This window comes from Pseudoalteromonas ostreae (assembly GCF_018069805.1).
Classification (GTDB): Bacteria; Pseudomonadota; Gammaproteobacteria; order Enterobacterales; family Alteromonadaceae; genus Pseudoalteromonas; species Pseudoalteromonas ostreae.
Genome location: NZ_JAGPYN010000006.1, coordinates 115,344 through 216,735, shown reverse-complemented (window position 1 = coordinate 216,735; position 101,392 = coordinate 115,344). Strand labels below are relative to the sequence as shown.

General features: G+C 39.2%; 78 protein-coding genes, 1 other RNA gene and 1 pseudogene. 62 read left to right on the top strand and 18 right to left on the bottom strand.

Annotation, left to right across the window (positions count from 1 at the left end):
- Together J7338_RS07060 and J7338_RS07055 are read left to right on the top strand one after the other, a co-directional pair.
- Window positions 1–562, top strand: a 562-nt coding sequence (locus J7338_RS07060; protein ID WP_210796377.1) for a hypothetical protein, incomplete at its 5' end; no start/stop codon positions are given.
- Window positions 563–878: 316 nt separating this feature from the next.
- Complete coding sequence (locus J7338_RS07055; RefSeq protein WP_210796376.1) at window positions 879–1,046, top strand: hypothetical protein; 168 nt, start codon at window positions 879–881, stop codon at window positions 1,044–1,046.
- Here the strand turns inward: J7338_RS07055 and J7338_RS07050 are convergent.
- The 4 genes from J7338_RS07050 to ettA form a co-directional block, all read right to left on the bottom strand.
- Window positions 1,038–1,712, bottom strand: a complete 675-nt coding sequence (locus J7338_RS07050) for a hypothetical protein (RefSeq protein ID WP_210796390.1) — start codon at window positions 1,710–1,712, stop codon at window positions 1,038–1,040. The genes J7338_RS07055 and J7338_RS07050 overlap by 9 nt on opposite strands.
- A 71-nt stretch (window positions 1,713–1,783) precedes the next feature.
- Window positions 1,784–2,692, bottom strand: coding sequence for a histone deacetylase family protein (locus J7338_RS07045; protein WP_210796375.1), 909 nt, complete (start codon window positions 2,690–2,692; stop codon window positions 1,784–1,786).
- Between the two features lie 66 nt (window positions 2,693–2,758).
- Window positions 2,759–3,121, bottom strand: a complete 363-nt coding sequence (locus J7338_RS07040) for a PilZ domain-containing protein (protein WP_210796389.1) — start codon at window positions 3,119–3,121, stop codon at window positions 2,759–2,761.
- A 318-nt stretch (window positions 3,122–3,439) separates the two neighbouring features.
- Window positions 3,440–5,113: an energy-dependent translational throttle protein EttA gene (ettA, locus tag J7338_RS07035; protein ID WP_210796374.1), complete on the bottom strand. Its 1,674-nt coding sequence runs from the start codon at window positions 5,111–5,113 to the stop codon at window positions 3,440–3,442.
- A gap of 211 nt (window positions 5,114–5,324) precedes the next feature.
- On the opposite strand from ettA, the gene metA reads away from it, so the two are divergent.
- From metA to J7338_RS06970, 13 genes are all read left to right on the top strand, one after another.
- Window positions 5,325–6,272, top strand: coding sequence for a homoserine O-acetyltransferase MetA (metA, locus tag J7338_RS07030; RefSeq protein ID WP_210796373.1), 948 nt, complete (start codon window positions 5,325–5,327; stop codon window positions 6,270–6,272).
- The gene (locus tag J7338_RS07025; protein ID WP_210796372.1) at window positions 6,262–7,329 is read left to right on the top strand and encodes a homocysteine S-methyltransferase family protein; all 1,068 of its coding nucleotides are present in this window, start codon (window positions 6,262–6,264) and stop codon (window positions 7,327–7,329) included. Before metA ends, J7338_RS07025 begins: the two co-directional genes overlap by 11 nt.
- Before the next feature lie 10 nt (window positions 7,330–7,339).
- Window positions 7,340–9,970: a methionine synthase gene (metH, locus tag J7338_RS07020; protein ID WP_210796371.1), complete on the top strand. Its 2,631-nt coding sequence runs from the start codon at window positions 7,340–7,342 to the stop codon at window positions 9,968–9,970.
- 416 nt (window positions 9,971–10,386) lie between these two features.
- Window positions 10,387–10,752 carry a hypothetical protein gene (locus J7338_RS07015; protein ID WP_210796370.1) on the top strand — a complete coding sequence of 122 codons (366 nt, stop codon included), beginning with the start codon at window positions 10,387–10,389 and terminating at the stop codon, window positions 10,750–10,752.
- Between the two features lie 74 nt (window positions 10,753–10,826).
- Window positions 10,827–11,594, top strand: coding sequence for a hypothetical protein (locus tag J7338_RS07010; RefSeq protein WP_210796369.1), 768 nt, complete (start codon window positions 10,827–10,829; stop codon window positions 11,592–11,594).
- Between the two features lie 70 nt (window positions 11,595–11,664).
- Window positions 11,665–12,360 carry an aspartate/glutamate racemase family protein gene (locus J7338_RS07005; RefSeq protein ID WP_210796368.1) on the top strand — a complete coding sequence of 232 codons (696 nt, stop codon included), beginning with the start codon at window positions 11,665–11,667 and terminating at the stop codon, window positions 12,358–12,360.
- Between the two features lie 226 nt (window positions 12,361–12,586).
- Window positions 12,587–13,468 (top strand): hypothetical protein, encoded by an 882-nt coding sequence (locus J7338_RS07000; protein WP_210796367.1) that lies wholly within the window; start codon window positions 12,587–12,589, stop codon window positions 13,466–13,468.
- The gene (locus J7338_RS06995) at window positions 13,465–15,327 is read left to right on the top strand and encodes a GGDEF domain-containing protein (RefSeq protein WP_210796366.1); all 1,863 of its coding nucleotides are present in this window, start codon (window positions 13,465–13,467) and stop codon (window positions 15,325–15,327) included. The genes J7338_RS07000 and J7338_RS06995 overlap by 4 nt, the downstream gene beginning before the upstream one ends.
- Before the next feature lie 47 nt (window positions 15,328–15,374).
- On the top strand, window positions 15,375–17,762 hold the full coding sequence (hrpB, locus tag J7338_RS06990) for an ATP-dependent helicase HrpB (RefSeq protein ID WP_210796388.1): 2,388 nt from the start codon (window positions 15,375–15,377) through the stop codon (window positions 17,760–17,762).
- Between the two features lie 71 nt (window positions 17,763–17,833).
- Window positions 17,834–19,291 (top strand): site-specific integrase, encoded by a 1,458-nt coding sequence (locus J7338_RS06985; protein ID WP_210796365.1) that lies wholly within the window; start codon window positions 17,834–17,836, stop codon window positions 19,289–19,291.
- Window positions 19,281–21,236: a hypothetical protein gene (locus J7338_RS06980; protein WP_210796364.1), complete on the top strand. Its 1,956-nt coding sequence runs from the start codon at window positions 19,281–19,283 to the stop codon at window positions 21,234–21,236. The genes J7338_RS06985 and J7338_RS06980 overlap by 11 nt, the downstream gene beginning before the upstream one ends.
- A 2-nt stretch (window positions 21,237–21,238) precedes the next feature.
- Entirely contained in the window at window positions 21,239–23,257 is a 2,019-nt protein-coding gene (locus J7338_RS06975) for a hypothetical protein (RefSeq protein WP_210796363.1), read from the top strand.
- Window positions 23,254–23,658 (top strand): hypothetical protein, encoded by a 405-nt coding sequence (locus J7338_RS06970; protein WP_210796362.1) that lies wholly within the window; start codon window positions 23,254–23,256, stop codon window positions 23,656–23,658. The genes J7338_RS06975 and J7338_RS06970 overlap by 4 nt, the downstream gene beginning before the upstream one ends.
- A gap of 411 nt (window positions 23,659–24,069) precedes the next feature.
- On the opposite strand, the gene J7338_RS06965 is transcribed toward J7338_RS06970, so the two are convergent.
- Complete coding sequence (locus tag J7338_RS06965) at window positions 24,070–24,453, bottom strand: antitoxin Xre/MbcA/ParS toxin-binding domain-containing protein (protein ID WP_210796361.1); 384 nt, start codon at window positions 24,451–24,453, stop codon at window positions 24,070–24,072.
- Window positions 24,454–25,155: 702 nt separating this feature from the next.
- Here J7338_RS06965 and J7338_RS06960 point away from each other — a divergent pair.
- The 16 genes from J7338_RS06960 to J7338_RS06890 all read left to right on the top strand — a co-directional run bounded on the left by J7338_RS06960 (window position 25,156) and on the right by J7338_RS06890 (window position 41,889).
- Window positions 25,156–25,764, top strand: coding sequence for an AHH domain-containing protein (locus J7338_RS06960; protein ID WP_210796360.1), 609 nt, complete (start codon window positions 25,156–25,158; stop codon window positions 25,762–25,764).
- Entirely contained in the window at window positions 25,764–26,354 is a 591-nt protein-coding gene (locus tag J7338_RS06955; RefSeq protein ID WP_210796359.1) for a hypothetical protein, read from the top strand. The genes J7338_RS06960 and J7338_RS06955 overlap by 1 nt, the downstream gene beginning before the upstream one ends.
- Before the next feature lie 811 nt (window positions 26,355–27,165).
- Window positions 27,166–28,224, top strand: a complete 1,059-nt coding sequence (locus tag J7338_RS06950; RefSeq protein ID WP_210796358.1) for a ParA family protein — start codon at window positions 27,166–27,168, stop codon at window positions 28,222–28,224.
- A 120-nt stretch (window positions 28,225–28,344) separates the two neighbouring features.
- Window positions 28,345–28,980: a hypothetical protein gene (locus tag J7338_RS06945; protein WP_210796357.1), complete on the top strand. Its 636-nt coding sequence runs from the start codon at window positions 28,345–28,347 to the stop codon at window positions 28,978–28,980.
- Between the two features lie 85 nt (window positions 28,981–29,065).
- Window positions 29,066–29,941 carry a restriction endonuclease gene (locus J7338_RS06940; RefSeq protein ID WP_210796356.1) on the top strand — a complete coding sequence of 292 codons (876 nt, stop codon included), beginning with the start codon at window positions 29,066–29,068 and terminating at the stop codon, window positions 29,939–29,941.
- A gap of 46 nt (window positions 29,942–29,987) precedes the next feature.
- Window positions 29,988–30,197, top strand: coding sequence for a hypothetical protein (locus J7338_RS06935; protein WP_210796355.1), 210 nt, complete (start codon window positions 29,988–29,990; stop codon window positions 30,195–30,197).
- Window positions 30,198–31,201: 1,004 nt separating this feature from the next.
- Complete coding sequence (hrpB, locus tag J7338_RS06930) at window positions 31,202–33,706, top strand: ATP-dependent helicase HrpB (RefSeq protein WP_210796354.1); 2,505 nt, start codon at window positions 31,202–31,204, stop codon at window positions 33,704–33,706.
- A 162-nt stretch (window positions 33,707–33,868) separates the two neighbouring features.
- Window positions 33,869–34,990 (top strand): hypothetical protein, encoded by a 1,122-nt coding sequence (locus tag J7338_RS06925; RefSeq protein ID WP_210796353.1) that lies wholly within the window; start codon window positions 33,869–33,871, stop codon window positions 34,988–34,990.
- Window positions 34,991–35,227: 237 nt separating this feature from the next.
- Window positions 35,228–37,591, top strand: coding sequence for a DUF4238 domain-containing protein (locus J7338_RS06920; protein WP_210796352.1), 2,364 nt, complete (start codon window positions 35,228–35,230; stop codon window positions 37,589–37,591).
- A 190-nt stretch (window positions 37,592–37,781) separates the two neighbouring features.
- Complete coding sequence (locus J7338_RS06915) at window positions 37,782–38,633, top strand: HNH endonuclease (RefSeq protein WP_210796351.1); 852 nt, start codon at window positions 37,782–37,784, stop codon at window positions 38,631–38,633.
- 331 nt (window positions 38,634–38,964) lie between these two features.
- Window positions 38,965–39,363, top strand: a complete 399-nt coding sequence (locus J7338_RS06910; protein ID WP_210796350.1) for a DUF4019 domain-containing protein — start codon at window positions 38,965–38,967, stop codon at window positions 39,361–39,363.
- 33 nt (window positions 39,364–39,396) lie between these two features.
- Entirely contained in the window at window positions 39,397–39,528 is a 132-nt protein-coding gene (locus tag J7338_RS20780; protein WP_338052493.1) for a hypothetical protein, read from the top strand.
- 232 nt (window positions 39,529–39,760) lie between these two features.
- Window positions 39,761–40,192: a nuclear transport factor 2 family protein gene (locus J7338_RS06905; protein ID WP_415837821.1), complete on the top strand. Its 432-nt coding sequence runs from the start codon at window positions 39,761–39,763 to the stop codon at window positions 40,190–40,192.
- Between the two features lie 32 nt (window positions 40,193–40,224).
- Complete coding sequence (locus J7338_RS06900; RefSeq protein WP_210796348.1) at window positions 40,225–40,569, top strand: 5-carboxymethyl-2-hydroxymuconate Delta-isomerase; 345 nt, start codon at window positions 40,225–40,227, stop codon at window positions 40,567–40,569.
- Between the two features lie 25 nt (window positions 40,570–40,594).
- Window positions 40,595–41,086 carry a GNAT family N-acetyltransferase gene (locus tag J7338_RS06895; protein WP_210796347.1) on the top strand — a complete coding sequence of 164 codons (492 nt, stop codon included), beginning with the start codon at window positions 40,595–40,597 and terminating at the stop codon, window positions 41,084–41,086.
- A 122-nt stretch (window positions 41,087–41,208) separates the two neighbouring features.
- Entirely contained in the window at window positions 41,209–41,889 is a 681-nt protein-coding gene (locus J7338_RS06890; protein ID WP_210796346.1) for a LipL32 family surface lipoprotein, read from the top strand.
- A 518-nt stretch (window positions 41,890–42,407) separates the two neighbouring features.
- Here the strand turns inward: J7338_RS06890 and ssrS are convergent.
- Window positions 42,408–42,591, bottom strand: a non-coding RNA gene (ssrS, locus tag J7338_RS06885) — 6S RNA.
- A gap of 194 nt (window positions 42,592–42,785) precedes the next feature.
- Here ssrS and J7338_RS06880 point away from each other — a divergent pair.
- The 5 genes from J7338_RS06880 to J7338_RS06860 all read left to right on the top strand — a co-directional run bounded on the left by J7338_RS06880 (window position 42,786) and on the right by J7338_RS06860 (window position 48,302).
- Complete coding sequence (locus tag J7338_RS06880; RefSeq protein ID WP_210796345.1) at window positions 42,786–43,349, top strand: UPF0149 family protein; 564 nt, start codon at window positions 42,786–42,788, stop codon at window positions 43,347–43,349.
- 31 nt (window positions 43,350–43,380) lie between these two features.
- Window positions 43,381–44,712, top strand: coding sequence for a Xaa-Pro aminopeptidase (gene pepP / locus J7338_RS06875; RefSeq protein WP_210796344.1), 1,332 nt, complete (start codon window positions 43,381–43,383; stop codon window positions 44,710–44,712).
- Between the two features lie 9 nt (window positions 44,713–44,721).
- The gene (ubiH, locus tag J7338_RS06870; protein ID WP_210796343.1) at window positions 44,722–45,906 is read left to right on the top strand and encodes a 2-octaprenyl-6-methoxyphenyl hydroxylase; all 1,185 of its coding nucleotides are present in this window, start codon (window positions 44,722–44,724) and stop codon (window positions 45,904–45,906) included.
- Complete coding sequence (locus tag J7338_RS06865) at window positions 45,903–47,069, top strand: FAD-dependent monooxygenase (RefSeq protein WP_210796342.1); 1,167 nt, start codon at window positions 45,903–45,905, stop codon at window positions 47,067–47,069. Before ubiH ends, J7338_RS06865 begins: the two co-directional genes overlap by 4 nt.
- A 105-nt stretch (window positions 47,070–47,174) precedes the next feature.
- Window positions 47,175–48,302 (top strand): polysaccharide deacetylase family protein, encoded by a 1,128-nt coding sequence (locus J7338_RS06860; RefSeq protein WP_228732937.1) that lies wholly within the window; start codon window positions 47,175–47,177, stop codon window positions 48,300–48,302.
- 41 nt (window positions 48,303–48,343) lie between these two features.
- On the opposite strand, the gene J7338_RS06855 is transcribed toward J7338_RS06860, so the two are convergent.
- Window positions 48,344–49,213, bottom strand: a complete 870-nt coding sequence (locus J7338_RS06855) for an AraC family transcriptional regulator (protein WP_210796340.1) — start codon at window positions 49,211–49,213, stop codon at window positions 48,344–48,346.
- A gap of 253 nt (window positions 49,214–49,466) precedes the next feature.
- Here J7338_RS06855 and J7338_RS06850 point away from each other — a divergent pair, with 253 nt between their 5' ends.
- The 5 genes from J7338_RS06850 (at window position 49,467) to J7338_RS06830 (ending at window position 58,519) form a co-directional block, all read left to right on the top strand.
- Window positions 49,467–52,100 (top strand): TonB-dependent receptor, encoded by a 2,634-nt coding sequence (locus J7338_RS06850; protein ID WP_215909025.1) that lies wholly within the window; start codon window positions 49,467–49,469, stop codon window positions 52,098–52,100.
- 35 nt (window positions 52,101–52,135) lie between these two features.
- Window positions 52,136–53,656, top strand: coding sequence for a tryptophan halogenase family protein (locus tag J7338_RS06845; RefSeq protein WP_210796339.1), 1,521 nt, complete (start codon window positions 52,136–52,138; stop codon window positions 53,654–53,656).
- A gap of 174 nt (window positions 53,657–53,830) precedes the next feature.
- On the top strand, window positions 53,831–55,090 hold the full coding sequence (locus J7338_RS06840; RefSeq protein ID WP_210796386.1) for an MFS transporter: 1,260 nt from the start codon (window positions 53,831–53,833) through the stop codon (window positions 55,088–55,090).
- A gap of 17 nt (window positions 55,091–55,107) precedes the next feature.
- Entirely contained in the window at window positions 55,108–55,986 is an 879-nt protein-coding gene (locus tag J7338_RS06835; RefSeq protein WP_210796338.1) for an ROK family protein, read from the top strand.
- The gene (locus tag J7338_RS06830; RefSeq protein ID WP_210796337.1) at window positions 55,979–58,519 is read left to right on the top strand and encodes a family 20 glycosylhydrolase; all 2,541 of its coding nucleotides are present in this window, start codon (window positions 55,979–55,981) and stop codon (window positions 58,517–58,519) included. The genes J7338_RS06835 and J7338_RS06830 overlap by 8 nt, the downstream gene beginning before the upstream one ends.
- Before the next feature lie 67 nt (window positions 58,520–58,586).
- Here J7338_RS06830 and J7338_RS06825 read toward each other — a convergent pair whose 3' ends face one another.
- Together J7338_RS06825 and J7338_RS06820 are read right to left on the bottom strand one after the other, a co-directional pair.
- Window positions 58,587–60,743, bottom strand: coding sequence for a TonB-dependent receptor family protein (locus J7338_RS06825; protein ID WP_210796336.1), 2,157 nt, complete (start codon window positions 60,741–60,743; stop codon window positions 58,587–58,589).
- Between the two features lie 210 nt (window positions 60,744–60,953).
- A complete protein-coding gene (locus J7338_RS06820) occupies window positions 60,954–61,799 on the bottom strand; it encodes a LysR family transcriptional regulator (RefSeq protein WP_210796335.1) in 846 nt (281 codons plus the stop codon).
- Between the two features lie 126 nt (window positions 61,800–61,925).
- Between J7338_RS06820 and J7338_RS06815 the strand changes: the two genes are divergently transcribed.
- The 4 genes from J7338_RS06815 to gcvP all read left to right on the top strand — a co-directional run bounded on the left by J7338_RS06815 (window position 61,926) and on the right by gcvP (window position 67,470).
- Complete coding sequence (locus tag J7338_RS06815; RefSeq protein ID WP_210796334.1) at window positions 61,926–62,525, top strand: hypothetical protein; 600 nt, start codon at window positions 61,926–61,928, stop codon at window positions 62,523–62,525.
- A 188-nt stretch (window positions 62,526–62,713) separates the two neighbouring features.
- Complete coding sequence (gene gcvT, locus J7338_RS06810) at window positions 62,714–63,796, top strand: glycine cleavage system aminomethyltransferase GcvT (RefSeq protein WP_210796333.1); 1,083 nt, start codon at window positions 62,714–62,716, stop codon at window positions 63,794–63,796.
- Window positions 63,797–64,012: 216 nt separating this feature from the next.
- Entirely contained in the window at window positions 64,013–64,402 is a 390-nt protein-coding gene (gene gcvH / locus J7338_RS06805) for a glycine cleavage system protein GcvH (RefSeq protein ID WP_210796332.1), read from the top strand.
- Window positions 64,403–64,578: 176 nt separating this feature from the next.
- A complete protein-coding gene (gcvP, locus tag J7338_RS06800) occupies window positions 64,579–67,470 on the top strand; it encodes an aminomethyl-transferring glycine dehydrogenase (protein WP_210796331.1) in 2,892 nt (963 codons plus the stop codon).
- 138 nt (window positions 67,471–67,608) lie between these two features.
- Here the strand turns inward: gcvP and J7338_RS06795 are convergent, their stop codons facing one another.
- Both J7338_RS06795 and J7338_RS06790 read right to left on the bottom strand, forming a co-directional pair.
- The gene (locus tag J7338_RS06795; protein WP_210796330.1) at window positions 67,609–68,763 is read right to left on the bottom strand and encodes a KTSC domain-containing protein; all 1,155 of its coding nucleotides are present in this window, start codon (window positions 68,761–68,763) and stop codon (window positions 67,609–67,611) included.
- Window positions 68,760–69,617: a chitodextrinase gene (locus J7338_RS06790; protein ID WP_210796329.1), complete on the bottom strand. Its 858-nt coding sequence runs from the start codon at window positions 69,615–69,617 to the stop codon at window positions 68,760–68,762. Before J7338_RS06790 ends, J7338_RS06795 begins: the two co-directional genes overlap by 4 nt.
- A 161-nt stretch (window positions 69,618–69,778) precedes the next feature.
- Here J7338_RS06790 and J7338_RS21120 point away from each other — a divergent pair, with 161 nt between their 5' ends.
- From J7338_RS21120 to J7338_RS06770, 5 genes are all read left to right on the top strand, one after another.
- Complete coding sequence (locus tag J7338_RS21120; protein ID WP_338052505.1) at window positions 69,779–69,934, top strand: hypothetical protein; 156 nt, start codon at window positions 69,779–69,781, stop codon at window positions 69,932–69,934.
- 986 nt (window positions 69,935–70,920) lie between these two features.
- The gene (locus J7338_RS06785; RefSeq protein ID WP_210796328.1) at window positions 70,921–71,886 is read left to right on the top strand and encodes a hypothetical protein; all 966 of its coding nucleotides are present in this window, start codon (window positions 70,921–70,923) and stop codon (window positions 71,884–71,886) included.
- 506 nt (window positions 71,887–72,392) lie between these two features.
- Entirely contained in the window at window positions 72,393–73,367 is a 975-nt protein-coding gene (locus J7338_RS06780) for a transposase (protein WP_210796327.1), read from the top strand.
- A gap of 138 nt (window positions 73,368–73,505) precedes the next feature.
- Window positions 73,506–74,090, top strand: a complete 585-nt coding sequence (locus J7338_RS06775) for a hypothetical protein (RefSeq protein ID WP_228732936.1) — start codon at window positions 73,506–73,508, stop codon at window positions 74,088–74,090.
- 451 nt (window positions 74,091–74,541) lie between these two features.
- Window positions 74,542–75,030, top strand: coding sequence for a hypothetical protein (locus J7338_RS06770; protein WP_210796326.1), 489 nt, complete (start codon window positions 74,542–74,544; stop codon window positions 75,028–75,030).
- 274 nt (window positions 75,031–75,304) lie between these two features.
- On the opposite strand, the gene J7338_RS06765 is transcribed toward J7338_RS06770, so the two are convergent.
- Together J7338_RS06765 and prs are read right to left on the bottom strand one after the other, a co-directional pair.
- Window positions 75,305–76,900 carry a nicotinate phosphoribosyltransferase gene (locus tag J7338_RS06765; RefSeq protein WP_210796325.1) on the bottom strand — a complete coding sequence of 532 codons (1,596 nt, stop codon included), beginning with the start codon at window positions 76,898–76,900 and terminating at the stop codon, window positions 75,305–75,307.
- A 10-nt stretch (window positions 76,901–76,910) separates the two neighbouring features.
- Window positions 76,911–77,765, bottom strand: a complete 855-nt coding sequence (gene prs / locus J7338_RS06760; RefSeq protein ID WP_210796324.1) for a ribose-phosphate diphosphokinase — start codon at window positions 77,763–77,765, stop codon at window positions 76,911–76,913.
- Between the two features lie 186 nt (window positions 77,766–77,951).
- Here prs and J7338_RS06755 point away from each other — a divergent pair, with 186 nt between their 5' ends.
- Genes J7338_RS06755 through J7338_RS06750 form a run of 3 tightly spaced genes read left to right on the top strand, consistent with a single transcriptional unit; the run spans window position 77,952 to window position 81,353 of the window.
- Complete coding sequence (locus tag J7338_RS06755) at window positions 77,952–78,650, top strand: NUDIX hydrolase (RefSeq protein WP_210796323.1); 699 nt, start codon at window positions 77,952–77,954, stop codon at window positions 78,648–78,650.
- Between the two features lie 31 nt (window positions 78,651–78,681).
- Window positions 78,682–79,323 (top strand): hypothetical protein, encoded by a 642-nt coding sequence (locus J7338_RS20775; protein ID WP_228732935.1) that lies wholly within the window; start codon window positions 78,682–78,684, stop codon window positions 79,321–79,323.
- Between the two features lie 11 nt (window positions 79,324–79,334).
- A complete protein-coding gene (locus tag J7338_RS06750) occupies window positions 79,335–81,353 on the top strand; it encodes a DEAD/DEAH box helicase (protein WP_228732934.1) in 2,019 nt (672 codons plus the stop codon).
- Window positions 81,354–81,501: 148 nt separating this feature from the next.
- Here J7338_RS06750 and J7338_RS06745 read toward each other — a convergent pair whose 3' ends face one another.
- Both J7338_RS06745 and J7338_RS06740 read right to left on the bottom strand, forming a co-directional pair.
- Window positions 81,502–83,559, bottom strand: coding sequence for a prolyl oligopeptidase family serine peptidase (locus J7338_RS06745; RefSeq protein ID WP_275074560.1), 2,058 nt, complete (start codon window positions 83,557–83,559; stop codon window positions 81,502–81,504).
- Window positions 83,560–84,426: 867 nt separating this feature from the next.
- Window positions 84,427–85,284 carry a chitodextrinase gene (locus tag J7338_RS06740; RefSeq protein WP_210796321.1) on the bottom strand — a complete coding sequence of 286 codons (858 nt, stop codon included), beginning with the start codon at window positions 85,282–85,284 and terminating at the stop codon, window positions 84,427–84,429.
- 161 nt (window positions 85,285–85,445) lie between these two features.
- Here J7338_RS06740 and J7338_RS21040 point away from each other — a divergent pair, with 161 nt between their 5' ends.
- From J7338_RS21040 to J7338_RS06730, 3 genes are all read left to right on the top strand, one after another.
- Window positions 85,446–85,604 carry a helix-turn-helix domain-containing transcriptional regulator gene (locus tag J7338_RS21040; protein ID WP_338052506.1) on the top strand — a complete coding sequence of 53 codons (159 nt, stop codon included), beginning with the start codon at window positions 85,446–85,448 and terminating at the stop codon, window positions 85,602–85,604.
- Window positions 85,605–85,697: 93 nt separating this feature from the next.
- Window positions 85,698–85,868 (top strand): hypothetical protein, encoded by a 171-nt coding sequence (locus J7338_RS06735; RefSeq protein WP_210796320.1) that lies wholly within the window; start codon window positions 85,698–85,700, stop codon window positions 85,866–85,868.
- Between the two features lie 911 nt (window positions 85,869–86,779).
- Complete coding sequence (locus tag J7338_RS06730) at window positions 86,780–89,950, top strand: hypothetical protein (protein WP_210796319.1); 3,171 nt, start codon at window positions 86,780–86,782, stop codon at window positions 89,948–89,950.
- Between the two features lie 115 nt (window positions 89,951–90,065).
- Here J7338_RS06730 and J7338_RS06725 read toward each other — a convergent pair.
- Window positions 90,066–90,746 (bottom strand): annotated as a pseudogene (locus tag J7338_RS06725) (IS30 family transposase); the annotation flags it as partial.
- Window positions 90,747–90,906: 160 nt separating this feature from the next.
- Between J7338_RS06725 and J7338_RS06720 the strand changes: the two are divergent.
- From J7338_RS06720 to J7338_RS06700, 5 genes are all read left to right on the top strand, one after another.
- Window positions 90,907–91,746, top strand: a complete 840-nt coding sequence (locus tag J7338_RS06720) for a glycosyltransferase family protein (RefSeq protein ID WP_210796318.1) — start codon at window positions 90,907–90,909, stop codon at window positions 91,744–91,746.
- Between the two features lie 592 nt (window positions 91,747–92,338).
- Window positions 92,339–93,199 (top strand): lipase family protein, encoded by an 861-nt coding sequence (locus J7338_RS06715; RefSeq protein WP_415837809.1) that lies wholly within the window; start codon window positions 92,339–92,341, stop codon window positions 93,197–93,199.
- A 10-nt stretch (window positions 93,200–93,209) separates the two neighbouring features.
- A complete protein-coding gene (locus tag J7338_RS06710) occupies window positions 93,210–94,292 on the top strand; it encodes a DUF4785 domain-containing protein (RefSeq protein WP_210796317.1) in 1,083 nt (360 codons plus the stop codon).
- Between the two features lie 325 nt (window positions 94,293–94,617).
- Entirely contained in the window at window positions 94,618–95,934 is a 1,317-nt protein-coding gene (locus tag J7338_RS06705; RefSeq protein WP_210796316.1) for a hypothetical protein, read from the top strand.
- Between the two features lie 66 nt (window positions 95,935–96,000).
- The gene (locus J7338_RS06700; protein WP_210796315.1) at window positions 96,001–97,032 is read left to right on the top strand and encodes a metal-dependent hydrolase; all 1,032 of its coding nucleotides are present in this window, start codon (window positions 96,001–96,003) and stop codon (window positions 97,030–97,032) included.
- 50 nt (window positions 97,033–97,082) lie between these two features.
- Here J7338_RS06700 and J7338_RS06695 read toward each other — a convergent pair whose 3' ends face one another.
- Window positions 97,083–97,892, bottom strand: a complete 810-nt coding sequence (locus J7338_RS06695; RefSeq protein WP_210796314.1) for a DUF2306 domain-containing protein — start codon at window positions 97,890–97,892, stop codon at window positions 97,083–97,085.
- 223 nt (window positions 97,893–98,115) lie between these two features.
- Between J7338_RS06695 and J7338_RS06690 the strand changes: the two genes are divergently transcribed.
- The gene (locus tag J7338_RS06690; RefSeq protein WP_228732932.1) at window positions 98,116–99,261 is read left to right on the top strand and encodes a helix-turn-helix domain-containing protein; all 1,146 of its coding nucleotides are present in this window, start codon (window positions 98,116–98,118) and stop codon (window positions 99,259–99,261) included.
- Window positions 99,262–99,388: 127 nt separating this feature from the next.
- On the opposite strand, the gene J7338_RS06685 is transcribed toward J7338_RS06690, so the two are convergent.
- Entirely contained in the window at window positions 99,389–100,999 is a 1,611-nt protein-coding gene (locus tag J7338_RS06685; RefSeq protein ID WP_275074530.1) for a phosphoethanolamine transferase, read from the bottom strand.
- Window positions 101,000–101,392: the final 393 nt, after the last annotated feature.

Sequence of the window (101,392 nt, the reverse complement as noted above, 5' to 3'; positions counted from 1 at the left end):
CGCAGTAAGTATAGCAATAGGGATTTGGGCACCTTATGCATTACCTTTATATCAAGGCTTAAAAACCTATGCAGTCACAGGTAGTTTTGGTGCAGCTTTGAAAGCTTACGTTATTTCGTCGGCTACAATAGGTATTTCTCAATACATCGGTGCTGAATTAAATTTTGATCTTGGTGGGTGGACTGCCGTTCAAAATGTGGCATCCCATGCTATGGTAGGTGGCGTTTCTGCTGTTCTTCAAGGAGGAAAGTTTGGTCATGGCTTTGTCAGCTCCTTAGTCACCGCCAGTATGAAAGGGTTTATGAATCCAAAAACCGGCACTTATGCTGATGCAGTGAGAAGAACAGCAATTGCAGGGGTTATAGGTGGCACGGTGTCAAAACTGACGGGTGGCAAGTTTGCCAATGGTGCCGTCACCTCAGCAATGCAATGGTGGTATAATGCAGAAGGGAATCCAGGAAAGTCAGGTTCTTGGGCAAAGCCCAAAAGAATGGGGTTAGGTCTTTCTTCTTGCCTTTTGTTAGTTGCGGCTAATCTTAAGATATTAATTTATACAAATTGATAGATGAAAAGATGGCTAGGCCTCTCAGATTAGAGTTTGCGGGTGCGTTATATCACATAACTTCACGGGGTAATGAAAGAAAACCTATTTATTTAGATGAATCAGATTTTGAAGATTAGTGTGGTCAGGTCTTTCTTTTTGCCTTTTTATTTTCTTGCGATTAAAGCTTTATGTTAAAAATTTAAAATAACTTTGTTGAGAGTTTAATATGTTTAAAGTAAGTGTTTTCTTGTTATGTGTTTTTTCAGCACTGCTAGTTCAGCAGGGATGAAATGGACTGATGATTATTGGCGTGGTGAAGGTGTTGAAGTAGATAATGCAATACCTTCAATGGGATAACCATTGGATACAATTTCATGGCAGTGATGGACGCTCTTATGTTTACTACAGGGGAGAGCAAGTGATGCCTGATGAACAAGCAAACATGTTTTTCAATGTTATTAACAACATTTCACATACCTCGTTGAGTTTTCAGTCACTTTGACTGCAAATCTTCAGCATCAAAATAGAGCGGCTTTAAGGTGCCACAGTTGGCAAATTTATAGGTTAATTCGCTAGCATTTGGGACGCGTTTTGATGTGCGAAATTTTTGCAGACAGGCATTAGTTAAATCTGCAAAAATAAGGTGATTAAAACTCGGTGCTTGGGTTATTTTATGGATATAAATTCGCTCATTATTTTTGAGGGTGATCATGTCGTATTCTTGCCACTGCGATGATTCGTTCAAATCAGTTAATTCCCGCGCATAAAGTAATTTACTCATTACAATAGCTCTATGTTGATAAACCAAACTGCCATCGCGCTGGTAGTGTCCGGCATACACATCTGCCGTAATTGTTAGTTCTTCGCCACGCATTAGCCGTTGAATATTAAACGGTTGTGGTTTGATAGTAATAAGCTCTGCATCACGTACCAGGCTTAAAAAAGCGATATCTGGGTTTTCAATTTGATAAACAACTTGCACATCGTGAGGTAATTTATATGTCGGTAGGTTAACTGCAAAAATACGCGAGCCTTGATTAACGAGTACCATAGCATGCTCTGCATTATAAGCTGGGTTAATCGGCGGAAGCTCCTCTTTTACAGCTTCTTCTTCGGCGTTGACAATACTCGACATAAATGCAAGTAACATAATAAACAACAGTCGCATAATGATCTCAATAAAGGTATGAATTAAAAGTGTAGTCAAAAATACTGTTTTAGCAGTTTTATACTCTGCTTTTAAAACAGCGCAGCTTGCTCTATAACAATTGCGTGGCGTTTTGCAAGGCGCAAGTGATCTCTATCATAACCTCCGCCAATCACGCTTGCCACTGGCGTATTGTGCTCAATACAGCGCTTAAGCACTAAGTGATCTCGTTTTTCAATGCCTTGCCAGCTAATATCAAGTTTACCTAAACCATCTTGCTGCCAAATGTCGACACCTGCATCATAAAGCACTAAATCAGGGTTAAGTTCTTTGAGTAAAAAGCGCAAGGTATCATCAACAACCCCTAAATATTCATCATCTTGCATATTATTAGCTAAACCAATGTCGAGATCGCTGGTTGATTTGCGAAATGGAAAATTTTTTTCACAATGAATCGAGCAGGTATATGCATAAGGTTGGTGTTGTAACATGGCTGCGGTGCCATCACCTTGGTGTACATCTAAGTCAAAAATCAATACATTGGTCACTTCAGCTGATTGAATCAGCGTTTGTGCAGTAAAGGCTAAGTCGTTGACCATACAATAGCCAGAGCCAAAATCGCTGTGAGCGTGGTGTGTACCGCCGGCTAAATGGCATGCAATGCCGTGCTCAAGAGCTAAGCGCGCAGTTTGCAACGTGCCTTGAGGTGCGGTAAAAGTTCGTGCCATTAATTGTTCAGACCAAGGTAGCCCAATACCACGCATCGCTTTATCATCTAAGCGGTTATGCCATAAATCTTGAATGTAATTATCACAATGTACCAATTCAAGCGCCTCAGGGCTGCCAAGTTGAGGTGTTATTAGGTTGCTATTCGCCAAACCAAGTGCTTTTACTTGTTGGTATAAATGGGCAAATTTACTCATTACAAAACGATGGTTTGGATCAAAGTTAAACGAATAGTTAGGGTGATAAACCAGCGGTAAGTGTTGATTAAGAGCCATAGTCAGATTGCGTTGCGAGTTTTCTCTAGGGTAACCTACAGGGCAATTTCAATCCAGTTACTTGCTTTACGCACTATGGATCAAACTCTCAAGTTCACGGTGCAGTAGTGTATCGTCAGCGAGGTTTAACTCAATTAAACGCTTTAAATGGGTAATACTATCTATATCAATATGGGTACATTTTAAACCTATATGTTGCTGTTCAATATGGCAAATAGTAACAGTCATCGCGATGATTACTTCACTTTGCGGGAGTTTAAAGGCAAGAATCGCACTACTGTTTTTTGTAAAATTAAAGTCATTATTGCGACTAACCAGGGCGCCATTTAATGAGATATCGAGCAACTGGCACGGATAGCTATGGGAATTATTGGTTAAATGCGCGGGAGTTGAAAATAAAATGCGCGTGTAATGTCGGCGGTTTTCCATCATTATTCCTTTTAGGAGTATTAGGATTAAGTGTAGCCTATTTTTTAGTCAGTATGTGTAATTAATACCAATCCACTTAAATATTTAACCATTCTAGCGAGCTAAATAAAGCGCTAACTGCGTTATAAATTTTTCATGTAGAACAACTACATGTAAAAATTTATGCCTTGTTATCACTCCATTTATCTGTGGCTATAAATGGTCAGTAACTTAACACGATTGGTATAAGCTGAACTCTGGATCGTGAATCTCTGATCTATGTTCCAGGTTAATAAAAAAAGCCCCACATAAATGCAGGGCTTAAAATATGTTTAGAACCTAACCTATCTTTTTGTACTTAATACGCTTAGGTTGCGTAGCCGCAGAACCTAAGGTCTTTTTAAGCCACTCTTCATATTCAGTGTAGTTACCATCGAAGAAGTTAATTTGGCCTTCGTCACGGTAATCAAGAATATGTGTTGCAATACGGTCTAAGAACCAACGATCATGCGAGATACACATAACGCAGCCTGGGAATTCTAAAATCGCATTTTCAAGGGCACGTAATGTTTCAACGTCCAAGTCATTGGTCGGCTCATCCAGCAGGATAACGTTGCCACCGGCTTTTAATAACTTAGCTAAGTGTAAGCGGTTGCGTTCACCACCAGAGAGGTCTTTAACAAATTTTTGCTGATCGTTACCTTTGAAGTTAAAGCGACTCACATAGGCACGGCTTGGGAATTCAAAGTTACCAATTTTCAGTACGTCTTGTCCGTTTGAAATTTCTTGGAAAACAGTGTTGCTGTCATCCATATTGCCACGGAACTGATCAACGGTTGCCAGTTCAACCGTTTCACCTAGGTTAATTTCACCGCTGTCTTGTTTGTCTTCACCGCTGAGCATTTTAAACAGCGTTGATTTACCCGCACCATTGGCACCGATAATGCCAACAATTGCGCCTTTAGGCACAGTAAAGCTTAGATCATCAATTAACACGCGATCGCCAAAGCTCTTCTTCAAGTTTTTAACTTCAATCACTTGATCCCCTAAACGTGGACCAGGCGGAATAAATAGCTCGTTGGTTTCATTACGTTTTTGGTAATCAGACTGCTGCATTTCAGTAAATTGCGACATGCGCGCTTTTGACTTAGCTTGACGGCCTTTTTGGTTTGAACGTACCCACTCAAGTTCTTGGGCAATTGATTTTTGACGGGCTTTTTCAGATTTTTGCTCTTGTTGCAGACGCGCATCTTTTTGCTCAAGCCATGACGAGTAGTTGCCTTCCCACGGAATACCTTCACCACGGTCAAGCTCTAAGATCCAACCTGCAACATTATCAAGGAAGTAACGGTCATGGGTTACCGCCACAACAGTGCCTTCATAATCATGTAAGAAGCGCTCAAGCCATGCTACAGATTCTGCATCCAAGTGGTTAGTCGGTTCATCAAGAATAAGCATATCTGGTTTTTCAAGCAATAAACGACAGATAGCCACTCGGCGGCGCTCACCACCGGATAGGAATTCAATTTTAGCATCCCATTCAGGTAAACGTAGGGCATCTGCTGCGCGTTCTAATACGTTGTCGATATTATGACCGTCGTGGGCTTGAATAATTGCTTCAAGCTCGCCTTGCTCTTTGGCAAGTGCGTCAAAGTCAGCACCGTCCATCGCGTACTCGTTATATACTTCATCAAGACGGTTTAATGCATTTTTAACTTCGCTAACGGCTTCTTCCACTGTTTCACGAACTGTTTTACTTTCATCTAAGATCGGCTCTTGTGGTAAGTAACCAATTTTAGTGCCTGGTTGAGGGTATGCCTCACCTTCAAACTCTTGATCAAGGCCGGCCATAATACGTAGCAACGTTGATTTACCAGAACCGTTTAAACCAAGTACACCAATTTTTGCGCCCGGGAAAAAATGCAAAGAAATATCTTTTAAGATAGTGCGTTTAGGTGGCACAACCTTAGATACTCGACTCATCGAGAATATAAACTTATCAGGTAAAACCATGGAAGGAGCCTTCAAATAATAATAAAAATTTCAATGTTGTATTGTAGTGGCTCAAAGGTGAAACAGTCAACGAATCAGCAAAGTTGGCTAGGTGTTTTGAGCAAATAGGTTAGCGAATTAAAATCATATGGACATCTAAACATCTAGAGGTTGAAATTTCCAGCTATCCGTTCATAATTAGCCATTGGTTAATTATGCCTTGGAGATGAGTATGCCTATTACCGTTAAAGATGAATTGCCCGCCATTGCGAAGTTACGTCAAGAAAACGTATTCGTAATGCCAAAAAGCCGCGCTAAAAGCCAAGAGATCCGCCCGATGCGCTTGGCGATTTTAAACTTAATGCCTAATAAGGTAGAAACCGAGGTGCAATTTATTCGCTTGCTCGCTAATTCACCCTTGCAAGTGAATGTTGAGCTATTACGTTTAGACACTCATCGCAGCAGTAGCAACTCAGAGCAGCATTTAGACACCTTTTACCGTTATTTCTCTGAAGTGAAAGACAACAACTATGATGCATTACTTATTACCGGCGCACCATTAGCGCATTTAGAATATGACGATGTAGCCTACTGGGATGAACTAAAGGTAATTTTAGATTGGGCAGAGCAGCATGTAACCTCAACATTATTTTCGTGTTGGGCGGCCCACGCGGGTTTATTCCATCACCATAATTTAAAGCGTGAATTAAAAGAAAATAAACTCTGCGGCGTATTTACCCACAAATGCTATTTTAAACATGGCGCATTAACACGTGGTTTTGACGACACCTTTGTAGTACCGCACTCGCGTTATGGTCATATTGATATTGAAAAAATTAACGCCTGTGATGACCTAGTAGTACTGGCAGGCTCAGAGCAAGTAGGTGCTTACTTAATAAAAAATAAATCCGGCAGCCAAGTGTATATTACCGGTCACCCCGAGTATGATGCAGACACCTTAAAAGGCGAGTATCAGCGCGATTTAGAAAAAGGCCCTGATGCGCCATTGCCTGAAAACTACTTTCCAGATAATAACCCAGATAACGAACCGTCGAAAACTTGGCAAAGTCATGCCTTTTTGCTTTTTTCGAACTGGTTAAATTATTATGTGTATCAAACCACACCGTATGATATTAATTTAGTTAGCCAAGCCGTAAGGACTAACAACTATGCCGAATAATTTAGAAAACAAACGTGTTGAGATAATTGACGCACTCAAACAGCGTATTTTAATCTTGGATGGTGCCATGGGTACTATGATCCAAGCGCATAAGCTTGAAGAGCAAGACTACCGTGGTGAACGTTTTAAAGATTGGCATGTACTTATTAAAGGCAATAACGATTTACTGAGCCTTACACAGCCAAAAATTATTGCCGATATTCACCGTGGCTTTTTAAATGCCGGTGCCGATATTATCGAAACCAATACCTTTAACTCGACCACGATTTCCATGGAAGATTACGACATGGCCAGCATCAGCCGTGAAGTAAACTTAGAGTCTGCTAAATTAGCACGCAGTATTTGTGATGAATTTACCGCTAAAAATCCAGCTAAACCACGCTATGTTGCGGGTGTTTTAGGGCCAACCTCAAAAACCTGTTCAATCTCACCGGATGTGAACGACCCCGGTTATCGCAATGTCACCTTTGATAAGTTAGTCACCGCGTATGTTGAATCAACCCTTGCGTTAATGGAAGGTGGTGTTGATCTCATTTTAATAGAAACAATTTTTGATACGCTTAATGCAAAAGCGGCTTCATTCGCGGTTGAAGAAGCGTTTGAGCAAGCCGGTCGCAAGTTACCTGTGATGATTTCTGGCACCATAACCGATGCATCCGGGCGTACGCTGTCAGGGCAAACCACCGAAGCATTTTATAATTCGATTCGTCATATTAAGCCAATTTCAATTGGTCTCAATTGCGCGCTTGGTCCAGATCTACTGCGCCAATATGTAGAAGAGTTATCGCGGGTTTGCGAAACCTTTGTATCAGTTCATCCCAATGCCGGTTTACCTAACGAGTTTGGGGAATATGATTTAGAAGCACCTGAAATGGCACAAGAAATTATCGATTGGGGTAAGTCAGGTTTTATCAATATTGTTGGTGGTTGTTGTGGTACTACACCTGCACACATCAGGGCATTTGCGAAAGGGCTTGAAGGGGTTGAACCTCGACCATTGCCAGAGCTTGAAGTGCGTATGCGCTTATCAGGCCTTGAAGCGTGTAACTTAAATTAAGGTAGCCGAGATGACACAAAAAATAGCAGTATTTACCAACGTCGGCGAACGTACCAATGTTACCGGCTCAGCCATGTTCAAGCGTTTGATCATGGAAGAAGATTATGAGACCGCCCTTAACGTTGCTCGCGAACAAGTAGAAAACGGCGCGCAAGTAATTGATATCAATATGGATGAAGCCATGTTGGACTCAAAAGCGGCGATGGTTAAATTTTTAAATTTGATTGCTTCAGAACCTGATATTTCTAAAGTACCCATCATGGTCGACTCCTCAAAATGGGAAGTGATTGAAGCGGGCTTAAAGTGCATTCAAGGTAAGGCAATTGTAAATTCAATCTCGTTAAAAGAAGGCGAAGAGCCATTTATTCGCCAAGCTAAAATTATTAAACGCTTTGGCGCCGCTGCAGTGGTTATGGCATTTGATACCGACGGCCAAGCAGATACAGCCGATCGCAAGTTTGAAATTTGTCAGCGCAGTTACCGCATTTTGGTTGATGAAATAGGCTTTGCGCCAGAAGACATTATTTTTGATCCGAACATTTTCGCAGTTGCCACCGGTATTGAAGAGCACGATAACTACGCAGTTGAATTTATAGAAGGCACGCGCCGTATTAAGCAAAACTTGCCACACTGTAAAGTGTCGGGCGGGGTGTCGAATGTATCGTTCTCGTTCCGTGGTAATAACCCTGTGCGAGAGGCTATTCACTCAGTATTTTTATATCATGCCATTCAAGCGGGCATGGATATGGGTATTGTTAATGCTGGGCAACTCGCTGTGTATGACGATATACCAGCAGAGCTTAGAAAAGCGGTTGAAGACGTTATTTTAAATACCGACCCAGGTGCAGGCGAGCGCTTAGTTGAGTTGGCACCAAAATACTCTGGCATGGCACAAGCTGAGCGAGTTGAAGATTTAGAATGGCGTACTTGGCCAGTTGAAAAACGCTTAGAGCACGCATTGGTTAAAGGCATTACCACCTTTATCGATGAAGACACCGAAGAGTGCCGTGCTGCTGCCGATAAACCTATTCATGTGATTGAAGGGCCGTTAATGGACGGCATGAACGTGGTAGGGGATTTATTTGGCGCGGGTAAAATGTTTTTACCGCAAGTGGTTAAATCGGCGCGAGTGATGAAGCGCGCAGTGGCCTACCTAGACCCTTATATTGAAGCTGAAAAAGAAGAAGGGGCTACTAACGGTAAAATCGTGATGGCCACCGTTAAAGGTGACGTACATGATATTGGTAAAAACATTGTGGGCGTTGTACTGCAATGTAATAACTATGAAGTTATCGATTTAGGCGTAATGGTGCCTGCCGATAAAATATTGCAAACCGCCATTGATGAAAAAGCCGATATTATTGGTTTATCAGGGCTTATTACTCCTTCGCTTGATGAGATGGTGCATGTTGCCAAAGAAATGAAACGCCGTGGTTTTGAGTTGCCATTATTGATTGGTGGCGCGACTACCTCAAAAGCTCATACAGCCGTTAAAATTGAACCGCAATACGACAAAGGCGTGGTATATGTGAATAACGCCAGTCGCGCCGTAGGCGTGGTTTCTAATTTATTATCGAAAGAGCATAAAGCTGAATTTTTAGCAAAAACCAGCGCTGAATACGTAAAAGTACGCGAGCAGCAAGCACGCAAAAAGCCACGCTCAAAACCGGTGACTATTCAACGTGCCCGCGACAATGCTGCACAACTTGATTGGGATAATTACACCCCACCGGTGCCGAAAAAGCTGGGCGTGACAGAGTTTAAAAATGTCTCAATAGCAACGCTGCGTAAATACATAGACTGGACGCCATACTTTATGACCTGGTCAATCGCCGGTAAATACCCACGTATCATGACTGATGAAGTGGTTGGCGAGCAGGCACAAAGCTTATTTAAAGACGCTAACGACATGTTAGACGATCTTGAAAAGTCAGGCAGTTTGCAACCGCTTGGTGTAATTGGTTTATTCCCTGCTAACCGCGTGGGTGACGATATTGAAATATACACAGACGAAACTCGTGCTGAACTATTAACCACGTCGTGTCACTTACGTCAGCAAACAGAAAAAACCGACTTTGCTAACTACTGCTTAGCTGATTACATCGCCCCGAAAGGTACACCTGATTACTTTGGTGCATTTGCGGTAACTGGTGGTCTTGAGGAAGATGACCTAGCCGATGCGTTCGATGCACAGCAAGATGACTACAACAAAATAATGGTAAAAGCGGTGGCCGATAGACTCGCCGAAGCCTTTGCTGAGTACTTACACGAACAAGTACGTAAAGAATATTGGGGTTTTGCCCCAGACGAAAACCTCGCGAATGAAGATCTTATTCGTGAAAACTACCAAGGTATTCGCCCAGCGCCAGGTTACCCAGCGTGCCCAGAGCACACAGAGAAAAAGAAAATTTGGCAACTACTCGATACTGAAAAGCGTATTGGCATGCAGCTCACCAGCTCATACGCCATGTGGCCCGGCGCTGCGGTATCAGGCTGGTACTTCTCTCACCCACAAGCTAAATACTACGCCGTAGCGGCAGTGCAAAAGGATCAGGTTGAAGATTACGCTAAACGAACCAACATGACGCTGGAAGAGGCCGAAAGGTGGCTGTCGCCTAATTTGGGATATGAGCCGGAGTAGGGCAGCTGTAAGCGGTCAGTTTAATGGCATGACCCCCGATAAAGTGAAGTAGAGGGGTTAACTCTGCGTACCAAGGATACTTACTAAGTTTTAGTATTTTTTATTTATTAAAATCCAATCTTTATTGTACCTGTCATTGAAATATGTTGAGTGGCAGTATAATGTTTGTACTTTATATCTAGAATTAAGGAAAGTTAGTGTAAAATCTCATGGAAATTAGATTAAGTATTAGTAGTTTTGGTATTGGCTTAGGTAACACTGGGTTTGGTGTTAATGCTGTTTCTGGTTGTTACGCTGAAATTCGTGAAAAATAGAGATTAAGGCTTCTGGTTTTCAGATATCCTCGACTAAAATAAGAGGAAAGCTTAAATCGCTCATAACAAAGCAACAATTAGAAGCAGTCAAAGGGAAATAAAATGAACCCTTTACCTTCTATAAAAAATGAAAGGGTCAGCTTGTGGAAACGGGTTCTGAATTCTGGGCTGTTATTTTTCCTTATAGTTTTGTTATTAGGGGTTTCAGTTATAGCATTCGACCGCGAGAGGTTTAAAACTATTAGCGATGCAACATACGGTAATAGTGCTGTTTTAATGCAATCTAACTTAATAGATATATTCGTTTCCCCTTGGTTTGCGTATTTGTGCTTAGCTTTAATTCCAGTGGCTTTAATGAAAGAGCGATTATTGAAGAGTTATAACCCTAGGATTTACATAAATGCATTGGCTTCTCTTCTATTCGGAGCAATAACTTTTATATTTATTGTTAATCTTTATAGTTTTTAAAACGAACCAAAATTTACGAGCTGATAATATTATAAGCTATTAGTTAAAATTTAAAGATGATTAAAGGGCTACACATGAAGTTTATAAATTACGTTATCTTGAGCTTGGCTTTGTTATTAAGCGCGAATAGTTTTGCGCTTGAACAACAATATCAACAGCCTATTGTAGATCTTATAAAAGCATTTAAAAACCACGATAAAGCGGCTATTTCCTCACATATTAGTTATCCGCTTTCGCGCACATATCCAGTACCTGATATTAATAATGAAGCTGAGTTAGTTGAGCGTTTTGATGACGTGTTTGATGAGACGCTTATTAAACAGATTGTTGATTCAAATATCGATACTGACTGGGATAAAGTAGGTTGGCGGGGCATTATGCTTAATAGCGGTGTCGTTTGGGTTGATACCGACGGTAAAATTATCGGTATCAATTACCAAACGGCCAAAGAGCAGTTGCAGGCTAAAAATTTAATAGCAGCTGATAAGCAAGCGCTTCACCCAAGTATTAATACTTTTGTAGAGCCTATTTTAGATTGGCAAACGGCTAAATACCGTATTCGAGTTGATGATTTAGGTGATGGAAACTTCCGCTATGTATCGTGGAGTATTGATAAAAAGCCCAATGATAAACCCGATATTATCTTAGAACATGGTGATATAGAGTTTGAAGGCAGTGGCGGTAATCATAGTTACACATTTAAAAACGGCCGCTATAGCTACGTATTGCAAGTAACGGTAATTGGCAGTGATACCTCACCACCAGGTTGGCTTGAAGTATATAAAGACGATAAGCTGTTATTGTCTGATTCTGTGATCAGTACAGTTAATAAGGCTAACTAAATTCTAATGAAGAGCGGCTATTTTTAACTTGCTGCGAAACGCAAACTGCTATCGAAAGTGGGTACTAGCTATGAAAACAATCGGCATGCTCGGCGGCATGAGTTGGGAGTCGACAACCAGCTATTACAAAGCGTTAAACCAAGGTGTTAAAGATGCGTTGGGTGGGCTGCACAGTGCCAAAATTTGCATGGTAAGCGTCGACTTTGCTGAAATTGAAACGCTGCAGCACCAAGGTGATTGGCCAGAAACTGCGAATATACTTATTAAAGCTGCGATGGCAGTAGAAGCAGGTGGCGCAGATTTTTTACTTATTTGTACTAACACCATGCATAAAGTGGCGGATGATATTGAGAAAAATATCTCAATTCCTATCCTGCATATAGCAGATGCAACAGCTGAAAAACTCAAGCATGACAAAATTACTTGCGTGGGGTTATTAGGTACTAAATTTACAATGGAGCAAGATTTCTACAAAGGGCGCTTAGCCGATAAGCACAATATTGAAGTACTTATTCCAGAGCCTTCACAGCGGAAAGTTATTCATGATGTTATCTATTCAGAGCTTTGTTTAGGTAAGATAAACAAAGCATCGAGAACGCAATATCTACAAATTATACAGAGCCTTTTTGACCGAGGTGCGCAGGCTGTAATTTTAGGTTGTACAGAAATAGCATTGTTAGTGCTGCAGCAACACACCAATGTGCCCCTATACGATACGACTAAAATTCATGCTGAAACTGCGGTAAATTTCGCCTTATCTCAATAATCCAAGTTAAATAGCTAATCTTTAATTCTAAACGCCAGCATTTGTAGATATTAAGAGGAGTCGCTTTTCTTAATATCTAGGTTGCAAATTAATAAAAAGAAAACTGAAAAAAGTAGTGGTTTTTATTACATAAAACAACGTAAATTAACAATTAATTCATTGTTGCTGTATAATTAGCCACTATGGCCTTTTGTTGCTGTAATTTTTTATGATTAGGGCTTTGTTTATGAAGTGTTTTTTTTATTTATTAATGTTGTTTAGTTGTGGTTTAGTCGCAAAGCCAGTATTGATTATTGATATTCACACAGATGAAAATTTTAGTGAACGTTATAGTGCTTTTTTAAATGGTCGTGACGTGCTTCGTGTTAATGATTTTACTGCCAATACACATGGCTCCCATCTTGAAATCGTGGAAATGATCTTACTCCAGCAAGCCTTATACTTAGGTGGTGAAACTCGCCCTGTAGAGTTTCGCGCACAGTCATGGATCAGCAGTACTGAGTTTGATGCTTTAATTGATGGCTCTAGCCTAATGCTGGCACGCAGTATGTGGCATGAAGATATCTTAAATTATCGAGGCTCGCTTTATGTTAGCGAAGCTGTAATTAAATTTGGACAGTATGAAGCAGGCTTATATGTTGCTGCTGATAATCTACATGCGCAGCAATTACAAGCATCGCAACTTAATAAATTGACTGTGGTGGTTAATCCTCGTTGGCATGTTGATTGGCGGGCATTGGTTAACACTCCTATGAGTGTAATTAGCTATATTGGCCCGTGGGAGGATATGCTGGCAATGGTTAAAGCGCAAGTGGTTGATGCGATGATGATTAATTTTAGTGTGGGTGCTAATTTGGATTTAAATTATGACGGACAATTATTTACGCCAATAAACAACGTTAAGGTGGTGTTGCCTGATACACGCCATTTTGTTGTAAGTAAAAAACACCCGCAAGGTAAAGACGTTGCTCAAGCCCTTTCAGCAGGTTTAAAAATATTGCAACAACGCGGTATTATCGCCAAGGCTTTTAAGCAATCAGGATTTATCAATCAGTATGTTAAAGATTGGCAGATAATCAATCAGCAAATGATAGTACCCACCCAATGAAAAGTTCTTTTAACGTATTTTGTTTATTACTCTTAGTTTATGGTTGTGAGCTTTTTGCGAGTACTCCAGCGCAAGATAAGCAACAGTTAGAGCGCTATTACGATAAGTTTAAAGCAGATATTGATGCTGATAATATGCTCCATGCAATGAGTTATATCAATGAATTACGGCAATTAGCCGTATCTCAGCAGGCGTTGGAAATTGAAGTTGAAAGTTACTTATTTGAGGCTATGGTCAAGCGTCGTTATGGGGCATTTGAAGAAGGCGTAAAGCTTAATTATTATGCTTTGGAATTAGCGCAATCCGCAGGAAATAAAACGTACACTGCTTGGGCTTATTTACACTTGGCGCATTTAGAAATGGAGTTGGAGCGTTTTCGTTTAGCACAGGAGTATATACAGCATGCCGTTGATTTTTATAAAAATGAAAACTCAGAATACACAGCACTTATGTACCTTTGGCAAAGTAAAACCTATTTGGCTATGGGGAGTTACCATCAAGCGTTACAGGCAAGCAATAATGCACAAAATGTGACTGCAAATACTGGTGATACTATGTATGAAATTGCGGTTAATCAAGCACAGATCCTTCTTAAACTTGGTGATTACCAAGCAGCACAGCTGATGTTAGCTAACGTTGATCCTGCCCAGATCCGTAAATCGCAAGAGCGAGTTCGTTTGCATTATTATTTAGCGTTGGCCAACTGCTATTTGCAAGCAGGCAAATTTAAGCTGGCAATAAATACAGCGTTATCGCAGCTCGAAAATAGCTACAATACGCGCTTTTTAGATGAGCAGGCACAATTACAGTTTTTGGTGGCGAATGCTTATCGTCAGCAAAAAGAGTATAAGTTGGCGTATCGCTATCTAAATCGCTATGGGCTGACCAAAGATGCACTGAGCTTACAACGGCGCAATAATAAAGTGTTACAGCTAGAAGCGCATTTTAAATTTAACTCGCAAAATCAACAATTATTACTATTAGGTAAAGATAACTCATTAAAAGAGCAGCGATTATTACAGCAACAGCAAACAATTGAAAATCAGCAATTACAACAACAGCGCTGGTTGTTAGCTGGTATTTTGATCATGTGTGGATTAGCATTTATTTATTGGCGCTGGCAGAATCAGCGTTACTTAGTGACGCTAAAACAACAAGTTGCAGAGCGTACGCACGCACTCGCTAAAAGTAATGAGCTTTTAAAAACAATGAGTTATAGTGATAGTTTGACGGGGCTACACAATCGTCATTACTTCTTTAGTGTTATAAACCAACAGCTTGCTAAATTAGCACGAACTAATCATCTACTCCCGCCAGCCCAATTGCAAAACCTCGTATTTGCATTGGTTGATATTGATCACTTTAAAAATATTAACGATAGCCATGGTCATGCGGTAGGGGATCAGGTGTTGGAACAGTTTTCAAAAATACTGCAACAACACAGCCGTGATAGTGACTTATTGATCCGCTGGGGCGGGGAAGAGTTTTTACTCGTCATGGATAATCTCACCCTTGATGAAGCCGCATATACGTTAAATCGTATGGTAAATGTTATTGAAAATCATCAGTTTACTTTAAATAATAATGAGTTTTTGCATTGTACTTGTTCGGTAGGGTTTGCCTGCTATCCGTTTATAGCTGCGATGCCGGAGTTGTTTAACTGGGAGCAAGTTATCGAACTTGCTGATGGGGCACTGTATTTAGCAAAAGAAAATCAACGAAATGCGTGGGTTGCTATAGCCCCCGGAACGGAAAAACTACATTGGCAAAGTGACGATGTGGTGAAGCATTATCGTAAATACTTGTTATCTGGTGAACTTCAAAGCTATAGCAATATTACCGCAAAGCTGAAATTTTAACGTAGCTTGAGTTACAATCAGCAAAATGGTCATTAATGGTAAGACTTGTGCTACCCGTTGAAAATATTTATACAGAGTTAGTTACCCAACTAAAAAACCAGCCTATGGTATTATTACAAGCTCCACCAGGGGCGGGTAAATCAACGTGGTTGCCTTTGCAGCTCATGCGTGATGGACATTTTCAGCGCATTGTCATGCTTGAGCCACGTCGCTTAGCTGCACGTAATATTGCCAACTATTTAGCACAGTGCCAAAATGAAACCGTAGGACAAAGTGTTGGTTTACGCATCAGGCAGGAAACTAAAGTCAGTGTTAATACCCGCCTTGAAATTGTTACCGAAGGCATGCTCACGCGTATGCTACAAAACGACCCTGAGCTCAGTGGCGTTGACTTACTGATATTTGATGAATTTCATGAGCGCTCTATTGCGGCCGATACCGCATTGGCGTTTGCATTAGAGTCTCAAGCTGCACTGCGTGACGATTTAACTATTTTATTGATGTCGGCAACTCTTGATAGCGAGCGTTATTCAGATTTTTTTGACTGCACTGTAGTGCAATCACAAGGGCGCAGCTTCCCAATTGACGAAGTGTATATTTCAATAAAAGATGAAAGCCGCTGGCTTGATGCAATCCCGCAAATTATAAAACAAGCAATGAGTGAGCAAACAGGTAGCGCGCTGGTATTTTTACCAGGACAGCGTGAAATAGTACGTGTTCAACAAGCGCTGAATGACTTACCCACAGATTGTGAGATATTTACCCTATTTGGCGAGCAAGATAAAAACCAGCAACAAGCGGCTATTGCGCCCGCCATTCAGGGCATGCGAAAAATAGTGCTAACCACCAATGTTGCTGAAACCAGTTTAACCATTGAAGGCATTCGTATTGTTGTTGATAGTGGAAAGCGCCGCGCTGCGAACTTTAATTTAAAAACTGGGGTAACAGAGCTCAGCACACAAAATATTTCTCGCTCATCTGCAGTGCAGCGGGCAGGGCGTGCTGGACGTATTGAGCCTGGAGTGGTGTACAGACTGGGTTCCAAGCAAACCTTTGAGCGACGTAATAGCCACGATAACCCTGAAATTCTCACTTCAGATATCAGCCAACTTATGCTCGAAGCCAAGTTGTGGGGAGCCGATATCAGCGAACTAACATTGCTGGATAAACCAACCGAGCAGCAATGCAGTCAAGCATTAAGTTTACTACAGATGTTAGAAGCAGTAGATATTAAGGGAAAGCTTACGCCTTTAGGCAGTAATATGTTGACGTTTGGTGCTGATATTCGCTTGGCACATATGTTGTTAAAAGCGCAGCAGCTTGAACCGCAAAATGCGGGGATTTATCGTTTAGCCATTTATTTGGTCGCTTTATTAGAAAGCCGTGTTAATTGCGCTGCTGAGCTTAATGTTGCTCTACACAGTATGCAACAACGGCTTCACCCCGTATTTAAACAGCAGCTAAAATATTGGCAAAGTCGTTTAAAAGTAAGCGATGATAAAAGTGAACTAAAGAGCGAATACCTCAGTGTGCTGGTGGCACTTGCTTATCCAGACCGGATTGCAAAAAAGCGCGGCAACGGCTATTTACTTGCAAATGGCGCAGGCGCTGAACTCAATAGCGATTATTGGCACAATGACGAATTCCTAGCAATAGCATCAATGGGCGGGCATAAAGGTGGGCGGATATTTGCTGCAACAGCTTTGCACCCATTTGAGCTGAAGGAATATTTGCCGCATTTATTTACTGAGCAAACTCGCTGTGAATTTGATGAAAAAGCTGCGCGCTTTATTCATCAAGACGAGATAAACCTCGGCGCTATAACCCTAAGCAGCCAACCAAGTAAGCAAAAGCTTGATAAAAATGAGCGTGCCAAAGCATGGCTTAGTTTATTTAAAAAGCAGGGATTTGCACTGTTTAACGAGCAACTCGATGCTCAACAGCTGCTTATTCGTATGTGCTTAGCGTATAAATTGATGCCAGAGCAGTTCCCAGTGCTTACTGAGCAGTCTTTAATTGAAAATGCTGAAACTTGGCTTGGCGTATATCTACAAGATATAAAAACGCTCGATCAGCTTAAAAAGTTTAATTACTTTGAAGCGCTGCAAAATTGTTTTGATTGGCAGCAGCAAAGTGCCTTAAAAACGCTATTACCACTGAGATTAACTGTACCCAGTGGCTCAAATATAAAAATAAGCTATCAACTCGAGGGGCCAGCAAAGCTCAGTGTGCGAATACAAGAAGTATACGGGATGACTACATCTCCTGTGCTCGCTCAAGGTAAACTGCCCTTATTGATGGAGTTATTATCGCCAGGTAAACGTTCTTTGCAGTTAACTCAAGATCTTGCTCACTTTTGGGCAACCAGTTACCGCGATGTGCAAAAAGAAATGAAAGGCCGATATCCAAATCGCATAGTGGATTTACTTAATTGACAAGGTATAGTTGATTTTCAGGCTTGACACTTCTAAATTTACATTAGTTTAATTTATTTTAGAGTGTCGACATGCTGACCAGATTAGAGCGGTTAGAAATAATTCCTATTGTTGAACACTGTAATTCTGAGTTTTCTCAGTTACCGCAGCAAGATGCATCTAATGGTGAACTTGTATCAATTGATGGCCGAAAGGTGATTCAATTTTATGAGTTTACTAATACATATCTAGAATCTTTCAACTGTGTATATCAAGTACCATATTTGTTTTGTAAGAATGGTGAACCTTGGACTACTGCTAATCTTTATTTATATAGACTTGCAAAAGAGTCATTACAAAATAACAAGCCAAATGATCATTTAAGACGAGTAGCTTGGGCTTTGCTCGAGTATAAAGTTTTCTGCGAGAATAATAACTTAGACATTTATGATTTTTCTTCATTACGGCCTATCGGAAGACCAACTTATCGATTTTTTAGACACCTTTTGGACAATTGTAATATTCAAGGTATTACATTAAATAGGAAAACTAAATATGTGTACGAATTTTATAAGTACATTTCCGATATAGGCAAGCATAACATCGATATCCGTAAGGTAGACATCACTAAAAGTGTCAAGGTTTCTATAAATACAAAGTACGGCTATATTGAAAAGGATGTAGAAAAACGTAGTCAGTCTGTACCTGTGTGCAGTTCATCTTCTACTGTAAAAGTTGGATTTGTTAGGGATGAGGGTGAAGAGTTAAGGCCGCTAAATAATGAGGAGTATTTAGCACTAATTGACGGTATTAATCAATTTGGGTTTAAAACAGATCAAAAGTTAATATTGTTTTTGGCGTTATTTACAGGCGAACGAAAACAAACGATTTTAACACTCAGAGTAAGTCATTTGGAGCAATTCAATGAAGCCTCACTTAAAGAGGGGGGGGTATATATTTTGAATGTAAATACTAGGAATGGTGCGGATACTAAGTTTAATAAGCCCCATACTTTGTATATTCCTTCTTTTATCGTGGATAAGTTAAGAATGTGGGTAGAGTCGGAAACTTACCTTAAAAGAGTTGCTAAGTTTAGGTCGTTATATGGAGATATTTTTAGTGAGAAAGATATGTATATTTTTTTATCACGTGAAGGTAATTGTCATTATATGGCTAAGAGTGACCCTCGTTATATAAAGTGTAGGACAAGACCCGCAGGTGGAAATACAAAATCTATCTCTGACAGACTAATAAAACTATCGAACGGTAAAATCCCGAGTAATTATACATTTCACTGGCTCAGAGCTACTTATGCTTTAAAGCTATACCAGTCTTTTGCACCGCTATTAGAGTCAGGTGAGCTAAGAATAGGTGACGATATTACAGTGATTCAAAAACGACTTCATCATACTCATAGAGAAACGACTGAGGGGTATTTAAAGTTGTTTACAACTCTTGATGAAAGGTTGTTTGCTCAGCGTGAATATGAAAGAAAGCTATTCGGGGATAGTGATAATGATTTCACTAAGGACGCTATAAATGCCTTTTGAGCGAAATCCAATTATTATTTCTAGTTCCCCATATGAAGTTGAGGTCACACACCCTCAAAATATTTTTATTAGGTTTGAGGATCACGTCAGAGTTTCTTTATTTGATCTTGGCATTGTCGCTTACGAGAAGTTTTCGACAAGTTCTAAAAACTTTTCTTACATTCAAAAAAGGCGTGTGTATATACCCGAAGGTGAAAAACTCAAGCAAGGAAGAATTAAATTAATAAATGCTTTTTTAGATTATCTAAGCACGACTTCTAACTCTGGCACTACCAAGTTGTTAAAAGCTTCTCATATATTAAAGTTTACTTTGTGGTTTATTGAAAATGGACACCCCAACTTCTTGGAGACAAAAACCGAAGCTGTGGAAGCTTTCATATATTGGACGCGAGTAATTGAATATCAAGTGAAGCAGAAAAGCAAACCTTGGGGACAAAGAACCGCAGCTCAAAATCAGGCGAGTTTGACTTCATTACTGGTACTTCGCTTTGGAGAGAGCTTTAGATTTAGATTGAATCAAGCTATATATAAATTGAAATCCGTTGAGCAGCCAATAGAAGTGCGTTCTGTTGAAGAGTGTAGAGAAGTGATGAATAGCTTGATTGATATTGCAATTGGGTTAACAGGGCTAATAGTAGAAGAGCGTAAATTTCCATATCTAATGAAATATCAGAATGAAGATATTTATGTTTTCCCTAATGAGGTAGGAACAGTAAAAACCAAACATTCAACAAAGTTATGTTCTTCTTATAACTATGAAAAGGGTCATGTTTATACACATGAAGAAATGCTACCTTTGAAAAAAAAAGACCGTCCCTGTGCTCTTTGGACTACAAAAGATGCAGTCAAAAACCTTGAGTATAATAATACCAATATGACAAGTCATGTAAGAATGCGTCTTCTTGATTTGGCCTGTTGCTGCTACTTGGAAGTATTCCTTATCATAACGGGAATCCATCGCTCTGAAGTTTTGCAATTAGAGTGTTGCGATGAAATAAATTGTGAAAAACCTGAATATTCGAATGAATTTCGAGCGGTTAAATTAAGAGCAAGAGGTAAAGTTACTTCATATCGACTGCACCGTAATGGTGTCAAAGTGTTGAAGGCCTACCTGATATTGAGAAAGTGGGTAACTAACATAGCAGGCGCACCTTTAAATGAGAGCCTTTTTATTCGGTATATAATACCGTCAGGTAAGCAATCTCTAATAAATAAGCCTTATGTAAGACCTATTAAAGAAGATGATATTGGTCGTGTTTATAATCGGTTAGAGGGACGCTTTTTCCCTACAGGGTTTAAGGTGCTAACGGTTAGAGAAGTTCGCAGAATAAAAACTGTTCACTTACATGATATAGGTGTTTCTATAAATACGATTGCAGATGTGTTAAATCATTCAGTAGAGGTTAGTAAGAAAGTTTATTCTAATACTAAGACCTCACAGCAATCTCAGGAGTTACTCACTTTTTGGCGAAGTGTTAAGAAGGCCGCAGAGCAAGTCAAAATTGTATCTGACTCTAATAAGAATGATATTCACTCTTTTGAAGGCGGAAAGTCGATAGCTATAGGGCACTGTGTGGACTTCAATAATCCCCAACCTATGTATCCTTCTCCTATGCTTGAGCCAAACTGTAAGACTCAATATGGTTGCTTATTTTGTAATAAATATTGCCTCCATGTAGATAAAAAAGATTTACACAAGTTGCTTAGTTTAAGTTTTGTTGTGAGTTCTGTAAAAAGTAAAAGTCTATATTTAGATAATCATATGGATTTTATAAATAGATTGCATATTCGTATTCATGCAATAGTTGAGCAGTTGAAAAATAGCTCAGTTGCTGCTAATGAAATATTTGAAGACGTAAACTACCTTGTATGGGAATTGGGGGAGTTGACTCCATTTTGGGAGCTACGTTTACGCAGGTATGAGTCAATGGGAGTGATATTTTAGTTATGAAAAACCTCCATCAGTTACAAGAAATCATATTAGAGAAAGATAGTTCGATTAAACCTGTGTGGATAGACTCAATTAAACCTGATTCGAATACGATTATTAGTTTTGACGGTAACGGCGTTATTTCAATATATTCAGAGGATAAGTGGGACTTTACACCTTTTAGTTTATCTTCAAATAATGAGCCAAAATTTGATTTTCTTCAAATTCTTAATTTAAAAGATAAACAGTCTGACTATGAAAGGATTATTATTGAACAGATAAAATATTTTTTATTTCTTCTTATATACCAGAATAGAGGTGGCCGTTATGGTTCTTTGTCAGTACCAACTCTTCGTAGATACTTCTACGTTCTGGCGGAAATAGGTCGATTTTGCCTTGAGAATAAGAAGCGGGATAGCTTAGTTGAGATGAGTTTGTATGAAGTTTTATCTCAAAAAAACCTATTTAGTTTATATATGCGATCGGATCCTAAAAATTTTAAAAAACGACCAATTATCGATACAGTTAATGCTGTCAGAGGGTTCAGTAAAGAGTACCTTGGTTTTGTAACCCCTAAGCATAAGTTTAATGAGGTACTTGCCCGTAAACATAAGCAACACCCTGTAATTCCGACTAATATTTATTTAGAAATAGTTAACAGGGTCGGCAGTGATCTAGAGTTTATAGAAAGTAGCTTAGAGGGGATTGAAGCTTTTTTGGCTAAGTTTTCTGATAAAATTTCAGGTCGTACTCTAAAAGGGCAAAAACGAAAAGGCACAAAAGTATCGGATTATCAACTAACAACACCTGAGTTGATTAGAAAATATAATTTGGGTAGTTTGTTTTTCGATAAATACGAAGTCCATGATTTAAATTCATTAGTACACTCTTTATATCAAATTCAATATATTTGTTTGGAAGCAATAGTTTTATTTACAGGTATGCGAAAATGCGAAGCGTTAGAGATGCCACTGGACTGTATTAAAAAAAAGGTGCTTTCTCCAGACGTTAAAGATGGCGGGAAGGTTGTAATCGAGTCAGAAGTTATTGAGCTCGTCTCTTTTACAACTAAACACAGAGGAACACGCGCTGTGTCTACTTGGTTAGCTAATAGTGATGTGAAATCTGCAATTAATATTTTAAAAAAGATAAATGTTGGCTTAAGTTTGTGTGAAGGTAGAAAGTTTTTTGGACACCTATTCGTCTCTCCCAATCACATTCGAGGAAAATCTCGACCAAGAACTGATTTTACAAAAAGGCATAAACCAAATTGGCATAGTGAACTCATTATCAGTGCAGAAGATATTGATTTGATGAGAGTCAGTAATCCGGAGAGCGATTTATCTGATGGTAAATTTGCCGTGGGCAAAGCGTGGAATGTTACAGCACATCAATATAGGCGTTCACTAGCTTATTACGCAGCTAACTCTGGCTTTGTAAGCCTTTCAACATTGAGAGTTCAGTTCAAGCATTTAACATCATTGATGACTAAATATTACACTCGGCATTTTGAACAAATAAATTCAATATTTGGCTATTTCAATCCTGAAAAAGACTTGTTCGAGTTTCCCAATGGACATACTATTTTTGATTTCAAAGAGGCTAGAACAGCTTTTGTTATTGATGCTCTAGTTGAACAAGTTATTACAACAGATAATATTTTATATGGTAAAAAAGCAAACTATATTGAGCGTCAACGTTCAATGATTGACTCAATTGATGATGATATATCGTTGTTTGAAGTAAGGTCTAAAACTGAAAAAGCAGTTCGTGATGGCGAGATTTACTATCGGGAAACTTTATTGGGGGGGTGCACAAACCCAATTCAATGTGATTGCCGTATACTCGGTGAGTTTATTAATTGTTTATCTAGCAGTTGTGCGGTAATTAAGCCTGAGTGCGTAAGAGAACAAATAGAGGAGCTTACTGAGTATGTTGCTCTGCTTGAACCATCATCAGGCGAGAGAGAAATAGTTCAGGAAGAATTAAATGCTTTAATCAAGTACGAGAAGACACAAAAGAGGCGAATCAAATGAGGGATGGTTTAAATCGTTGCTTTGAAGCTTTCGAAAGGCTTAAGCTTAATGAGCCCAAAAATGCTCGCTTTGTAAATTTGGATCGAAATAAAGTTACGGCATCAATTGTAAGCCAAGAAGCAGGGTTTGATGCTGGGTATCTTAAAAAGAGCAGAGCAAGGCATAGGGAGATTATCAGTTTAATTGAGAGTTACAGTAATTTACCTGCTGCATCTGTTTCCGGTACGTTGTCTATTCGCGAAAAGCTAGAACGTGCGGAACGTAAAAGTGCGAGCTTAAAAGAAAGAGTGAAGGATGTGGAGAAAAAGCTTTATGATGCGTTAGCTCGCGAGTTGTTAATGTTAGAGCAAATAGAATGTTTACAGCAAAAGCTGGCGAGTAGTAGCAATAATAATGCGTAGTGGAGATGGTCTGACCTATTTTTATATTTATTTGATTAATTTTATTAAATCTATTATTGAGTCGAAAGATTGAGTCATGTGTTACTCCTGTTTTCTTAATAATACTGAAATGGCACAGATTTCTAAACACTACCCCTTTAGGTACAACAATGAGGTTGAACTGAAAAAGCAGCTATGGTCAAAGCAAATAATACCGATTTATTTATCACAATGACTTCCCTGAAAGTTAGCTATGTAAGTTCCTAAAAATTTTTAATCATTAAGTTAAATATAAAAGCCAGCCGATAGAATGAGAGTATACTGAGGGATGCCTTAGTGTACTTGAGTTGGCAGCTAGCGTGTATCAGTGTGATGATCATAGAAAGGGTTGCCGGTCTAATTCATCAAGCGACTTTTCCCTTATCCTCCAGCTCATAAGTTATTTTGCAATGCATCAATGCGCTTCGCTACTTCGTTAAGTTCTAGGAATTCTCCATGCTCAATCACTTCTAGAGGTGAGCGACCTGCAAAAAAATCATTATGATTTTTCATTTTCATAAACTTCCTGACATTTTCGGGGTTGCTAAACATGCACCGTAATGCGTGGTGAATATTTAATAGACAGCTAATACGTTCTAATTGCTCGTTGTTGAGCTTTACAGTCTCAGGAGCAGCCTTAAATTTATCATAAGAAGTTTTTGAGAGCTTAAGTATACATTGAGCTTGCTCAGAGCTGCATTCCCACAATGATAAAATGTTGCATGCTGTTTTAAAGCCTGTACTGGTGAATGATGTTGAATTACTATTTGTGTGCATACATAACCTCCTTTAATGAGCCGATACGCCAAAATATTTCAATAAAGGATAGTTGTAAAGTTGAAGTTCAACATGGCACTCATTCAATGAGACGTACCAAACCATCACTAATTTACAAAAAACTAAATTGGAACATTAAGCAAAGCTAGGTGTCGTTAGCTATACGCTTACGTTAAAAAGCCATCTTTACCGGTTAGGTCTTGGCCTGTTCGCAGCGCTTCAACTGCTTTGTCTAAATCGAATTCTTTGCTCATGTGTCATTCCTCTTTGTTGTATTCTAATGAAATAACACAGAATTCTAAACACTACCATCGAAGTTGATATAGATGATTTATAACCATTTATAGAGATCAACCTCACCGTCCGTTCCTCGCTCAGACTGTGTGAAAACTCAAAAGCTCATAATACTGGAAGGATTTCAGCTCAAAAAGTACGCTTCAGATTAAAATATTTGCCTCGAATTAAGCAACCCGCTAATTTAGTTGCATATAATTTTCACACAATCTGGTATAGGTTCAGAATCAAGCATAGATCTGTTCTGATGATCCTAAGGAATCATCAATTTTGCTCTGGAAGTCCAATTTAATATAAACAAACCATTAGAAAGCTTTTTTCGACTTTCACTTTATTGATGAAACTTTCGAGCTTGTACATTTTTGCGTAAAACTCTATATTAGAAACAAAGTTTAAAAGGAGTTTTTTATGCGACAAGAAATACATGAAGTAACAGTCCAAGATATTGAAAATGATTTGTTTCTAGTAACAGGTGATCGTGGTTTAGCTAAAGCCCAATCCCAAGCATTTTCAATACATTATCGTGGTGAAATTATAGATTCTGTGAAATATCAGCGTGGTATTATCTCAGCTGATGATTTAATCTATTCACGACATGTTCGCTGGGAACATATGAAAAAGCATGCTGAGAAGTTAGCTGCAAACATGGCTAAATCAGGGCGCGGTAATAAACCCAAAAATACAGCTGCTCATCATATAGTATCTTGGAGTGATATGCGTGCTGCTCGTTCTCGACTCAGGTTAGCTGCGTTCGGCATTGATATTGACCATGAAGCTAATGGTATTTACTTACCTCGATTTCAAAAGCATGTTCCAATGGATATCCTTCCAGATGCGTATTCGCATTCAAAAATCCATACAGGTAAGTACTATTTTAATGTTGAGTTTTTACTTAATGAGACGATTGCTGATGGTTTAGGTCGACAAGGTATTATTGAAACATTGCGGGAAATAGGTGAAGAGCTTGCCGAAGGTACATTCCCCATAACTAAATCTTTAACTCAGGCTAATGTGTAATGTCAGATAAATTTAATAAAGTATTTAGTGTTAGTGTTGATCCAGATGAGTTTCTATTGCTCAACGAAACAGGGTTCGAGCAAACTATTCAACTAACCGAAGGTCAGTTATTATTGTTTGATGGTAGTAGTATGAGAGACAACTGGAGAACTTTAGGCGTTGATTGGTTAATTGAACCTAGTGTTGCACATCAAAACTTAGCTAAACCTGATATAGCGGGTTTAGGTGCTTCAACCCTTGTTGTATCACCTAAATTTTCATCTTTATTCCTAAATGATTTTGGTAAGAATATTGAATTACTTGAATGCAATTTAGATGGTGAACAATGGTTTGCATTTAATGTGGTAGATTTTGACAAAGCTCTTAATGAAAACCATACCATCCGAAATATTAAAAACGGTAAGCTAAGTAGGATAAGGAAATTTAAAAAAATGGTGTTCACAAAAAGTGCTATTGAAAACCCTGAGTTATTTAGAGTGCGAGAAGCAGGGCTTCAGTATTTCACAACAGATGCGCAAAATAGTTTATACACATTAGCAAAAAAACACGACATTAAAGGGTTATATTTTGATGAAGTTGAAATAGTATAAATTTTAAAGCCGCAGGCTATGCTACTGTAATTGAGTTTTTAATGAACGAACACTTCAGGTGAAGAGTGAAAAATCTATACTATTGATTAATAATTGAAAATTATAAATATGGACTTGTGTTGGCATCTGTATTAAAGGTTGATTCAACAACAAGTCCTATTAGCTAAAGGCGATGGGATCGCTTCTTATCTCTTTCTATTTTACCGTCCGTAATTGGTACTTTTGCAAAGTGCGGCTATGAGCGATCAGTTGTCAGTCGGATTATATCGCGATCTAATAATCAAACTGGTCGAATTCGACTATTTTAAAATCCCAAACTCGAATGGATCAAATCTTGAGGTCGCAAATTGTACACATTTGCAGTATGTTCCAAAATGGAACAACCTACTTAAATGTTCAACAAACGGTTAGTTCCTGATGCATAGACCTATAGACGCAATGGGGGCAAACGAGATTGTCAAACCAGCTTTTCGAGCGTCCAATATGACCGCTTTTGCCACTTTGCCGAAGCTCAGCTTTGAGCGAAAACCGGTCACAGAAAAGTTAAATCTATTCCTACTTTTTTGAGTAGGGTTATAACTTTGTCCGATATCAATATTAACCACCGCTTTGGGGAAAAGTAACAAGCATAATTCCTAGCTATTTTAATTACCTGTTTACAAAGGTAATTATTGGTGAAATTATCAGGGTATGTAATAAACGCCGTTTTGGTGTGTTACAAACCACCAGAATGGTGTTCAATAAGCTGTTATAACCATATTGAAGCATCGCACAATTACCATTAAATAATGTATGAGGTTTAAAATTATAAATGACTAAAACAATATCAATTTTTAACAACAAAGGTGGCGTAGGTAAAACATCTATCATATGGAATTTAGCTGTATCATTAGCTGATTTAGACAAAAATGTTTTACTTTTAGATTTTGATCCTCAATGTAATCTATCAATCGCTTGTCTTGGTGATCAAGAATTCGCTAATTTACTTAAAACCTCAACAGCTAATCCATTTGGACAAACCGTAAAAGCTTTTGCGCTCCCTTATATTCAACAGAACAGATTTGGTCAAATACATACTTCTTCGCCCAAAATACCTAATGAGAATGGTAGGTTAGATATTGTTCCTGGTGATTTTTGGCTAAACTCATTCTCAGATGTTTTAAATGTCGGTACCGATGTTATTGGTGGTTCGGGTTTATATAGATTTATTCTTCCTGAGCTATTAACAAAAGAAGCATCTCGCGTTAATGGTGTTGAGTATGATTATGTGTTGATAGATTTACCCCCATCATTTAATACGTTAGTGCGCTCATCTTTATATTGTTCAGACTATTTTCTTGTTCCGTGTACCCCAGATCTATTCTCATCATATTGTGTTGGTTTAATTGGAGATATGCTTCCTTTGTTCATTCAAGATTGGGAGCAGGGTAAACAACGATATCTTCAAAATAATCCGAATGATCCTGTAATCTTATCAAAAGGGAAGCCAAAGTTCGGAGGATGGGTTTTTAATAATTTTGATACAAGGCATAGAAATGGAGTTAAGCGGATGGTTGCTGCAGACGCAGTACACCAAGCTTCAATCGAAACTGCCATAACAGATATGCTAATACCTAATTTAAATAGTATAACTAGCTATCAAGCAGTCCCATCATTTGTTAACACTGATCATGTTGTAGGAATCGAAGATTTAAATGTTATGGCTTCAGATAGCATTTTCCAAAATATACCTATTAGGTATTTATCTCAACATCGCCCAACAACACGGCTTCGTGGTCGGGGTTCTTGGGCTGCCAATCAAATCGAACTTATGGATGATATGGCACAGGAGTATGAAGACTTAGCATTATATATCGAACAAAACTTTTAGTTTTTAATTTAATGGTTATAAGTTGCTTAAACGGAATAAAAACAGTTGGTTATCGCTACGCGATTTTAACCAACTGTTTTTATCCGCTTAGCAAGGCGTTTATGTTTTCTAAGGATCACCATGGAATCTGATATTTCAGAAGAAAATACATGTGCAGGAAAACCGATAAAATGGGCTATGAGTCGCTTTTCTTCTGATTTTCTTCAAGGCTGTAAAAAGTTTGCTGAATTAGCTAGCTCTTCTGAAAATACCCAAGATATAAGGATCTTCAACTCATCATCCATTATTAATGCCGCATGTTTTCTTGAAGCTAGAATAAATGAAGAGATATCAATCGGTGTTCTTTGCTATGGGTTCGAGGCAGATAGCTCTGAGTATAAAGAGTGGTTTACTATTCAGAATCTTCAAAAAAAGCTTACGGTTCAAGAAAAGTGGGATTTAGTATCCTTGAGAACAAATGGTGTTTTATGGGATAAGGGTAGAGAACCATTTCAGTCATTCGAAATTATCTCGTCATTGAGGAACGAATTGGTTCACTTTAAAGGTGAGTTTCTTGGAAAAGACGAAGCTCCTAATAAAAAAATAGCGATCTTAATGAAAACCTTGGGTATTTCGAGTTCAGCAACATGGATCGAAGATGATTGTTCTAGCTGGGTCGCAGAACTTTTGAATTCTAAAAAATTATCAGCTTGGGTGCATAAGTCAGTCTCCAATTTCGAGAAATCGTATTATGACCTCCTTCACCCAAAAACATAACAAAGCCAGCCGGCATCGCTCCCTGCGGTCGCTGGACCTCGTTTCACGCGGCCGCTGCTGGCGGCGTTGGTCATAGAGGAAGAAAATGAATCAATTACAAATATTTATGCCCCCACCTGCGAATTGGCAGGATTTCCAAAACTTGGTGGTAGACATAGCAAAGGTTAAATACGTTGAGAGTTCTGTTCAAGAGTATGGTCGACAAGGGCAAAATCAAAAGGGAATTGACGTATTTGCTCAAGATTTAATGGATAACAACATTGGGATTCAGTGCAAGGAGACAAAGAAACAGAGTATTTCCAAGTCTACAATAGATTCAGAGGTTAAAAAGGCTAAAAAATTCAAACCTTCTCTTAACTTGCTAATAATTGCGACTACTGCTCGCATCGATACCAAGTTGCAAGATCATGTAATAAATATAAATGGGACTGGAAAAATTCCATTTAAAGTTCAGCTTTGGTTTTGGGATGAGTTAAATCAAGATATAAACCGCTTTCAATCTGTGATGGCAACCAGTTATGAAGCTTACAGAGAAGCTTTTGGTAAAAGTGAAATGCAAAATCACCTTTCGGCGATTAGGCTTGCATTTGATCGCCCTGCCTACACAGATAACTTTATGTATGAAAGAAGTTACAGTGATTTCGAATCAGCGATAGTAGCAACCAAGGCTCTGATCAAGATAGGAGTTCTTCATGATAACTGGAGTAAATCTGTTATTGCGCAAACTATTCCTGCAAGCATGATCGGTGATGAAACGTACCTTCGGTTTATTAGTGATGTTGAGAAGAAAGTTGATGGAATTTATAAAACCTATAAAAAAGACGTTAAAGAGCTAGTTAATAATCCTAATCAACTGAACGAAATGGGTGGGCAATACAATATTTTACGGCGTAAGTTGATCGAAAAAATTAATGTAATGCTTAGTCAAAATAATCTTAAAGAGATTCAGCTAGGGTATTAGTTGAAAGAATGATCATAACAGGGCGTCATATGGCAAGGATTCTTGGATGTTAGCTAAGCCTTACAATACCTTATTGGTGATAATTATTTGCATCTTAGCTGCCTTGCATTTTAGTGGAAAACTTGGGAGTGCAAATAAATCTCCAACGCTTAAATATATGAATGAAAAATATCCTAAGCTGCCTAGATACATAACTGGTTTAGCTATATTTGTTGCAGTAGTTAAGAGTTTGATTTTGGTGATAGATGGCATATAACAAGTAAATCACAATCCATGTGACGCCTACGGTGCACCTGATTTAGGCGTTGAGGCTGTAGGATTACTCTTTTTAAAGAAAATCAGCCCGTTTTATGGGTTCCAAATGCATTACCTAATGCCGTAAAAGTGCTTAGGAACGATTGCAGGAGCTTGTTTTTTTGAACCGTTTTGGCTGTTGGAGTTATTTCGTTAAATTCTTAAGCGTTTCATCTGTAGTGGTACAGTCCCATAGTTAATTGACACGCTTAATTAAATTCTCAAGGTCTGGTTTCGACTCAATTGAAACTTAATACTTAGTGAGATCTTTTACTTTCCCAAAATTATGTGCGTGAAAGGGAAAATTGAATCATAACGATTGAGACTCGTTATATATGAGAACGACCCCACCTACCATGGGAGCGTATCCTACTTTTAACCAATTACTATTTGAACAACGACATTGGCCCTATGCCTATTATCCTTACTATTTCAGTATAAATTTTTATTAGTTGTTGGCATTAATCAGTATGTGAATCTTTAATACTTAGTTAGCTCAATATTCCGCTACCAGAATTATGTGCGTGAATGGGAAGGATCATCTCTCTATTCCATTTATATAACTTCATGCAGAATTATTCTCGTAAACGGGAAATTTAGCACTCTCACCCTAAATTTGATATCAAATCACTAAGCTGAGAGGAATTATTGATCTATTTCCCTAATAATGAGCATGTAAAGTATAGTTGAATCACAACAGGTTGATATTCATAATGTGTGTGAACGGGAAATTTCTATTCCAACTACTTTTCGTAAATTAATTTTATTTGTTTATAGGTATTTTTTATTTCCCGTAAGCTACAGTTTTTAGTCGAAGACTGTTTTAGGCGAAATGCGATATAATATTTCGTAAGATATTCGATTTTGTTGTTGCGCAATAAAGCAGGGAACTAACTTAGGTGGCATCGATTCCACTCAAATAGAGGTGCTTTATGACTGTCCAATTAATTTAACAGAGAGCTTGTTTTGTTACCTATTGAAGAATACCTTCCTGAAATAATAAAAAATATTAATGAATATAATAACTTAGTTCTGCAGGCGGAGCCTGGAGCCGGTAAATCAACTGTAGTACCACTTAAGCTAATCACATCAAACATGATGCTAGGGAAGAAAGTTATTATGCTAGAGCCACGTAGAGTTGCTGTAAAAGCTATTGCTCACTATCTAGCCAGTCAATTAAATGAAAATGTTGGTGAGACGGTTGGTTATCAAATTCGTAATGAGCGAATAATATCAAAAAACACTTTGCTTGAGATAGTTACTGAAGGCGTTCTTACCCGTAGGATTCAAAACGACCCTGAGTTAAATAATATTGGCTTGATAATATTTGATGAATTTCATGAGCGATCAATTCACGCAGATCTAGCGCTAAACCTAGCTTTAGAAGTACAAGAAGCATATCGGGATGATTTGAAGTTACTTGTTATGTCTGCAACTATAGATACTGAGTTACTTTCAAATTACCTAGGAAACTCTAAAGTCGTAAAGTGCCCGGGTCGAGCCTTCCCCGTTGAAATTGGATATGCTGGTAAGCCCTCTTCTCATCTATCAGAACATATTAAATATTTATTAGGCCGGATAATAAAAGAAAATACATCGGGTGACATCCTTGTGTTTTTATCTGGGCAAGCTGAAATCAAACGCTGTATAAATGCTGTCCAAAATTATTTACCAGCAAGTGTCAAGATCTTGCCTCTTTATGGTAGTTTGTCTCTCTCGGAACAAGAACTTGCACTAAAAAAAGACGGGGCGAGACGAGTTATATTTTCAACTAATCTCGCGGAGACGAGCCTAACAATTGATGGGATTAGTTTCGTTATTGATTCTGGTCTTGAAAAGGTAATGAAGTTTGATGTTAAAAGTGGATTATCAAGACTTGATACTACCCGTATATCAAAAGCTTCAGCGGCACAACGAGCCGGAAGAGCGGGAAGAACTCAAGGGGGGTATTGTTTAAGGCTGTGGAGTGAGCTTGAGCAAAAAGAGCTAGACGAATATCAAATAGAAGAAATTAATGTTGCTGATTTAACAAACCTAGTACTCGAATTAGTAGGTTGGGGGATAACTAACTATGATGACGTAAATTGGTTAACTGCCCCGCCTTTACATCATTTTGAAATAGCTTGTAAGTTGAATTATACGTTAGGCCTTTTAGATAGCTCAAACAAAATTACTTCACTTGGTCAGAAAGTATTGGCGCTAGGGGTTGATGCTAGATTAGGGAGTATGCTGCTTTCTTGTAAAACAGAGAAAGAAAAACTCACTGCATGTTTTTTGGCTGCACTTCTATCGGAAAGAGATATTTTATCTAATGCTGATAGTTCAGACATCACTGACCGGCTCTTAATTGTTTATGACAGTTTTATTGGTAAAGCTATAAGTCGTAATGTTCATAATGCAGGATTAAGGCAGGTGACTAAGTTAGCTCGGTCATTTGCAAATACTTTGAATATAAATTTAGATCTTAAAGGTATTACCTTTTTTGAATTTCAATCATCAGTAGGAACATTATTATTAAAGGCGTATCCAGATAGACTCGCCAAGATTAGAAGTAAAAATAGTACAGATTACTTACTAGCAAACGGGAGAGGTGTTTCATTAAGAGAAGCCGATACTCTAGTTAACACAAATTGGTTAGTGGTATGTGACTGTGATGGAAAAAATTCAGGTGGTAAAATTTATATCAGTGCACCAATAGCTTTTTCTGATGTAATTGATAGCTTGGAGGATAAGCTCAATACAAAGGTGTGCTATAAATTAGATAGTAAGAAAGAAAATATTATAGGTCGGCGAATTTACAGCTATATGAGCTTGATAGTACAAGAAGATAGATTGAATGTTATATCTGATAGTGACTTTAATTCTTGTATTAATGATATTTTGTTAGCTGAAGGGCTTAAATTTCTTCGTTGGTCGAAAAAGAGCGAAAACTGGTTAATTAGGTGTCGTTGGCTGAGTAGCACATTAGATAGTTTTCCTATTATAAGTGAAGAACGGTTACTTAAAAGCGTTGACACATGGTTGTTACCTTATATCGAAAGCGTAAAAAGCATTAAGGCATTAAAGAACATAGAGATATATTCACTTTTAATAACTAATTTAACTTGGGAGCAACAACAGCTTCTAGATGAATGTGCGCCAATTACATATTTAGCACCTAGCGGAAAAGAGGTAGAAATTAGATACGATGAAAACCAAGGACCAACAGTTTCAGTTGTTTTACAAGAAATGTTTGGGCAAATTGAGTCTCCCTTATTAGCTATGGGTAAAGTACCGATAAGGTTTGAGCTATTATCTCCAGCAAAAAGGCCAATTCAAACAACGAGCGACCTTGGACAATTTTGGCTATCTTCATACTTTGATGTGGCAAAAGATATGCGAGGTCGATACCCCAAGCATCGCTGGCCTGAAAAGCCGTTAGAAGAAAAACCTGGGCAGTCAATAAAGAGAAAAAAGAGTAAGCCACCATAGTAAAATAGTTTGTGTTACCTATTTTTTCGGGGGTTAAGTGTTTCGACATTAATAAAAATAATTCAGTATCAGTCTAAAGTGAATGGTGCTAGGTAAAAAAGTAATGGCAGGGATCATGATTACGTTTCTTGCACTATTATTGGTGAAAGAACTGGATAGGTTATGCAATTTATAAATACATTTAATTATCATAAAGATAACCCAGACATAACGATATCAGAACATTATAGAAAGTTACGCTTGGAGCTTGCAGCATCGATTAAAGGGAAGAAGAAAATATATTTAGATACTAAGTTTTGGGTTTTGCTTAGAAATGGTCTAATGAATCCTAGTACCTGTAAAAAAGAGTATCAGTTACTTTTATTGGCCCAAAAATTAGTGAAAAATAAAGTATGTGTTTTTCCAATCAGCGAAGATGTATATCTTGAAGTTACTCGACAATCTGATATAGATACGTTACGTAATACAGTCAAATTGATTGACCAGTTATCCTTAGGTATATCTACGATTAGCTATGAAGAGAGGGTTCAGCTTGAACTCATGCAATTCTACAATTCACATCTTTGTCAAGGAACTTATTCACCACAAGAGAGTATATGGACCAAACTAGCATATACTATGGGATTCAGTTCTATTACTCATAATAGTATTTCTGACTCAGAAAACTTAGCTATTGAAAAAGCTTTTGTAGATCAAATGTGGTCTACTTCACTCTCAGATCAAATAGAAATTTTTCTTCTAGATAGAGAGTTCATTGACTTACCTGCTCCACCTACTGCTGAAAATATTAATTTAGGGCAGTTCTCACATATGCATGAAGCACTTAGTTTTAAGCAAATGTTCATGAATGAAATTGCTGGGTGGCTTGATGTATCTGGAGATATGATATACGAAGTTATGCGTCATATATATAACCAAATGATAGGAGAGCCTGTTCCAGAGAGTCGTTCACTTAATGAAGTATATGAAACAAAGAAAAAAATGAATGTTGTGATATATAATATGTTCCGTTTAGAGAAAATGGGTGTACATTTACCATCGGCTCATATTATTTCAGGTTTATATTCAGCTGTTCGATGGGATAAAAAACAGAAGTTTCAAGACCACGATTTCCATGATTTTCGCCACGCTAGTGTGGCACTTCCGTACTTTGACTATTTTTTTACAGAGAAACGCCTAACCCACCTAGTAACACAGAATCAATTGAAGTTTGATCGAATGTTTAACTGCAATGTATGCTGTCAAGTGACTCAAGCTATTAAAGTGTTAGAGTCTATTGCGTGAAAGTTTAATTAAAAGTATTAAATACGATTCAGAGCTTGCTATTCAGTGAGTTTAATTTTAGCGCTACCTCAGCTTATTTATAGCTAACCACTGGTAGGTTATTCTAATATTTGAGTCAAGAAGGGTTAATGCGGATGCTCTTAGATAGTGTTAATTAGTTCTTATTGTTGTTGTTGTTGTCTAAGAAGTTAACTAGGGTAGTAATAAAACTTAGTATTAATTTAGAAGTGTATAAATATGACAAAAACTAAAGATAATCATTTTGTACCTCAATGGCATCAAAAAGGCTTTATTGATGAACATAATTCTAAGCTCTGCTTTCTAACTCAAAAAGAGATCAACCTTCCAAACGGAGGTACAAAAAAACTAACTTCAATAAAGTGGCATACTCCAGCACAGAAATTTTATAAAGAACATTTGTATTCGACATTCTTCGGGGCTGAGTTTAACGATGAAATTGAAAAGAAACTATTTGGTCCAATCGACGACAACGGTTCCTTGGCAGTCAAAGCATTCTTATCAGATGACCTCAACCAATGGAATCTAAACTTCCAAAACTTTTTCATTTATTTAGATGCGCAAAAGTTAAGAACACCTAAAGGCCTAGACTGGATTAAGAGTAATTATCCTGAATTAAATCAAATGCAGTTGATGCGCGAGATGCAATCATTACGCACCATACACTGTGCATTGTGGGCTGAGGGAGTAAGAGAGCTTGTATCAGCTGAAGATTCAGATGTTAAGTTTATAGTTTCGGATCATCCAATTACTATTTATAACTATGCATGCCCACCTAATAGTGAATTATCAAACTATCCAAATGATCCAGATATTTCATTAAAGGGTTCACAAACTATATTTCCTTTGAGCAAAAACCGATGCTTGATTTTAACAAACCTTGAATATGCGAAAGAGCCTGAGATCGTAAACCCAATTGAGCAACGAACTAATGCGACACGTATAAGAAAGAGTATGGTCAATACTATTGAGTTCATAAATTGCAGGAAACTCAATGCTAATGAAGTTTCTAAGATAAATTATATAATCAAAGTGAATTCAAAAGATTCTGTCGCATCAGGGAAGGAAGAGTGGCTGTACCCTGAAAAAAATGTAATGTGTGATTGGGCAGACCTACGTCATACCTTAATACCCCCTTCTGGTGAGTTACACCGATATGGCGGTGAAATGTTCGTTGGTTTTGACGATGGAACAATCATTTACCAAGATGCTTTTGGTAGAACGACCCCCCAAAGTGATTTCTTAATTAAGGATATAGATGAAGAAAATATAGGCAGAAATGAGGTTTGCGGTTGTGGTAGTGGTCGAAAATATAAAAAATGCTGTTATAAAGTTCCTGTAGACTTACGTACGACTTGGAACGTATTTAGTATCAGAGAAAGAAATTTGGCTTTTTGCCAATGCATTCGCCATGAGCTTGGGTTAAATCAAGGAAAAACTTGGCTTGATGTGAGAAAAGAACTATCTAATGAGCAGATTAAAAGAGTATATGAATTCTACTCTTGTTTATGGCCCCGAGAAACTGATGTCTATGCTTTGCTTCCAAAACCAGATGATAAATTTCGAGGGTTATACACTGGGATATTAGATGTTAGAACTATCGGTATAAATGCTTTGCCAATTGCTTCAATGTTTGATGAGTTCCTGATCGAAACACCAATAATAAACCCAAATAACGTCAACCCAGAATTTAGCTCAATAAAGTTCCCTAACAAATACAAGTACCAAGCCTTAAAAGACTTCTTATTTATGCTACAAGTAGAGCCATTTATTAGAGCTGGACTTATAAATCTTATTCCAGATCCATGCAATTTCGATCTACCATTAAGGCGGGCTATGTTAGAAGTGGCAAACAGCAGAGCTCAGAAAAGAGGAGTTTTAGACGAGCAAGATAAGCCGCTCATGTTTAGGTTGTCAGTAGAGGATGTATTAAACTCTACATCTTTAGTACCTACTAAAGCAAGAATTAGGTTACTGATGAGTCAATTTGGTTTGGATCAAGCTACTGCAACAACGACGATCAATGAGTTAGAAGCTTTAGCAGAGGCATCCCCTTTAGTTATGTTACAACAATTTGAGACTAAAAGTTGCGGTCAATTCATTCAATTTCACATGAGCCCAAATTATGAAATGTCACTATTTTTAGCTCAAGTGACAGGATCAGTAATTATTACTGATAGTAGCTCAAGATGGCACGAACTAGCTGGAGCTCAGCATCGCGAACAAGGTAACGTGGTGTATCCTTGGCACGAAGTTTTCAAGCGGTTTGAAGCAATCCCTATTGATGACAAATTAGTCGAAACATATAAAAAAGCGAATGGAAATTTTACTACACTAGGAAATTTACTAAAGTCTGCCGATAATTTAGTATTGCAAAACAATGTAGATACGAAACAACATATTCACCTTGCCTCCCAGTTATCAAGTGTTGCGGAGCAATTATCAGAGTCTAATATGCATACTTTTAGGGTTTTGAGCCCTCAACATGGCTTTTATGATACAAATGTTCAAACTTTGCTTATGAAGTCTAGTTGTCTGAATTATGAATGTAAGGTCAGAACTGTTTATGGAATTGGCTTTTAGTTCGTCAGTTTTTTATAAAGTTGAATAAATATACTCATAAATAAAGTGTGGGGGCTGAACTTACCATTGGACAGGCTAAAGCAATTATCAATGCTGTAGCTAACGTATATGAGTCTCAAGCGTAAGCTATCAAAATCAATAATTAAAATAAAAGGAAAGTTAATGTCTCGAAGGAAATTTATGGAGTCTCATGGTGCTACTAAGTCGTAATCCGCGTGGTTGGGCATTTGTTAACCATAAGGATAAGGTTGTTATTTTTGGTGCTTGGGATGTTAACACTGAATCAAATAGAGCGTTAATATTGTCTACTGAATGGGAGTTTAATGAGGGAGATCGAAGGCAAAATGCATATGGTGAAGCTACTGAGTACATTAAACTCGTAGAGAGTCAGGGTTATTCACTAAAAACTTTTCCTATGATATTAGGTGAAGACACAAGCACTGGAGGAGACAAGATAAAGGCATATGTGGAAGTTCTTTCAGATATGTCTTTAGAGATAATTAGTGGCGAATACTATGCCGTGGGTAAACACGATAGAAAATATTCGAACAAAAGTATTCCAAATATTGCTCAAGATGTCAGTGATATATTTGATTCTATAGTTGAAAATACTGAACGTGAAAGTTTGATACTTGCCCGAATTGGCCAAGGTGAGTTTAGACAAAATGTTATTAAGGCTTGGGGTAACGGAGAATACTGCGCGCTAACTCTTACTAATGTTCGCGAAATACTTATCGCATCACACATAGTCCCTTGGTCCAAGTGCAGTAGCAATGAGCAAAGGCTTGATGGTGCAAACGGTATTTTGTTATGTGCGCATATCGATAAATTATTTGACGCGCACTTACTGACGTTTATTAAACGAGGTCCTAAATTTGTCTCAAAGTTATCATCTAAGATCGATGCTTCACGCTTGAAAACGCTTGGAATAGAAGCTGGTTATGAACTTTGTACAGAGCAGTTAGGTAGTATGCATTTTGAACAATTTGAAAAGTATTTGGCCGAGAATAATAAAATTTTTGAATGGAAGTACAGCGAATGAGGCATTGTTAAAAGTGTCAATGGAGAAATATAAATAGTATAAAAGTGTCAAACTTATATATAAAGTATAAGTGTCAATTAGAATTCGTTGTTTTTTAATTATGATGTTGACTTTTTTGGTAAATAATAGTGTCAATATTAAATACAATACAGGGTTACGAACGACTTTTGGCCGGATGATCCCGCTAACAGTATTGCCACCAATAAAGTAAAAAGTAGGATGTGAGTAGAGTTAGCGAGGATGAAGTTAGTAAGGGCAAAGTTCATAAATTATACTTTTATAATTAACTGCTCTTTAGTAGGCTGAAACTGCAATTTTTTAACAAGGAGTAATGATGAAAAAGCGCTGTATTTTATTTTTCTTTATGGCTTTTGCCACATTTAATCTACAAGCCAATGAAGAACAAACAGCCGCTACACAGTGGCTAGCTGTAGTAGATAACGGCAATTACGCCTTGAGTTGGCAGCAAAGTGATGCATTTTTTAAAGAAAATGTAAGTCAAGATCTTTGGGTATCAAAACTAGGTGAAGTTCGCACACCGCTGGGTGATGTTGAATCCCGTGAACAAGTCAATCGTAAAACGTTTGATTCTCTGCCTCAGTTACCAAAAGGTGAATATGTTTTACTGCAATTTAATACTGATTTTGCAAACAGACCAGAATCGACTGAAACGGTTACTTTAAAAAAATCGGACCAGCAATGGTTAGTGATTGGCTACTTTATTCAATAGCCAACCTGTGGCTAATTCAGCCAGAGAGTCAATATGTCTAATCATATAACGCTTACAGAATATGTAAAAAAGCGTACTGGCGTGCCTTTAGGTGCTAATGGCTCAATGAACAATATGCTTAAACGCTCTTTTGGGGCGCCATCATTTTATTTGTTTTGGCGCTAAGCCTCAAGCTAAAGTTATCGTTTTCTCATTTTCCAATGCCCGTTAGAGCCTTGATTAATTTTCTCTATATTAGCGGCAGTTTTTACCTCAGTGAGCTGCTTTTTTGAACAGAACACTAAAAAATAAAGCTATACATTTCATTCGTTTATTGTTTGTATAATAGGCAACGTATGCGAGTTGAATAAATGGAGGCATGATGAAAAAAATAACAACTATATTTTCAGTGGTTTTAATGTGTGTGTCAATCAGTGTTGCGGCTGCAAATAAGGAACTTGAAACACTCGCCCAACAATACTTTTCAACGATGGTCGCTACTCAAGCGCCGAGTGCAACGCATAAAGAGTTAGAAGCCTTTTTGGCGTTATTAAGTGATGATGTAGGGAGTCAGCATATTCCTTTTCAACCTGATGATACTCGCACACCGGACGGTAAAGAAAACATGCGCAAAGGCATGGCATATTATTTAGGTGCTCACACTGAGTATAAAGCGAAATTGCTCGACACATTTATTTTTAATAACTCAGGGTTTGCAATCCGCTATAGCCATCATCCCAAAGGTATTCACCCGCAAAATCAGCAGCCAATAGAATACACACAAACGATAATGGATGTGCTTGAAGTTGAAGGCGGAAAAATAGTGATGATACGCAAGTACCATCAGTAGCTTTATTTTAAACAACCAGAAAGGAGTTTTTAATGCCACATTTTGTGATTGATTGTGCTAGTTCAATTTTAGAGGTATGCGATGAAGCAACACTTAACAAAGAGATACATAAAGTAGCCAATAGCACAGGCTTATTTATTGAAAGTGATATAAAGGTCAGAGTAAATCCATTTAATAATTATTTAGTAGGGAATGAAAAAAACGAGTTTATTCATGTTTTTACGCACATTATGCAAGGGCGAACTACAGAGCAAAAAGCGGCATTGTCCAAAGCTGTCGTTACCATGCTTAATGATAAGTTCCCAGAAGTTGCAAATATCGCCATGAATATAAATGACTTTGAAAAAGCGACCTATTGTAATAAAAACCAGCTTTAGATTTTAATTAAATATAAAAAATACCATGCTACGTTTAAGAAATTTCAAATCAGAAGATCAAACTTTACTCGTCAACTACTTAAATAACCCCGATGTAAAACGGTTTTTATCCCCCAAAATACCGTCGCCTTACACTATGGGTGATGCCAATTGGTGGGTTGAGACTGGCAGTAAAGCAGGGGGAATTTTTGCAATTGAAAAAGATGGCTTATTTATTGGTTGTGTCAGTGCAATCAAAGGGGAGCTTGAATACTGTAAATCAGCCGAGGTGGGTTATTGGCTCGCAAAGGAATATTGGGGGCAGGGGATCGTTACTGAAGCATTAGCGTTGTTAATAAAACAAGTTCAAACAACAACTGATATTGTTAGGTTGCACGCTATCGTTTTTGACGGTAATACAGGCTCAAGTAAAGTTTTATTAAAGTCTGGCTTTGTGCATGAAGCCTTGCTAGAAAAAGCTATTTATAAAGAGGGGGGCTTCTATAACGCAAATTTATATGGCCAAGTTATTAAGTAACTTAGTTCTAAGGACATAACTTAAGTACCACTCAGTAAATGAAGTTTTACATTTTGTTGACATAGGTACAGATCTGCATATAATTCGCTCTCTTTATCTAAAATAGTGACATGGAGTCAATTATGAAATTAAAGTTTACTGGAAAAATCCTACCATTTATAGCTGTTGCATGCCTCTGTGGTTGTATGTCGACAGGCCCACATTTAAAAAGTTCTATTTCAGAAGGTGTTGCCGGTTTAGAAGCCCGTTTACCTTATGCTGAATACGTAAATTATTTTGGCTATGTTGATAAGAATGTAAAGCCTCAAGGTAAGTATAAAAATAAAGACGCTTATTACTTATATGCTTGGGTACCAGCAGCAATTGATGAAATTGGCATATCAATGATCTCTCCTGCTTTTGGCACTCCAGCAGATGGTGACTTTGTGGACGCAAACTTTGAAAAGAACGGTATTGATGATAAATTTTTCGATACTTATATAGCTTTAGAGCGTATGGATATTATTGATAATACAAAAATTGCGCAAGGTGGACGAGCAATCCAAACTCTAGCGCAGAATGATGATAGCTCTGAGTTACCGAAGAACCCAAGTGGTGCTTCTTACAATTCTCTGCTACGTGAAACCTCAAGCATAAATAACCCACAAGACGCACTTGTACGTGGTGTTTACCGTATTACATTCACTTCATTTAGAAGTAATGTTGAAGGTTCATATGAAGCAACGATCGGTACAAATATACCAGGTGTAAAAATTGCAGCTTCACTAGAAGAGTTAGATGCATTAGTAAATGCTCAAAACTAATAAACATTAATTATAATGTCTATGGGCCTAAGTTTAACTCTGGCCCATTTTAGAAAGTTAGATAACCTCTTTTTCTTCACTACCCTCTGTAAACTCTGTTTAGCCATTTTTTAACTGCAAAATATCATCGTTAACGAACTACTTATGAGTAACTAAAATATGTGGAGTCATATTTTTAATGTCAGGTATATTTTGGGCACGTGCAATCGCACGTCACATTTGTCACATATATTAATTTAAAAACCTTATCCCGTAGCTTTTTAAGCGAAGCGCCTCTTAATCTCTTTGTGAACAATTTGCTTAAATCGGTATTGCAAAAAGAGAAAAAATGAGGGTTAATTTGAGGAAGTAACTAACATATAAAAAGCTAAGTCATTATTTCAAATAAAGGTACATTAGATCACTTATTATAAAGTATTGGTATTAATAGCTTTGGCTAGTTTATTGAATACGTTTGGGTCAAGGTATTTGGAATATTGGAAAGTGAGTGTGTGAATAATCGTTCAAAAGAGTGGGAAGTGTCCCCCAAGTATGCGGCACTCGGTGTCAGTCCTGAAACCATAAGGTCTCAGGGCGGGAATCTGCGGTTTGCCGTAGGCTTCTCGGTACATGCCGAGCTTGCACAATAGCAGACGAACAGAAACCCTAACATAAAATTTATCGGCTCAGGGACTTAACCAAGCTCCAACAACCTAGGGAACACCTTCAGTATATAAGACATAAGCCAATCCTTACACCCCAAATTCAAAATAATTATACTGTTCGGGTGATTTTCCAGCACTGGTAACTGGCTATTTACTTTTTGGATTGCTTTTTGACCTCAATCATACTTTTCATTGGAGTTGCTATTTATCGAGTGGTAGCATTGACTTAATTAGCCAAGCGAAGATCTCAGTATGAACGAATTACCAGATTACCAACAAGCCCAATTACTATTGGAAAAAAACGAAATATTTGTCACTCCTTCAGAAGCACACGGCGTGATCAGTGGATTATTAGCCTGTGGCTTGAGTATTGAAGCCAAAGAATACTTAGGCTTATTAAGCGATGTGTTTAATGATGGCCAAGCATTTAGCCATGATCTGAAAGAATTTTTTGCCATTATTTATAAGCAAGTTGTAGAAAGCTTTAACAATGAAGAGTTTCAATTTGATTTATTTTTACCGAGTGATGACGAAACTTTAGTGGACCAAGCGAATGGTTTAGTATCATGGGTCGCTGGCTTTATGCTTGGTTTTGGCTTAAAGCAAAAAGATTATGGCAAGTTATCAGCTGATGTAAAAGAAGTGATCAGTGATTTTAGTGAAATTACGCGTTTAGATACCATGTTTGATGAAACCGAAGAAGACAGCCAAGCATTGCACGAAGTAATTGAATATGTAAGAGTTTCTGCGCTGTTGTGTTTTGCTGAACTTGGTCAAGAGCAAGCGTCAAAAAGCACTAAAAAAACACTTCACTAAGTTAAAATTAACAGTACAAACAGGGTTTATAATGCCAACAGTTAATATAGAAAAAGCAGAGTTTAAAGCACGCAGAGATCGTTTACTTGCCATGATGGAACCAAACAGTGTGGCTATCATTCCAGCGGCAAGTGAAGTAACCCGTAGCCGTGATACTGAATATGCGTTTCGCCAAGATAGCGACTTCTTCTACTTAACAGGCTTTAATGAACCCGATGCAGTGTTAGTGCTTTGCCCAAGCAGCGATACACCGAGTACGCTGTTTTGTTTGAACAAAGATAAGCTGGCGGAAATTTGGCATGGTCGTCGTATTGGTTTTGAAAAAGCAAAAAAAGATTATTTATTCGACCAAACATGTGCACTGAGTGAACTAACTGAACAATTATTGAATTTGGTGAACGGCCAGCAGATTTTATTTTATGCACAAGGTACTTATCCACAGTTTGACGATAAAGTGTGGGCGTTATTAAATACGCTGCGTGGCGCGCCTAAAAAAGGTTATAAAGCGCCACATACGATTAAAGATATTCGTGGTTTAGTGCACGAAATGCGTTTATTTAAATCACCTGCTGAGGTGAATATTATGCGCCAAGCGTGTGAAATAAGTGCCCAAGGACATATTCGTGCTATGCAGTTTGCAAAGCCGGGCGCTACCGAATATCAGCTAGAAGCCGAGCTTCATCATCATTACGCTATGCATGGTGCGCGTCATCCCGCCTATGGCACCATTGTCGGCGGTGGCGATAACGCCAATATATTGCATTACACTGCTAACAGTGATGTGCTGACCGACGGTGATTTAGTGCTGATTGATTCTGGCGCTGAACTGCAAGGTTACGCGGCAGATATTACCCGTACTTTCCCTATTAATGGGCAATTTAGCCAGCCTCAAGCTGAGCTTTATAACATTGTTCTAGCGGCGCAAGCAGCAGCGTTTACTGAAGTAAAGCCCGGTGGTAGCTTATCAAAGGCTAATAAATTAGCGATGACAGTGCTCACCCAAGGCTTGGTTGATTTAGGTATTTTGCAAGGTGAGTTACAAGAGTTACTTGATAACCAAGCATGTAAAGCATTTTATATGCATGGCCTTGGTCATTGGCTTGGCCTTGATGTGCATGATGTAGGCGACTATAAAAAAGACGAAAAAGAACGCCCATTTGAAGCTGGTATGGTACTCACTATTGAACCTGGCTTGTATGTTAGCCTAGATGCGCAAGCACCTGAGCAATATAAGGGCATTGGTATTCGTATTGAAGATAACCTGTTAGTGACCGAGCAAGGCCACGAAAATCTTACCTTGAGTGTGCCAAAAAGTATCAGCGAGATTGAAGCGTTAATGCAAAAGCAAGCAATTAACCGCTAGGAGCAGGACGTGGCAGAGCAGTTTGATGTTGTTATTATCGGTGGTGGCTTAGCGGGTGCTAGTTGTGCGCTGAGTCTTGTGAAACATGCGCCGCAATTAACGATTGCGGTGGTTGAAGCAAATCAACCAAGCACTGAATACCATCCAAGTTTTGACGACCGAAGTATCGCCTTAGCACAACAATCGGTGCAATTTTTACAGACCATTAATGCCTTTGATATTGATGCCTCATTTGCTGCGGCAATAAAAAAAGTGACCGTGTCGGATCGCGGTCACTTTGGTAAAACGCAGATCGATTGCGCACAGTTTTCGCAGTCAGCTCTAGGTTATGTTGTTGAAGTAAATCCGTTTGGTCGTGCTTTACATCAACAACTTGCAGCTACCCAAGTGGTCATGTATTGCCCTGACAGTGTTGCAGATATTACCTATCAACATGATTTTGCAAGTATTACTTTGCAGTCAGGTGCTCAACTTAATGGCCAATTAGTGGTGATTGCCGACGGTGCGCAATCGGCTACTCGCCAGCTGGCAAAGATCAATTTTACTCCTGAGCCTTATCCACAAGGGGCGATCATTGCCAATATTGAAGTGGCAGGTGGTCATCATAACCATGCTTTTGAGCGCTTTACTGAGCATGGACCAATGGCATTACTCCCGATGAGTAATAATCGTTACTCGTTAGTATGGTGTATGGATAAAGCCGATATTGACGCGCATATGCAGCTTGACGACAGCGCTTTTGTAAGTGCTTTGCAAACTGCATTTGGTTATCGTGGCGGGCAATTTACTAAAGTTGGCATGCGTGCAAACTATCCACTGGTGTATGGCCGTGCTGAGTCATTAAGTGCTCACCGTACGGTACTAATTGGCAATGCAGGGCATGCGATTCATCCTATTGCAGGGCAGGGCTTTAATTTAGGCTTGCGCGATGTGCAACTTCTATGTGAATTAGTAAATAGCGAATTGGCAATTGGCAGTTACCTATTTACCCGTGAATATGCCAAACAACGTAACCAAGATATAACCACTGTAATGACGTTAACAGATTCTTTAGTGCGGTTATTTTCAAACTCATCACGAATACTCGCATTTGGTCGCAGCTGTGGTCTATTCTCCATGGATTTGTGTTCTTCTTTAAAAACACCTTTAGCTAAGCAATTAATGGGTCAGGTTAAACAAGGTAAACGACTATGAAACAGACACAAGTATGTGTTGTGGGGGGCGGCTGTGTTGGCTTGACCCTCGCGCTGGGACTTGTTAAAGCTAATATCAGTGTAGTAGTAATTGATGCGGCAGAAAAACAAGTATTGCCGGGCGATGAATACGGTTTACGCGTAAGTGCACTGAGCCTTGCCAGCCAACATTTGTTTGAATCTTTGCAAGTGTGGCCTGAGATCATTGCTCAAAGAGCACGCTCCTATACCCATATGGATGTGCGCGACCAAGATAACTTTGGCAAAATTGCTTTTAACAGCGATGAACTGGACCTTCCTCATTTAGGTCATATTGTTGAAAACGACATCATTCGTTATGCACTGATCAATGAATTAGAACAACACAGCCAAGCAACGCTTATGTTTGATACACGCTATCAACAAATACACCAAAGTGACAATGACGTCTTTATAACCTTAGACTCTGGTGAGCCAGTTATAGCCAAGTTGTTAGTGGCAGCCGATGGCGCAAATTCAGCGATTCGGAAACAGTTTAATTTGCCCATTACGTTTAAAGATTATGACCATAACGCCATCGTTGCGACGGTAAAAACCACTGAGCCACATAATAATACTGCGCGCCAAGTATTTTTACCTACTGGACCACTGGCGTTTTTACCGCTGCCAGATGCCAATACGCACTCAATTGTATGGTCAACCAGCCCTGAGCATTGCCAAACGTTACTAGCCATGGATGACAGCGATTTTAATAAAGCAGTTATGGCAGCCCTTGATGGCCAATGCGGTTTATGTGAGGTACAAAGTGCGCGTACAGCATTCCCGCTTAAAATGCGCTATGCGCAAAAGTGGGTTGAAGGCAAAGTAGTATTAATGGGCGATGCCGCACATACCATTCATCCGTTAGCAGGACTTGGTATGAACTTAGGCCTTAAAGATGCCGCTTACCTTATTGAGCTGTTAACTGCTGACAATAAAGAGTTTGCCAGTAATCGACTATTACGTGATTACGAGCGTACCCGCAAGCTTGATGCACAAAAGCATATTGCCATGATGCAAGGCTTAAAAGAATTATTTGCAGGCGCTAACCCACTTAAAAAACTGGTACGTGGTGTGGGTTTAAGCTTAGTTGATAACTTAGGCCCAATTAAGCACCTGTTTGCCAAGCAAGCGATAGGAAAGTAACAGAGATTCATTTTGTTTGATTAATACTTATATTGCATTGCTTTGTATCAGTCGATGGCTAAATAGCATGCAATATTAATTAGGTGATAATTAATGGAGAACAAAATGAAAAATAGAACAGCAATAACGCTATTGTGTGCAAGTTTATACTCAACTTACAGCTTTGCAGATGACGACAAGGTTATCTATTTAACGTTTGATGATGGCCCGATTAATGCCACATCTGGGTTGATTGATGCTCTAGATGAGGCACAAATAAAAGCGACATTTTTTATCAATGCTTTTCACATGTATGATGAAGGCGATGAAAATGAACAACACTCACAATCAGCATTAGCTAAGCTTTTAAATAGCGGTCACCTTTTAGCTAACCATAGTTATGACCATATGTTGCATAATTGCACGGATGGAGAGCGCTCTGGTGCTGTTTATTGTAACGAAGTTGGCTTATGGCCAGTTAAGTCCTACCAAGATGTAAGCACCGATTATGATTACTTTGAGCTTAATACTCAAAAGGTCTTAGCGTTATTACCTAATGCAGAAAGCTTCCCAAACTTTAAAATGAGAACAATAGCACGCTTGCCGTATACCAATGCTTGGCGTGTTACTAAAACTTTTAAAGGTGATGGTTTATGCGCAACATCTGATAGTTTACCACCTTGGGATCCAGCTTTTTCTTGTGATCCACAGGTTTCTAACAATAGCTCACAAGTCGCAGTAAAAATATCTGATAAATTAGCAAGCGAAGACTATAAGGTTTATGGTTGGGATTTTGATTGGGGCCCAGTGAACTGGGGAGTTGATTACCCAGCAGAAACAATGGCAGATGGTATTCAAATGGTCGAAATCATTAATCAAAGCGTCAATACTTGCCCTGGCAAAACAATGGATCCTGTCAATAGCCGCACGCAAAACTTAGATTGCAGCGATGGATTAGCAGCGAATAAAGTAGTGATACTCACCCATGACTTTTTGTTTGAAGATGGTCCGCGCGGGCAAGGTGCGACGATTAACTTGCCCAAAATTAAAAGCTTTGTTGAGCATGCAAGAGCAGAAGGTTATCGATTTGATACACTTGATAATTATGCGCCTCAATGGCAACAAAACAGGCAATACGAAGCGACTAATTTTGTAAGTTATCAAGATAAAATTTATTCTGTGTTACAAGCACATTATTCCCAAAGTAATTGGCAGCCTTCCAACACGCCTGCATTGTGGTTACTTGAAAAGTAACGGTATTTATAAAAGGTAGGGTGCCCTACCTTTTTACTCTTTCAGACTAATGATTTTTGTTTTAAGCGCTTTCTAAATTGGCTTGGTGTTGTCCCTTTTAGTGTTAAAAAGCGGCGATTAAAGTTAGAGGTATTTTTAAACCCACATTGATCGCTGATAGCCGTAATAGCGCGGTTAGTATTGATCAATAGCTTACAAGCTTGACCAATTCTTAACTGGTTAATAAATTCTGTTAAAGTGCGTTCCATACGCTTTTTAAAAAAGCGGTGAAAGTGGTTGGTGCTCATATGCGCCATGTTAGCTAATTGCTCAGCGCTTAAGCCCTCAGTGTAATGGTGATAAATATAATCAATCACTTTATCAAATTTATCTTTTGCTGGATCTGTTTGATTCGCGTAGCAAAAAACTGCGCTAGAGAGCTGCTGAGGGACTGCTTCTTGGCTCATTAAATACAATAATTTAAATAAACCTAAATATTGCTCAAAAGGGTTACTGACCTCGATTTTTTCAAAATATGATTTCGCTATCATTGCTGTTTTAGTCGAGAATTTAAGGCCTTGTCGCGCAGCGATTAATAACTCTTCAAGTATGGCAAATTCAGGGTGACTAGTAATTTGCTGACTAAGCCATTTTTTTGGAATTTGTGCAACGTGAACAACTTGTACACTGTTATCTATATTCGGTGACGATTGCCAAGTATGGGGCAAATCAGCACCAAGGATCACTAGATCAAGTTCGCCATAAGGCGCAATATAATCGCCAATATGGCATACCCCTTGACTGTTTAAAGTAAGGCAAATCTCAAAGTCTGGATGGTAATGCCAATTAAATGGAATGTAATCAAGCGTATATTTACAATAGCGCCACGATGAATTGGTATTAGGAATGACTTTTTCACACATTGCCCGCATTACGACCTCCTTATTTATTATTTTAGTTCCTATAATGAGCAATATTTAGCAGTCTAAGTAATGATTTTCAATTCACCTTTGGTATTAATCTATTAAAATTCATTGTTTTTTAACAATTGGTGGGCTTTTGGTTATTAAAGTTAACATTGCTTTAATAGGAAAGTACCGGATAAGGCATTATTTGTACTGCTTAACACCAATACGGCGCGATACCCTAGTAACGCTTTTAATAACAATAAATAGGGGACTAGGAATGAAAAAAATCAACAAAGCATCGCTTAAATTATCGACATTGGCGATATGCATCTCAGCACTACATGTCAGTCCACTGGCATTTTCTGCAACTCAAACTCAAGCAGAAAGTGATATAGAAACCATTGAAGTGCGTGGCATTCGTCGCTCTTTAGAAGCATCAATGAACACTAAGCGTTTTGCAGATGGAGTGGTCGATGCCATTACCGCAGAAGATATTGGTAAATTTCCGGATAAAAACATTGGTGATGCACTACAACGTATTTCAGGAGTGACGGTTGACCGCCAATCTGGTGAAGTAAGTGGCGTAACTATTCGTGGTACTGCACCAGAGCAATCAAGAATATTACTCAATGGTCAAACAGTAGCAAGCACCTCATGGTACGACTTAGGCCCAGCGACACGTACTTTTAATATGGAATTGTTATCAGCAGAGCAAGTGTCGGGTGTGCAAGTGTATAAAACACCGGAAGCAGATATCGAAGAAGGAGCACTGGGAGGGACCGTTAACTTAACGACTCGTAAGCCTCTGGAGTTAGATGCAAATACGCTACTGCTCTCAGCGGAGTTGGCACAAAGTTCATTGTATGATGAGACTGATCCAGGTGCATCAATTCTAGCTAGTTGGAAAAATGAAGATGAAAAATTTGGTATTTTAGCTGCGTACTCTTATGAACAACTAACGTCAGGGCGCCATGTACTTGAGTCAATTGGCGGTTACTATGAGTATTTTGCAGAAAACCAAGCAACAGGACAAGAATCGACTGTGGGCGCGTGGAGCATCGGCTCGCAAGCATTTAAGTCAGAGCGTGAACGTACCAGTGCGCAACTAACCGCACAGTTTGCTCCTACTGATAACACTGAGTTTGTGCTTGATTATTTTCGTTTTGAATTTGATAACCCGCATGTAAACCATAACTTTTTAACAGTTGGCGCTCACGGTGCAGGCTCAAAAAATGTGGCTAATAATGCGCTTGGTGGTACAGAGCAGGCTACAATTACCCCTGCTTATGCCTCTATTATTTATAATCCAGTGGTACGTAACGCAGTAAATATGAAAGCTGATGTGCTAAACCTAACAGGTAAGTTTCAAGGTGATGGTTTTGAACTCAGTGGTGTAATTGGTAAATCAACATCAGATGGCGGCACGCAATTTGGCGCATCTTCATGGTGGATCCCAGCCTCAGATGAAGGAGGTAAAATAGGTGATCCTGCATTTCCTAATGGACAAAGCAGCACCGATGGTGGCTTTACTTACGATGCCACGGGTCCTTATCAAGTTTGGCTAACTTCGCTAGATGCTACAGATGCAACGCAATTTAAACATGCGCATGAAGCAAATTTTGATACCACAGTGCAAGAGCATGATGTGAGTTATGCTCAAGCTGATGTTAAATTTGAGTTAGATGGTAATTTCTTTACTGCAATCAAGACTGGCATTAAATTTAATAGTAGCGAATTTTCGCGCATTGCATTTAACCGTAATCCAGACGAAGTACTTGGTTTTGTTCCCGATGGTAATTTATCAAATTGGAGTGATGGCGTATTAACTGGGCTACACTCACAAAGCTCTGGTCATACCCTTGATGCCTATGCCTCACTTGATACAGATACATGGTGGGATTTCATCAGCGGTAAATATGCAGCTGGCGAACTGACCGAAGTCGCTAACTTAGGTAAAACTTTTTCAGTGGATGAAGATATGATCGCCATTTACGCGAAGGCTGATTTTAGTGGTGAAAACTACCGAGGTAATATTGGTTTACGTTACGTTGAGACTGAGCAAACATCGAGCGGCTACGCCGACGGCGCGGTTTTCAAAGAGACGGTCGATTATAATAACTTACTCCCTAGCGTAAACTTTGCTTATGATTTATCGGATGACATTATTATTCGCGCGGCAGCATCACAAGTTATGTCTCGCGCAAATTACAGTGATTTAAAACCCGGCTTAGCAATTAATGCCAGTTTTGGTAGCGCCACAGGGGGAAATCCTGATCTAAAACCCTATGAAGCTAACCAGGGCGATATTGCTATAGAGTATTACTTTACAAGCGCTTCTATGGCATCAGCAGGATTTTTTAGCAAACAAATTGATAACGTTGTCTTTTCGACTGAAGCGATTGAGTTTGTAGATGGCTGTGGCGCCAGCCCAGATCTATATGAAAAATGCCGTGTTACTCGTCCTCGTAGTAACGGTGAAGGCTCTGTAAATGGTATTGAACTGCAACTACAGCATAGCTTTGCTAACGGTTTTGGGGTGGTGACTAACTATACGTACGTAGACAGTGAAACAACCACGCCAGATGGTTCAAAAGAAATGGTACCAGGTGTTTCTGAAAACAGTTTTAATGCATCAATGTTCTTTGAGAACGATATTATCAGCACGCGTTTAGCATATAACTGGCGCAGTGAATGGATTGGTGTTGGTGCAGCCCAAGCAGTTAAAAACGATGACTATCAACAAATTGATGCGTCAATCATCTGGCATGCCATGGATAACTTAGATGTTAGCCTTGAAGGCGTTAACTTAACCAACGAAGTGGTACAATCATACGATACTAACTTTGCTTTAACGCAAAATACTATCGAGTTTGGTTCACGTTATTACCTTGGTGTAAGTTATAAATTCTAATGGAGATAGGCCGCCACTTGGCGGCCTTTTTAGTTATGGCTATCATTAATAAATTAGTTATTTTAGGAGGAGGTAGCGCTGGCTGGATGTGTGCTGCGTATTTATCAAAGCAGCATCCGGAATTAGCTATTAGTGTAATTGAATCGAGTAAAATTGGCAGTATTGGTGTTGGTGAAGGTTCAACACCACACTTAAAAAACTTTATGGATTCACTCGGTATTAGTGAACAACAATGGATGCCCAAGTGCGATGCAAGCTACAAAGCAGGCATTTACTTTAATAATTGGAATGGCGATGAACGTTGTTACTTTCATCCATTTTATAGCGACATGGATGAAAAAACTGCCGAAGTTTATTTTGTAAACGCTAATGCCCGAAGGCGCGGTAATGGCGATTGGCAAGCTCCAGATGAGTATTTTTTAACAGGCCATATCGCAAAACAAAATTTAAGTCCAAAAGTGCATACACCTATGCTCAAAGAGCAAACTTATGGTTATCATTTTGATGCCATAAAATTAGCGGGTGTACTAAAAGCCTATACACAAGAGAATGGAGTTGAACACATTGATGGTGAGTTTAGCCACGCGAATATAAACAACAAGGGCAATATAGCTGATATTACCCTAGTTGATGGCCGACAAATTAACGGCGACATGTTTATCGATGCCAGTGGTTTTAATGCACTGTTAATTGAGCAAACACTAGGTACACCTTTTAATTCATTTGCTGATGAACTACTTAACGACCGTGCTGTAGCTGTGGCGACGCCAATTTCTAGCTATGTGGTGATGCCATGTACCACTCAATCTACGGCGTTAAGTGCCGGTTGGTCTTGGCAAATTCCGCTCACTAGCCGTATTGGTAACGGTTATGTGTATAGCTCAAAACATATCACTGATGAGCAAGCCCAGCATGAGCTTGCCCTGCAATTAAACATAGATCCACACAATAGCGCGTTCAGGCATTTAAAAATGAAAGTCGGCTGTATGCAGTCTGCATGGCAAAGCAATGTCATGGCTATAGGGTTGGCGCAGAGCTTTATTGAGCCTATCGAAGCGACATCTTTGATGGTTACTCAACATAGTATTAAGTTATTTAGCCAAGCCTTAATAAAGCTAAAAAACAACCAACAGTCATTAAAAGTAGCTGAATACGTCAATCAACAACTTCATCAATTAGTGTATGGCATTAAAGATTATGTGGTTGCGCATTATGCAACTAGCTTACGCACCGACAGTGAATACTGGCTTACAGCAAAGCAACTGAATCACAGCTCTAGTGCTTTAAAGTCTTTACTAAAAGCGTGGCTTAATGGCGATGATTTTGATGCGTATTTGTCAAAGCTTACCCAACAGCAAGTTTATTTTAAACCTAGTTGGTATTGCTTGCTCGGTGGCATGGACTACCAAAGCTCACAGTGCCAGCAGGCATTTGAACCTGCTCCCATTACAATTTGTTACGGCGCAAAAATGTATTTGCAAGAACTGTGTAATAAGCACTGTGAACCACATGCAGAGCAACTCCTTGCAATGAAGACTGCTGCTAAAGTGAGTTGAAAAGTATTAGCAAGCCGTAGAGTAGTGCCGCATTACTCATTTTACGATGGCAGACTTAGCTAATTAAGAGTGGTGATTAATTATTCCCTTGAATCATTTTGTTTGTATGCCCACAAACAGGTGACTATCACCACTCTATTTATTTTTAGAATGAGACTTTCAGGTAGAGCAATGATGAAAAGAAATTATTTGATAGTGCTATTGGTACTGGTTACCTTTTTTGTTATTTCATTTATAACGAATTTATTAGCGCCGATATTTCCGGCTCTGATCCAAAGCTACAATATTGGCTTAACCCTTGCTGGTTTTTTCCCGTTTGCATTTTTTATCGCGTATGGAGTGATGTCGATCCCTGCGGGGTTATTGGTGCAAAGCTTAGGTGAAAAAAAGGTCATGCTTATAGCATTCTCATTGGCATTATTTGGCAGTGTGTTATTTGTTAGCTTGCCTATTTTTGCTGTTGCAATGTCAGCATTATTTTTGATTGGTACCGCCATGGCACTGTTGCAAGTGGCAATAAATCCGTTACTTAGAGCTAGTGGCGGCTCTAAACATTTTGCGGTTTTTTCGGTCTCAGCGCAGTTAATGTTTGGTGGTGCAGCGACCTTATCACCGCTGGTATATAGCGCGCTTGTTAAAGCAGACTCACAAGCACAGAGCCAAAACTGGTTATTGCAATTAGTACCCGCCGATATGACTTGGCTAAGTATGTACTTATTATTTGCACTGTTATGCACAGTGATGCTGGTGGTTATTAGCGTATTACCTATAAAACACAGTATGCGAGTAGAAAACCCGCAACAAGGCAGTATCAAACAAAGCTTACAATTATTCAAAAATCCCACCGTGATCAAGTTCTTTTTTGCCATCGTGGCTTATGTGGCGCTTGAGCAAGGAATGGCTAATTCAATTTCAGTATTTTTACAAACCTATCACCAACTTGACCCAAATACAGGCGGAGCACAGGTAGTGAGTCAGTTTTGGCTATCATTAACATTAGGCTGCTTATTGGGCATCGTGCTGTTAAAACTCTTTGATGCTAAACATGTGTTACTTACTTTTAGCCTTGGTGCAGTGGTTAGTTTATTTACTGCATTATTTGCACATACTGAGCTGGCATTATGGGCGTTTCCTGCGGTTGGGTTTTTCTTATCAATTATGTGGTCGGTGATATTTTCGTTGGCATTAAACTCCGTTGCAAAAGGGCATGGCACGGTTTCTGGCATTTTATGCACCGGGATTGTCGGCGGCGCATTAGCTTCGCCGATTATTGGTGCGATGAGTGAGCTTACAGGTAGCTTACAAATGTCGCTATTACTGCTATTAATACCGCTTGGATATATTTTTAGTATTGGAATTTGGGCTAACCCACTGGTCGCTAATCACACGCTGAAAAGTAATCCACAAACAACCAAGCTTGCTGAAAGTAACTAATGACAAAAGAGGGTCTAATGTCACAAACTTTATTATGTGTTGATCTTGGTGGCACCAAAGCGCTGGTCGCAAAAGTAACTGCAACTGGTGTAATAGAAAAACGCTATTTTGACGTGGATGGCGCAGCAAGTAAGCTGCAAATAAACGACTTTTTATGTCTAATTATTGAGCAGGTGGTTGATGATACTTGTATTGGTATCGTTGTCGGTATACCTAGCATGGTGCTGATGGAAACAGGCGAAGTGATCGAAACGGTTAATATTCCCAATTGGAAGAATGTGCAGTTAAAGCCGTTGTTAAGCGCATATTTTAAACTGCCCGTACGGGTGCATAATGATGCGAATTGTTTTGCCATGGGAGAATTTACTCAAGGTAATTTTAAATCAGATACGAATTTAATTGGCATTTGCCTAGGCACTGGACTTGGCGCGGGGCTGGTGCTTAATGGTCGATTATATACGGGTAAGCACTCAGCCGCAGGAGAGTTTGGCAGTTTTAGTTATTTACAAGGGATTATTGAACACTTTACCTCTGGGCAGTTTTTTATTAATCAAGGGACAACGGGCAAGCAAGCTTACCAAGAGGCACTGGCAAATGACGCACACGCACAACGTTTATTTGATGAGTTTGGTAAGCACCTTGCTCATGCAATAAGTCATGTGATACTCGCGTTTGACCCTGACGTTATTGTACTTGGTGGTTCGGTATCACAATCATCAGTATGTTTTTTACCTAGTTTGCATATTCAGTTAGCTAAGTTAGTTAACCCAGTTATTTTGCAGTCGTTAGATATTCGTATTAGCGAGCTTGGCGATGATGCTCCGTTATTGGGCAGCCATGCGTTATTTATAAACGACATGGCTTATGAGCAATCGTTGGGAGCTAGCTATGCGTAGAATTATATTATTGGTGTTTGCCATGTGCTCAGTTGCTGCTTTTGCTAAAGCACCATCGCAGGTTGAGTTAGATACCCTCGCGCAGCAGTTATCGGTAAAATATGAGTTACTTTCGGCAAAGCCTGATACTTGCCCTGCACCGTATCAAACACAGTGTTACTTATCGCGCTTGACGTTCAGCACACCTTTTGATGTAGCCAGTCGTCAGTGGTCAATTTATTTTAGTCAGCTAATGCCAATTTATAGCACCGACTCGTCGCAGTTTACTATTACGCATATTAATGGTGATTTACATCAAATAAAGCCCACTATGGCATTTGCCGGTTTTAAAGCAAATACGCCAGTAAGTATTGAGTTTTACACTCAAGAATCACAAATTACGCGCGCTGAGTTTATGCCTAATTACATGCTGGCTAGTGCGGGTTTAACAAGTCGGGTTATTCGCAGCACTCAAACTACGATTGATCCTGGCACTAAGCTAGAGTTACAACCATATTTAGCACCATTTTTAACCTATGAACAATTGCAAACGAGTAACGACGATGCGACACCATGGATGGACGCTGAGTATTTATATGAAAATGAGTTTCGGCCTACATTAAATACGGCACCGCTGAGTTTGATCCCAAAGCCAGTCGCTTTAACTTTATTATCGGGTGAGGTGGTAGATTTAAGCCAAGGCCTAAATCTACAACTAGCTAATAATATTGATCAAACACAACTTACAGCGGCAATAGCACGCTTAGCACGTTTTGGTATTAAGCAGCATAGCCAAGGGGTTAAAACCACGCTCAAGTTAGATTTAACAGCAGATAACCCAGAAGCCTACACGTTAAAGGTTCAACATGACCAAATAGCGATTAGCGCAACGAGTGCTACAGGTATATTTTATGCGTTACAGAGCATCGCAGGGTTAGTCAGCCTTGATAATTTAACCATCCCAGCACTTAACATTACTGATGCGCCGCGTTATGAATTTAGAGGCATGCACATTGATGTAGCACGCAACTTTCGTTCAAAAACATTTATTTTAAATACCATAGAGCAAATGGCCGCCTATAAGCTTAATAAATTACACTTACATTTAGCGGATGATGAAGGCTGGCGATTGGCTATTAACGACTTACCAGAGCTTACGGAAGTCGGTGCCAAGCGTTGCTTAGATTTAACCGAACAGCGTTGTTTGTTACCACAGCTAGGCGCAGGACTTGATAGTCAATCAGCAGTAAATGGTTACTACAGCCAGAATGACTACATTGAAATATTAAAATATGCTCAAGCGCACTTTATTGAAGTGATCCCATCACTTGATATGCCTGGGCATTCTCGCGCGGCAATTGTCGCAATGGAAGCAAGGTTTAACCGTTTAATGGCACAAGATAAACATACTGAGGCACTCCAATACCGTTTAGTCGAACCCGCTGATAAGACTCAGTACAGCTCAATCCAGCATTATCAAGATAACACCTTAAATATTTGTTTAGAATCGACTTATCAATTTATCGATAAAGTACTCGATGAAGTAAACGCATTACATGTGCAAGCCGGTGTGCCGTTTAAAACCTACCATATTGGCGCCGATGAAACGGCCGGCGCTTGGGTTGATTCGCCTAGTTGTAAAGCGTTACAAACACAACAACCAGCTATGCACTCATTTAATGGCTATTTCATTGAAAAAGTCAGTAGCCTAGTTGCGAGTAAAGGTTTAAAAGTAGCAGGTTGGAGTGATGGTATGAGCGAGGTGACGCTAAAGAGCATGCCAGCAAATGTGCAGTCAAATGCATGGGCAACGCTGAACGATGGCGGGCATGAGGTTGCGCATCGTCATGCTAACCAAGGCTGGGAGGTGGTGTTATCAAGCCCGGATGTAACTTATTTTGACTTTCCATATCAGTCGCATCCGCAAGAGCCTGGGAATCACTGGGCGAGTCGCGCGATTGATAGTAAAAAAGTGTTTGAGTTTATGCCGGATAATTTACCTGCGCATGCTGAAATTTGGCGCTCGGTAAACAATCATCATTACAGTGCTGATGATCGTAACACGATGCGCACAAAACCTTTTATTGGTTTGCAAGGGCATTTATGGTCAGAGCTTATGCGCAGTGATAGGCAAGCTGAGTACATGTTATATCCACGGTTATTAGCGCTTGCAGAGCGAGCTTGGCATAAAGCGCCATGGGAATTAGATTATAACGGGCAAGGCGCTAAGTATGATCAAAATACAGGCCATTTTAATACAACGCTTAAGCAACAAAAAGCAGCTGATTGGCAGCGTTTTGCGGCGTTAGTTGGCTTTAAGGAATTTGCAAAACTAGAGCAGGCTGGGCGCTTTTATCGTTTACCTAGCGTAGCTGCTCGTTATATTAATAATAGTGTTGATGCATTTGCGCCATACCCAGGGCTTGTTATTGAATATCAAAATAGTGCGGGTAACTGGCTGCTTTATAAAGCAGATGACAAACCATCCGCTGTACAGCAAGTACGCACTATTTCTGTTAATGGTTTACGTAAGGGGCGTGCATTAGCGCTGTAAAAAACACATCTATCATCAAGCCGTGCGAACAATAATCGCACGGCTTGATAATTTCCTCGCTTTGAGATTAAAACGCGTAGCTGTAACCCATTTGGATTGTGCGTGGTTTACCTGGTTGAATACCACCGTTTGCGCGGTTAGCGATATAATTGTTATCAAACAAGTTATCAACCGTTAGATATACTTTTTGATTGTCATCAATTAAATATTTAGCGGCTAAATCCCACACAACACGGCTGTCGATTGCATTCAGGCCGTCAGCACTTAAATCAGCATGTGCGTTCGACACATAACGCACTTGCGTATCAAATGCAAAGCTTGAAAGCACGGCACCAAATGAAAGAGCGATTTGATTCTCTGGAACGTAAGGCATTGCATCGCCTTTATTTACTTGTCCCCAGATATCTGATGCAAAATTATTTTTAAACTGTGAATCCGTATAAGTGTAAGTTAAGCGTATAGGGAATGTTGCGCTATTAGTTTCGAAAATACGACCGGCAGAGAACTCAAAGCCCGATACTTCTACTTCGCCGTAGTTGTATTGGTCGCCAATGTTCTCATCACTACAGCCTATAGATGCAGTACAATTTCCGTGCATATTGTTGTAATCAGAGAAGAATGCAATGATTTCACCATGAACACCAGCAACGTTATAACGGCCACCAAACTCAATGTTTACGCTTTCTTCTTCGTCTTGCTCAGCATTACCCGGTGCCGCTGGAGCATAACCTTGCTGAATACCCGCAAGTAGCGTTAGGCTGTCGCTTACGGTGTAAGTTACACCCAGTGATGGCACTAAGATTTGTGTATCGTTTGAAACGTCTTTAGTTAAGCCATTTTCACGTTTAGGATCAGACTTTGACCACTCTACGCGGGTAATTGTGATGTCTTCATAACGAAGGCCTGCATTAATCACTAATGCATCGATTGACCACTGGTCTTGAATGAATAACGTTGTTGCTTTTGCACTATCTACACGATTGCTGTCAGAACCCGGAACGCCTTGAGACGTTAAGGTCATACTTAAATCTTGATTAAGTGTGTATTTGTCTTCCCACTGAAAACGATCCATTTCGTCTTCGTGGTAGCGCACGCCAACAGTCACATAGTGATCGCCCGCAGGAATGTGCAACTCTGATTGCACACCTTTGGCTTGGTAGTCGCGGTTATTTGCTTTAATACCAATGCCTTCAATACCTTCAGCTGTTGGTGCCGCTTCAAATTCACTGTATTGTGCTAAATAGCTTTCACTTACTTTGCTCGCTTTGTACCAATTACGATGAAAATCATTGAGGTAAGCTGTCGCCAATAACTCATAACCATCACCAAAACGATAAGCATAATTTAATTGGTATGCATTATGTTGCGTGTTCATTTGGTCTTTTTGTGATGCGGCATAACGACGGTTTGGTGACGCTTTATAATCTTCTTCTGTTAAACCCATGTAAGTTTCATCAGATTGTTCATCAGAGTACTTAATTTTCATCTCTAGGTTATGTGCGTTGTTTTCACCAAACTTATAACCAAATTTAAGTAGAACGTCGTTCTTTTCAAAGCCTGTGTTGTCGCTACCTACAGGTAATGCTTTAAAGCCATCTGCGCCATAGCTGAAAACTTCAATAATGCCGGCTGCGTTGTTTTTTTCTTTACCGAAGTAAGCGTGGCCTTTATAGTAACCGTCGCTACCAAGGGCTGCGTCAACCATACCTGTTGAGCTATTAGGCTCAGTTGGCAGGCTGCGAGAAAGTAAGTTCAAAACCCCACCTGTTGTGCGCGGACCATATTTTACAGAGGCTGCACCTTTTAATACTTCAATCGACTCCATACGACCCATAGTAGGGAAGTAGTAAGCCGATGGCGCTGAGTAAGGAGCGGGTGCTACGAGTACACCATCTTCCATTACTGATATTTTATCGTTACGGCCAGTACCTGTGCCACGCATACCAATGTTAGGACGCAGGCCATAACCATCTTCTTCTTGTACATAAACACCTGGTACAGATGCTAAAACACGAGAAATATCGGTAAATTCGAATTTTTGTAATTGTTCGTCTGAAATAAATGTAGCAGAGCCCGGAATATCGTTAATTGCGGCTTGTGAGCCAATAACGGTAATTTGCTCAAAGTTTCTTTCTTTATTTGTTGTGTTTTTTGCAACACTGTTGGCGCTTAATGATAAAGCAACAGCCATCGAAAGTGTTGAAACAATAAACTTAGAGGTCATTGTTGATCCTGTATATGTCTAATTTAAACTGGCGCAATTTAAACATGTAAAATAATACGAATCAATCCTACTTGTAATAATCTCGATCGTTAAGTCGTTTTTTGAATGCAAAAATGAAAATTTATTGTTAGTCATACTGTGTTGCAACATTGCTGTGTTGCATTAATGCTAATTGTCACAAGGTGACTAAAGATGTATTTTTGCTAGGCATTAGGTCAAGCGTAATGTAATAAACTCGGCAAGTTTATCTACCGCATGTTCGGCTTGTTCTGCATGCTTTGTTAAACTAATGCCTATTTTACCTAAACTAGGTAGAATAGCGGTGTTTAACTCATAATTAAGCTCATTTGGCACTGTGCTTCTAGCTAAAACGGTGATCCCTAACCCTTCTTTTAAAGCCGCAGTAAGGCCTGTTAAATCAGCGTTACTATAACTTATACGGTACTTAATACCCGCAAGTTGCAGTGCCTCGATGGCGCGGCGCCGATAAATACAACCTTCCGGTGCAGTCACCAGCGTAACAACTTCATTTTGTGCTATCGATAAATCACCAACCCAGACCAGTTGGTCTTGCATAAAAACAGGGAACTTTTCAGAATTTAAATCTTCATTTAACGCCAGTACTAAATCAAACTGGTCTTCCCGTGAAATCGACAATAAATGCTTACTTAAACGGGATTTAACCTCTAATGATACTTCAGGATAAAGTGCCACAAAGTCGCCGATAATAGCAGGTAAGATCCGAGCGGCAAACTCGCTGGGTATTCCCAAACGCACCTTACCTGTCACATTCTCTTTAGTGAACAATTGCAAAATAGTGTCGTTTTGTAGCAGCATTTGTTTTGCCATCGGCAGCAGTAGCTCACCGTATTGATTGAGCACTTGGCGCTGACCTTGTTTTTTAAATAATTTATGGCCGAGCATTTCTTCTAACCGCTTTATTTGTAAACTTACTGCTGGTTGCGATAAGCCAAGTAAATCACCTGCTTTAGCAAAACCTGCTACTTCAACCACTGTAACTAATGTGCGTAAGCTGTCTGTTGAGATATTTTTCATATTAAAAATTACAATTTATTGAGGTAAGTTAATAAGTATTATTTATCAATTGATTAATAATTACAATTTGTTGTTGCAAGACTTGCACAATATACTTTTGCAATTAATGATTGATAGGTGTCGAAAATGACTTTTAGCCCGATAATGTTTGCTCGTCATAGCCAGATTGAAGCAGCTGATAGCAATATGTTGCAGGTCAATACAAACAACATGGTGATCGATTTTAGCGGTACAGAAGCAATCCCGTTTTTGACAACAATATTAGGGTTAGATTTAAATAAGCTAACCGCCAGTGGTTTAGGTGTGAAAGGCTCCTTAGATGGCGATCTAAATAGCAATTGTAGCTTTGCATTATATTACTTTAGTGCGACAGCATTTAGATTCGTGTTGCACACAGTAGCAGCGGCTCAATTACAAGCGCTGATCTGTGAACAGCAGCTACGTTACGATATTGAGTTTGTTACACGCATAGATTTAGCAACGTTAACATTAGCTGGTGAGCTAGCATTTGATACCTTAGTCGACGCATTTAAACTCACCCCAGGGCTGCGCTTGTCAGACATTAACAGTTGTTACGGTACGCAAAGTGGTGAGGTATTTATTACCGCTATTGATAAACAATCAATACAGCACTTTCAGCTGGTGGCCAAAGCGCCAGAGCTGACTAAATGGCAAACATATTTACAGCAACGCGGTTTTGATATGTTACTACCGAGTGTTGCTTAAACATAAATAGATAAGCTGGCTAGCGTATTTTTTTAGTTGCTAGTTTTTTGTAATTTACTTGTAAGAACAAATCGCAATTTGGGTGTTAGGCACAGTACAACTTATGTATAATCGCCGCCCATGTTATTCCCCCTCATTAAATTGAGGCCACACCCAAAATTGGGTTAATTATAAAGTGAAGGAATATTATGACTTCTAAAACAGTTTTACATGCAAAGCACCTAGAATCAAAAGCAAAAATGGTTGATTTTCATGGCTGGGAAATGCCAATTAACTATGGTTCGCAAATCGAAGAGCACAACGCAGTGCGAAACGATGCAGGCATGTTTGACGTTTCACACATGACCGTTGTCGATATCAAAGGTGAGCAAGCACAAGCATTCCTACGTAAATTAGTTGCCAACGACGTTGCTAAATTAACCGTCCCTGGTAAAGCGCTTTATACAGCTATGCTTAATGATAAAGGGGGAGTAATTGATGACCTTATCATCTACTACTTCTCTGAAACTGATTATCGCCTAGTTGTTAACTCTGCAACTCGCGAACAAGATTTAGCACAAATGGCTAAAGTTTCAGCTGATTTTACCGTTGCAGTGATTGAGCGTCCAGAACTTGCAATGATTGCAGTGCAAGGCCCGAACGCAAAAGCAAAAACAGCGACTATCTTAACGGCTGATCAACAAGCAGCTGTTGCAGATATGAAGCCGTTTTTCGGTGTGAAAACTGGTGATTTATTTATAGCTACAACAGGCTATACTGGCGAAGACGGTTACGAAATTGTCTTACCGAACGAGCAAGCAGCTGATCTTTGGCAACAACTGCTAGATGCGGGTGTTAAGCCTGCAGGCCTTGGTGCACGTGACACACTACGTCTAGAAGCGGGTATGAACCTTTACGGCCTAGACATGGACGAAAGCGTTTCACCACTTGCAGCTAACATGGCGTGGACTATTGCGTGGGAACCAGAAGATCGTGATTTTATCGGCCGTGACGTGCTAGTGCAGCAACGCGCTGATAAAAGTACTGATAAACTTGTTGGTCTAGTACTGGCAGAAAAAGGCGTATTACGTAACGGTTCAAAAGTAATTGTTGACGGTGGTGAAGGGGTTATTACCTCAGGTACTTTCTCACCTACACTTGGTTTTAGTATTGCGCTTGCACGTGTTCCACGTTCAACTGGCGAAACTGCTCAAGTAGAAATGCGTAAAAAATTAGTTAACGTAAAAGTAGTTAAACCAAGCTTTATACGTAACGGTAAGTCTGTACTTTAAAGTATTAATTAAAATTTGGTGTTATCACCCAATAATACTAATCATGTTGAGTTATTAACCAGTTATAGCGACAGATAAATAGAGTGATAACAAGGCATTAATTTTGATATGTAGTTGTTCTACCGATAAATTAATAACCCTGTTAGCGCTTTATTTAGACCGCTAGAATGGTTAAATTTTTAAGTTGATTGGTATCAAAACCAAAGGATGAATAAAATGAGCAATATCCCTAGCGAGTTAAAGTATGCCTCTTCACACGAGTGGGTTCGCAACGAAGGTGACGGTACTTTCACTGTAGGTATTTCTGAGCACGCACAAGAGCTTCTTGGCGACATGGTTTTCGTTGAATTACCAGAAGTTGGTGATGAAGTACTTGCAGGCGAAGATTGTGCAGTAGCAGAGTCTGTTAAAGCAGCATCAGATATCTACGCACCAATCGGTGGCGAAATCATTGCAATTAATGAAGAGCTTGAAGATGCACCAGAAACTGTAAACAACGACGCTTATGGCGACGGTTGGTTATTCCGCATTAAAGCATCTGACGAGTCTGAGCTGGAAAACCTGCTAGACGCTGAAGGCTATGCAAACACTATCGACGAAGACTAATAATTAGTTTGTCGCTGTACTAAAAGCCCCATTATACCTAACATAATTGGGGCTTTTATGATTTTACTGCTTACCTTCCATACATTGTAAGTTATTAAATCAAAAAGCTTTTAAGTTATTGCTGGTTACCCATTAGTAATAACCATTTATTTTTTGGATCATAGGAATCTGGACAAATGTCAAACGCCAAATCTCTTGAACAATTAGAGCAAACGCAAGATTTTATTCGCCGCCATATTGGGCCAAGCCCAGCACAAGTAAGCGATATGCTAAGTGCTCTTGGAGTATCGAGTGTTGAAGAGCTGATCGGTCAAACTGTACCTGCAAGCATCCGCTTAGAGCATGGCCTAACAGTGGGCGAAAGCCGCACTGAAGTTGAAACACTCAGCTACTTAAAATCAGTAGCAAGCAAAAATAAAGTGTTCAAATCTTATATTGGTCAAGGCTACCACCCAACTCACGTACCACACGTAATTTTACGTAACGTACTTGAGAACCCTGGTTGGTACACAGCGTACACTCCATACCAACCAGAGATTGCTCAAGGGCGTTTAGAGTCATTATTAAACTTCCAAACTATGACCTTAGACCTAACAGGTCTTGATTTAGCAAGTGCATCATTACTTGATGAATCAACCGCCGCAGCAGAGGCCATGGGCCTTGCAAAGCGTGTATCTAAAGCTAAAAAAGCCAATATCTTCTTCATAGCAGATGACGTACATACGCAAACTATCGACGTAGTGACAACTCGCGCCGAGCAGTTTGGTTTTGAAGTGGTAGTTGGCCCTGCGGCTGATGCTGTAAATCACGAAATTTTTGGTGCGTTATTCCAATACCCGTCAACATCAGGTGAAGTGGTAGACATCACAGATTTAATCGCTGGCGTACAAAGCAAAAAAGCGATTGCCTGTGTTGCTGCCGACATCATGAGCTTATTACTATTAAAAGCACCGGGTAAACTAGGCGCAGACGTAGTACTTGGTTCTGCCCAGCGTTTTGGTGTACCAATGGGTTACGGCGGTCCTCACGCTGCATTTTTTGCAACGCGTGATGCATACAAGCGTTCATTACCAGGTCGTATCATTGGTGTATCTAAAGACCGTTTAGGTAACGACGCACTACGTATGGCAATGCAAACGCGCGAGCAACACATTCGCCGCGACAAAGCCAACTCAAACATTTGTACAGCACAAGTATTACTTGCCAACATGGCAGCGTTTTACGCGGTGTACCATGGCCCACAAGGCTTAAAAACAATCGCGCAGCGTATTCATCGCTTTGCTGATATTTTAGCCGCCGGCCTTAAAGCTAAAGGTGTAAACCTTAAGCACAGCACCTGGTTTGATACCCTAACAGTTGTTAGCGATAACAAAGACGATGTAACAGCACGTGCTGTATCAAACGGCGTTAACTTTGCAACTAACCATGACGGCGAATACTCAATTGCAGTATCAGAAACTACAACACGTGCAGATGTTGCCGAGCTTTTCGACATTATCCTTGGCGAAGACCACGGCTTAAGTGTTGATGCAATCGCAGCAGACATCGAAGCAAACGGTAGCGAGTCAATTCCGGCAAGCCTAGTACGTGATGACGAAGTGCTATCGCACCCTAACTTCAATTCGTATCACAGCGAAACTGAAATACTGCGTTATATCAAACGTCTTGAAAACAAAGATTTAGCACTTAACCACTCAATGATCTCGTTAGGTTCATGTACTATGAAACTAAACGCGACCGCTGAGATGATCCCAATCACGTGGCCTGAGTTTGCTAATCTTCACCCATTCTGCCCGCTAGACCAAGCAGAAGGTTACCAAATCATGATGGGCGAACTACATGATTGGTTAGTTAACATCACCGGTTACGACGCCGTTTCATTACAGCCAAACTCTGGCGCACAAGGTGAATACGCAGGCTTAATCGCGATTCGCAAATACCACGAGTCACGTGGCGATGCGCACCGTAATATTTGTTTGATCCCAAGTTCAGCGCACGGTACTAACCCAGCTTCTGCACAAATGGCGAGCATGAAAATTGTAGTTGTTGATTGTGACAAAAACGGTAATGTAGATATGGCAGACCTTAAAGCGAAAGCTGAAGAAGTCGCAGAAAACCTATCGTGTATCATGATCACATACCCGTCTACACATGGTGTATACGAAGAAACAATTCGTGAAATTTGTGACACCATTCATCAACACGGCGGCCAAGTTTACATGGACGGCGCGAACATGAATGCACAAGTAGGTGTAACAAGCCCAGGCTTTATCGGTTCAGACGTATCGCACTTAAACTTGCATAAAACGTTCTGTATCCCACATGGCGGCGGTGGCCCAGGTGTTGGCCCAATCGGTGTTAAATCACACCTAGCGCCATTTATGCCTAACCATAGCGTAATTAACGTACCTGGTACGAGTATCGGCAATGGTGCAGTATCAGCAGCGCCATACGGCTCAGCAGCTATTTTACCTATCTCATGGGCTTACATCACCATGATGGGTAGCGAAGGCCTTAAACAAGCCACTGAAATGGCAATCGTAAGTGCAAACTACCTAACTCACGAGTTAAGCCAGCATTTCCCAATTTTATACCGTGGTCGCAACAACCGTGTTGCTCACGAATGTATTGTTGACTTACGCCCACTTAAAGAGCTTTCGGGCATCACTGAAATGGATGTTGCTAAGCGCTTACAAGATTACGGCTTCCATTCACCAACTATGTCGTTCCCAGTAGCGGGCACCTTGATGATTGAACCGACTGAGTCTGAGTCTAAAGTTGAGATCGACCGTTTCATCGAAGCGATGGTATCAATTAAAGGCGAAATCGATAAAGTGATCGCAGGCGAATGGTCTATAGAAAACAACCCGCTTGTGTTTGCACCGCATACACAAGGCGACGTACTTGGTAACGAGTGGGACAGAGCATACGACCGCTTCTACGCTGCATTCCCAGTACCTGCAGTGGCCAAAAACAAATTCTGGCCTACAGTAACGCGTATCGATGATGTATACGGCGATCGTAACCTAGTGTGTTCATGCCCAGCGGTAGAGACATACAGAGATTAATAAGTTTTTTGATCAGAGTTATTATAGTTTGGGAATGAAATTATAGATTGGGAATCCAATCTCTATTCCCAAACCATAATTATTAAAAAGGGTGAGCTATCGTGGCTCACCCTTTTTTATTTCTAGTCCAATGTTTAGTTATTTTTCAACTTTTGCAACTGGTTCAAGTGACGTCATTTTTAGATAAGTCATACTTTCAATATCTAACTTATCAAAAGGGTATTGGCCTCGAATATTATCATTAAAAACCTTCCCCATTGATGTTGAGTAATACAACTCATCCCATACTAAAATGGGTATATTGTAATAACGATAAACACTTCCTGATTCAAATTTTAGATCAAGAATTTTATTAATCGTTGAATAGCCGATGTGTGAAAAAGCATCTGAATTTACAGGATGTTGTTCAAATAAGGGGAAAGGGGTTTGGTTTAAAATAGAAGCTTCAATTTTAGCACTTATTGCATTTGCAACAGCATTATTTCTTAGGTATGCATCAATTAACCCATGACCAGTTGAGTCAAATAAAGACTCAGCAGAATAGTTTGAAGGTAAACTACCAAATAAAATCCTTACGGCTCGTATGACCCAGTCTTCGTCAAGTGTAAGGTGTGAAATGATCTCTTTATATTCCTCCCCCAAACTTCCTCCTATTGAACTTGTTGGTGTTGCTATTGCGGCTAGGCTAACCAGTGGATAATCGGAAGCAAAATAACCGTCACTATATTGATAAGTAGATATAATTTCTTCAAAAAGAGCATTGGTGTAAAAGTTACCCTGCGAGTGACCAATAAGAATAATACGGTTGCAAGAATGCATCTGAAATTGAAGTCTTTGAAATGCATTTTTATAGTCTGTCTCGTCAATAATAGAGTAATTTACTTCAGTAAATACATCCTGTAAAACTGACTCAATTTGAGCGATATCTATATTTGATAGTGAGCTAACAGTGCCTCCAATTATTGCAGTTATTATACGATACTCTGGTGAAAATACGGGTAAGTCACTATACTTTTGCTGTGCGACTTCATATATTTGTATAAGTATAGCTTCACTTTTATTATAACTTCCCGCAGGACGTGCTCCTTTTTTAAATTCTGGTAGATAAGAATCTTGAAAGTAACTTAATTCATTTAAATTTGCTTTGTATTGCTTGATATTAGTCCGCATACCATTTACATAGAAAATGCGTACATTATCAATGTTTTTAGAGCAGTACCGATCTAGTGCTTGATAATTACCATAAGTAAAAATTGGAAATATAAGTAAGAGCAAAATATATGTAGCTTTCATTTTATGCCCTTCTTAAGTATTTTGCAGTCTCTATCAGCGCCGTAATGAAAGTCGTCATCCCAAGCAATATAGTCACTAATTTTATTTTGGCTTTTCCGGTTAGCGTAAGCTCTATCTATCGTATTAAAGTATAAAACTTCGGGTTCTCTAAAGTGTGGGTGTGAATTTTGTAAATATCGAACACAGTAGCTTATGTTGATCATATCCAAAATAATCTGTTTACTAATCTCAGTATCTAAGTTTGGTATGCGCCCTTGCTCAATATCAATAACCAGTTGCAATGTTGAAGCTGCGCCTAAACTAAAGGTGATGAGCTGTGGGGAATCAAACTTTTCATACACATAGCGCTCATAATCATCACGGATACCGTTGTCATTTTGATCAACTCCGTCCAGCGTTTTATAGTCGTCAGGGTGTTCAGGTGGTAAATCTGGGGTTTGGTAAAATAAATCTTTAATTTTTTGCCAACTACTGTGGGGGGCGGGTTCGTTATTCGCATTCCAATAGCGGGCAAGGTAGTAGTCGGCTCCGTGTTTTACAAGGTTGCCACCTTGATACACTTTGTTTGCTTGCCATTTTTCTATCACAGTATTTTGTAGCCAAATCCAACCATCCCAATGGGGTTGGTTTACTATCGGTTCAATGCCTTTAACCCAAAAAGCGGCAATAAATAAGCTGTTGTTGTGAGTCACAACATCGCCGGCTATATAAATTGAGCTGGCATTCCATTGTGGGTGGTTTGGTTGAATAGAAGTTAAATCTACATTTTTAGATTGTGGGTTAAGCTTAAAAATATTTGTCGCGTAAGCATGCGAACAAAAAAGTAACCAAGCAATAATGATGAGTTTAGTCATTGCAAATTCCTTTTGATGAAGTTCCATTACTTTTTTAAATTAAGTTCACTTTTTAGGTAAATGCAAGGTGGGAGGATTAATATTTCAAAATCATTAATGAGTTTGAAAAGTAGCAATACTTGGTTTTTGAATACAGAGATCAAGAAAACACAGTCGTCAGCATGATCGGAAGCTTCTTATGGGTGACCTTTTTCAGATCTTTGGTGAAAAAGCATGGCGTGAGTGATATTGCTAAGGCAACAGGATTAAATCGTGAAAGCTCGTATAAGGCGATGAATGGTAAAATCAAAACTCGTTGCGAAACTTTTTTCAAGTGATAAAAGCACTTAACTTTCGCCTTACAACGCAAGTGGCGTAGGTTGGATTGAGTGCAACGAAACCCTACTAGTGTGGGGTCGTTCTTAGGGCGATAAGTGAATTTCACCACAGAGGTCAAAGTGGCGCTTCGCGCTGCACCGAGGGTAAATATTGTTGTAGGAGATGGCTTTAGCCACGAGTGATTTAATACCAATAATAGAGTTAACCACCGTAGGTGCAGAGCTTGCTGGCGCGTATGATTTGTAGGTTGGGCTTTAACCCAAAAAGTTGTATCACCTTGGCTGATGGTTCTTACTGCTAACTTTACATATATATTTTCGGGATAAATCCACGGCCTACATTAGAAACCTTATTCAAGGTTTTGTCGCGCTGGCGACAGCCAAAGAGGGATCGATTTTCAAATTCATTCTGCTGCAAGCAATTCATCCCTGAAGCTGGGTTACTGTCGGCATCCATGCCTCCACTTCCTCATACTGCGAAGCTGCGCTTCGGTTATTCGTCACCTCCCAGCGCCACCCGAGCATCACGCGTAATCCTTCAAAAAATTAATTGATGTGAACGTAAACGGCGAAGATAGACCAACTTTCACATCCATGTACGCTCCCCAGTTCGCCATCCATGGCCTCTCGTTCAAAGCTACGCTTTTCACCCATGGCCTTGTTTCGCCTTATCGCGCATTGCCAACATGGATGTAGGTACTTAGGATTTGTCGGGAACAAAATTCTGCCATGCGCGATATTCCTCATCAATTGCTTATTTTCAGGGCGTGATGTCGGGGGAGGGTGTTAAACGTATGGCAATAAAAGGTAACAAGTTTTTAGGCTGTAGTGCATTTCCAGAGTATCGTAATATCATTGTGGCTAGTTGAATCAATTGTTTTTTACATTTAACTCTAAATGTTAACTTTGTTTGTTTTTTTTGACATTTTTAGCGAGTGATACTAGGATGTACCCAAAATGAGAAAGTTAACTAAAGGAGATGAAAAATGATTTTAAAATCTATTGCACTTGTAGCTGTGTTAAGTGTTGGGATTGCCCCAAGCGCGGCTTCTGCTGCGATCAATAACAATATTGGAGAATGCAACTTATACAGTTTGTTTGAACAGAATAATCGTAGCGACTACGTTACTCGAGTCTCAGCATCAATTTCTTATGGCGGCTATCAAAGTTGTGTTTTGGATAGCAGCAACCATATAAAATCTGTTCTAGCCAAAACATCGGCGCGTAGAAACACCTTAGAATCCGATATCAAGCAAAAAATTTATCAGAGTATTGATGCAAACCTCAATGGGAGCTTTGATTTAGATTATGTATCAACAAACCTTAATGGCCCTATGGTGTTCGAACTAAAAGAATCCAATGGCAAAATAATTGCCAAGGTTGGTGGTGTTGGTATTAGCTCTAAAGCCAAAATCACATTGAAAAATACCCCCTCTGTTATTTTTAAAGCGTATGGCAGAATCAGTTCCCCTGAGATTTGGGCGACCGCTGAGTATAATCCATATACAGGTGTAATCTCAAACATAAATGTAAATCCAGTAAATCTAAATGTTGATTTTGAAACGCGTTTTCTTGGGGTTAGCATACCTGGCCTTTCTAATCTAATTGACTCTTTCGTCGAGTCAAAATTGGCGAGAGCCATAGCTGGATTTGCTAACGATGATAGGCTTAGTGGGGCTCGTACTGTGTTTTCATTAGATAAAGCTATCCCAAGCGGAGAGTTTTTCTATGGTGGTGAAGATTTAGGTGTAAAAGCAAAAGATGCGATCCGGTACATTAGCAGTGGCCAGTCTGTTCGTATTTCGGTTTCAGGAAACTCATTGACCTACAACAATCAGCCGCACACCGCCTCAATCAACGTTAAACTCTCTGACTCTGTCGAAGTTCAGTTAGACAGCGTTCGCAGAAAAAATCCGCTGGGCCCTGATAACTGTCCAGTTAGCTGTCATTAACTCGACTTGTCGCGGCAGAAATAAAAGGCGATAACGACATACTTAACGGATCTGAACCCAGGGGGAGTTAAGTGATCTTGCTGTAAAAGTCTAGGGGTCACCCGTTAGTAAGGTCCGGTCAAGCAGGCTGTTGTGTTTGCTTGACCTTTTAACCAAAAAACCAAGTGTTGTTATTTTTTAAACTCAATTTAAATCTGACTACGGACCTAGTGCCTTCAACCGAAGTCCCTGTCATACATCAAGAAACCCAAAGGGGTCAAAACCAAAGGGGTCAAATCTTGACTTCAGACATCAAAGGTCTAGATTTATAGTTTACTAGTCATTGAGTGAATTACTATGTCTAGGCCGCTGCGAATAGAGTATGAAAATGCGTTTTATCATGTAATGAATCGTGGAAGAGGCCGCGAAAATATCTTTTTAAATGATAAAAAACCAAAGGGGTCAAATCTTGACTTCAGACATCAAAGGTCTAGATTTATAGTTTACTAGTCATTGAGTGAATTACTATGTCTAGGCCGCTGCGAATAGAGTATGAGAATGCGTTTTATCATGTGATGAATCGTGGAAGAGGGCGTGAAAATACCTTTTTGAGCGATGACGATTTTACGTATTTTTTATATTGCATTGAGCAAGCAAGCCTTCGCTTTAATATTGAAGTGCATTCATATTGTTTAATGACCAATCACTACCACTTACTTATCAAAACCCCCGATGCTAATTTAGGTAGAGCCATGAAGCATATTAATGGCCTTTATACTCAATACTTTAATCGAACACATAACACAGACGGTGCGCTGTTTAGAGGACGATATAAAGCGGTTTTGGTGGATGCTGATAACTACTTGTTGCATGTTAGTCGGTATATTCATCGTAATCCAATTGAAACAAGCACCCCGCTGGTAGATGACCTTGCTAAGTATCAATGGTCTAGCTATTCCGCTTTCATTAAAAGGGTAGCGGTGCCTAAATGGCTTGTTCGAGATTTTATATTTTCGCTGCAAGGCAAAAAGCATAAATATGCAGCTTATAAGCAGTTTGTGGAGTTTGAAAACAGTGAAGAAATAAGCGCTTTTTATAATGCTAAAAAGTTATTGTCGGTTCTGGGCTGTGAGGACTTTATTGAAAACATAAAAGACCATATCGCATCACCAAATAGTGAAAGTAAGCTTGTTGTTAAAAAGTACTCAGCAGATGATGTAATCTCCTACTTAGCTCAATACTTTGGTGTTGAGGTAGATGATATAGTAATTGTTAAAAAGGGGCGAAAAGAGAAAAATTTACCCCGTTGGTTTGCTATTAAATTATGCCAAGATTTAACGGGATTAAATTTGCAGGCGTTAGCAGATATATTTAATGTTAAACACTATTCGGCTATATCAAAAACTGTCGGTAGATTAAATGTATTAATGATTGAAGATAATATGGTTGAATTACAATTGGAAAAGCTACGAGATTGTTTGATATCTGAAGTCAAGATTTGACCCTTTCCTTTCCTTTCTTCTAGTGTTATGAATAGTCTAATGTTTTATTTTAAATTAAAAAATAGTTGTTTATTTTATTTTGCATGATAGTATTAGCTGAATTAGGGACAAAAATATCAATCATATAAGGATATACATATGTTGAAAATGAAAAAAATGGCTGTAGCAATCGCTTTAGCATCAGTTACTTCAATTACACAAGCGGCTGTATTTGATGGCTCTACTCAGTGCTCAGAAGATGCCGGATTCAAATCAAATGCAGTGAACAATTTAATCGCCTCGCTCGGTGACCTTCCTGCACTTAAACAACTAGCTCTTGAACAAACAGGTCCCATAGAGAATGGGTACTTCATATTCGACCCTCAGTTTTCTCGCTCAGATCGCTATTTTAATTGTAATGTTCCTTTAAGTAATACGATCGGTCAATTTGAACTGACGATTCATGGTATTACAGAGGGCTTAACAGGCACAAATGCTGGCTGTTCAATTTCTCGTGTTCGTAAAATTAGTGATGGCGGAAAAGATAAATGGTTTAAATTTAGTACTGGTAAAGGCTTTGATTGGGCTGATATTTCAGACAGTTCAAATAGTGCAAAGCAATTTGTATCTTATACAACCACACTTGATAACAACTTTGAAAGTGACGCCGTATTGACACTGAAATGCCGCACTACTTGGAAAAGTGGTTCCATTGCTGTCGGGCAAATCGAAATTAATAACTAATTCCTAATAACTAAAATATGTCCCTAATTATAAGGCTTAGAATTATTGCTAAGCCTTTTCTAAGCAAATTAATTCAGGTATTCGTTAGATTCATTGCAAATCCCTATGAGTGTAAGCATAGTTCTGTATATAGCTAAGTAGCCATACAGGAATAGGTTGTATTACTTACTGTAAACCAAAGGGGTCAAACCAAAGGGGTCAAATCTTGACTTCATACATCAATGGGCTAAATTTATAATTTACTACTTATTGAATTGATTGCTATGTCTAGGTCGCTGCGAATATGAAAATAATGGGTGACCCTTTCCTTTTAAGAGGTTTAAAAATATACAAATAAATAATGAGTTACGAACACGTTTACGTGATTCTGTTGCTGCTTTAGCATTTACTGGAAGCGCATATAATGGAGAAATCAAAGGTATAGATATTGGCGTTTTTGAGAGCCTAGATAGTGAAGGTTGAAGATTTATCTGTAAGTGATTCAATTCCGAAACTGAAGTACAGTTTAGCTTGTGCTGTAGCGGTTGTATCAAGTGTTATCAGCTATTCATCATTAGCATTTACAATATTAATCATGCTTTGGCCATACAATACTGTGAATGAATTAGGGCCTAGAGTTATCGTTTTTTTTATTGGGATATGTATATTTATTGCTCTTGGCGCGCTTCTATCAGCAGGTAGGTATTGGGTGATTAAAGTTTATAATTTAGTGGCCGGATGCGCTATATTTGTGTCCCTAATTTATGTTTTAGGTTTTATCTTTAAACGTGAAGGTGAGCTTTCATTTAATGGTGTAGGGCTTTCTGTCGTATTTATCGTGCTTAACTCTGTGTTGATGCTCTTTTTTAAAAGTAAGCATTTAAAGGTGAGTGTTAATGTAATTAAAAGGCTTAAAAAGCGACAGAAAAAGCAAATGGAATACTTAAAAGGTCAGCTCTAAACTTTAGTACAAAAATAAATGAAAGTAATATTAATCGCTACCTGTAACGTATACGTCGACCTTAATCTGGTATGTTCATGCCCTGTGGTAGAGACGTATCGTGACTAATAATTTTTAGAATTTTCAATTAAAAACTGGGAATTGATAAAACTTTAAAAGCCGTTGTAGCAATGTAGCGGCTTTTTTGTATTAGTTCAGACAATATCTGACAGTTCAAGGTAAGGTTTATTCATATAACGATTTTGAACATTACCTCTTAAACCCCAGCTGTGGTTTAAATTTGCTGGTTTATACACTCTCTAATTTCATTCAAGGTGGTTTCTTTTACTAATTTACCATCTTCAAAAACAACCTCTAGCAGTCCTTGTGCTTCTTCTTGCTCGGTTACGTCATCAAACAAGGTGAGTTCGCCATTGACTCGTTCTATTTTTAAGAGCCCTTTTGCTGATTTTTTCTTTGTATCAGTTTTAGGATCTTTAAAAATAGTTAAGCGTTCACCAGCTTTGACTACGCTCGTTGCTTTTACTGCTGAGCCATGTGTATCGCGAGTTACGTATTGGTAGCTGTAAGAGCCAATACCGAGTACGACTTTTGATGCAAAGCCCTTATCCATCAACCTTTGTAAAATTTGGCGTTGACGGGTTAGCGTTATAGCATCACCATAAATAGCGCCTATGTGTTCATCAAGTAGCTTGTAGCCTTTTGGTGTTGTTGTGCCACCAAATATATCCCATAAACATTCGATGAGCCCTTTTACTTCACATTCCATGAGTTCAATGATGTTGTTATCTTCAAAGCCAAAATATTGGCCATTAAAACGGTATGCCTCAAAACCTTTTTGTAAGACTTCTTTTTCAGCTTCATCTTGAGTGGTGAATAATTCACTGTAATCAGATACCGGTGAAATAGTGTAGCCTGTGAGTACTTTTACTGGATCACCTGAGTCTGGACGTATAACTAAGGTACCGTCACGAGTCATAATTTCGTTTTTTAATTGTGGTAAGTAATCAGTTACTAACGTCCAAAAGTCCCAGGTGTCGGAAACAACGCTTAAAATTCCTTTTGGCGATTGCTCTTGCATCAAGTATTTGAAGAACTCAATTTCACCTTCCATGATCCACGAACACGTAACCGAGTGTTCTGTTGCATCAACAGAGCAGCCAACAAGCTCATTATCTACATTAGCGCCATAATATTTCTCAGCAAACAAAACGGCAGGGATGGTATCGGTGCCTACGAGTCCAGATGCTAAATGACCAAAACCACTCATAGCGGCAGCATGTTTGCCGAACATCCCTCTAAAGCTAAAGTCATGCCCTTGGAAAGGTACAAACTCCATAGGCATCCCTGTTTTTTGTGCAAATTCTTTAAATACTTTTAAATAGGCAACAGAGGTTGTGGTACTTGTTTGGATTGGCCAGTTTTCGCAGCTTAGTACTGTTTCAATCATATTTGTTAGCCATTGAAAACCAGCTTTAGTATTGACGATTGTTATAGGAGGCACCAAATAAGGGACTAGGGTTCCCTCTGGTAATGCTTTTATTTTTAGTGGTAAATAACCTAAGTCATGTAAGTTTTCTAAATACTTTACATCAACGGTATAACCAAGCATTGAGCTCATAATACGTTTGTGATTAGCAACTGCTGTTGCCTTATCCACTTTGAAGAACTCATTCCATTCTTCTAAAAGGTAGCTTTTAATAAAGTACTGTAGACCAACAAACGCCACTTTATCGTTATTTTCTATGTTACTAAGTTTTCCGCTTCTTGATGTGAAGTTTGCGTATACTTCACTTACGTCAGGGTGATAGGCGCGGCTATGGAATTCTTTATAAACATCTTTTTGCATACTTGCAGCTATAATAGTCATGGTGTTTTCCTTACATCTCAATAATTTCTAAATTAATGTTGTTACTATGTTTAAATTCATTAGCTGGTTTAAACGAGTCAGTCGTGTAAATTTTGTCTATTAGTCCTTCAAAAACATCAAGCCCTTTTGAAAAAATACCGTGGGTAATAAAAAGAGAAACTTCAACGACACCATTATTTTTTAGAACTTTGGCAAGCTCAATAAATGTTCTGCCGCCGTCACAAATATCATCAGCAATTAGTACACTTTTACCTTTTACATCGCCAATAATTTCGGTTTTAATTATTTCGCCTGTTCTTAAATTTCTGACTTTTTGCGCTTGAACAACCTCAGGTACGCCATTGAATTTTTCTGAAATCTTAATGGTTTTTTTGCTCGCCCCTGCATCTGGAGAAATAAGAGTCAGTTCGCCTCGCGATAAACGTTGGCTTAGCACTTCGCATCGAGTGAGCAGCGAAATCTGTTCAATATTAGTCACTTTGTTTATTAAAGCGGGAGATACGTCGCTATGAGCATCCCAAATAGTGACTTTAGAAAAATTTAAGCTGTTAATAAATTTAGCCATAACAGCAGCACCTAATGCTTCACCTTCAACGCATACTCTGTCTTGACGTGCATAAGGAAAGTAGGGGATCACAAGTTCAAAATGTGTTTCTGCATTTGTTAATCTTTTTAATGCATCGACAGCAACCATTAATCTAACGACTTTAGAGGAGTCGGTTAGTCGTTCAAAAATCTCTATTTTTTTAGAGTCTGAAAAATCAATAGTATTAAATCTGACATGTTCTTCACCACCTGAAAAAGTAAAATGATCATAATCGATTACCGATTTACTGCCTGTTGAGTCATAGCTAAATACTTTCATTTTATGTCCTTTAAATGTTTGTGTCCTAGCGACACAATTAAGTTATCAAATGTACTCATTACATTCAAGCTATTTTTTAAACTAAATTACTGAACTTATGATAGGTGTATGAGTGTGCTATAAGTTGAAATTGAGAAGTGTTTGATTTATTGTGTCATTAAGACATTAACTTAGCGTGAGCATTTTGTGGCTAATCATTACGATATTACTGAATATAAAAACCCTTTATTTACAGTCGACAGTGTACTGTTCACAGTTCAAGAGGGCGCTTTAAAGGTTTTAATGGTAAAGCGTACAAGCGAGCCTTTTGCTGGTAGATGGGGTCTCCCTGGCGGATTTGTAAATGTTGATATTGATGATAATGTTGGCATGACTGCGCTGCGTAAACTTAAAGAAAAAACCAGTGTTGCCCCTCAGTATTTAGAGCAATTACAAACGTATTCAGGAGTTAACCGAGATCCTAGAGGTTTTAGTGTTACTTTGGTTTATTTTGCATTAATTGCAGAGGCGCAAGTATCAACTCATATAGCAACTGTTGATGATGCAAAATGGATAGATCTAAATAAACTAACTGAATTACCCGTCGCTTTTGATCATAAGTTTATAATTGAACAAGCAAAAGAGCGGTTAAAACAGAAAGCGCTTTATTCAATGATCCCAGTATATTGTTTACCAGAGCACTTTACTGTTGGACAGTTTAAGTTAGTAATTGAAACTATTCTTGGTAAACCAGTACAGCGAAAGAGTATTATTAGGCGTATTGAAGCCGCTGATATGTTTGAAAAAGTCGATGAAAAAGTGAAGTCTGGTGGTCGCTTAGCGCAGCTATATAAAGTAAAACCTGATGTAGATATTGTGAACTTTGAACGTAACTTGAGTGTTTAATTACTAGATCTAGTCAAAATGGAATTTAAATGTGAGTAAGCGAAATGTACTTTCTTATTATCGCGATTGCTATAAAGAAGATAGCGCGGATTTAAACCTATGGGATTTGAGTAAATTAAAAAAACAAGACTGCCTTGTACTTGAAGGTAGAGATGATTTAGGCTCGGGTTTTTTACCGCGATTGCCAATTCCTCAAGAGTTTGCTGAGCAAATGATAAAGCGAGTTGAGATATATCAACGTGAACGTGTTTTGTTGTATGTGCGTTTTATACTGGTCGGCAAACTTGAGATAAAAGGCGAGATAAAACAAGTTGTTTCACCTATCTTATTTAATGAAGCCGTGATAGAAAAAGATGATGACTATTACTTTTCGGTTATCGACTCTCAATCTGAAATTAATGAATCGCTCACCCAACTGTTAATGCCAGAAGCAGATCCTCTTGATGAAACTGCCGATATTCAGTCAGCTTATTTTTGGACTTCATTATTAAAACAAAGTCCATTAGCGCTAAACGTATTTGAGCTTTTAAATTATCCTGATCTTGTTAATTATGCCGAAATAAAAAAAGCCCTAAAAAGTAAAAATTTGACACTTTTACCTGCCTCTATGCTGGTGTTTGTTGAACGTTCAAGCAGCAGTCGAGGGGGGGGATCCATGAGCTCGAAGAAATAATAGCCTCAAAGATGCTTTCGCCCCCTATAGACGCTTTAATTTCAAATGATATGCCGCCGAACACGGCTAAGTCGTTAAAGTACGACTACTTACCTGGCTTATTGTCAGCACCTCAAAAAAAAGTTATTTCGATTGCTGCTAATGCGCATTTAGGCTGTGTGTCAGGGCCGCCAGGTACAGGGAAAAGTTATACTATTGCCGCAGTTGCTGCAGAGCACATGGCGCGAGGTGAGTCAGTACTTATTGTCGCGAATAATGACCCAGCACTTGATGTGATTGCCGATAAATTGAATGGGAATTTTGCGTTAAGTGAAGTATCAATTCGGGCTGGGAAAAAAGAGTTTTTAAAAAATCTAAAAGCGTATATTGCAGACTTATTGTCTGGTTATTTAGCGGATGAACAGGAAAAAGCCCCAGCTATTTTTGAATCAGAGCTAAAAGCACAAAATGTGTTACTTAATGATTTAGAGCAACGGTTTGATAAGTTTTGTCGCAAAGCGATAATCAGAGGTCAACGCCTTAAAAGGCTTGAAGATAACAATATTCAATGGTTAAGTGATTTATATCTCAAGTGGGCTCAGCGCAGTATTAAAAAGCTTGCAAAACAGTGGTCTGCTTTGGATGAAATTAACGATCAACAAACAAAAAGAGAGCTGCTGGCTAGTCGTTATTTAACCGTGTTAAAGAATACTAATTTGCGAACGTTAGTTAACACTCAGCGTAAATCGTTGCAGGCTTTTAATCAGGCTATTCGCAGTCGTACTTCTAAAAGGCAGTTTGAGCTGTTTGATAATATAGAATACTCATCATTGCTAGCGGCGTTTCCTGTGTGGTTAGTGAGTTTGAATTCGTTGTATAGGGTATTACCCTTAAAGCCGCAAATGTTTGATTTAGTTATTATCGATGAAGCAACACAGTGCAATATTAGCAGTTGTTTACCAGCACTTTATCGCGCAAAACGAGCGCTTGTAGTTGGCGATACAAAGCAATTAAGGCATTACTCTTTTTTAGCAAAATCAAAAGAGGCTCAGCTTCGCACTAAGAATCAACTATCACTCTCGAGTGTGGGGGTTGTTAGTTATCGTGATAATTCAATTTTAGATTTGACATTAAATATACTCAATAGCGATCAGCAATTAGCCTTTTTAGATGAACATTTTAGAAGTAAACCTGAGTTAATTCATTTTAGTAACCGCTATTTTTATCAGTCAAAGTTAAAGGTAATGCAACATCGGCCGTGTACAAGCAGTGGTAATTTATTTTTACAGCGTGTTAATGGTGAAAGAGATAAAAATGGCGTCAATCAGCTCGAAGCGAGCGCTGTAATCGCATGCATTAAGCAGCAAATGAGTGATGATCGAGAAACGGGTGTTTATCACAGCATCGGGATTGTTTCGCCATTTCGAAGCCAAGCAGATTTTATAGCAAAGCAAATAGATGTCCACTTTAGTGAAGCTGAAATAATTAAACATAAGCTTAGAGCCGCCACTCCTTTTGGTTTTCAGGGGGAAGAGCGCGATGTTATGTTGCTCTCTTTTGCCGTCGATAATGAGGCAAAACGTGCGGTAGTATATTTAAATAAAGCAGGTGTTTTTAATGTGACCATAACGCGGGCAAGACAAGCACAGCATTTATTTTTATCCATTGATGAAACACAGTTACCAGAACATTATTTATTAAGACGTTACTTAGGCTCGGTAAGTGAGTTTGCAGCCGCTCATACGTGTTTGTCTGATGTCGATGATTTTCAACGCGATGTAATACAAGAGCTGATGAAATTGCAGATAGAAACATGGCCTGGTTATGCTGTTGCGGGGACCGAGGTTGATATTTTATGTCGCTATCATGGCCGCTACTTAGCAGTCGATCTGATTGGTTACCCTGGACCTTGGGCTGATTTCTTTGAACTGGATACCTATAAGCTATTTAGTCGTGCCAATATAGAAATGTTACCCATAAGCTATGGTTTATGGGTCGTTGATAAAGACACCTGTCTACAAGCAATTGGAAGTAGGCTGAAAGTGAATTGAATCAACTTAACTTTTAGGTCGCCATACGGGTTTAGTGAACATTATTGTCCAATTTTAATAGATAAGGTTAGTTAGTAGGATATGGGTACAGAGGTGTTATTAATAAGGTCAGGGAATACCTGACCTTATGTCTGCTTACCTTTGTTGGCTATTTTAAGCGTTCCATTAGGTACACATAACTTAAACTGCTTACCATTGCGCTTTGCTCATTGTTTGCGGCTCCAGCGTGCCCGCCTTCCGTATTTTCAAAGTACAATACCTCATAGCCCATGTCCTGCATTTTCGCTACCATTTTACGAGCATGAGCTGGGTGTACACGATCATCTCGTGTTGAAGTGGTAAAGAACACCTTAGGATACTCTGTATCTTTTTTCAGGTTATGGTACGGTGAGTATTTCTTTATGTAGTCCCATTCGCTAGCTACATCAGGGTTTCCATATTCACCCATCCAGCTTGCACCTGCTAATAGTTTATTAAAGCGTTTCATGTCAAGTAGTGGAACTTGGCAAATTACTGCATTATATAGATCAGGTCGACGTGTAAATGCTGCACCAACAAGTAAGCCTCCATTACTACCACCTTGAATTCCCAAATGCTTAGATGAGGTAATTTTTCTCGAAATAAGATCTTCTGCTATAGCTTCAAAATCTTCAAATGCTTTATGACGATTCTCTTTCTGAGCAGCTTGATGCCAGCGTGGTCCATATTCGCCACCACCTCTGATATTTGATAATACATAAACACCGCCATTAGCTAGCCAGTTTTTGCCCAAACTCGCAGAATAGTAGGGTTGCATTGATACTTCAAAACCACCATAACCATATAACAAAGTTGGATTTTTACCATCTAGTTTTAAATCTTTGCTATGAACGATGAAATAGGGAATTTTAGTGCCATCTTTTGATGTTGCAAAAAATTGTTTTGATTCATATTTACTTGCATCAAAATGGGATTTCGCACTTTTTAGCACAGTTAAACTTAGGTTATTTCCATTAACTAAATATAGGCTTGAGGGCGTTAAAAAATCAGTATAGTTAACAAAAAAATCATCCCTGTCTGGATCAGTATTAAAGACAGAAATACTGCCAGTTGTAGGGAAGCCTACTTGTTCTATTTTCCACTGTGCATTTTTAGTGGGGGTGTAACGGTAAAGCTTGTTTTTTACGTCTTCCATAACGGTAACTAAAATGGCTGATTTCGTAAAGTTTAAGCTTTCAATTGAAATATGCTCGGTAGGCTTAATAAAGCTACTAAATGATGCTTTGTCAGCAATTAATGCGTTTATATCAGTATAAATAACTTCTGCTTGCGTAAAATTATTCCAAGCTGATTTTAATTGTACAAATACTTTATTGTTATTAAGTCCAAGAAGTGACGCATCACTTGGAACATTAAGTTTTACTAGTTTTTCTTGCGCTAAGATGTAAATATCGCGGGTATAAAAACTAGTGCTGTCATAAATTAAATGATGAGTAGTATCACCATCGTGAGCTGTATATCCTCCCGCAGAAACAGAGGCTTTTTTTGCTGTAAACAACGTCTTTGCAGAAGCTAAATCGGTTCCACGTTTCCATAGCTTTACAACGCCAGGATAACCAGAGTCTGTTATTGAATCTTCACCAAAATCAGTACCAACAAATACAGTATCCTTGTCATACCAAGAAATAGATGACTTAGCCTCAGGCAAACTAAATCCGTTTTTGACAAAAGACTTAGTTGCAATATCAAACTCCCTAACGACTGTTGCATCAGCACCGCCTCGAGATAATGATAACAAACAGCGCTGATATTTAGGGTAATGGCAACGCATACCTTTATATACCCAATTTTCGTTTTCTTGCTCAGCTAACTTATCTAGATCTAATACGGTCTCCCATTTGGGTGAGTCTTTTTTATATTCTGCCAATGTAGTGCGGCGGTAAACTCCTCTAACATGTGTTTCGTCACGCCAAAAGTTATAATAATAACCAGCGCGCTCGGCTGCATAGGGGATCCGTTCTTTGTCATTTAAAATAGCGAGCGTATTACCAAAAGTAGCTTGGTAGCTTGGTTGAGATTTTAGGTGACTTAATGATTGGTCATTTTGTTTTTTTACCCAATTAAGCGCCTGTTTTCCTTCAACCTCTTCAAGCCATAAAAAAGGGTCTTCATTTGCAAAAGCATTCGTTGTTAGTAGTGAAGAAGTGATTAGAGCACTCCTTAATATATTTTTTCTTTTCAAAACCATCTCCTTTTAGTAGTAAATAACCATATATCATGGAGTACCTGCAATCAATACAATTATATTGGTTAACCTTAACTCTGGATAATAAATTTATCCCCAGCGGCTACTTACAATGTTGACTGTGTTGAATTTACTTGCAAGAGGATAGCGTCTGGCAAGTAAATTCGTCTTGTTATCAATGAAACTCTTTGCTTGGAGACCTATAAAAAATTTTAAATCAAGGTATTAGTAAATCTCTTACCAGAATACCGATTAGTTGTTATATATTAGGCTATCTTTTCTTGTTAGTTTATTTCTTCAGTTTCGAACAAGTTTACTTCGGCACTTGATTGGCTGACACTGTTTTTTTGTAAGGCGATATAGAGATCTGAATGCACGTAGATGCCTTCTTTACCGGATGTCATACCAGCAATTTCAAACCATGATAGTAATTGCCGCTTTCCATGTAAGTAGGGTCTCCCATTAGAAAGTTTCGGTCAAGCAAGCAGCTGTATTTTATTGATCTTTTTATTAAAAAAACCAAGTGTTGTTATTTTTAAATTCACTTTAAATATGACTACGCATCTAGTAATGACATCGATTGGTGTGAATATGCACCATGGCTTGGATAAAGAACGCCATATGAATTTAGGCAGTTTAATAAGCGAACAATTAAGGCCCTTGGCTTCCGCCCTCAGTCATCGTTTAGTACCAATGTCTGTCCTGTTTTTGGCAGTGCTTACGCCCTGCGCTATAACAAGCCCGTGGTTTATGCTTTATTAATGTTTTTAGAGCAGTACCGATCTTGTGCTTGATAATTACCATTCGCCAAAACTGGAAATATAAGTAAGAGTAAAATATATATAGCTTTCATTTTATGTCCTTCTTAAGGATATTGCAGTCTTGATCAGCACTTCGATGAAAACCGTCATCCCAAGCAATATAGTCACTAATTTTATTTTGGCTTTTCCGGTTAGCGTAAGCTCTATCTATCGTATTAAAGTATAAAACTTCGGGTTCTCTAAAGTGTGGGTGTGAATTTTGTAAATATCGAACACAGTAGCTTATGTTGATCATATCCAAAATAATCTGTTTACTAATCTCAGTATCTAAGTTTGGTATGCGCCCTTGCTCAATATCAATAACGAGTTGTAATGTTGAAGCGGCGCCTAAACTAAAGGTGATGAGCTGTGGGGAATCAAACTTTTCATACACATAGCGCTCATAATCATCACGGATACCGTTGTCATTTTGATCAACTCCGTCCAGCGTTTTATAGTCGTCAGGGTGTTCAGGTGGTAAATCTGGGGTTTGGTAAAATAAATCTTTAATTTTTTGCCAACTACTGTGGGGTTTAGGTTCGTTATTCTCATTCCAGTAGCGGGCAAGGTAGTAGTCGGCTCCGTGTTTTACAAGGTTGCCACCTTGATACACTTTGTTTGCTTGCCATTTTTCTATCACAGTATTTTGTAGCCAAATCCAACCATCCCAATGGGGTTGGTTTTCTATCGGTTCAATGCCTTTAACCCAAAAAGCGGCAATAAATAAGCTGTTGTTGTGAGTCACAACATCACCGGCTACATAAATTGAGCTGGCATTCCATGGTTGATGGTTTGGTTGAATATCGGCTAAATCTGTATTTTTAGATTCTGGGTTAAGCTGAAAAATATTCGTCGCGTAAGCGTGCGAACAAAAAAGTAACCAAGCAATAATGATGAGTTTAGTCATTGCAAAATCCTTTTGATGAAGTTCCATTACTTTTTTAATTAAGTTCACTTTTTAGGTAAATTCAAGGTGGGAGGATTAAATATTTCAAAATCATTAATGAGTTTGAAAAGTAGCAATACTTGGTTTTTGAATACAGAGATCAAGAAAACACAGTCGTCAGCATGATCGGAAGCTTCTTATGGGTGACCTCTTTCAGATCTTTGGTGAAAAAGCATGGCGTGAGCGATATTGCTAAGGCAACAGGATTAAACCGTGAAAGCTTGTATAAGGCAGTGAATGGTAAAACCAAAACTCGTTGCGAAACTTTTTTCAAGCGATAAAAGCACTTAACTTTCGCCTTACAACGCAAGTGGCGTAGGTTGGATTGAGTGCAACGAAACCCTACTGGTGTGTGGTCGTTCTTAGGGCGATAAGTGAATTTCACCACAGAGGTCAAAGTGGCGCTTCGCGCTGCACCGAGGGTAAATATTGTTGTAGGAGATGGCTTTAGCCGCGAAAGATTAACCACCGTAGGCGCTAAGCTTGCTGGCGCGTGTGATTTGTTGGTTGAGCTTAAGCCCAAAAAGTTGTATCACCTTGGCTGATGGTTCTTACTGCTAACTTTACATATATATTTTCGGGATAAATCCACGACCTACATTAGAAACCTTATTCAAGGTTTTTTGTCAGATTGTAATGGCGGCAACCAAAGAAGGGCTGCAGCTGATCCTTCCCTGAACTCTCCGTAGGAGCTGGCTTTAGCCGCGAATGTTTTCCACCCGAGCATCACGCTTAATCCTTCAAAACAGAATTGATGTGAACGTAAACGGCGAGGGTAGGCCAACTTTCACATCCCTGTACGCTCCCCAGTTCGGCCATCTATGGCCTCTCGTTCAAAGCTGCGCTTTTCACCCATGGCCTAGTTTCGCTTTATCGCGCATTGCCAACATGGATGTAGGTACTTAGGGTTTGTCGGGAACAAAATCCTGCCATGCGCGACATTACTCATCTATTGCTTATTTTCAGGGCGTGATGATGGGGGAAGGGTGTTAAATTTGAGGTTGGTGCTTGGTCTTGGCAAGAAGCAAGACCTGACCCTCCGCATTTTGGATGACCCTCCGCATTTGCGGGTACTTAGGATTAGTCGGGAACAAAATCCTGCCATGCGCGACATTACTCATCAATAGCTTATTTTCAGGGCGTGATGATGGGGGAAGGGTGTTAAATTTGAGGTTGGTGCTTGGTCTTGGCAAGAAGCAAGACCTGACCCTCCGCATTTGCGTGACCCTCCGCATTTGCGCGTGTATCCGTAAAAATACAGTGGGTTTATTCATATGGTACTCGCGAAACAAGCGAGGTTAAGCTGGTCAATGGTACAACCACAATCATGCGCTTGATGCAGTCTAAAACCATTTTTCCGGCCTAACAATATGAATCGATTTTTATATACAAACAAATTTAAAAACCAAGGTAGATTTCATACGTCATTTACCTTGGTAAAAAAAGAGGATTGATAATGGCAGCATTCACAGCCAAACAAGCTAGCGTTACCAATAGCTCAAAAGTCGTAACCATTAATAGTGGCGAAAGCATTGAAAATATAAACCCTCGAGACTTTTTAGTTCTCAATAACCAGATTGTTGAAATCACTCGTGGTTATATTAGCAGTGACGGCCAACAATGCATTGAATTACTTAAAAGTTGGGCTTATGGCCCCCAAAATAACCAGCCCTGCATTGCTATTCCGACAACGGGTAATTTTGCGGCTGCGATTCAATCGCTAAAAGACGCTCAAGCACTTGTTAATGAAAACTTTGCAACTATGCAAGACTGGCAAACAAAACAAGGCACGGTTACGTTTAATCATCCTGACGGTACCCAAACCACGGTTCAAACTCTGCCTGAGGCGTTGTCTGTCACAAGAAAAGTAGCCACGTTGGAACAAATGTGTGAGGGCAATAATAACGAAACGCTGGTCACACCATTTAATTTTAAAAAAGCCTTTAATCATTACAAAGATTTAAGTGGATTTAGTGACGTCTCATTTTCAGGGAGGCATAACGATCTAGAGGGGCGAAATCATGAGGGGGCCCACCCCGCTGCCGCTATAGATTGGAGTGCTTATCAGATAACACCACAAGCAATAGCCGAAAAAGTCAAGGAGGCTTCCCCCACCGCCGACGACATAGATTGGTCCAAGTACAACTTAACAACTGAGGCTATAGCATCCGCGGTAAAAGACGAAAAACAAGCAAGAATAATTGAGGCGGTGCTAATAGCAAACAATTTAAGCGGTAACTACGGGTTCTTTTCGAAAGGCCACGAAATAACTTCTCACGACGATGTTATGTTGGACTCAACAAATACAATGTGGCAGTACCAAGGTGCCCTACCACACGCTGTGTCAGAGGGATCAACGCCCGACAGTAACTGGGTAAAAGCAAAATTTCAAGTAGCTTGGGAAGACTACAGCACAACAGAGGAAGAAGTATCCGCAGCCGGTGTAAGAACTAAAGAGTACAGAGGCCAAGTAGCTGGTTCAGGTAACGTGGTATTAGCGCACGAACTAGGCTTGTACACAGGTGCGCCAGGTCTAGTACAACGCGCGGAGAACGCGTTGGAAATAGCAAGAAATGCAAAAGCAACGTTAGAGTTCCACAGAGACATTGAGTTCCCAAGCACTGTCCGTACAACAGGAACAGTAAACATACGCGTAGTGGAAGGTTGCCAAGTAACATTCAAAGATGGCGGTTTCGAATTTAACGCCAACGTAGAAGAATCCTACGTAGGCATAACAAGCATTATTAACTCTTACTTACCAGGGGACCCATACTTACCAGGAACTGTAATCGCTGGGTTATCAGCTGCTAAGGTAACATTTTCTAATGAGAACCACGGCCTAGTTGCAGGTGATTACATAAAGTTAGCCCGAAAAGAGCTCTACCCCTGGATTAAACTACCAGCCAAGATAGGCGAAGTAGGTATAGTGTCTTACGTATTAGGGAACGTGGTGTGGCTAGACAGAGAATTACAGAACCTGACCTATGATAAGCTTTTTATATACGGAGACGATGAATGCCACGTGGACTTACGGCTGCGTAATGTCGACGACTCAGGCGCTGGCGGCTCACTCGTTTACATAAGAAACTACGTAAGACCTACTGGTGAAGTCGTAGTGAGTGAGGGTAACTACCAAACATTGGTTAGTGCAGGTAACATAGAAGCAGACCTGACGCTCAAATCGTACAACCTAAGAAACATCAATCAAAGTCGCACTAAATTTGGTTACGGACTAGTAGACAAGAATTCAGTGAACTCAAAATACTTAATATACTGTACAAGAGTTCGTCATGGTTACACAACTACACACGGAGGACTAGGAACTACTCCCGACTGCTACGGCGAGGCAAAAGATAACGTGATTAGTGGAATAGGTACATTCTGTATAACACCATTTGATACACACGCCAGTGGGGAATCTTTAATCTTTAGTAATTGTCAATCACTTCACTCTTTAGGTGCTGGGTTTGCTAACAGAGCAAGTAATACCATGTATGAGAACTGTCACACAGTGGGCAATAGTGATGCGGGCTGGCAGAACTTCGACGGAGAAAGCGCATCAGTACTAATTGGGCACAACAGAAAAGTAACACTTCGTAACTGTACATCTAAAGGCCATAAACGAGGTATGAAGTCATTGTCTAACATACAGAAAGACTTAGCATCTCATAGGTTTACTGTAGTGCTAGATAACGTTACGTTCGAATCAAAAATATACACAGAAGCGTTGATGCTACGCAACACAACTTGTGAGTACAGCAACCTAACCATTGTAAACAAATCATCAAATGGTTCAGTAACTGAAAGTTCGTGGTCAGATCAAAATCCGATATTTCTGAGAGCATTTGTCAAGCTAATCAACTCTGATTTTGGGGGGGACAATTTAACTATGCAAGCCGACTCAAATGCATTGCACGTGTACCCGTTCAATTTAGAAGTAGACAGATCTCAAAATGAAACAGCGAGGAATCAAGTAACAGCCGCAGGATTATTCCTAGACAACAGTAAAACGCAGCAGTTCTACAGCTTCGGAGAACTTTTTGTCTCTAGTAAGTTACACGGGAAAGTACCTAACCAAGGGCCGATTGATTACACTGAAGGCCTGAAGCATAACTATTTAAGTGTAGGCGGGCTGATGCTCCATAGTAAGAATGCTCATGAGTTGATGAGAGACGACGTCCAAGAGCTTTTCTACACTATGTCAACACAGACTAAAGAGGGGTTGTATTACGTTAATACAAAAGCAGCACTCACAACCAGTACCGTTTGCAGAAACGCCCACAACATGGCATTACACAGTATAAACACTGCAAATAGCGTGGACTGGGCAAATGCTGAGCGAGTAGTTGATTTAAAATCAACTGACGAGCCGCATATCTTTGTACGTTGTCAACCATTAACACCTAATGGAGAAACAGGCGTAGCGGCAATCACAATAACAGAACTGAAGAATCCCGCAGGTGCTGAAGGCGCTGGGCAGCGTATAGACATAATCAACGACAGACCAACAGGAACAGTAGCTTTGACAGCAATTAACGTGTACCCAGCCAACTCTGCACCGAAAGGGAGAGGGTTAGTAGCATCACTAATCTATAATGGCGCAGGTTCATACACAAGAATAATTTAATTGGAAAAATGCCCATCCGCATAGCGCTGCTAGCTGGATGGGCATAGCAACATGAAATGCGCCACTGTATCGATGGAGACTGGCATAAAGGGGTTAAGTCTAGTAAAGATTGTTACGAGTAATAACGTGATCTATATGGCCTTAATAGTTCTATCGTCGCCGCAGTGACGGATTCTACTGTTTTGCCTGCCACCTGAGTTGATACAGTGAATTGAGTGACCCGCTCCACAATGGTAACAAGGGCGCCTCGATGACCTTTACCTATGACGGTATCTATTTCCCAATCTCCGATACGGCCTTTCTCATCAACTATTTGTGGACGTTCTTCAATGCTAACGCGATTTTTTATTTGCCCTCGGTTTGTCTTACCATAACTGCGCTTGTGATATTTCTTACCGTGTCGGCGTAGATGTAGGTATAACTCACCACCTGCTTTTTTATTTTCCCAGATATATAGATAAATGCATTCATGACTGACAGATTGTTCATTTTCCTTGCGCAACCATCCCGTTATTTGTTCAGGGCTCCACTTCTCATTAAGCTTCTGGGTAATTAAAGCCATCATTTCAAGTGTCATCTTAAGCGGTTTTCTTGCACTTCTTCGGCGAGACAAAGCCCGCTCATGAGCTTGTTTGTATCTGTAACCTCGCTTGCCTATATTTCTAGAAAGCTCTCTTGAAATCGTAGATTGCGATAAATTAGTTAGCTCAGCAATACTTTGTTGCGTAAAACCGCTTTTCTTTAGAACAGCGATCTGGCATCGTTGCTCATAGGTCAGTTGTTTGTAATGTCTCATTGTAAAATCTCTTGCCGGAGAAAAAGCAGTTAGCTTATGAGCAACTGACCACTTAATCTAGCCAAAACAAGTTATGCACTTACAATTTGAATCTAGGAGTCCAATTCTGGGGTGCTTTAGGATAAAATAAATGGCTAACTAAAGGATATTGAGACAACGCATGAAAAAAGCCATATTTACCCTTGCCATTGGCGATAACCCAATGTATCAAGCCGCAATTTTGAGTTTTAAGCATTACGCCGAAAAAGTGGGGGCAGATTTAATAATATCTGACCGATTGCACTATCCGATAAAGATCGAAAACCCAATATACAATGCAAGCCCTGCGTGGACAGAGAAGTTGAGAATCGGTGAGTTGCTCGAAACATATGACAGAGTGCTCTACGTAGACGCTGATGTTTTAATTACACCGCATGCTAGAAATGTTTTTGACCTTTATAACGATTTGCAAACTGCTTATTGGTTTGATGAAGGTGTGATTCAAGAACGCGAGCAAGATGTCGCTATGGTATGCGATGCACTTGGTAAAGTCGATTGGCCGCATAAGAGTAACCGACCAGTTTATTATAATGCAGGTATCATTTTAACATCTAACCAATGTGCTCTTTTTAAAAAGACTACGCTCGATGATTTGCACAAGGTTTGTAATAAAATAACGCATTATGATCAGAGCTATTTCAATTATACACTCCATAAAAATGGCATCGCACATAGCTCATTTGACAAAGCTTTTAACCGAATGGATATGTTTGGTAAAGAGGGCTATTTAGATGCTGACTTTATTCATTACGCAGGTAAAGGGTACGCCAAAAATAGTCGACGTCGTGATATACAGTTTTTAAAAGATTTTGCCCAGCTATATAGAGGGTTGGTCTCTGAGAGTGAAATTGAACAACTCAAAGGCAAAGCATGGGAGAACTTTTTAAATACAGTATATGCCAAATACCCGCTACCAAATTGGTTAATTCAGCTATGTAGCGAGAGGTTCATTGTTCGTTAGTTTTTTAATAAAACTGTGTATTTATTTTATTGCTCTCTTTAAAGCACTACAGTCTTTATCTGCTGCATAATGAAAATCATCATCCCAAGGAATTAGATCATGAGCTTTATTTTGTGCTTTACGATTAGCATAGGCTCTATCTATCTATCTATCTATCTATCTATCTATCTATCTATCTATCTATCTATCTATCTATCTATCTATTGTATTGAAATAGATCAGTTTTGGATTTCGGTAAGAAGGGAATTTAGTCTGTATATTTTCAGTGCAGAAGCTTTTTTTGATAAAATCTAAAATAATCTGCTTACTAATCTTAGCATCTGAATTGAGTATACGCTCTTGCTCAGTATCAATAACGAGTTGCAATGTTGAAACAGCGCCTAGACTAAAGGTGATAATTAAGAAGGTTTACATTGCCATTGTTTAATTCTTATTTAACAATAAAATCAATGGAAAGGTTGAAAATAGCACGTAAAGGTTGCTTTTATGTAAATTATTTGTTGCGTTTGTTTGTTTTTGGTCTATTTTCTGATCGGAGGTCACACCTTTAATCTGATAGATATAACTACAATGAATAGGAACACATATGAAAATAAAAATACCCTCATTGATGCCTGCTTTAGCCTTGGCGGCGGGCTTGAGTCAAGGCGCTTTTGCTGCGCAAGGGATCGCATTTGTACACGGTACTGGCCAGCAAAGTGATGCATATAATGATTATTGGACGGGTAGCTTTGTTGATACTGTGCGCCAAGGTTTACCTAACACCAATAACTACACGGTTATTAATTGTGATTTTGAGCAATACATGTGGGCTGACGGCGCTGTTGGTTGCTTAGCCGAGCAACTCACCACATTTATCAATAATAGAAATATTACTGAGTTAACACTGATCACCCATTCTAACGGCGGTAATGTTGTGCGTTGGATTTTGTCAAACCCGACATGGGATAGCCGCTTTCCTAATATTATTAATAAAGTGACGCGCACAATCGCACTGGCGCCTTCTAGTGGTGGTACTCCGCTCGCTGATGCGGTCGTTGCAGGCAACACTTTTGAGCAAACTTTGGGCTGGCTGCTCGGTTATGGCAATGATGCAGTGAAGCAACAGCAAGTATCTTGGATGGCGTCGTATAACGCGCAGTGGCTCAATGGCACACCGAACAGGCCAAGTTTACCATCTCGCTTTGAAAGCGTTGTGGGTAGTGACGTTGATTCAGCAGTATGGGACAGCGATAGCTATTGCGGTGGATATCAAAACCAAGTGGCACTTGAAGTTACGCAAAATTGGTTAGATAGTTGTTCAGATGGCTTCTTAAATTGCAGCTCTCAGTCGTTAGCGGGGGTAGTGTGGTTTACAGATAAATCACGCACCCAAGGCGGTGAACCCTTAAGTCACCAGCAAAGTCGCCGCAATTGCTTTGGCTTACCAGACATGCTTAAAAATCAAATTTAGGAGCCAGACAATGATCAAAAAGTTAACCAAACTATGTGTTGCTATGATGCTTGTAAGCACAGCGGCGAATGCGAATGGGCAAACGGTGTACCAATTTCCACAAGTGCAGTCTGCGCCTGTTTCGCAATTACAAACACTTGAAAAAGACAGTGTCGAATATTGGCAGCATGTTTCAGGAAAAGAGTTAAAACACGGCGTGCCAGTATTTGTTAATCAAGCTGATAACTTTATTCGTATCGCGCCAAAAGCGCGCTTTGATAGTGGCGAAGTGTTTAAGCCTCATGGATTACAGCTCGACAAGCTCTCAGTGCGCGATGCAAATTTTAAACAGCTGCCAATGCAAGCTGCGGCACGTGAGCAAATGCAAAATGCTGGATTTAGTGATGGTAGCATTGGGCTTAAGTTAGGCCAAGTCAACGGTAATGCAATGATCAAAACAAGGCAGGCCCTCAATGACAATGACACCTATTTAGTGCACGTTATTGAAAAAGGCTCGCGCAATGCGCTACATGCCAAAAGCCAGTTTAAATTAAAACAGCATCAACAACGTTTAAACATGCAGCTTAGTATGGGGCAAAAGCGCTTTAAGGATAACGATGTTCAACTAACGTTATTTGCTCCTGATGGCGAGCAACTTGATGTGGGTTATGAAAACGGTGAGGCAGTATTTACTTACCCGCTTGAAACCATTGGTGCAGCGAAAGGGTATTATGAGCTTGAGGCAAATGTTAAAACGAAAATAAATGGGCTAATTGTAAAGCGCTCTATAAAAATGCCTTTTGTACACAGTGCGCAAACCATTACTATGGATACTGCCAAAATTGCATATTTAGGGAACAGCCAGTACCAAGCAGAGGTTCCGGTACAAGTGACCGATTCTGGCCGCTTCGCTATTCGCGCGACACTGACCGGAAAGGGGAGCAAAGGGGAGCGGGTAAAATTGGCTACGGTAGAAGTTGCCAAGCAGATAGATAATCAAGCTCAATTTATGATGCCATTTTCTGTCGCTAAAACAGCCAAAGCGCCATTTGAGCTCATCGATATTGAATTAACGGATCAAACGCGAATGTTAAAGTTTGCCCAAGGGCAATAATATTCTGTGGCGATAATTTATGGGTTCAGGCCTTGCATTTTTCCTGACCCATCACTTTACACGCTACTAAGTTTTCCAAGTATTGTATTAGCAAGTTTTTATTCATTTCAATATTTCACGGCCTTTTGGTAAGCTCATCAAACTTATCGCTAAAAGGATTAATTGGTGTGGTTTAAAGGTGTGGTAGGGTTGTTGATGAGTTTTTTTCATTAATTAGTGTAAGTAATAACATAAAAGAATACAATAATTTTACATTTGTGTTGCTTTAATTAAGTATAACTAGGGATAATAGCACTCTGAAATAAAAAACTTTAATGGATGAATAATGAAGCAGTACCTTTTATTATCTGTGGTAACGGCTATATCTATAGTTTTAACTGCATGTGGCGGCTCCTCTAGTGACAAGAACAGAAACTCAAGTAATCAAACGACTGATAATGGTGTTGCAGTACAAAAAACACAAACTATTTCTTTGCAAGCTTATTCATATCAGTGTGGTATAGAATATCCATACCAAGCTGATGTTGTGTTTCATGATAAAAATGGTGAATCATTAGGCTCTGCTAAAACTAATGAGCAAGGCATATACTCTGATGCTGTGCCCGCAGGCACTATGCATATTTCGGTGTTGGCTGACGAAATAGAATATGATTTTGAAGAGTATACTTTGATAAAAAGTGAACTTGATATTCAAGACCGAACTAATTTAGGTAAGTTCGACTTTTATAGTTATAAAGCTGATTGTGGCTGTGAAACTTACGAACTAGATACATTTGAACTAGGTAACATTGGCAATGACTACAGTTTGCAAACAAGTTATGGCACGACTTTAACCGATAGGGTTTCCGTGTGCCCTGCTGATAAGAAGCTCTACTTTATGGCTGTGGCTAATAATGGTTTAGATGTGAAAGCCGCAGTGCTGGATATACCTCAAGACTCATATACAGTTAAGTTAAAAGAGTCTGATTTTAGCCACCAAGGAGTAGAAGTATTACCAAGCAATTCGCAGTATCACTCGTATGCCGGTACGCGGGGTTATTTTCTTGCAGAGCATAAATACCGATATGTTCACTCAACAGGTAGTTCCGGCTTTGATCCGCTTTATATATTCCCATCAGTAACTGAACATAACTTTTATGTTCGAAATCAGAGTGAGTCGCGTAATGTAGATAATGTTGATGTAGATTTTTTTAGCTATGCTCGAAATAGCGTTAATGGTGACGGCAGTTATACCCTAACTGATTTACCTGCTATTTCAGAGGGGCTTGCCACTAGCTTACTTCAATTTGCGAATAATTCGAATTTAGAATACGACTTTAGCAATGCGGATAGCCGATTTGGTCGCTCGCTATGGGTTTTTAACTTTTTAGTTGGTGGTACCCAAGAAAGTCGTTTTGAATGGGAGGTTAATGGTGGTATTCGAGGCCAAATACCAGATTTATCTTTTGGTGATGTTTTCCCAGAGCCTGAAGGAGCAGTAAAACTAGAGCAGTTAGAACTCTTATTGTTTGGTTATGCAGGTAATGCAACGGATAAAGCAACTTATACGCAATTATCAGAAACGATCTCTGCGGGTGGGCATTTAACTAAGCCCGAATTTAGCAATTATGTTGATTTAGGTATTTTAGCAAAATTTGATTAAGTACCTAATCGGATCAGCAGCACAATATAACTAGGTATTTTAACCGATTTTGAAAAGAGGCTTTCATTGGATTCACTCACACAAGTTGTACTTGGTAGCGCAGTTGCTTATTCAGTATTAGGCAATAAGCTTGGCCGAAAATCGCTATTGGTTGGTGCGGCGTTTGGCACGTTACCTGATTTAGATGTGCTCATTAATTTTGGTGGCGATGTTGAAAACTTTGTTCAACATCGCAGTTTTAGTCATTCTTTTCTTGTGCAGTTGTTAATGAGCCCCTTGTTTGCCTGGCTTTTACTTAAAATGGATTGGGCAAAAGATGTATCGTTGCGGCGCTGGTCTGTTGCTTTATTTTTAATTTTAAGTACTCATTCATTGCTCGATAGTTTTACCGTTTATGGCACACAATTGCTGTGGCCTTTGACGACTTACCCTTTTGGTATATCGAGCATATTTATAATTGATCCTGTGTATACATTGCCATTGTTACTCTCTTGTATAGCGCTTTGCTTGGCACGTATGCGGCCTTACGCACAGCGTATAAATACTGCTGCGTTAATCGTCAGTTCGCTTTATTTAGCTTGGGGGTTGACGGCTAAATGGCATATCGAAGATAAAATTCATCAGGCACTAAATACCCAAAATATCATATTTAAGCACTTTGAAAGTACACCAACGCCATTTAATACTTTGTTGTGGCGGGCTGTGGCCGTTACCGAGTTTGGGCATTATGAGATTTATGCCTCTGTGTTTGATGACGCAGACAACGTTGATATGCAATTTTACCCTAGCGAAAATACGCTACTAGCAAAGCTTGATGGTGCTAAGCAGATAACCTTACTGCAAAACTTTACCAAAGGACTTTATGGGGTGTATCAACAAGATGAGCAAGTAATTATGAGTGATTTAAGAATGGGCCTTGAAGGTTATTATGTATTTTCATTCGTGGTTGCACAGCAAAAAGATCAGCAGCTGATACCAGGACAATATCAACAACTCAGTAACCAATTTCCACTTGATAAGCTCTGGCTTATTTTGGCGCGTATTACTGACCCAAATATCGATTTAGCAACTACCGTAAAAGAGCCCGCATCTCCCTGAAATAGATTGCTGGGTTAGGCCTTCTATTATTGTTAATAATTATGTGGCTATTAGCCAACTACCGCTGGGTACCAATTTGCTAACACTACACCAAATAAGCCCACTAAAAATACAATGGATATCAACATTATTAAAGCTGCGGTGGTGATTGTTACCACCTTATTAGATGTTTTCCCCGCATACCTAACCAGTTCAGCAATGAGCAACGGCATCAAATAAGAACATATGCTAACAGCTAACACGGTTGGCCCTGTGAACGTTGCAGTATCAATCCCGAGTGAGCCAAACGTTAAAAACCAGGCAAAAATCATCAACCTAAAAAATAGCACGCTGTTTGCTGCAAGGAATAAACGAATTGCCCATATTTGATGGGAGTTTATATTGCGCCCTCTAGCAGCCAGCACTGCAAATATGCTTGATAAAATAACCATACCACCACTAAACATTGTCAGGCTATGCATTAGCAGGTTGCCTACTGTGCCTCTAACAATCATAAGGTACATTCCTGCGATTGAAATGGTACAAGCTAACAGTACGAATACGCGCCCGTTATAGCGATGAAACTTAGTATATTTTGCTCTTATTGCGGGGATTAATTGCAAACTCCCGCCGATTATCATTACTACGGCAAGTAGCACATGCGTGGCATAGATTAAATTACCGATGGGGTCGCTCGCAACATAGGCGGTATTGTTAAGGCGGACCCAGCCAGATAAACCTGTAGTAACGCTAGTCAGGGCATACCCCCAAATAAGGTAAATTACAAAGCAACCTTGTGCCATTAGTAAGCAAATAAACCATATTTTTTTACTGTTTTCGAGCAGCCTATTTGGGGTTGTTTTCATTTTTTGCATTAACATGTACTTTTCCATTAAATCGTTTTAATAGCCCAAATATAAAGACTTTCAGGGCGAATACTTCTCAAATTCGAAACTTGAGCAACGATATATGGATATTTTTTTATGCTTAATTAGTTACTGACACATTCACTAACAAAGTCTTTTTGCCATCGCTAGAGTTACTTTGTAATATGCAAGTTAAAGCAACGTTGTTTATACAACGTCATTTTAAGAGCGACCTGTTATGCAAAATAATTATCCTTATTACCTTCTCGTCTTTGTGTGCATGGGGTTGATGTTATTTAATGCACTGAAAAAAGATAAGCAGCTGGTTCACTATTTGTTTGCACTATTTTGTGGCTCGCTCTGTATGGTGGGGGCGCAAAAACTCAGTGCGTCAAGTGTCGGAGGGTATCAATACCTAATAGGGCTATTTACTTGCGCTACATGTAATGTTTCATGGTTGATTGCTAGAGCGTTATTTCGTGAACACAAGCCAATTTCTCGCAGGCATATCGTTTTTGCTGCAACTATTGCAGGCTTGATCATGTTTAACCAAACATGGCATTACTTAGTGAGTTTTGATCCTCAGCCATTACCTACCAGTGATATAATGTGGCGCTTAAAGCAAGGGGTGAATGAAGTAACCATATTGCTTTCATCAAGCATACTTGTGCTCTCTTTTTGGGAGGCAATAAGAGGCTACAGTGAAAAAACGCTGTCACAAAAAATGCAATCAGTGATCTTTGCCAGCGCTTGGTTTTTAGCTGTGTTTAATGCAAGTGTATTACCTAAGCTAATGTTTAGTAAGACTGAAATTGAGCTATATAATCCCATTATTATTACCTCATCTGCACTACTAATTGTGCTTGCGATGCAAACATTAATGTTTCTTCAAGCGAGAGATAAAAATAGCCAAGGTATAAAAAATGAGGGCAATACAGCTAGTATTTTTAATGACTCTATTGAGATAACTGAAAACCCCAACCAACATGAACAAATCGATGTTGCCCCTGAATTAATCGATGGCATTGATCAACTTATCAATAAGCAACAGCTGTTCTTGCAAACAAATCTTAAAATTTCAGATTTTGCTCAAGTATTACAAGTACCTGAATATAAAATCAGCCGAGCTATTCGCTATCACTACAAAGTAGCCAACTTTAATCTGTTTATTAATCAATATCGTGTTAAATATGCGCAAGTTTTATTGGTAAGCGAGGATGCTAAAGGTTGGAGTATTTTAAGCATCGCGCTTGAAAGCGGCTTTTCTTCTTTAGCGACTTTTAACCGAGTGTTTAAAAGTATTGTGGGTGAAATTCCTAATGAATACCGAAAACAAAGCAGCAACCGCCCTCATTCTAGGGTTAGGGAACTTATTGATTCGTGAGTTGTAGGTTTGTTTTTATAGTTAATCAAGAATATTAGATAGCTAATGTGAATCAACCACACTAACTTGAAATTATAAGGTGCTATAAACATAAAAGCCGCCCATAGAGCGGCTGAATACTAAGGAGCTACTTTGAAAATTCTGGACAAGTTTTATCTTGTATTTGCTTTAAATCGTACTGCATAAAGCCTGCCTCGCCAAAGACATCAGTGCCGTTCAAGTAATACTTACCTTGCTCTTCATTCGGGTTTTTAATGTCATAACCCAATACTTTAGCCACTTGCAGACTAATTAAATAATGGTTAGGCATACAGCCTAATTCTTTTTTAATTCGAGTTATTTCATTTTTTGGAATATCAACACCGTAAAACATAAATGGTACTCGGGCGATATCCATATCGACAGCGTTATGTCCAAAACGACCATCCTGACCTGTCAGTTCACCATGATCTGGGGTGAAGAATATGTATGTTGGTTTACCTGAACCTTTAAAGAATTCATAAATGTTAGCTATCACCTTTTGTGTGTAAAGTACTGAGTTATCGTAGCTATTCAGCATGTACTTTTCATAGGGTTGCTCATCAACAGGATACACTTCTTGAGTCTTAGGGTAATTAGCTACATAAGGAGCATGAGCGCTGCGCATATGTAACGTAATAAATTGAGGCTTATTGTAATCAAGATTCATAGATTTAAGTTCGATCAATAAACGATCATCATAATCTCCATCGAACTGATCTAGATGCTTATCTTCTTTCCAAGTATCAATATCCCCAAGTGAAAATGCATAGGTTAAGCCTCCTGCATTTTTTTGTGTAGTAATGTAATGGGTTTCAAAACCTTGACGCTTAGCTAACCGAAACAAAGCAGTATCCATTTTACTGATATGGGCAGCATTATTAGGCTCATATACGGTGTTAAAAAATAAGCTAAGAGATACTCGTGTCGAAACAGCGCTTGAGATCGCAGGTAAATAAAAGAAATTAGGGTCTTGTTTATACGACATTAAATCTGGCGTTGTATCTCTGTTGTAACCGTATAAACCCATATTGTAATAACTCAGGCTTTCACCCATTAAAATTACAATATTTGCATCCGCAGGAGCGCCTTTGCTCAATTGATAAGGCTGATAGCTAGGCATTTCTTTACGTAATCCCAAAATTATTTTTAACTGGCGAGCGCTAAAGAATGACACACTGTATAAGCCATTTTTCATAGCTGAGTGCGCAATATTAGGCTGGTACTTTTGAGAGCTCTTAGAACCTAAAGACTGTAAAAAGGGTAACGTGAGCAATAATACAAACAATATCCAGATATAAGGCACGGTAAAACTGGTTTTATGATATTTGTTATAGGTGAAATACGCGAAACCATAAAATGTCATGGATAAAAAGAACGCCGGTAGCATAAATTTCAAACCATCAGCAAAACCAATTAGTGCATCATGCATTTCACCCATCATTAGCACCATATCAAAAGCACTGTAAAAGCCGCCAAAGTATTGGAAGTACATCAGTTCAGAGGCCTGCATTAGAGCCATTATAAGTAAAACAATATTGTTAAGTTTAGGGGTGCGGCTTAACAGCATGAAGACCATTAACAGTAAGGTAATGATAATGCTTTTGAAGTTATAACCGGCCAAGTAGTTATGATTAAACAAGCCATAAATGACATCCGGCATCAGTGCGAATGCCCATAGGGCCAAAAGCGTTAAGAGGGTATGTTTAAATTGTTGCACGTGCAGTTCCACTATTCAGGTTTGCAGGCATTGTAATAAAAATCACATGCAAAGGCATGAGTATTTGAAATAATGTATGAAAATATCTTTATGTTTTTACACCTGTAAGGTCAATACGCAGTAGCATCCGGCTGGCATTTACTTGTGCGATCTGTGTTGATTGTATTTTCCTTAAAATGCTTGTTAATATGGGGTATATATTAGTTACCTGTTAGGTAATAGCAATGAGTATACTTGTAGTAACCAGCTTGCATTTTTAGGAGAGTTAATGGGCGGTAAGTGGAAAGGCTCGTGTATTTATCATCTAATACCAATCGTGTTAAGTTACTGACCATTTGTAGCGACAGATAAATGGAGTGATAACAAGGCGTAAATTTTGACATGTAGTTGTCC

Coding starts and splice junctions, on each gene's coding strand:
- J7338_RS06895 (WP_210796347.1), top strand. CDS start 40,595: ATGCTACGTTTAAGAAATTTCAAATCAGAAGATCAAACTTTACTCGTC.
- J7338_RS06850 (WP_215909025.1), top strand. CDS start 49,467: ATGAAAAAAATCAACAAAGCATCGCTTAAATTATCGACATTGGCGATA.
- J7338_RS06730 (WP_210796319.1), top strand. CDS start 86,780: ATGGCAGCATTCACAGCCAAACAAGCTAGCGTTACCAATAGCTCAAAA.
- J7338_RS20780 (WP_338052493.1), top strand. CDS start 39,397: ATGTCTAATCATATAACGCTTACAGAATATGTAAAAAAGCGTACTGGC.
- J7338_RS06970 (WP_210796362.1), top strand. CDS start 23,254: ATGAGGGATGGTTTAAATCGTTGCTTTGAAGCTTTCGAAAGGCTTAAG.
- J7338_RS07010 (WP_210796369.1), top strand. CDS start 10,827: ATGAAGTTTATAAATTACGTTATCTTGAGCTTGGCTTTGTTATTAAGC.
- J7338_RS06790 (WP_210796329.1), bottom strand. CDS start 69,617: ATGACTAAACTCATCATTATTGCTTGGTTACTTTTTTGTTCGCATGCT.
- J7338_RS06720 (WP_210796318.1), top strand. CDS start 90,907: ATGAAAAAAGCCATATTTACCCTTGCCATTGGCGATAACCCAATGTAT.
- J7338_RS07015 (WP_210796370.1), top strand. CDS start 10,387: ATGAACCCTTTACCTTCTATAAAAAATGAAAGGGTCAGCTTGTGGAAA.
- J7338_RS06820 (WP_210796335.1), bottom strand. CDS start 61,799: ATGAAAAATATCTCAACAGACAGCTTACGCACATTAGTTACAGTGGTT.
- J7338_RS06690 (WP_228732932.1), top strand. CDS start 98,116: ATGCAAAATAATTATCCTTATTACCTTCTCGTCTTTGTGTGCATGGGG.
- metH (WP_210796371.1), top strand. CDS start 7,340: ATGACACAAAAAATAGCAGTATTTACCAACGTCGGCGAACGTACCAAT.
- J7338_RS06695 (WP_210796314.1), bottom strand. CDS start 97,892: ATGTTAATGCAAAAAATGAAAACAACCCCAAATAGGCTGCTCGAAAAC.
- metA (WP_210796373.1), top strand. CDS start 5,325: ATGCCTATTACCGTTAAAGATGAATTGCCCGCCATTGCGAAGTTACGT.
- J7338_RS06795 (WP_210796330.1), bottom strand. CDS start 68,763: ATGAAAGCTACATATATTTTGCTCTTACTTATATTTCCAATTTTTACT.
- J7338_RS06855 (WP_210796340.1), bottom strand. CDS start 49,213: ATGCGGGCAATGTGTGAAAAAGTCATTCCTAATACCAATTCATCGTGG.
- J7338_RS06925 (WP_210796353.1), top strand. CDS start 33,869: ATGCAATTTATAAATACATTTAATTATCATAAAGATAACCCAGACATA.
- J7338_RS07045 (WP_210796375.1), bottom strand. CDS start 2,692: ATGGCTCTTAATCAACACTTACCGCTGGTTTATCACCCTAACTATTCG.
- J7338_RS06955 (WP_210796359.1), top strand. CDS start 25,764: ATGTCAGATAAATTTAATAAAGTATTTAGTGTTAGTGTTGATCCAGAT.
- J7338_RS07000 (WP_210796367.1), top strand. CDS start 12,587: ATGAAGTGTTTTTTTTATTTATTAATGTTGTTTAGTTGTGGTTTAGTC.
- J7338_RS06815 (WP_210796334.1), top strand. CDS start 61,926: ATGACTTTTAGCCCGATAATGTTTGCTCGTCATAGCCAGATTGAAGCA.
- J7338_RS06910 (WP_210796350.1), top strand. CDS start 38,965: ATGATGAAAAAGCGCTGTATTTTATTTTTCTTTATGGCTTTTGCCACA.
- ettA (WP_210796374.1), bottom strand. CDS start 5,113: ATGGTTTTACCTGATAAGTTTATATTCTCGATGAGTCGAGTATCTAAG.
- J7338_RS06900 (WP_210796348.1), top strand. CDS start 40,225: ATGCCACATTTTGTGATTGATTGTGCTAGTTCAATTTTAGAGGTATGC.
- J7338_RS21040 (WP_338052506.1), top strand. CDS start 85,446: ATGATCGGAAGCTTCTTATGGGTGACCTCTTTCAGATCTTTGGTGAAA.
- J7338_RS06750 (WP_228732934.1), top strand. CDS start 79,335: ATGCTTTCGCCCCCTATAGACGCTTTAATTTCAAATGATATGCCGCCG.
- J7338_RS06705 (WP_210796316.1), top strand. CDS start 94,618: ATGAAGCAGTACCTTTTATTATCTGTGGTAACGGCTATATCTATAGTT.
- J7338_RS06985 (WP_210796365.1), top strand. CDS start 17,834: ATGCTGACCAGATTAGAGCGGTTAGAAATAATTCCTATTGTTGAACAC.
- J7338_RS21120 (WP_338052505.1), top strand. CDS start 69,779: ATGATCGGAAGCTTCTTATGGGTGACCTTTTTCAGATCTTTGGTGAAA.
- J7338_RS06865 (WP_210796342.1), top strand. CDS start 45,903: ATGAAACAGACACAAGTATGTGTTGTGGGGGGCGGCTGTGTTGGCTTG.
- J7338_RS06775 (WP_228732936.1), top strand. CDS start 73,506: ATGTTGAAAATGAAAAAAATGGCTGTAGCAATCGCTTTAGCATCAGTT.
- J7338_RS06950 (WP_210796358.1), top strand. CDS start 27,166: ATGACTAAAACAATATCAATTTTTAACAACAAAGGTGGCGTAGGTAAA.
- J7338_RS06940 (WP_210796356.1), top strand. CDS start 29,066: ATGAATCAATTACAAATATTTATGCCCCCACCTGCGAATTGGCAGGAT.
- gcvH (WP_210796332.1), top strand. CDS start 64,013: ATGAGCAATATCCCTAGCGAGTTAAAGTATGCCTCTTCACACGAGTGG.
- J7338_RS06880 (WP_210796345.1), top strand. CDS start 42,786: ATGAACGAATTACCAGATTACCAACAAGCCCAATTACTATTGGAAAAA.
- J7338_RS06935 (WP_210796355.1), top strand. CDS start 29,988: ATGTTAGCTAAGCCTTACAATACCTTATTGGTGATAATTATTTGCATC.
- J7338_RS06835 (WP_210796338.1), top strand. CDS start 55,108: ATGTCACAAACTTTATTATGTGTTGATCTTGGTGGCACCAAAGCGCTG.
- J7338_RS06840 (WP_210796386.1), top strand. CDS start 53,831: ATGAAAAGAAATTATTTGATAGTGCTATTGGTACTGGTTACCTTTTTT.
- J7338_RS06890 (WP_210796346.1), top strand. CDS start 41,209: ATGAAATTAAAGTTTACTGGAAAAATCCTACCATTTATAGCTGTTGCA.
- J7338_RS06825 (WP_210796336.1), bottom strand. CDS start 60,743: ATGACCTCTAAGTTTATTGTTTCAACACTTTCGATGGCTGTTGCTTTA.
- J7338_RS06845 (WP_210796339.1), top strand. CDS start 52,136: ATGGCTATCATTAATAAATTAGTTATTTTAGGAGGAGGTAGCGCTGGC.
- J7338_RS07025 (WP_210796372.1), top strand. CDS start 6,262: ATGCCGAATAATTTAGAAAACAAACGTGTTGAGATAATTGACGCACTC.
- J7338_RS06765 (WP_210796325.1), bottom strand. CDS start 76,900: ATGACTATTATAGCTGCAAGTATGCAAAAAGATGTTTATAAAGAATTC.
- J7338_RS07050 (WP_210796390.1), bottom strand. CDS start 1,712: ATGCGACTGTTGTTTATTATGTTACTTGCATTTATGTCGAGTATTGTC.
- J7338_RS06945 (WP_210796357.1), top strand. CDS start 28,345: ATGGAATCTGATATTTCAGAAGAAAATACATGTGCAGGAAAACCGATA.
- J7338_RS06960 (WP_210796360.1), top strand. CDS start 25,156: ATGCGACAAGAAATACATGAAGTAACAGTCCAAGATATTGAAAATGAT.
- J7338_RS06860 (WP_228732937.1), top strand. CDS start 47,175: ATGAAAAATAGAACAGCAATAACGCTATTGTGTGCAAGTTTATACTCA.
- J7338_RS06780 (WP_210796327.1), top strand. CDS start 72,393: ATGTCTAGGCCGCTGCGAATAGAGTATGAGAATGCGTTTTATCATGTG.
- gcvP (WP_210796331.1), top strand. CDS start 64,579: ATGTCAAACGCCAAATCTCTTGAACAATTAGAGCAAACGCAAGATTTT.
- J7338_RS06785 (WP_210796328.1), top strand. CDS start 70,921: ATGATTTTAAAATCTATTGCACTTGTAGCTGTGTTAAGTGTTGGGATT.
- J7338_RS06740 (WP_210796321.1), bottom strand. CDS start 85,284: ATGACTAAACTCATCATTATTGCTTGGTTACTTTTTTGTTCGCACGCT.
- J7338_RS06920 (WP_210796352.1), top strand. CDS start 35,228: ATGACAAAAACTAAAGATAATCATTTTGTACCTCAATGGCATCAAAAA.
- J7338_RS07040 (WP_210796389.1), bottom strand. CDS start 3,121: ATGGAAAACCGCCGACATTACACGCGCATTTTATTTTCAACTCCCGCG.
- J7338_RS06710 (WP_210796317.1), top strand. CDS start 93,210: ATGATCAAAAAGTTAACCAAACTATGTGTTGCTATGATGCTTGTAAGC.
- J7338_RS06830 (WP_210796337.1), top strand. CDS start 55,979: ATGCGTAGAATTATATTATTGGTGTTTGCCATGTGCTCAGTTGCTGCT.
- J7338_RS07005 (WP_210796368.1), top strand. CDS start 11,665: ATGAAAACAATCGGCATGCTCGGCGGCATGAGTTGGGAGTCGACAACC.
- J7338_RS06975 (WP_210796363.1), top strand. CDS start 21,239: ATGAAAAACCTCCATCAGTTACAAGAAATCATATTAGAGAAAGATAGT.
- J7338_RS07055 (WP_210796376.1), top strand. CDS start 879: ATGCAATACCTTCAATGGGATAACCATTGGATACAATTTCATGGCAGT.
- prs (WP_210796324.1), bottom strand. CDS start 77,765: ATGAAAGTATTTAGCTATGACTCAACAGGCAGTAAATCGGTAATCGAT.
- gcvT (WP_210796333.1), top strand. CDS start 62,714: ATGACTTCTAAAACAGTTTTACATGCAAAGCACCTAGAATCAAAAGCA.
- J7338_RS06965 (WP_210796361.1), bottom strand. CDS start 24,453: ATGCACACAAATAGTAATTCAACATCATTCACCAGTACAGGCTTTAAA.
- J7338_RS06915 (WP_210796351.1), top strand. CDS start 37,782: ATGGTGCTACTAAGTCGTAATCCGCGTGGTTGGGCATTTGTTAACCAT.
- pepP (WP_210796344.1), top strand. CDS start 43,381: ATGCCAACAGTTAATATAGAAAAAGCAGAGTTTAAAGCACGCAGAGAT.
- J7338_RS06980 (WP_210796364.1), top strand. CDS start 19,281: ATGCCTTTTGAGCGAAATCCAATTATTATTTCTAGTTCCCCATATGAA.
- J7338_RS06995 (WP_210796366.1), top strand. CDS start 13,465: ATGAAAAGTTCTTTTAACGTATTTTGTTTATTACTCTTAGTTTATGGT.
- J7338_RS06905 (WP_415837821.1), top strand. CDS start 39,761: ATGTGTGTGTCAATCAGTGTTGCGGCTGCAAATAAGGAACTTGAAACA.